Consider the following 115,343-nt stretch of genomic DNA (forward strand, 5'->3'; position numbering starts at 1 on the left):
CTTGTTGCTTGGCGTATTCAATAGACAATTTTGAAAAATCAATGTCCGTTACAGAATACCCCAATTTCGCCAACCGCTGTGCATATAGCCCAGGTCCGCATCCCAAATCAAGAATTTCTTTGGCATGATCCTGCCGGCATAAGTAATTAACTATCCAATGAACGGTTGCATCGATTACTTCGGGTCTCCTGCTTGCTGCATCCGACATCGGATCTAAATGTGTCGCCAACAGTTGGCGGGATATATAATCGTCCGTCCACATTTGAGAGGTTCCCTCTTGAAAAATACTCGGCTTTTCGCTCGCTTGAAGTAGTCTTGTTATCAATTTCTATGCAGATCCTTGTTCCCATTATTGACAGTAAAGTAACGAAAATAAAGTCGTATCATTAAGATAATATTCGAGGTAGACCCATTATTTTCCTTGCACCCATCCTAAAACCTATCCCCAGTAACAATAGAAAAAGCCGGGCAAATGTCAGGATGAAGGACAGACCGCGTTCGCTAAAGGTATGACCATATTCACGCTCGATATAATGGATCGTAAGCTTTAGGGTCCAAGTATACTTAGCCTCAAACCCAACGTCCACAGGGCGCTTATGAGCGAGTAAGTCTGTGAGCTGCTGGGTTTGCTCTTTCGACAATTTTGGCGGTTTACCAGGGGAGTGGTCCATTTCCAGATTCTTCAATACCCCGTCCTGATATTTGTGCAGGTAGTCGCCTACCGTTTTAGGAGTACGGTGCAAGGTTTCCGAGATTTGGGCAATGGTTCGGCCTTCCAACCGTAGAAGCACAGCCTTGGATTTCATTAGTTCATTAAATCATTTTATATAGATGATTTAAACAAGAAAGACTGCCGGCAAATTTCTCCGACAGTCTTTCTCTTCCTTATAAAGTAGTATGCTTCTCTTCATATTCGCTGGACAATTCCTTGAGCGATTTGATTTTACCATGGGGATGCTGTTCTTGCTTTCGTGACTTCCAGGCAGCTTTGTTCCTTCTCTTCTGGTGAGCCATAAAAGATATCCTCCTCTGGAAACTGAGATGTATACTACTTCCTTATGTTGTCATTCCTGGGCCCCGTTCATTCATATAATTAATTCATGTGAACAGAAATGGATCGATTATCACAATTATCTATCTCCAATGGTTTCCATCAATTTCAACCCATTCTAAAAAAATGAGCCGTCCTGTAAATTCAGGACAGCTCATGATGTCTGCATTTTGGTTCCACACTTTTTTTTACCGGTTCCACACTTTTTTATAACCAGACAGTAATTGAATGTGTTAAATATACTTTGTAACTCTAATCCCTTGATATTCCAGTGTTTTTTATAGATAAGTATGAGATTAAAGTTTGCAACTGAAACTTATAGACAGGAAAATAAAGATTGTAACTAAAGTATTGATGAATATATCAAATTTATTTACTATTACCAATTTAATTCGGTATCATATATATATATATTTTTTCATAAATCGCTCTATCTAGAAGGTAAAAAGCAAAAAAATTATGTTTGGATATTTACTTGCTCGTTTTTTAGTAAATCAGTTCTACTTGAGTGATTTTCAACATTTACATACATATCAAATAGTGCGTAACTATTATTCAAGTAAGTTGAATTTAATTCAGGCTTTAAATTAAAAATTAGCCCAGCTTCTAAGTTGCTTAGCAGATTTTTCGCATCTTCAAAGGGTTGAATAAATTCTAAAGGCATATAATTTTTATTATTATCTAAGAAAACAACCGTGCCAAAGTATATGTGTTTACTCATTCCCTCATATTCAGGTGCATGAAGCTTTAGTCCAGCACTATGCCCTCCTGCAAAGCGATGTGTTTTTGAAGATGTCTTTCCTACGTATACAAGTCTTTCATCTATACCATCACCAACAGATATAAAATATAGAGGGTAGCAAGCTGCAGGAGGTGTTTTCAATTGGTACTTAATTTCGTTTATTATTTCTCTATCAACATCTCTTAATTTATCGTCTGCATTAATCTCTAATTCTTCACCATAAACGTCAGTAATGATTCTTAACGAATTAGCAACATAATCATTTACTTTTACCCACGTGTCTTCTAAACTTTGAGCATTCATCTCCATTACTTTATACAGTGGAAGACACACGTCTAAAGCAATATAACAACCGTATTCAAAATTAATATCCTTTAACCGATACCTATCTAGAATAGGTAAATACCCTATTCTTAAGTAATATTTCAAAGAGTGATACATAGTCAATGGTTTGCTCACCTTCTATTTTGTTTATACGCAAATTATTGCACTACTATATAATTTAAACATGAATCACCTTAATTTTTACGTCTTTATACTGATTTCTTATAACGTTCTCGTATTCACGACGCCCAGCGAATGTTGGGTGTGTCCGGCTGCTCCTACTTCCTCGAAATCCCTCTGCCGGACCGAAGGCGTATGCCCGATACGTGAATATATTGTTATCTGACGTAATTGCCTTCTTCGATTAATGAGTTATCAATCTTAATTTGTGTCATTCAAATCACTTGGTTCTGCCTTTTTTGTTAAAATACCAAGGCCTTCCCACGGTTCCGGATGATCACTCATAACTAACGCTTGAACATGTCCCCCACCATGTTCGTCAGGAACCTTCATAATAGTGATTCTGTTAGCAAAATCACCTTGAGTAATTAATCCATGTTCCCCTTTTATTTTGAACATTTGGTCACTTTGGATTTCTATTATCCCTCTAACTTCGTAAAAATAGTTAATATAGTATTCATTTCTAAAATCCCCCATGAAACTATCATATAATAATTTCATAAAATATTTTCGGTTATGTTCTTCGATCCTACTATCATTTAATCCTTGCCGGTAATAACCTGATATCGTTTCCTCTGGATAAAGCGACATAGAGAATGCGGATGGAGATAATTTTATCAATTTCATAATTGCACTTCTTTCTTCTGAAGAAAAACGCATACCAAATTGAATTTCCTCTAACCTATTGATAAGATCATCATTAATACAACTGTCATAAAATTCGCAGCCAACTGCTTGAATAAAAATAAAATCTTCCGATAGAAAAAATCGAAAAAAATCAATAATTAAGTCATTAAAACTATTTACAATGCATACATTAGAGCCTTTACATTCTATAAAACCTAAGAGTAATAATTCGTTTATACTATGGAGTATTTCTTCACTAGATATATCACTAATACCAAAATAAAACTCTATAAGTTCTTCAATTTTCATACATCCATTATTAATCATGATTCCAGACAAGACAGCTTTTTTGGTATACAAGAATCTTAGTGCTGCTTGATTTTCTTTCAAGATGTCTACGTATTTACCATATGCATTTGAACTTTCAATTAATGAACTAATAATTAATGCAGTTTCTTCAATTAAAAAATCACCTAAAGAGTTAAGCAGAGTATATTCATCATTGTTAAAAACAACAATCCAATAAACATCATTATCGTAATAGCAAATATCCGTCATTCTTATCATTTTATTTGTTAGTCTTTTTATTTTTCCATTTATATCATTTAAATTGCCCAGGTTGTACATCTGAGTAACTGCTTCGTTCAAAGTCTCACCAGTAACTAATATGATATTGGAGCGATTTTTTCTTATTTCTTCATAGTTCCCTTTTACATTACCATTAACACCAGATAAAGCAATAAAGCAGCCATAAACTTCTTCCTTACTTGATTCTTCCACAAACACTTTACCTAAAAACTTCAACCAACTTGATGTATCTAATGGAGTTTTATATGCCTTGCATTCACAAATCAATCTTCTAGTTATGTTCATACCAATATTAGGTATTTTGAAATCTGCAACTACATCAATCTCTTCCCCACCCGGGCCAATATAATTAGTTGTTATATTTTGATAATTTAAGTGAATCAATATTCTTTTAGTTAGTTCCTCTAATTGCTTTCCCTTATCATCATTTGATTTACCTAAAATAAACATTCAGTAACTCACCTTCTACCTAAAAGTAGTATTTATATTGTTTATTTGATTTTGAAAACGAATTGCAATTGTGTCAGACAACGTTCTTGTATTCACGACGTCGAAAGTCTTAAGTTGGTAGATTGATCAAGCGAAGCGACCCGTTCGCCGGGCGGCTCAGCCACTTAGCCTTGCAGATGTGTCCACCAGAATCCGCTTCTCTGACTACTGATTTACCTTCTATCGATTCTACTTCTTACCCTTCGGGGAACCAAGCGGCGAATGCTGAGATGCGTAAAAACGGTGTTAGATGTTGTTCTTGGAGTGGCCACTTTGAGACTGCATTCCACCTTCTAATCAGTCCGTTTCCGTAAAGGAAATATTTTACCTACAGAGCTGTCGAGCTCAACCATTGAAAATCCGTAAAGGATTAACCTCTTCCGTCTAGTCCTTACCATTCTTATACGTTCTTTCCCACCAGGAATTGCACTTAACGTTCTTGTATTCACGACGCCCCACCACCTTAAGTCCCGGAGGGACGGCCGCGATGCGGTTAGGTGGTGCGGGTGTATCCGGCTGAATTACTTCCCCGCTACTGAAATGCCTCATCGAATCCACTTCTAACTTCTGCCGGACCGAGTGGCGAATGCCCCGAAGCGTGAATATGGTGTTAGCTGAAGTTCCATTCTTCCTCGAAGAACTTGCAAATTGTTATTTCATTATCAGTGATCTCCAAAAATTCTTTTGATTTACTATGGTAAACTTTTGGGTAAAATATTTTATCTTTAAAAAGTAACTTTCCATTCGAGATATCATAAACTCGAAAGCCTATAACTTGAGAGGAACAATATAAAAGTTTATCGAAAAATAATATGCCATTACAAATTTCAAATTCATTCAATAAACTTCCATCACAAACATCAAAGATTCTAAAAAGTAATTCTTTCGGTATATTTATGAGATCTTCATCGTCATAAAAACTTGAATCGATTTTCCCCATTATTCCAACGGTGGTATTACTAAGCCAACAAATTGGATCATTCCAGTCTTCCTTACCCCACCATATTTGTTTCTTACTTTCTCCATCTTCGGATTCCCAACAATTATTTGTAATTCATTGTTTTATATTCCATGCTGTCACAGAACCATGGGGGTGCCATTCCCAACCATTCTCCACAACCCATTCGTTATTAGTAGAAACTAATAGTTGCCCATGAAAATAATCCAAATAATGTTCATCACAATTGGGTTGATTATCTATCATGTGAAATTCAGGATCTACTCTGGAGGTTAATAACTCACCAGTTAGTGGATTTGAAATATCAAGCCTATTCCATTTCGCTCCATGAATTAAAAGTATTTGATTATCATCATTCGTATAAAGGAAACTGGAAATATTGTTTGATTGAAATGATAATCATCTCTGCTAAATCGTATGACTATCTTCTTTTTATGTAGATCTAAGACCAATCCAACTCTGCCATAAGTATTAAATACTGCGATGATATTACTTTCAGATGAAGATAGAATAGAAACAGCCTCATCAAAATCTAACTCGTCATCTACAAAAGTAAATAATGTATTGATGATTAAAGATACATTCTTTATTTTGCATTTAAATACAATATTTAAAACCAATAATTGTGTTAAATATTCCTTGTAACTAAGAACCAATATCGCTTTGTTTAAATTCAAACATATTTAAGTTTGTAACCGTCAACTTTCGCCTAGATAAACCCTCTTCTGATTCCGTGAAGGAATACCTTTTTAATTATTTCGATTTCAGAATAAACAGTTTTCTATTTCATCACCTTTAATTTTCTTTCTGTGAACTCAGATCATTTAAAACGCCAATACTATAACTGCTGGTATAGCGAATGAATCCCATAAACATGTACCTCTGTCAATAGAGTAGACACAAAGAATCGAGAAAATTATGCAGCGAATCGGTACATACGTTCGTACTCATTGGGCGTAGAGTACCCAATTGCTGAATGGATTCTCTTTCCATTGTAAAAACAAGTAATGTATTCAAAAATGCGTTTCTTGGCTTCCTTGCGTGTTTTGAATTTTTCCAAGTAGACGAGTTCTTTCTTGAGCACACTGTGGAACGATTCGATGCACGCATTATCGTAACAGTTCCCTTTACGGCTCATACTGCCTTTCATCTTATAGGTGCGCAGTCGCGCTTGGTAGTCATGGGAAGCGTACTGACTGCCACGATCCGAATGATGCAGCACCTCACCACGAGGCCGCTGCTGGCTGTAGGCACGATCCAGCGCCGTTAACACCAGTTCTTTCGTCATTCGCTGATCCATGTGGAAGCCAACGATTTTACGACTGTACAGGTCCATGATGCTCGCCAAATACAGCCAACCCTCATCGGTCGGGATATACGTAATATCAGCCACCCAGGCCTTGTTTGGAGCTGCCGGATTAAACTCGCGGTTCAGCACGTTCTCTTGGACGGGCAGGTTGTGCTTCGAATTTGTTGTGGCCTTGTATTTCTTCACCGTGCGAGAGCGTAAACCCAGCTCCTTCATGATCCGAGCGACCGTTTTCTCGGATACACGTATGCCCTGCTTATGAAGTTCTTTTGCTACTTTGGGGCTTCCATATAATCGACGCGATTCCAGAAAGATACGACGGATCCGCCGCTCCAACTTGCGACGTCGTTTTTCACGTTTGCTGGCTTTTCGCTTGGTCCATTTGTAATAGCCGCTTCGGGATACATCAAAGGTTTTGCACATCTTCGAGACTCGGCACTTGAAGCGATGATCGTGGATGAAGGCATAGATCAGCGCCGGTCTTTGGCGAAGTAGTGCATCGCCTTTTTTAAGATGTCGTTCTCCTCTTCCAGATCACGAATGCGTTTCTGAAGGTCTCTCATTGCCTTATCGTCGGCTTTCAGTTGTCCACTGCCTGGAAAGGCTTGTGCACCGTCTTGCTTATATTCCGCCATCCAACGATACAGGGTGTTGTCGCTTATCCCCAGTTCGCGGGCGACCTGCGCCACCGCCTTTCCTTCTTCCTGGATCATCTGAATCGTTTGCAGTTTAAATTCTTTATCGTATTTTTTCGTCATGTTAGCACCTCGAATTTGGATAGGTTCATTTTACCCGATTCTCGGTTCCCCATGTCTACTTTTTAGTCTAGCAACAACAGTATGAGGCAAGAGTATCTGTCTTTTGTCACATACTATTTAGAATGAATATTTCTCTCTTCTTCTACGAAATGCCTCTTCCGAACCCTCCATAACTTGTAGTACAGTATTACGCAGTACTGGTTTCTCTAATCCTCCTTCAGCCCGCACAGTCCCCCTACCCATTACAGTACTTAGAGCATAAACAAGCTCGCTATCACCATTTACCGGTATATTTGCATTGTGAGTAGTTAAAATTATCTGTCGTTTATGTTTAACTTTCCTCAAAAGAGGTACTAATTCGTTGTATATAAAATCAGAGTCCAACTCATCTTCCGGCTGATCTATTACAATAGGATTTGTACCATCTGCAAATAAGAGTGCTAGAATAGCTGTGTTTTTTTGACCATCTGACAAACCATTATCCGTTAGTGAACCAGCTCGAGAGCCATCACTTCTGTACAAGGTAATGTCTATTAAATCATTGACTCGGGAGGATTGAAGCTTCTGCCAGAAAACCCTTTGATCTTCTTTAAAGAATTTAGCTAAATCAGCTTGGTGAAGTCTTATTTCTTCTGGCATCAATTCCTCTTGATTAACCCATCGATTTAAAATCGTCCAAGGATCGCTCACGTGTTGCTCAACAAATTGCTTAAAAAGGTGTTCACCAATAGCTTCCCAATTCCGCCCTAAACGGACACTGCGGCGAACAGGGGATTCGTCCCATATCTGTACGAAGTGGGCTTTATCCTTCATATATAGAATTTCAACTTCAATGAAAGGATGTCCTGATTCTATTGACGGAATATCACCTGAATAGAGGACTTCATTAATTTTAGTTTTTTTCAATTCAGTCTGATCAGACCAATTATTACGTAAATATTCGATATTTCTGTATAAGGCCTCGATTTCTTGAAAAGAATCTTTCAACAAATCTTCTTTTCCATCTAGTAATATATCCTTTTCTTGTATCTTTGATTCTATATCGAATAATCTATCCATTTCATCAGGTTTTAATCCCTGTTCTTTACAAGCATCCAAAAAATCAGATTCTGTTTTTTTAATAGATGTTTTAATTTCGTTCCAATCATCATGTTCAATAGTAGATTTATTTATCGCTAATTCATAGTCCTTCAGTGCTTGAATGATCTGATTTTTCAAATTAGATTTAGCTCCACGTATGTCTATATTTAATTGATCGAAATAGGACGTTTCTGTCCAGTCTTGTTTTGTTAATTCTACATATTCGGTTTCAAACATTTCCACAATTCCGTTTAGTTGTTCGGTAATTTTGATTACTTCTTCTTGAATTTCAGTTATATATCGAGCAGCTTGGGATGCTTTAACTTTTTTATCATTTTCTACTTTCACCGCTTCAAATGCATCCCATTGACGCTTCAACTCATCTCTTTCTTGAAGAAGAAGATTTCGTTCACTTTTGATACGTTCAATTCGCATCTCATTTTGAAACCCGCGTGTAATCTCTGAGATTAATTCGGTCTCTTCTTCCTTCTTTCTCTTAAGTTGAGGCCCAGTTAAACTATCAATAAGATCCGTTAAGCAACTCTGTTCTTGAGCAATATTTGAGATCTCTCTTTGACTAATAACTGAGATATTTAAATTTCGGAATACTGCTAATGGTTCCGCTACTTCCCTGCTAATTACTTGAGGAGTTTCGTTTTTATATTCAAAGGTGTCTACAAGCCCGTGTTTATTTTTCCAAACTAATTGTATTTTTGAAACAGAGGACAGCGTATTTTTTATTCTTGAAAGCTGTTCTGTTGCTTTTAGATCCGCTTTATCCGTTGAACATAATTTTATGTATTCTAATATAGAAGATTTGCCCGCTCCTCTTCCACCTATAATGCAATTAAGATTAGGCGAGAAATGAACAGTTTGATTGTTAAGAAAGGCGCAATTATCAATTGTTAAAGAAATAATTCTATCATGCATAACCTCTTCATTAGGAGAATTATCTTGTAGTTTAATACGGTCACAATCGAGAAATGCTTGTACTACTGAGTCAACACAAGGATTAGACATTTTCACCCAAGTAGTACGTTTCCCGATATAACCTTTATCACCTTCTGTTAGTCGATACGCATCAGAAGACATGACTGCTGCTATTCTACGTTCACGTCTCCAATCAGGATGGCATTCTGGAGCTGCTGTGATTAACCTTCTCCAATTAGCTGATAGTGTATCCAACGGTCTAGGAACCTCCATCGCCAGTAGGGTTGGATTTGTAAACATTTCTCTTTGAAAATTATCAGTGATAAAGCGGTCGTTCAAAAAGCCACTTTCCGATGTCGGGTGCGCAGCAATAATGATTCCATGATGCTCCTCTTGAACAATTCTAGCTAATTTACCAAAAGTGGTCTCAACGGGTACAATATTTCCATGACGAACCCGAGCTGTTCTTGGTAATCCAATTTGAGTTACAAGATCATCAATATCTTGAAGTGGCTTATCATAATTAAATATGCATAATAAATGAATACCAAGTCCTTGGGAAACTTCTATTTCAAAACCTGGTAGAATAATCAATGGATTTTTACCTAATCCCCTAGCAACACTCTCATTCTTCTGCTGAAGCATTTCCAGATAATTTCTACCAATAAAATTGTGGTCTGTAACACAGATCACTTCTAATCCTACTTCGTGGCAACGTGTAAGATAAATATCAGTGGAATGAGATATCTCTTCAGGTGTTGCATTAAATTTCAAGTAGGAAGGATCATCTGGACACCAATTATAATGATCGCCTGGTGTTTGCATTTGGAAATCACATTTATACCATCGCATACCTTGATAACTCACTTTAACCCCTCCAGGTGTCATATATTGTAATTATATGACACCTGTGGGGTTTAAAGTAGTCAATTATTAGAATAAATATTGAAAGGGAGAGAATAATTTTTGGGAAGACTGATAGAAAGAAAATAACGTTAATAAAGAGGATAAATAGTAGGTTGCCTATAAGATATAACGGCTAAGTACAATGTAGAATATTCATAATTAGCATCATGAGAATCCTCAACCTACTAAATTCATTAAAAAACACTCGTAGGATCATCTGAATTATATTCATGATAGGCAATTGGCTCATAGATATATACTTTTGGACGGCCTTCTGGTACAACAGCTGGCTCAGAAGCATTAAATAACACCAAATTATTCCCGTATCTTTTACGACTGGATGAATATATAATCCCTTTAAAACCTGCTTTTCTTGCACAGTCCGCTATAAAAGTTGTGACAAAATACTGCGGTTTCCATTTGCTAGCTCTGTCTAAGACTTTCTCAAATACACAACAGGAAGCAAGCAATGCATACATAACATCACTATTTTTTTGACCTATCTCCTCCCATTCATGTCTTAAATCCAAAATATCACTTATATTATCTTTTTGCGTATACGATTGCAACCATACTAATGCTGAGTTGTTGGGATTATTTAAAGACTAAGAGTGCTAATTTTATGGGGTTTTGGAACAAGAAAATCAACAGTAAATGAAAAAATAAGTATTAGACTGCTCGATCCGGCCCCGGCTCTCGCCGGTGCGTTACCCTGCCGGAGCTGGCTACACAACAGGAAGCACCTGGAGTGTAGCTGCCGCTGCCCACGATCCGCTCACCGTCGCCGGCGCACATCCTGCTGCATCTGGAAGCACTAGGAGCGCAAGCTGCAGCTGCGCTGCTCGATCCGGTTACAATTATGAGCATGCTGCCTTCCGAAACAGGCTAGATCCAGAAGCACCATGAGCGTAAGTTGCTACTGTTAAATCCTCCCCCCTGTCACTGATGAGCTGCCTGCCGCGGCAAATTACATCCGGAGGCACCAGTAGACTAAGAAGCCGTTACTCAATCCGGCCTCCCTTCTTCAATGCGCCCGCCAGTAGACGAATCATTAAGATGCAGAGAGAAGTGTCATGAAGCGCTAATCCTACGGGCTACGTTCTTTTCATTCGGAAGCACCCCAGTGTACTCAGTAGGAACCCTCGTCGTTATTCCTGACAAACAATGAAGGAACCAACCTGCATGAAACGAAAGACGATTTGCAGCAGTCAACCCACTCCTAGTAAGTGGAGCACAAATGAAAATATACAGCGAACTATTGCAGGAGATCCAATTTCAGTATCACTCCAATAATCACTTGTAATATAAAGTTTTTTGAAAATCTATAATATTCTTGAATCTTACATTGTTACCATTACGTAATTATTACTGTTATTAAAAAGGTGTTTGAAAATTATGAGAAAATTAGGAGGTTTCATATGACATTAATTGCAGCAATGAAACAAGGAAATCAAGGATGCATTATTAGTGACTTTCGTATAACTAATGAAGTTACTCATGTTCAACAAGATGTAGGGCTCAAATATATTGGATTTGATAACAAATTGATGATATACATGGCTGGGAAGCCAACATTTCTCTTACCGAAGCTTGAAGCTATTCTCCCTACTATAAAGGATCAACTAAATTTCGAAAATGTGGACCAAGCTAACGGTCCACTCAAAATTGTTCTGAAAACTATTATGGCTGACCTGGATAGAGATTACGAGTCTTCCATTATCGGAGTGTTTTTAAATAAATCTAATCAATTTAAAATGTTTCGTATGGATTTAAAATATAGAGGTAATGGCTGGGAAGTCCTTATTCTGCCTGATCAAGATTTCACCTGGCAAGTTATTGGTACAGGAGGTATACTCATGCATCCGGATTTTTTCCCAACGTGGCATCCATTCTCTCTGCATGAAGTATTTTCCAATGGGCTCCGACCTAAAATTCATGAGGATGAAACTTTCAGTGTGAAAACGGTGGCGGAATCTATCGAACAAACAATTAGAATGAGACTTTTGAGTTTAGGACGAAGTGTTTTTAAGAAGCTAGGTATCAGCCCTGTAATGAGTATTAGCACTGTCGAGGGAAGTTTTCTAGAAGTATTAGCAGGAGATTATGAAGTTACTACCTACTTTCCTGATAAAGAAATGGAAGTAACTAAGTACGCTATACAAAAAGCTCCTGGTGATACAGCAAAATTAGTCAATCAAGAAAACAAAGAAATAAGAGCTCATCAAACAAATAGTGATTTTCCTGGTACTACAACAGTTTCCGTTATTTTTGATCCGCTCAGCGTAGAAGGTGAGGATATCCCTCACCCGCAATATACATTGATGCAAGAAATGATTCCTAACCCGGAAGAACAATTACAAGTTGTAAGATGTGTCAGACATACAGTAACCCGAGAATGGTCAGGCGAGTCTTTCGAGATCAGACGAAACATTAAAACTCAAGTTAAATTGACTGAACATATGGTGGACTCTGTTCCTGAAACGATTCTTATTGTTAATCAGTTCGATTTTACAGAGGGCGAGGATTTATACTGGGAAAAGGTTGATTTATTTGATCAGCAGTGGATTGAACAAAGATATGGAAATCGAAGTCCTTTCCAACTTCAAAGCGAGGAACAGAACGTTGTAGACTAAGTCTGATGATTTTATGGGGTAGAGGATAAAAACTAGAAAATAAAGTGTTAAACTGCTCGGTCTCGCCAACGTCTCCGACGCGCCTGCCGCCGCAGCTGGTGATATCCGAAAATACCAGGGATTCGAGCTGCCGCTACCCACGATCCGGTCACCGCCGCCGGCGAGCATCCTGCTACAGCCGGCTACATCCCGGAAGCACGGGAGTGCAGTAAGAGTGTACCTGCCGCTCTCACGACCCGGGCACTGCCGCCAGAGCTCATCCTGACGTAGCTGGTGACATCCAGAAGTACCAGGGGTGTGAACTGCAGGTGCTCGATCCGTTCACCGTCACCAGCGTGCAGACCCTCGCCGCCGGTTGCATCCGGAAGCACCAGGAGCGTGGGCTGCCGCTGCTCGAGCTGGCATGCCAGTCTACAACTTTTTTTAAGTCTAATACTTTATTTTTCAGTCTATTGGTTTATTTTCTTTTTACACTTACCCCTATATACAAAATAGAGCCGTCCTTACATTTCAAGGACGGCTCATGATATTTGTTTAGTTACAATCTTTATTATAAAGTTACAGACTTTATTTTTCAGTTACAAACATTATTTTTCAGTTACATACAATATTTAACGCATTCAGTAATTGTAATTGATCCCCTACCCTTACTCCACAGTCACGCTCTTCGCCAGGTTTCTTGGCTTATCAACATCATGGCCGAGGGCCAGGGATGCATAGTAAGCCAGCAGTTGCAGGACGACAACGGACAGGGCCGGGGTCAGCATCGGCAAGGTCTTCGGAATGGCAAAGGCCTGGTCGACGGATTTCAGCAGGTCGGTGACATGCTCTTCATGCGTAATCGCCAGCACGTCTGCGCCGCGGGCTTTTACTTCCTTGATGTTGCTTACGGTTTTCTCCAGAACGGACTCCTGGGTCGCCACAGCGATGACCGGAATGCCTTCCTCGATCAATGCCAGAGTTCCGTGCTTCAGTTCACCCGCCGCATAGGCTTCGGAATGAATGTAGGAGATCTCTTTCAGCTTCAGCGAGCCTTCTTGGACGACAGCATAGTCGACTCCGCGGCCAAGGAAGAACAAATGATCATGCTTCGCGATTTGCTCAGCATACGCCTTAACGGATTCCTTTTGCTCCAGAATAGCTTCCACCTGCTCCGGCAGTGACTGCATAGCCGCCAAAATATGGGCAACTTCTTCGTCAGACTGCGTACCGCGAACCTCAGCCATGTACAGGGCTAGCAAGGCAAAAGCGATAATCTGGGAACTGTAAGCCTTAGTCGAAGCTACCGCGATTTCCGGACCGGCCAGCGTTACCAGCACATCATCCGCTTCGCGGGCAATAGAGCTGCCGACGACGTTGGTGATCGCGAGTACATGTGCGCCGTTTGCGTGGCCTTCGCGCAGTGCAGCCAGCGTATCCGCCGTTTCACCCGATTGGCTGACTACGATAACCAGCGTCTCCGGCGTTACGATCGGCGAACGGTAGCGGTATTCCGATGCGATGTCGTTCTCGACAGGAATGCGCACCAGCGATTCGATCAGATGGCGTCCAACAAGACCGGCGTTATAAGCGGTGCCGCAAGCAACGATCTGAATATTCTTGATGTTCTTGATTTGCTCGGTGGTAAGCTTCAGTTCCGGCAGGATGACCTTGGTTCCTTCCGGATTCATACGGCCGAGCATCGTATCGCGGTAAGCCTTCGGCTGCTCGTGAATTTCTTTCAGCATAAAATGCTCAAAGCCGCCTTTTTCCGCGGTTACGGCGTCCCAATCGACAGTAATCATTTCCCGAGAAATAAAATTACCCTCGATGGTCATTAATTCGACAGCATCTCTTGTCAATACGGCCATTTCGCCGTCATTTAAAATATATACGTTACGGGTGTATTCCAGCAGAGCCGGAATATCGGACCCGATAAAGTTTTCCCCTTCGCCAAGACCGATAATGAGCGGGCTTGCCTGACGTACGGCAACCAGTTTATCCGGTTCGTATTCGGTCAGAACGCCCAGCGCAAATGCACCGCGCATGAATTTGATCGCTTTTTGCACAGCTTTGACGATATCTCCTTCATACTCACGAGCAATAAGGTGAGAAATCACCTCAGTGTCGGTTTCGGAAGAAAAATGGCATCCTTCGGCAATCAGTTCTTCTTTCAGCTCAAGATAATTCTCGATAATGCCGTTATGAACAACCGAGAATTTATGGCTCTCATCCGTATGCGGATGGGAATTAGCATCCGAAGGCTTGCCATGCGTCGCCCAACGTGTATGACCGATGCCGGCACTGCCGACAAGCGGAGAATGTTCCAGTTTGGACTCCAGGTTCGCCAAGCGGCCAAGCGCCTTCACGATTTGCAGACCATCCTTGGTGAACACGGCAATACCCGCCGAATCATACCCGCGGTACTCCAGCTTTTTCAAGCCCTCTACCAAGATCCCCTGAGAATTCTGATTGCCGATATATCCCACGATACCACACATAAATAATTTCCTCCGTCCATTGGATTATAATGTAGGCAGCATGAGGAAAGAAACGTGCCGTGCGGCATGCTTGAGAAAAAGCAAATATTCTGTTGTCATATTCTCAACAAAATAACCTGTCACATCAACTTAATTCTGGAAATGCACAGTCTTCTCCTCTGCCGCAAGCAGATTCGCTTCCGTTCCCTTTTATGCACACCCATAAATAAGTTCTCTTTTGACTGCGCCCACAGAAACGTTGTCTGAACGGTTGCCCTGTTCGTTTTCCGTTTCCATTTACGGCTCTGGCGCTTCACCGGGAGGTCCCCGCCGAACATTTCGAACACCCCCACCTCGTCAGCTTGAGTTTGCCGTGATCGGGATCAGCACACCTTAATCATGCGCTAATTACTGTTCCTTCTCCCCCGCGCAGGTTCAAGCTCTGGCGCTTAAGTGGTTAACCTCACGATCCCCGCTTTCCTTCTCGAATAATGAACATAGTCTATTATATGCACGTCATCGCACTTTTGCAAATGAATTAAAAAACCAGCCCATATTTGAAGCTTTCAAAAAAAACCGGCCTTGCAATAGTTTGAATGCCGCAAAGCCGGATAAAGTGATGCTTCGTCATTATTAAAAAATTGAACTGCTTCTATACGAGTTCGCGCTGCACAACCTCCACAATCCGCCCAACGAATTGATCCAGATCTTCCTTGACCGGACCCTCAGCCATCACACGAATCAGCGGCTCGGTACCGGAGGGACGAACCAGCACCCGACCGTTGCTGCCGAGCTTGCCTTCGACCTCCATTATAGCCGCTTCAATAGCGGAATTGTTCGGATAGTTTCTCTTGTCCTGCACACGCACATTGACTAGCACCTGCGGGTATTTGGTCATCATCGATTTCAGCTCGCTGAGCTTCTTGCCTGAAGCCAGAAGCGTATCCACCAGTTGAATGGCGGTCAGAATACCGTCGCCGGTCGTGTTGTAATCAAGGAAAATGACATGGCCAGACTGCTCGCCGCCCAGATTATAGCCTTCGCGGCGCATTTCTTCCATAACGTAGCGGTCGCCTACTGCCGTCTTCGCCGTCTTGAGAGACAATTTCTCGGCAGCCTTGTAAAAGCCGATGTTGCTCATTACCGTCGAAACAATCGTTCCATCCTTCAGCTTGCCCGCACGGTTCATCGCATCCCCGCAAATACAGAGAATAAAGTCGCCGTCGACTTCTTCGCCCCGGTCATCGATAGCAATCAGACGGTCGGCGTCGCCATCAAAAGCAAGTCCCAAATCCGCACCAAGACGCAGCACTTCCTCGCGCAGCTTCTGAGGGTGGGTGGAGCCGAATCCGTCATTTATGTTCAGGCCGTTCGGTTCCGCCCCAATATCGATCACTTCAGCTCCAAGCTCCCTGAACAACCGGGGGGCCAACTCGTAAGCCGCGCCATGCGCGCAGTCAAGTACAACCTTGAGCCCCTTGAAGCTGTTCGAAATGGTCGTCTTTAAATGATCTAAATAGAGATATTTGGAACCGAAATCCTCTCTTACCGTACCCAAGCCTGAACCGATAGGCCGCGGAAGCTCGTCGCTCTTAGCATCCATCAATTCCTCGATGCGCAGTTCGGTATCATCCGACAGCTTAAAGCCGTCTCCCCCAAAAAACTTAATACCGTTATCTTCCACCGGATTATGGGACGCCGAAATCATAACGCCCGCATCCGCCTTCAAAAGACGGGTAATATAAGCTACGGCAGGCGTCGTTACTACGCCAAGGCGGATAACCTCCGCACCGATTGACAGCATACCGGCTACGAGCGCCGATTCAAGCAGCGGGCCGGATATCCGAGTATCCATTCCGATAACCACCTTCGGCTTATCCACGTTGGCGGTGAGCACATATCCTCCGCAGCGACCGATGCTGTACGCCATCTCCGCCGTCAATTCACGGTTGGCGACTCCACGCACACCGTCGGTTCCAAAATACTTTCCCATGTCTGTTCTCCTTTTTGTTATGCTGCATCAGCTTAATATTCATATATATGATTTCAGGTTTCTCTGTGTTCTGTATGCCCTTGAAGGTTCAGGCTTATCCACTTAATTTATGGACTATTGCGACTGACTATGGCATTGCCGGTTCGCTCTGCCCGCCCGTTTCCCCGCCGCTGCCACTTTCAGGGGAAACCGTCGGCGTCGCGCCCGAGTCCCCATTCACGGCGCTCGGAGACGGTTCATCAACGTTTCCGCTGCCGGTGACGGGTTCCGAGCTTGGCTCCGGCGTTGCTTCGGGCCCACTCACCGGCGAGGCTGATGGAGAGGCGGATGATGCCGGATTGTGCAGTTGAACCGTTACTAGCGGTCTTTGACCATCGCTCAGCTCAATAAAGCGCGGGAGCGATATTTGCAACGGCACCACGTGGTTCCCCGCGCCCAAACCGCTTAAGTCAGCAACCGCTTTGATATTCCCCTTATCCAACCGCTCCAACAAGGGACTTGCCCCGGATAGCGTCAGTGAGACAGTACTGCCTGCGGGACTTGTGACCGAAGCCGTCATTCCGCTGCCAATCCCCTCGAGTGTTACAGAAACGTTGGGTATCGTACGCTCCGAGGCTTCGGAGGCCGTCACTGTAACATTGACGGATTTCGGCTCGATATCCCCGATGCCCTCCGGTGGATCCAAGTTCAATTTGAGTGTTGACGTTCCGGCGGCGCTAATAGAGCTAAGGTCAATCGTTGCGTCATAGGAAGTGACGGAAGCCAGCGCCGATTCCTGCCCGTATATTATAACACTGTCTACTTCCGGCGTTATTTTTGAAAGAACAAGAGAGTCCGGCAGGCGGCCGGTAAATCCGATGCTCAGCGGCACGCTCTTAAAGGGAAGCGTAATTGGAAGGTCCACAGACACGGTCGCCGGCTCGATCACAGCATCCTTAATCTCGTTACCGTTTGAATCGTAGGCGTAAAGCTTCATTCTTTTCTCCGTGACCGTCTCTTTTTCCCCGTCCAGTTCGATCGTCCCCTGCACTTTCGCCACTTTGTCCAGTTCGCTGGCGGCAAGCGTTACCTTGGCTGTTGAAGGCTCTACCACCGGTGTTCCCAACTGATAGCCTTCCGCAGGCACTCCTTTGGCAGCAACCGTAATCGGGAACGATTTCGAATTCCGCTGCTCGATACGCACATGCACTTTCTCGGGGGTAATCGATATCAGCTGGACCCCGCGGGGAACCGAATATTTCAGGGTGATTTCGCTCGTTCCCGGCTCCGCTTTGCTCAAATCAAGCGTTACTTTGTAGGCGTCGGAGAATACATAGGTGAGATCGGTGCTCTTTCCCATGACTTCCATTCTCACGCTGTCCGCGTCCCTCGAAAGCACATACTTGTCGTTATCCAGCCCTGTGACCTGAATCGGGACATTCTCGATGATCTTGGTTTCCAGGCGGGAGGTAGACTGCGGCGTAGACGCGGTATCGATATGCACCATCGCCCACAAAATGATACTTAAAGCCAGCGCAAGCACCTTGTTAAAATTGTTATTGTTCATCCACTTATCCATTGGTGCCGCCCCCCCTCCATTTCCAGAAGGCGTTTCGTTTCTCGGTCAGAGGCGAATGAGTCCGCAGCTCCTCGTAAAGCTTGGAGATCAGCGACTCTTCTTTGATATCCCGGACTACCTGGCCGTTGATTGCAAGTGAAATTTGGCCTGTCTCCTCCGAAACGATCACCGACACCGCATCCGTCACTTCGCTGATCCCAATGCCCGCCCTGTGCCGGGTGCCCAATTCCTTGCTGATAAAAGGGTTCTCCGACAACGGAAGATAACAGGCAGCCGCCGCGATTTGATTCCCTTGCATTATAAGCGCTCCGTCATGCAGAGGGGTATTGGGTATAAAAATATTGATAAGCAGCTCCGAGCTGACCACTGAATTCATCGGAATACCGGATTCCTTATATTCATTAAGGCCGGTTGCCCGTTCAAATACGATTAATGCCCCTATTTTTCTGCGTGCTAAATAATTCACGGCTTTAATAATTTCGCCGATTAACTTGCTGACCTCTTCATCGTTCTCCGCTGTCCTGCCAAAGAACTTTCCCCTTCCCAGCTGTTCCAGACCGCGCCGAAGCTCCGGCTGAAAAATAATAAATATCGCCAGTACCCCGAAGGTAAACATCTGGTTCATGAGCCATTTCAGTGTATATAGATCAAACAGCGTGCTGAACGCCCAGATGACTATGAGTACCAGAATCCCTTTCAAGAGCTGAATTGCACGGGTACCGCGGACCATGTTAAGCACTTTATAAATAATATAGCTGACGATCAGAATATCGATGATATCCTTGATAGACTCTTTCCAGGTAAGGTCCGTAAAATAACTCATTGCGTAAAACCCCCGTCAGTTCATATTAGCTGGGTTTATGTAGAAAGTCTGTTAATTGTGTAACATATCTAGGTTATAACGTTCACGACCATGTTGCAAGTTTGCGCTTAAAGAGGCTAAAAAAACCGCAATTTATCAGAACAAGTCCGAATTCCGAACACAATCTCATTTTTAAAAAAATACAAGAAAAACTCCTGTCGGAGTCTTTTGAAAGAAGTCGCCGGTTTCTTGAAGTTAATGATTTCCATATGATCAAAAAAGCGCCGTCTTTTTCGAGAAAAAGAGGCGCGACAATCCATTATGTCCAAGCGCCGCCGTATTAGCGATAAGCGACATCGGAGAACATATTGGTGACTTTATACCAGATCCAGCTTAATGCCTGGTCTATGCTTTTGACTTGCCCTGAAATGTGGGCGGTCGATGCCTGGTACAACGAACCGTCGATGACGGTCACATTCCCGTTCACTTCCCCGTACACTTGTGTCTTGCCGTTCTCTACCGTAAGATCTCCGGAAACGCTCTTGCCGGAAGGAACGATGACGGTATTCCCTTGGATCACCACCTGATCGAGATCAGAGCCTTTCACGATAAGCTGCCCGTCCTGTTTCCACAAGGTTACGGAGCTCATCAGCATAACGAGCAGAAACACCGAAGCCGCCGTAAGCGCGGGATGTCTCTTAATCCAGGTAATATACCTTCTTTCCTTCTTGGAAGGCGGCAGCGCGCCCATAATGCGTCCCACAAGCTCATCCGAAGTCACAGGACTCTGGTGCATAAGTGAAAACAGCAGCATATCCGTTTGTTCCAATTCCTTAAATTTTGCTCGGCATTCCGAACAGGATAGAAGATGCTCCTTCAAGTCCCGCTGCTGCTGCTCGGGCAAGTCGTCATCCAAATAATCATGCATCATAGAGACGGCCAGTTTGCATTCCATAGGAGCCAATCCTTTCATGAGTACTATTTAATTACCTAAATTCGGGTCGCAAGGCTTGCTTAACTTTCATACGCACCAGATTCATAAAACGTTTCACAAAAATCGTTTGTTCCATTATAATCTCGGGCCCAATTTTTTGCGCAAAAATTCCCGGCCGCGGTGTACCCGGGTCTTAATCGTTGTAACGGGCATATCCAGCACATCGCCGATTTCCTGAAGCGACAAATCCTGCAGATACCTGAGGATCATAACCGACCGGTATTTGACCGGCAGTTCGTCAATCGCCTCGTAAATCGTTCTCTGCGTTTCGGATAGAAGAAGCTCGCTTTCAGGAGTCACGTTATCGCTCGGGATAAGAGAATAACCGTCGGTTCCCTCCTGATCGCCAAGCTCAGCGTCCAGTGAATAGGTCGGCCTGCGCTTGCGCAGACGGTCAATGCTAAGGTTCGTTGCAATCCGGTAAATCCATGTCGAGAATTTCTGATTGTCATCATAGCGTTCCAGATTTCGATAAACCCGCAAAAATGTCTCCTGAACAATATCTTCCGCCTCATGGCGATTATTTAGCATCCGGTAGCCCAGATGATAGATTTTATCCTTATATAATTCGACGAGCTCGGCAAACGCTCTTTGGTCACCCTTCAGGGCGAGCTTTGTCAATCTGCCTTCCAAATTCTCCACCAGTTAACTCCCCCAGACTTGCCGCCCTTAGTATGTCGAAGTCTCCCATATTCACGGTACAAGCATTTAAATCGTAATTCAACCACGGGTAAAAATCAAGGGTTGTCCTAGCGATTTCCAACTATAGGCAGGTGAAAAAAGCCCGCCTTCCACTAAAAGGAAGGCGGGCAGGCAGTTATTACGAAACGAATCGGGAAATGGCCGCGGTATCAGCCGGTATTGCGAAGACCGGCGGCAATTCCGTTGATCGTAAGGAGCACTTCGCGCAGCAGGTCGGCATCGTCCTGCTCCGTGTCCCGCAGCGCTCTAAGCTCGGTTAACAGCTGGACTTGCAAGTAGCTGAGCGGATCGACGTATGGATTGCGCAGCCGGATCGATTCTTGAATGACCGGCACATTGTCCAAAATGTCCTGTTGGCCGGTTATCTTCAAAATCAGATCCGAGGTCAAACGGAATTCTTCCTCAATCTGTCCGTAGATCCGTTTGCGCGCCTCCTCGTTCTTGCTCATCTCCGAGTATTCCTTCGCGATAATCAAATCCGCTTTGGAAAGCGCCATTTGCAGCGTATCGACCAGACTCGTGAAGAAGGAGAAGTGCTCGTACATATGCTGAAGAATCTTCAGATTCTCTTCCTTGTTGTCATAGAAGCTTTGCAGCCCGGTTCCTGCCGCATACCAGGCCGGCAGCAGATAACGGCTTTGGGTCCAGGCAAATACCCATGGTATCGCCCGCAAATCCTCGAACCGGTCGCTGTTCTTCCGTTTGGATGGACGGGAGCCGATATTGAGCTCGCCGATTTCCGGAAGCGGCGTCGACTCTTTAAAGAAGTTCAAGAAATCCGGATCGCGGAAGATCAGGTCCTGATACTTGTTCAGCGAAACCTCGGAAATCTCTCTGCAAATGTCTTCCCATTTATTCTCATAAAGATCGCTGTGCGGCGTTCTTCCGTTTATAGCCGCAATCACGAGTGCGGAAGTTGCCTGCTCCAGGCTGCGGTAGGCGATTCCCTTCATCTTATAGCGCGATGATATAACCTCGCCCTGCTCGGTAATCTTGATTCCGCCTCCGATTGTGGAAGCCGGCTGAGCCAGAATACTGCGGTTCAGCGGCATTCCGCCCCGGCCAAGCGCTCCGCCCCGGCCGTGGAAGAACTTCAGCTTGACACCGAACGAGTCGGCCATGGCCGTAAGCTCCTTCAGCGCCACGCGCAGTTCCCAGTTGGCGGTCACAACGCCGCCGTCTTTGTTGCTGTCCGAATAACCAAGCATGATTTCCTGCAGATCGCTCATTGCGGAGACCGCCTGACGATAGATTGGCAGATTGAAAATCGTGCGCATGATTTCCGGCGCCTCATGAAGATCATCGATGGTTTCGAACAGCGGAACCGCCTGCAGTGTACAGACGACGGTGCCATCTTTGTCCCGGCGGAACAGTCCCACTTCCTTGGCGAATACCATAACCTCCAGAATATCGCTTGCCGCTTCAGCCATACTGATCAGGTAGCTAGTGATACACTGCTTGCCATACTCCGCCTGGGCTGCGTGCACAGTCCGATACACTTCCAGACATTCTTCCGTCGCTTCGCTGTAATCCTGGTAAGGAGAGGTCAGCGGCCGCGGATCATTGAGCAGCTTCTCCAGAAGCTCGATCTTTTCCTGCTCCGACAGTTTGGAGTAATCCGGCGTGATATCCATTTTGGCCAAAATCTCCGTCATGGCGTTCTCATGCTCCTGGCTGTGCTGGCGGATATCGAGTGTCGCCGTATGGAAGCCAAACAACTCTACCTGGCGGATCAATTTCTTAATATAAGTGTCGGCCACATAATCGGCATAGTGATGCCGCAAGCTGCGGTCGATGACGTTCAAATCGTTTATGAGCTCTTCCGGGGAAGAGTAGCGCTCAGGTGTTCCTTTTTTCTTATCGTCCAGCACGTTCTGCGTCTTCGAAATCATGTAACTGAGTTTGATCCGGTAAGGTTCGTTATCGTTGCGCCAAGCATCGACGCGCTCCAAATGAACAACCTCCCGGTCTTTCTCGATGGATTCCAGCAGCTCCGGCGTCACGTTAACGATGCTGGTGCTAAAGCTCAGATATTGTATCAGCTGACGCATGATCTGCTGGTATTCCCGAATAGCCATTATGCGCTGAATTCGCAGCGTCTGAATGGTAACCGAAGACGTAACCGAAGGATTGCCGTCGCGGTCGCCGCCGATCCAGGAACCGAATCGCAGGTAAGTCGGCACATGCCAATTTTGTCCCGGATAGTACTTGCTAAGGCACCGTTCAAGCTCCTGATAAACTTCCGGCAGCACATGGAAAATCGTCTCATGAAAGTAATACATTCCGTTGCGCACTTCATCAAGCACCGTAGGTTTGCGGTCACGCAGTTCATCGGTCTGCCATAAGGTGATAACCTCGTTCAAGAGCTTCTCGCGCAGCTGCTCGCGTTCCCTGAAAGTCAAGGTCGGATTGTCCAGCCCCGTAACATCGTCTGCGATTCGCTTGTGGATGTCGAGAATGGCACGGCGCATCGCTTCTGTCGGGTGGGCGGTCATGACCAGCTCCAGTGACAGGCCATTAATAATCTCCCACACTTCCTTAGGAGAGAAGTCTCGTTCCCGCAACTCCTGAATTGCGCTCTCTATAGAACCTGGCTGTACGGTTTCCCCCGCAGAGCGCTCATAGTCTCTTTTCCGGCGAATCCGATGATTTTGTTCGGCTATATTCACCAATTGAAAATAAATGGCGAATGCCCGGATTACCTGATGCCGGTTCTCCGGATCCAGGGAATTGATTAATTCCTTAAATTCGCTGTGCAGTTCAGGCAAAAACACTGAGCGCAACGATTTACTGGTCTCACGAATTTTCTCCACGATATCCAGCAATTCATTGCCGCCTTGATGTACCAAGACCTCGCCCAAAATGTTTCCCAGGAACCGTACGTCTCGCCGCAGCAGGTTGTTGGAATTGACTTTGCCAGCGGTAGTCGTAAGTTCGGTCATGCTGTTCCCCCCATCCTTCTTCCGTATCAATGTCTCATCACAAGTCATGTTTCAAGCTTTCCTCATATCATACAATAAAACGGATCGAAAATCTTCAACTTTGTTTCACGGTAAAGCACCACAGTCTTTTAAGATTATACATCAAAATGATTATTTATTCAGGTATATTTTTTCACATTTTTATTAAATTATCGAGAAAATAGCTGGTATCGTTCTAATTTGCGTATAAAATATGGAAGACAGGGTTTACATTTCGGGAGTGCTTATACAGCGGAAGGATTGAAATCCGTTTGAAAACAAATTAAATCCTTGACCGAATATCGAACTTTTGACAGATTTGGACTTCGGATTACTGCTGATCATGTCCCCTTTCGCCTATTCATCTCCCCTGCCAGATCATAAGTCGTGTCTTTATCAAGTGTTCTCTGCACGTCACACGTTATTTACAACATCCGCCGCGTTAATCTGTCACTACGTGCGCCTATTCCGTAAAGAAGGTCTCGTAGCCGCTATGCAGCGTGACCCACGGCTCGTCCGATCTCCCTTTTATTATCCCCATGTTGGAACAGAAATAGGCGCTAATCCCATGAAATCTCCTGCCTTAACCCCCATCTTTAGTTTGATCACTTTTCAATTTCTTAAGCATGTCCAGCGTCGGCTGCATAAAGTCGGAACGCTCTTTATCCAGAATCGCTTGCAGACGGTCACGATCCTCCTCGGCCTTATCCAACAGTTCCCGCGGCACCAGACTGCCTTTAGCGATTGCCCGAAGCAGTGCAATAACTACGATCATCAAAATAAACGCCACGATATAAGCAAGCCCGTATTTGTCCGCAAGCGGCAGCAGCTTTTCCAACTGTGCAATGTCTTCCTGTTTCATTCTCTCATCCCTTTCTTTATTTCATGTAAAATTCCGTTAACTGGGATTCGAAGATCAAGTTCAGGTGAGAAAAATCGATTCGTTACAGGATCACTCCTTTATTCGGTATTCCTGAAATCTCTTTCAGATACGATAGGAAATGTGATAAAATGGATTTTGTTCGTATTATGTTCGTGTTTTTTATAATATACTATTCCAGCTTCATTTTCGTAAAATCCGGTTTAGGGCCATTTTGAGCCAGCTATAATACATTAACGCCCATTTCCTTGTCTTATGGCAATAAAATCGATACATTATTTACCTTTTGGCAAATTTGATTTATAGTAACATCAACAGCATTTGCAAAAATAAGGAGTGTTCGAGATGGAACAAGATTTTGGATTGTTTTTAAAACGGCTGCGCGAGAGTAAAGGCCTGACCCTAAGCCAGCTAGCTTCAGGCGCCGGAATCAGCGGTTCACAAATATCACGGATCGAAAATGGCCTTCGCGGCGTACCCAAGCCGGCAACCCTCCGTAAAATTGCAGAAGCTATGGATGTACCCTATGAAGAACTTATGGAACACGCCGGGTATTTACGTGAAAATGAGCAAATGGCTGAGTCAATACCGGAATGGGCTACCGGCAAAGACAAACGCGATTTCAAAAGAATGCTGGAAGATGACGGGGAGCTCATGTTTGATGGGATTCCGCTCAACAAAGAGGACAAGCAAAGAATAAAAGACGTGCTGACAGGCTTATTCTGGGAAGCCAAACAGATGAATAAACGAAATCCTGCTTACAAAAAAGGTAAATCGGAAGATTAGCACCCTGACAACAATAATTATGCAGCAGGTGAAAAGAATGGATGAACTGATCGATAAACTAATTAAAAAATATAAAACCAACTGCCCGTTTGCAATATGTCGGGCTCTCGGCATCCATGTCCGATTTATGGATCTGGGCGGGGGAACCAAGGGGTTATATTACCGTAAGCTGCGAAGAAGATTTATCGTCATTCATAATGGACTGTCTCTGGAATGGCAGCGATTTGTTTGCGCTCATGAACTGGGTCATGACCGGCTGCATAAAGGGATTAACCGTTTCTTTTTAGAGGAGAATTCCTATTTTGCCCCGGGAAAGCTGGAACGACAGGCCAATCGTTTTGCGGCTCTTTTGCTCAGCGCCGCTGCACATCCCGAACAAGATGAATCGTTGGAAAGCTATTATTTGCGTTTAGGTATACCGCCGGAGGTCGGCTTTTTTTTGGACCATTAATCCAAACATACATTCGCTTTTATATATAGTGTTAAAATCCCATGATGTTAACATTCCTCTGTTATTTACGTTTCCGCAAAAAGGCTCAGAAACACAAAAAAACCCTTACTACAGTAAGAGTATCTGTTTAATATAAGATTGTTTATGCTGCCATTAATAAAATGGAGCGGGTGATGGGAATCGAACCCACGCTATCAGCTTGGAAGGCTGAAGTTCTACCATTGAACTACACCCGCAAAGGTGAAAATCGGGATGACACGATTCGAACATGCGACCCCCTGGTCCCAAACCAGGTGCTCTACCAAGCTGAGCTACATCCCGTTAGTATAAAATGGCGCGCCCTGAGAGATTCGAACTCCCGGCCTTTTGATTCGTAGTCAAACGCTCTATCCAGCTGAGCTAAGGGCGCAAAATATGGAGCGGACGACGGGAATCGAACCCGCGACCCTCGCCTTGGCAAGGCGATGCTCTACCGCTGAGCCACGTCCGCAATAAATATGGTGCGCGTGGAGGGACTTGAACCCCCACGTCAAAGACGCTAGATCCTAAGTCTAGTGCGTCTGCCAATTCCGCCACACGCGCAGATACTTCTAAAGTGAGCCATGAAGGATTCGAACCTTCGACACCCTGATTAAAAGTCAGGTGCTCTACCAACTGAGCTAATGGCTCATATCAATGGCTGGGGATATAGGATTCGAACCTATGCATGACGGAGTCAAAGTCCGTTGCCTTACCGCTTGGCTAATCCCCAATAGTGAACACCTATATAATACCATATTAATCTAGAATATAAGAAATATATGGTGGAGGCTGAGGGGATCGAACCCCCGACCCTCTGCTTGTAAGGCAGATGCTCTCCCAGCTGAGCTAAGCCTCCCTATTTATGGCAATCTTCTTGAGGTAATACAAGCCTCCGGAATTTTCATCCCTGAGAACAAAGAAGTAATGGTGACCCGTAGGGGATTCGAACCCCTGTTACCTCCGTGAAAGGGAGGTGTCTTAACCCCTTGACCAACGGGCCTCAATGAAATGGAGCTCTCAACCGGGATCGAACCGGTGACCTCATCCTTACCATGGATGCACTCTACCTACTGAGCTATGAGAGCATGGCTCCCCGAACAGGACTCGAACCTGTGACAACTCGATTAACAGTCGAGTGCTCTACCAACTGAGCTATCAGGGAATGGTTGTCCGCTTGGCGGCGTCCTACTCTCCCAGGACCCTTCGGTCCAAGTACCATCGGCGCTGGAGGGCTTAACGGTCGTGTTCGGGATGGGTACGCGTGGAACCCCTCCGCCATCGCCACCAAACGGATGTTTTCCGGTCGCTTCGCTTCCCGAATCTCTTCAGGAAAATCATCGACTACAGAAAACGCGCTACAGAGATCTTACTCCCTGAAAACTGGACCGAAACGAATCTTGCATTTTAGAAATTTGGATAAGCCCTCGACCGATTAGTATTGGTCAGCTCCATGCATTGCTGCACTTCCACCTCCAACCTATCTACCTCGTCGTCTTCAAGGGGTCTTACTAAATTGGGAAATCTCATCTTGAGGGGGGCTTCACGCTTAGATGCTTTCAGCGCTTATCCCGTCCGTACGTAGCTACCCAGCCATGCTCCTGGCGGAACAACTGGTGCACCAGCGGTACGTCCATCCCGGTCCTCTCGTACTAAGGACAGCTCCTCTCAAATTTCCTACGCCCACGACAGATAGGGACCGAACTGTCTCACGACGTTCTGAACCCAGCTCGCGTACCGCTTTAATGGGCGAACAGCCCAACCCTTGGGACCTACTTCAGCCCCAGGATGCGATGAGCCGACATCGAGGTGCCAAACCTCCCCGTCGATGTGGACTCTTGGGGGAGATAAGCCTGTTATCCCCAGGGTAGCTTTTATCCGTTGAGCGATGGCCCTTCCATGCGGTACCACCGGATCACTAAGCCCGACTTTCGTCCCTGCTCGACTTGTTGGTCTCGCAGTCAAGCTCCCTTCTGCCTTTGCACTCTTCGAATGATTTCCAACCATTCTGAGGGAACCTTGGGACGCCTCCGTTACGCTTTAGGAGGCGACCGCCCCAGTCAAACTGCCCGCCTGACACGGTCCCCGCACCCGTTTAGGGTGCCAGGTTAGAACCTAGATACGATCAGGGTGGTATCCCAACGGCGCCTCCACCGAAGCTGGCGCTCCGGCTTCTAAGGCTCCCACCTATCCTGTACAGATCGTACCCAAGTTCAATATCAAGCTGCAGTAAAGCTCCATGGGGTCTTTCCGTCTTGTCGCGGGTAACCTGCATCTTCACAGGTATTAAAATTTCACCGGATCTCTCGTTGAGACAGCGCCCAAGTCGTTACGCCATTCGTGCGGGTCAGAATTTACCTGACAAGGAATTTCGCTACCTTAGGACCGTTATAGTTACGGCCGCCGTTTACTGGGGCTTCGGTTCACAGCTTCGGGTTACCCCTAACCGCTCCCCTTAACCTTCCAGCACCGGGCAGGCGTCAGCCCGTATACTTCGCCTTGCGGCTTCGCACAGACCTGTGTTTTTGCTAAACAGTCGCTTGGGCCTTTTCACTGCGGCCCCCTCGGGCTATTCACCCTACCGAGGCACCCCTTCTCCCGAAGTTACGGGGTCATTTTGCCGAGTTCCTTAACGAGAGTTCTTCCGCGCGCCTTAGAATTCTCTTCTCGCCTACCTGTGTCGGTTTGCGGTACGGGCACCTTCTCCTGGCTAGAGGCTTTTCTTGGCAGTGTGAGATCATGACCTTCGCTACTGTAATTTTCGCTCCCCATCACAGCCCAGCCTTAATAGTGTACGGATTTGCCTATACACCAGCCTCGCTGCTTGGACGGACATCCATCAGTCCGCGTCACTACCCTCCTGCGTCCCCCCATCGCTCATAGCGGATTACGGTGGTACAGGAATATCAACCTGTTGTCCTTCGACTACGCCTGTCGGCCTCGCCTTAGGTCCCGACTTACCCTGAGCGGACGAGCCTTCCTCAGGAAACCTTGGGCTTTCGGCGGATCAGATTCTCACTGATCTTTTCGTTACTCATACCGGCATTCTCACTTGTATGCTGTCCAGCTGTCCTTACAGTCAACCTTCAACCCACATACAACGCTCCCCTACCCCTGGATCGACTTCACTCCAGCTTCGAAGCAGATGTGTTTATCCCCGGAGTGCATTTGGCCTCAAGCCTTGATTTCAGGCTTTTCGGCAAAAATGTCTCCTTCTATAAACACCGCCTCAAAGACACAGTGAAGTCGATCCAAGCCATAGCTTCGGTGGTGTGTTTAGCCCCGTTACATTTTCGGCGCAGAGTCACTCGACCAGTGAGCTATTACGCACTCTTTCAATGGTGGCTGCTTCTAAGCCAACATCCTGGTTGTCTGTGCAACTCCACATCCTTTCCCACTTAACACACACTTGGGGACCTTAGCTGATGGTCTGGGCTGTTTCCCTTTTGACAATGGATCTTAGCACTCACTGTCTGACTCCCGGTGCATCAGTAGCTGGCATTCGGAGTTTGACTGAGCTTGGTAACCCTTGCGGGCCCCGCACCCAATCAGTGCTCTACCTCCAGTACTGTTAATCACCGAGGCTAGCCCTAAAGCTATTTCGGGGAGAACCAGCTATCTCCGAGTTCGATTGGAATTTCTCCGCTACCCCCACCTCATCCCCGCACTTTTCAACGTGCGTGGGTTCGGGCCTCCAGTGCGTGTTACCGCACCTTCACCCTGGACAGGGGTAGATCACACGGTTTCGGGTCTACGCCCACGTACTTATTCGCCCTATTCAGACTCGCTTTCGCTGCGGCTCCGGCTTCTCGCCTTAACCTTGCACGTTAAACGTAACTCGCCGGTTCATTCTACAAAAGGCACGCCATCACCCCTATAACGGGCTCTGACTTCTTGTAAGCACACGGTTTCAGGTACTATTTCACTCCCCTTCCGGGGTGCTTTTCACCTTTCCCTCACGGTACTGTTTCACTATCGGTCGCCAGGGAGTATTTAGCCTTGGCAGATGGTCCTGCCGGATTCATACGGGGTTTCACGTGCCCCGCACTACTCGGGATCCGTCTCGGAGGGAACAAAATTTGGGCTACAGGGCTTTTACCTCTATCGCGGGCCTTTCCAGACCTCTTCACCTATCTTGTTCCTTTGTAACTCCATGTGAGACGTCCCACAACCCCAGGGAGCAAGCTCCCTGGTTTAGGCTGTTCCGCGTTCGCTCGCCGCTACTGACGGAATCACTCTTGTTTTCTCTTCCTCAGGGTACTTAGATGTTTCAGTTCCCCTGGTCTGCCTCCACCTACCCTATGAATTCAGGTAGGAGTGACTGTGCATTACCACAGCCGGGTTTCCCCATTCGGACACCCCCGGATCAACGCTTGCTTACAGCTCCCCGAGGCCTTTTCGTTGTTCGCCACGTCCTTCATCGGCTCCTGGCGCCTAGGCATCCTCCGTGTGCTCTTAGTAGCTTAACCACATGTTTTCCCGTTAGGGAAAATCATGAACCACTATTCACTTCACTTGATCAATCGCTTGACACAAGTTCAGCTAAAAGATGTTCTAAAACGCAATTTTCGTTTCGGTATCCAGTTTTCAAGGATCAAGATTCTTGCATGTTATACTGTTGGTGGAGCCAAGGAGGATCGAACTCCTGACCTCCTGCTTGCAAGGCAGGCGCTCTCCCAGCTGAGCTATGGCCCCATAAAAGGAAATTTAATTTAAAGTGGTGGGCCTTAGTGGACTCGAACCACCGACCTCACCCTTATCAGGGGTGCGCTCTAACCAGCTGAGCTAAAGGCCCTTAGTCTTGCATATACTCTTATGGAAACCCATAAGGATGCGCTTGGCGGCGTCCTACTCTCCCAGGACCCTTCGGTCCAAGTACCATCGGCGCTGGAGGGCTTAACGGTCGTGTTCGGGATGGGTACGCGTGGAACCCTCCGCCATCGCCACCAAACGCTTAAGAAAGAGACTTGCTCTCTCAAAACTGAGCAACGAGTGAGTTGAAAGCTTTGCGAAGCAAAGCTGCTTCGAAAGCATAAGCTTTGGAAGTCAAGCTTCCGATTTGAATGTTTCCGCTCGGGAAACGATTCTCCATAGAAAGGAGGTGATCCAGCCGCACCTTCCGATACGGCTACCTTGTTACGACTTCACCCCAATCATCTACCCCACCTTCGGCGGCTGGCTCCCTTGCGGGTTACCCCACCGACTTCGGGTGTTGTAAACTCTCGTGGTGTGACGGGCGGTGTGTACAAGACCCGGGAACGTATTCACCGCGGCATGCTGATCCGCGATTACTAGCAATTCCGACTTCATGCAGGCGAGTTGCAGCCTGCAATCCGAACTGAGACCGGCTTTATAAGATTGGCTCCACCTCGCGGTTTCGCTTCCCGTTGTACCGGCCATTGTAGTACGTGTGTAGCCCAGGTCATAAGGGGCATGATGATTTGACGTCATCCCCACCTTCCTCCGGTTTGTCACCGGCAGTCACTCTAGAGTGCCCAGCCTTACCTGCTGGCAACTAAAGTCAAGGGTTGCGCTCGTTGCGGGACTTAACCCAACATCTCACGACACGAGCTGACGACAACCATGCACCACCTGTCTCCTCTGTCCCGAAGGCCGCGCCTATCTCTAGACGATTCAGAGGGATGTCAAGACCTGGTAAGGTTCTTCGCGTTGCTTCGAATTAAACCACATACTCCACTGCTTGTGCGGGTCCCCGTCAATTCCTTTGAGTTTCAGTCTTGCGACCGTACTCCCCAGGCGGAGTGCTTACTGTGTTAACTTCGGCACCAAGGGTATCGAAACCCCTAACACCTAGCACTCATCGTTTACGGCGTGGACTACCAGGGTATCTAATCCTGTTTGCTCCCCACGCTTTCGCGCCTCAGCGTCAGTTACAGCCCAGAAAGTCGCCTTCGCCACTGGTGTTCCTCCACATCTCTACGCATTTCACCGCTACACGTGGAATTCCACTTTCCTCTTCTGCACTCAAGCTGCCCAGTTTCCAGTGCGACCACAGGTTGAGCCCATGGTTTAAACACCAGACTTAAACAGCCGCCTGCGCGCGCTTTACGCCCAATAATTCCGGACAACGCTTGCCCCTACGTATTACCGCGGCTGCTGGCACGTAGTTAGCCGGGGCTTTCTTCTCAGGTACCGTCACTCTTGTAGCAGTTACTCTACAAGACGTTCTTCCCTGGCAACAGAGCTTTACGATTCGAAAACCTTCATCACTCACGCGGCGTTGCTCCGTCAGGCTTTCGCCCATTGCGGAAGATTCCCTACTGCTGCCTCCCGTAGGAGTCTGGGCCGTGTCTCAGTCCCAGTGTGGCCGTTCACCCTCTCAGGTCGGCTACGCATCGTCGCCTTGGTGAGCCGTTACCCCACCAACTAGCTAATGCGCCGCAGGCCCATCCCCTGGTAGCAGATTGCTCCGCCTTTCCGCCTTCCGGTATGCACCAGAAGGTCTTATCCGGTATTAGCTACCGTTTCCGGTAGTTATCCCAGTCCAAGGGGCAGGTTGCCTACGTGTTACTCACCCGTCCGCCGCTAAGTCCTTTTGAGAGCAAGCTCTCAAAAGGACTCCGCTCGACTTGCATGTATTAGGCACGCCGCCAGCGTTCGTCCTGAGCCAGGATCAAACTCTCCAATAAAGTATTGAAAGAGCGATAAGCTCATTTTGAAACATCTGACGAGAATTTGCATTCTCTTCATTTTGGAACTCGCTAAAGCGAATTCCCACTCACTCGTTGTTCAGTTTTCAAAGATCAATTTCTCTTCCAGTGCATCGCCGCGTCTCTTGCAGCGACCTTTATAATATATCATACTACTTATCTTTTTGGCAAGCATTTTTTTCGAAAAACATTTTTTCGTTTTATCCTTGCCTGCGCTTCCTTAACATAACGAAAAGGAGCGCGAGATATAATGTATCACAGCGCCTCCCTTTTAGTCAACCTTTTATATTTATAAATCGCTCATTGTATTCTTAATGCTTGAATTGGGAAGAGCGGCCGCCCCAAGCGTATTTGGAAAGTTCCTTTTGCGGTGCAAACCGGGCATACATGCGAAAGACGGTTTTGTATCTGTTGGCAATGGCATGCCTGATATTCTGATCCAATCGTTGGTCGCTTAGGTCGAGCAGCATTTCATCCAGCTCTTTGCGCAATACATAGTCCAGTTCTTTGCATTCTTTTTCGTTGAACAACATACCCAACATATGCTTGGCCTCCTTCATTCTTCTGTTGTACCGGGGATTCGGCTTGAACACCGCTTACACTAGATTAACCGAAGCGTCCGAATTATAACCATAATTATATATTTTTTCCTGTACAAGTTGATATTTCATGACTATTAGTTTATTACCCACAATTGCCGTTTTTGCGCTACTGTGCTTTACTGTTATGCGCAATTATCCGGAATTTTATGATAATAAAGCAAAAGTAACGGTGCTCTCGATAACGGCCGCTATGAGGAGCAAGATTACGATCCAAATGGATGCGGTCAGTGTCTGGCGCATAAAAGATGACCAATCCCCTCCCGTCCGGTTTCTTCCAATCATGCTTGATGCCGTTTTGGCTCCAAACTGAAGGCCGAAAGCACAAGCTATGACGATAGCGGGAATTTCGATAATACCATGCGGCAGCAGTCCCTTAACAATCAGTTCGAATACATCCCGGTCTTGAAGAACGAATGAATGCACCAAATATCCGATAACACCTCCATTGATCAGGAGAAAGATAGCCGGCAGAATTCCGAACAAAGCCCCTAAAAAAATAATGAGCACACCCTTAATGCTGTTATTCATGAAAATAAATACAAAAAAGCTCAACTGCGGATTGGACGATTTCCGTAAATCTTCACTGATGCTGCCAAGTCCCTTAAGCTGCTCCATCAGAAGACGCTCCAATTCACCCGTTCCGAGCCATCCGGCGATAATACCGACGATAAACAACAAACAGGAAATTGCCAGTGCCTTACGTATTTTAAGAATATCCCTGCCAAAAGTAAAAATGGAGAACATGTCTAACCTCCTGATCTTTTGCGTTTTATACGAAGTCATAACCGGACCGTACGAGCATACATTTAGAACAAACAAGCTTTCGTATGGGAGAGGAGTCTTGAGTTTATGAATTCCTTTTATGTATTCAGCGGCAAAAAAATAAAGCGTTTCTTCTATATTTGCGCCGCTGCTCTGCTTGCCGCCGGAGTCGTTTATGTAGAGCGCGGCAATATTACTGTTTTTTCCGAATCAGCCCCTTCCGCCATTTACAGCGTGCCAACGGAAAAAAAACTGATCGCCCTGACCTTTGACATCAGCTGGGGGGAAAAGCGACCGGGTCCGATCCTCAAAGTACTTGAGGACAAAAAAGTCGACAAAGCCACTTTCTTCCTTTCTTCTCCCTGGAGCAAGACGCATCAGGACATTGTGGCGAACATCAAGAATGCGGGTTATGAAATCGGCAGCCACGGTCACAAGCATGTCAATTATAGTACGCTTAGCAGCGAGGAAATTCGAACTCAGATTACGACGGCAGGTACGGTTCTAACCGAATTAACCGGCAAAGAGCCCAAACTGATTCGAATGCCCAACGGCGATTTTGATAAAAGAGTCCTGCAGGTGGCAAACGATCTCGGCTACAAAGTCATCCAATGGGATACCGATTCTCTTGATTGGAAAAATATCGGTGTTGAAAATATTGTGAAACGGGTGACTACCAAAGCCCATCCCGGCGATATCGTGCTGCTCCATGCCAGCGATTCCTGCAAACAGACCCACGAGGCGCTGCCTCTTATTATCGATGAGCTTCGCAGACAAGGGTATGAGTTCGTGACTGTCTCGGAGCTTATCGGCCAAGGCAGTGCAGAAAGCAAGGAAGTCCGGGATTCGGCATGGCTGAACAATCAATTGGAGGATGCCGCAGGTCTGTAATCACTATTAAGGGCAGGAACTTCCGATCGATCAATGCCGCGGGGAAATCAGCTCCGAAATGTCCGGAGTCGGCGTGTTCAGCTTCGGATAGGCGAGGTTCAGCTTTTCCAATGTCTTAACTACGATGTTCAATGCCAAGTAGTTTCGGAACCAGCGGTGATTGGCGGGAATCCAGTACCATGGAGCATTATCGGTGGCGGTCTCTTTAAAAATATCTTCGTAAGCCTCCTGGTAGTCGTCCCAAAATTTCCGTTCTTCCAAATCGCTCACATCGAATTTCCAATGCTTGGTGGGATCTTGAAGCCGCTCCTGAATTTTTTCCAGCTGTTTTTCCTTCGAAATATGAAGAAAAAGCTTAATGATAATGGTGTTCTCCTCCGTCAGCATCTCTTCAAAGTGCCGGATCTGACGGAAACGCCGTTTGGTCTCATCCTTATCCTGGCTGCCATGAACGCGGGGCACAAGCACATCTTCGTAATGGGAGCGGTTGAAGGCCGAGATATATCCTTTTGCCGGGGTCTGTTTATGCACTCTCCATAAAAAATCATGGGCCGACTCATCCAGGGTCGGCTTTTTAAAGCTGGTTACCGTAAATCCCTGAGGATTGATTCCCGAAAAAACATGTTTAACTGTTCCGTCCTTACCGCTTGAGTCCATTCCTTGAAGAACGATGAGCAGCGAATGCTCCTTTTGGGCGAAGAAAATATCCTGAAGCTCGGCAAGACGTTCCTTGAGAGATACCATTTTGGTATCGGCCTCTTCTTTATTTTTAAAGCCACCTGTTTCGTCGGGGTCTAGCTTTCTCAATATTTTGCCGCCTGTGTCTTTTATCATATAACGGTCAATGTTCATATATACCCCTCCCGAATTCGCAACGTGGTCTTTCTTTTATGTTTAACCCCGCCTTCCGGAATTTAATCGCCGCTTACGAAAAATAACCCCGCTTCCTTATTTCTTGGGAACGGGGTTATGCTATCTCCCTCGGTTACTCGGCGGCTGGCTGCAAGATACGGTGAAGTCTCAAAATCTGGAATGCATTACAAGTGATCAGCGGAACCACGATAAATAAAGTTGCATTGTCTACACCGATCCGCAGCACACCGATCATTTCCACAATCGTAATACCGGTCATGAAGAAAAAAGTCGGAATCCAGGCCGAAGCGTTGGTGTCCCGCACTTTGAAATGGGCCACCGCAAGGGCTGTAAACAAAATCGAAAGACCGAGAGCCAGATCGGCAATAAGACTGCGGCCTCCCCCTATGAACGAACGAAGAAAAAACAAATCAAACAGGGCGAGGAGCGCCAGGACGAGCTGTATGTATTGCCATCTTTTTCGCTGAAACACGCCGAATCCCATGTAGTTCAAAATCAGATATGCGAAGAAGCCAAGCTGAGAGTAGACGCTTACAAGCATTCCGTAACCGAATAAAATTAACGTAAACAGCATGAAGTCCGATATGCCTTTAAAAGGAATTGCACCGGTGACTCCCTGAAGCGCCAGTCCTGCCGCGACAGCTCCCAAGGAACCGATCAGCAGCGTTGTCCAGAACAGATGAAACCATTTTTTTATATTCAGGCCGCTCACCCCCATGACAGATTTATTTTACCAAGGTTGCCGCCAAAAAACCATTCCACCGCAACATAATTGTGTTTTCTCAACGGCATACTACATACCAATATCCCCATAAAAGGAGGACGGCTTAATGAGACGGGCGGTAATACGCAACACCGGAATCGCACTTGGACTGATTCTGATCTTGACGGCCTGCGGGAGTGAGCAGAGCGGTTCTTCATCACAGCAATTCAGTTATAAGGAAATGAAGACCATGGTCGTCGATATATTAAAGAGCGAAGATGGCAAAAAGGCTGTGGAGGAAGCTATCTCCTCTCCAAGCTCAGGTGGCGGAGAGGGTGGCGGCACAATGAGCATGAAGATGCTGCCGCTCCAAACGAATGAGCAAATAAAGCTGGCTGTAAAAGATACGATCACGGCTCCTGAGTATCAGAAGGAAATTGAGAAAATTATGACGGACCCTCAGTTTGCAGGAGATTTTGCCAAAGCCATCAGCTCACAGAGCAAGCAGCTGCATCTCCAGCTAATCAAAGACCCGACTTACCAGAAATCTGTGGGTGAAATTATGAAATCTCCCGAAATGATGAAAATGTTCCTTGATCTAACCAAAACGCCGGATTATCGCAAGCAGACGATGACCGTGATGCAGGAGACGATGCAAAATCCTCTGTTCCGGATGGAAGTCCTCTCTTTGCTCAAAACAGTCGTTCAGGAAGAACTCCAGCCAAAAGTTGAGAAAAAGGAAGGCGGCAAGGGCGGCGGCGGTGGTGATGGTGAGGGACAACAAAGCGGCAAAGAAGGCGAATCTTGAGGATATGATAAAAGTGAATTTGGTCGAAATAAAGCCAGGCTCTTTGACGGAGAGCCTGGCTTTATTGTTTGATTTATTCACATTTAATGATTATTCGCTCCGCGATATCGTCGAACAACCGTGCAGTGTCTGTTCCCGCCTTGTAAACGGAAGGGGAGAAATCCAGTTCAGAGACATGGTTCTCCGGCGCTCCAAGCGGGATTTGACCCAGCAGGTCCGTATGCAGCGTCTCCGCCAGCCTTGCTCCGCCGCCACGACCGAAGATATAATCCTTTTGACCGCAGGCGGAGCATTGATAATAAGCCATATTTTCAACGACACCAAGGATCTCGTGATCCGTATGCAGCGCCATAGAGCCCGCTCTCGCCGCCACAAACGCCGCTGTCGCGTGAGGAGTGGTTACAATCACCTCTTTGCTCTGCGGCAGCATTTGATGTACGTCAAGGGCTACATCGCCCGTTCCCGGGGGCAAGTCCAACAGCATATAGTCAAGCTCTCCCCAGCCGACATCGCTGAAGAATTGGCGCAGCATTTTGCCCAGCATCGGTCCGCGCCAGATCACCGGGTTATTATCTCGGATAAAAAAGCCCATCGATATCACTTTCACACCGAAGCGCTCAACGGGAATGATCGTTCCATCTTCAACGACAGGCTCTTCCTCGATCCCCATCATATCCGGTACACTGAAGCCGTAAATGTCGGCATCGATCAAACCAACCTTTTTACCTTTTCGCGCAAGAGCGGCAGCCAGGTTAACCGTAACCGTCGATTTGCCGACTCCTCCCTTGCCGCTGGCTATGGCAATAAAGTTAATTCCCGAATCCTCGCGTAGAATCTCATGTCCTTCCAGTCCCGCCGCGTGGCCTTTCAGCTTCTCTTCTCCGCCTTCGGCTGTGCCGCTCCTTCTCAGAAGAGAGCGTTCATGGTCGGTTGCGTCCCGCAAACGGATATGAACTTTCTCGGCGCCACCTTCCCGCAGACGATCCCTTACCTCTTGCTCAAGCTCCATTCTTTTTGCTTCATCCTTCTCCAAGCATACGAGCGATAAAGAAATATGGTCTTCCTTCGTCAAAATATCGCGGATCAACTGCAGTTCAATCAGGCTTTTTCCGGTTTCCGGGTCGGCAATTGGCAGCAGCAGTTCTTGAATTTGTTCCCTGGACAGCATTGGAAAACACCCCTGTTCTGTAACCGGCAGCTTATAGACCGGATTCATTTTGTCCATTATAGCATTACCGTTTAGGGGATGAGTAGTCCTTCGCCTGATCGCCTGCTTCATACCGCAAAATGCCTCTATAAATGCTTGTCGCCACTTTACGTTGATACATGTCGTCGCCGAGCAGAACCGATTCCTGCGGATGAGACAGAAAGCCCACTTCGACAAGGATCGAGGGCATTTTGAGCGCCTGCAGCATATACACCGTATTTACCGTTTTCGCGGTTCGGTTCGTATTCGAAAGCACTGTCCGAATCTCATTCTGTACAAGCCTGGCCAGCGCTTCGTTATCCGGATGATTCGGATAGTAAAAAACTTGAGCGCCGCTCCAGCGGTTTGAAGGAATGCTGTTCATATGAATGCTTATGAAAAGATCGGCTTTCTTATCCTCGATCGTCCGAACCCGTTGTTTGAGGTCTTCCGTCTTTCGCTTGCTGTAGCCTTTCGTCTCCGTCCCGGCGAGGTCGTAATCGCCTTCCCGTGTCATGACGACGATGGCGCCCGCCTGCTGCAAATAATCGCGTAAATACAGCGAGACGGCCAGGTTGATGTCCTTTTCAATCAAACCGCCACGGCTGACCGCTCCCCCATCGGGTCCGCCATGCCCCGCATCGATCGCAATGACTTTGCCGGATAGCGGCAGGCTCCAATAATTCCATGTTCTCGCGGTAGGCATATCGTATGAAATAATGCCCAGCAGCAGAGCCAAGAGAAGGGCGCCCCCTATCCCTTTTTTCATGCTGCTCCAAGAGATCCAGACCGAGACTTTATGCTTGTTGCGGCCGGACATAATAAAAGACCCCCTCGTCCCGATAGATTCTACTCATCTATATGGGACAAGAGGGTCAAATAGTACCTCTAATTCATTATGAAGTTGTAACTTCCTTCATGCCTTCAATGAGAATTTGGGCAACCTCAGGCCGGGAGAATTCCGGCGGCGGGCATACTCCTTCACGCAGCATGGCGCGCACTTTGGTACCCGACAAGGCTACATGATCTTCTTTTGTATGAGGGCATGTCTTATTTGAAGCCATGTTTCCGCATTTCTTGCAGAAGAAGCTGTGTTCGAAGAACAGAGGAGTAATATCAAGCTCTTCGGCAGTGAAATTGGAGAAGATCTCCTGGGCTTCGTACGTTCCGTAATAATCGCCAACACCGGCATGGTCGCGGCCTACAATAAAATGGGTGCAGCCGTAGTTTTTGCGGACCATGGCATGGAAAATCGCTTCACGCGGACCGGCATAGCGCATGGCTGCCGGGAACACCCCGAGGAATGTCCGGTTCTGCGGATAGTAATTTTCCAAAAGGGCCAGGTAGCTCTTCATGCGCACGTTCGCTGGCACATCGTCCGACTTTGTCTCGCCTACCAGCGGATTCAGGAACAAGCCGTCCACGATTTCCATCGCGGACTTTTGAATATATTCATGGGCACGGTGAACAGGGTTCCGAGTCTGAAAGCCCACAACCTTTCTCCAGCCATTTTCGGCAAAAATTTCACGGGTCTTGGCCGGGTCAAAATAAAACTCACCGAATTTCTCCGGCTGCGGACGGTTCAAAACGGTAATCGGACCGCCGACATAAGTTGTATTACGGGCAAACAGCTTGCTTACGCCAGGATGCTCAGGGTCGGTTGTTTTAAAAACATTCTGAGCTTCAACCTCCTGATCGACACTGTAAATGCTCTCGACATTCAGAAGACCGTATATTTTGCCGTCCTCTTCACCGACCAGAGCCAATCTCTCGCCGATCTTCAAAGAAGCGGCTTCCTCATCGCTAAGAGACAGCGTAATCGGAATGCTCCATACCGTTCCATTCGCAAGACGCATATTTTTCACGACCGAATGATAGTCCTCTTCGTTCAGAAATCCGGTAAGCGGGGAAAAAGCGCCGACACCGATCAAGTCCAGATCGGAAATCGTCCATGTATTGATGGCGATTCGTTTAAATCCCGCCGCTTCCTGAAGCAGTTGTTCTCTCTCCTTGCCTTCAGCTATCCGGTTGATCAACTTTCCGCCATGTGGAAGGATTGCAGTCATCTATTTTCTTCCCTTCTCTGTTGTAAAGATTAGTATATCTTATTTGTGAAGTCCGCATTCCGTCTTGTCCGATCCAGACCAGCGTCCGGCACGAGGATCTTCGCCAGGCATAACGGCGCGAGTGCAATATTCGCAACCGATGCTTGGGAAATGGCGGTCATGCAGCGGATTGTAGATGATTTCGTTCGCGCGGATGTAGTTCCATACATCTTCAGTTGTCCAGTGCGCGATTGGGTTAAACTTCACAAGACCGAATTTGTAATCATATTCAATCTTCTTTGCATTGGCGCGGGTCGGCGCCTGGTCGCGGCGGATGCCGGTAATCCATGCATCATACTGGGACAATATGCGTGTCAGCGGTTCTACCTTGCGGATATTGCAGCATTGGTTCGGCTCTGTTTTCCACAGTTCCTCGCCATATTGCTGGGCTTGCTCCTCTGGAGTGATTTTCGGGGATACCCGCACGAACTCCAAATTGTACTTGGCCGCTATCTTATCTCTCGTTTCATAGGTTTCCTGAAAGTGAAAATCCGTATCCAGGTAGAAAATATCGCTAGACGGACTTACTTTTTGCAGCATGTCGACCAGTACAACGTCCTCGGCTCCAAAGCTGCAGGCAAACGTTATATTTGGAAAAGTGTCCACTGCCCAGCGAATAATCTCCTCAGGCGTGGCATTCTCTAATTCTTCAGCCTTCACTTTGATTAATTCTTCTTTTTCAAGCAAGTTCATTGCGTATTCCTCCATCCCAAAATAAAACTTCAGTTTAAATTCCAACTAAGTTCATATGAAATAAGTATATAACTTTCCCAATGGATGTCAATGATATTTCAGCATTAAAACATTCCAAAATGCTATATCTTTATTTCAGGCAAATAAAAAGCATCCCTAGGGATGCAAAGATCAGAAGGTTATAAGAGGGAATTAAAAATTTCTGCGACTATATGGTTTGGATAAAAATAAAAGCCCCCGGCCGCAAAGGCCGAGGGCTGAAATTCCTTGATACACAAGGGATATTAACGTTTCGAGAACTGAGGAGCGCGACGAGCGGCTTTGAGGCCGTATTTCTTACGTTCCTTCATACGTGGGTCACGAGTCAGGAATCCGGCTTTCTTCAGGGAAGAACGGTATTCCGGATCTGCTTTCAGCAGAGCGCGGGAAATGCCGTGACGGATTGCGCCGGCTTGACCGGAGATTCCTCCGCCGTGAGCAATAACCAGAACATCGTAGTTGCCCAGTGTTTCAGTCAGGGTCAGAGGTTGTTTTACGATCAGTTTGAGTGTTTCCAAACCGAAATATTCGTTGATATCGCGTTTGTTAATGACAATGCGTCCTTCACCCGGTACGAGGCGAACACGTGCTACCGAATGTTTACGACGACCTGTCCCATAGTATTGTACTTGTGCCATGAAACTGTCCTCCTTTATTCTTATCCGCGAAGTTCGTAAACTTCAGGTTTTTGTGCTGCGTGTGGATGCTCTGCGCCGGCATAAACTTTCAATCTCAGCTTCATTGCGTTGCCTTGACGGGTCTTCGGAATCATACCGTAAACGGCGGATTCGATTACACGCTCAGGCTTGGTGTTCAGCAAGGTTTCAGCTGTGGTTACTTTCAGACCGCCCGGATGCAGCGAGTGACGGTAGTATTTCTTGTTTTGCAGCTTCTTGCCAGTCAGGTGAATCTTCTCGGCGTTGATAACGATGACGAAGTCGCCAGTATCAACATGAGGTGTAAATTGCGGTTTGTGTTTACCGCGGATCAAAGCAGCGGTTTCACTTGCCAGACGGCCGAGTGTTTTGCCTTCGGCATCGATAATATGCCAGTTGCGTTCAACTTCGTTCGGCTTCGCCATGTAGGTGGTACGCATGAATAGTTCCTCCTCGTTCTCGTACGAAAATCTCGTATATCTGATTTCTCATCGAAAGTACATTTTTGGTTGTTGGTAAAGCATTTTTGGGGTTATCTTGATCGGGGCTGTGGGATAGCCATCAAGAAAACACAACTTTTATTTTACAGGATAAACATACCGAGTGCAAGGGATTTTTCGATGGTTCATTAACTTTTTTTCGCTAATAAAAATAGTCATCAATCTCCAGCATCCTCGTAATTGACACTCCACAGAGCCAGGCCTTTAGCCAAAGCTGTCGGCCCCGCGGCCGCACGGTCACATGCCGCCAATATGTCCGCAACATCGTTCGGTCTGCGCTTTCCTTCCCCCACCTGAATCAGCGTGCCCATGATGATCCGAACCATATGCTGCAAAAAACCGCTTCCGGTAATGTAAGTATGAATGACCCCCTGATCGGTCGAATCGGGCCGGCACATGCTGCGGTCTATCTCCATATGAGCCTCGTAAATCGTGCGGACATGAGAAGTCTTTGTTGATTTACGCGATGCGAAGGAAGTGAAGTCATATGTGCCGATCAGAAGTTCCAGTCCCTGCTCCATCGCCTTCACATCAAGCGCCACGGGATGATGAAACTGAAAGCGCCGCTGAAAAGGGTCCGGAAACCGGTTGCCATTGATGGTATAGCGATAAGTCTTCCGCTTGGCTCCCCTCCGGGAGTGAAAAGTGAGCGGCACTTCGTGAGCTTCCGTAACGACGATATCTTCCGGCAAACGGGCGTTTAGTGCCAGGCACCACCGCTCAAGCGGTATAAGCGAGGCCGTTTCGAAATTAAAGGGCTGCCCATAGGCGTGCACGCCGGCGTCCGTACGACCGGAAGCGGTAATCTTCACCACATCGCCGGTTAGATGGGTTATGGCCCGCTCAAGCATATCCTGAACCGTATTGCCTCCCGGTTGGGTCTGAAAGCCATCATAGTTCGTACCGTCATAGGTGACTTTCATGAACAGATTGCGCATTCGGCTCTCCTTCCTTCTCAAAAAAAAGAAGCCCCTTCGGGAGCTCCTTCCATTGAACAAGCGGATTTCCGCGGTTTACTGCACGACTGGCGGACACCTATGCAGATATCCGGTAGATCACGCCGTCGGTAGGAGCCGGGACATGACGCCGTCTCTCCAAAAGAAGAGCCGGGCCATATTCCACTGATACAATAACACGGATCATCCCCTATTCTATCCATTCCCTTAAAGGAAAACGGGCACAGGGGGCAATCGGGAAATCAATGCTTGCTGCCTTTACCTAGGCACGGTCTACCAGTTCAAGGTAAACCATAGGTGCCGAGTCGCCGCGGCGAGGTCCGAGCTTCAGGATACGAGTGTATCCGCCTGCACGTTCCGTGTAGCGCGGTGCGATTTCAGCGAACAGCTTTTGAATTGCGTCCTGCTCTCCGTCGACGGTTTCGCGGCGCACGAATGCAGCGACTTGACGACGGGCATGCAGATCGCCCTTCTTAGCTTTCGTAATCAGTTTTTCGGCGATGGAACGAACTTCCTTCGCTTTCGCTTCCGTTGTTTGGATGCGCTCATATAAGAACAGGTCCGTTACCAAGTCGCGGAACAATGCTTTACGCGCACTGGAATCACGGCCTAACTTTTGGTATGCCATGTTTTTCCCTCCTCTACTTCGTCAATCTTATCGCTTATTCTTCGGTACGAAGACCCAAACCGAGCTCTTCGAGCTTTTCCTGTACTTCTTCCAAAGATTTGCGGCCCAAGTTGCGGACCTTCATCATATCTTCTTCCGTTTTCGTGGTAAGCTCCTGCACCGTATTGATGCCGGCGCGTTTGAGACAGTTGTAGGAACGGACCGAAAGATCCAGCTCTTCGATTGTCATCTCAAGCACTTTTTCTTTTTTGTCTTCTTCTTTTTCGACCATAATTTCGGCATCCTTCGCTTCATCCGTAAGACCTACGAACAATACAAGATGCTCATTCAAAATTTTGGCTCCAAGGCTAACAGCCTCTTCCGGTCTAATGCTGCCATCCGTCCAGATTTCCATCGTCAACTTGTCGTAGTTGGTCACTTGACCGACACGAGTGTTGTCGATTGTGTAGTTCACGCGGGAAATTGGAGTGTAGATGGAATCAACCGGAATAACACCGATCGGCTGGTCTTCACGCTTGTTACGGTCCGCTTGGACATAGCCGCGACCACGGCCTGCAAATATACGCATGTGAAGTCTCGCGCCTGGTCCCAGCGTTGCAATATGAAGGTCCGGGTTAAGGATCTCAACATCGCTGTCCGCACGAATGTCACCTGCGGTTACGACGCCTTCCCCTTCAGCATCAATCTCGAACACTTTCTCTTCGTCTGAATGAATCTTCAGGGAAAGAGCTTTGAGGTTCAAAATGATTTCGGTCACGTCTTCCATTACGCCGGGAACGGTGGAGAACTCATGCAGAACGCCGTCAATTTGGACCGAGGTCACTGCGGCTCCCGGAAGGGAGGACAACAGGATCCGGCGAAGCGAGTTCCCCAGAGTCGTGCCATATCCACGTTCCAGCGGTTCTACTACGAATTTCCCATAGGTTCCTTCATCATTGGCTTCTACGGTCTCAATCTTCGGCTTTTCGATTTCTATCACGAGTGTACCCTCCTTCAACGTCGCTCCTATATGAAACTGTCACCCCATCAGGTGTATCATGTAGTATGCCTAAACAACCATTATTAGCAGATGGTGCCGGTTTTATACCACATTTACATCGCTGATTCACTATACGCGGCGACGTTTCGGCGGACGGCATCCATTATGCGGAACCGGAGTTACGTCTTTAATGAGGTTAACTTCAAGACCAGCGGCTTGAAGGGAACGGATGGCTGCCTCGCGGCCCGCGCCCGGTCCTTTAACCATAACTTCAACACTCTTCATGCCATGCTCCATTGCTGCCTTGGCTGCAACTTCTGCCGCCATTTGAGCTGCGAACGGAGTCGACTTACGGGAGCCTCTAAATCCTTGGCCGCCGGAGCTTGCCCAGGAAATAGCGTTGCCGTGAGGATCCGTGATGGTAACGATAGTATTGTTGAACGTGGAACGGATATGTGCCACTCCGGATTCGATATTTTTACGGTCGCGACGTTTGGTACGTACGACTTTTTTCGGTTTAGCCATTGTCTCTTATCACCCCTTATTATTTCTTCTTGTTTGCTACCGTACGACGCGGGCCTTTCCGGGTACGGGCATTTGTTTTGGTACGTTGACCGCGAACAGGCAAGCCGCGACGGTGACGAACACCGCGGTAGCAGCCAATCTCGGTAAGACGTTTAATATTCAAGGAAATTTCACGACGCAGGTCGCCTTCTACTTTGACCGATTTGTCGATCGTTTCACGCAATTTGCTGACTTCATCTTCCGTCAAATCACGGACACGTGTGTTAACGTCGATCCCTGTTTCTTTCAAAATTTTCTGGGAAGTCGTTCTACCGATTCCGAAAATATAAGTCAAGGCGATCTCAACGCGTTTGTCACGTGGCAAATCCACTCCAGCTATACGAGCCATTTTACGCTACACCCCCTTCTTTAACCTTGTTTTTGTTTGTGCTTCGGATTTTCGCAAATTACCATTACAGTCCCCTTGCGACGGATGACTTTGCATTTCTCGCAAATGGGCTTTACAGAAGGTCTTACCTTCATGCTTATTACCTCCTCAAAGTTTTACGCAGTAAAACTGGCTTTGAAAGCTCCTGCTCAGTTTTACCTGTAGTAAAACTGGCTTCGAAAGCATACGCTACCGTTCCGCATAAAGCAAAACTTCAATCGTAGTTCCCATCTATTTACGGTAAGTTATACGACCTTTAGACAAATCATAAGGCGATAACTGTACGACCACCTTGTCTCCAGTCAAAATACGGATAAAGTGCATCCGAAGCTTACCTGACACGTGGGCAAGAATTTGATGGCCGTTCTCCAACTCTACCTTAAACGTTGCGTTCGGCAACGGTTCAATGACGGTGCCTTCCACCTCAATGACATCTTCTTTAGCCACAGTTATTCTCCTTTCTTCATAGCGCTTATTCCGGCGGAACGCACGTAATCCATAACTGCATAGCGGAGTTTTCCGTTTGTTACCCGGCCGGTTTCTTTCAGACTGTTCACAACCTCGCTGCTAATGATCGGAGTGAGCTCCAGATGAAGAATATTCTTCTTCTTCGGCCCATCAAACTTTCGTTTGTCCCCGTCCGCAATATACACAAACCTGCTGTCCACAACAGCGATGACCACGGCAATCTCTCCAGCTTCTTTGCCTTTGAGTATTTTCACCAATTGACCGACCTGCGGGCTGCTCTCGGCATTCAACAAAGATCACCTACGCATTCAGTTTTGTGAAAATTTCCATGCCTTCCGGCGTAACCGCCACCGTGTGCTCAAAGTGAGCGCACAGAGAGCCGTCCACCGTCACGACCGTCCAGTTATCTTCCAGCGTTCGGACATAACGTTTGCCCGCATTAACCATCGGCTCGATGGCGAGCACCATGCCTGCCTTCAGCCGCGGTCCGCGGTCTGCAATGCCATAGTTCGGAATTTGCGGTTCTTCATGCAGTTCTGCCCCAACGCCATGTCCTACATACTCGCGTACTACCGAGAATCCGGCTTCTTCGATATATTTCTGGATAGCGTGGGAGATTGTAAACAAGCGCACATCCGGCTTAATCAGCTCTAGACCTGCGAACAGGGAGCCTTCCGTTACATCCAGCAACCGCTGGGCTTCTTCGGATATGCTGCCCACCCCGTAGGTCCACGCGGAGTCGCCGTGATATCCCTTGTACTGCGCTCCGATGTCAAGCGATATTATGTCGCCTTCCACCAGTTTGCGTTTGCCGGGAAATCCATGCACCAACTGATCGTTGACTGAAGCGCAAATGCTGGCAGGAAAACCGTTGTAGCCTTTAAAAGACGGCACGGCACCTTGACTGCGAATGTATTGATCGGCGATTCTATCGAGCTCTCCGGTCGTAATTCCAGGCTCAATGGCCTGTGCCATGAGACGGTGAGTCTCGGCAACAATTCGTCCCGCTTCTCTCATGAAGGCAAGTTCCTGTTCGGACTTACATATGATCATTACACTAACCTCGCAGTAAAGACACAATTTCGGCGGAAACGACGTCGATTTCGTTTTCCCCGTTCACCTGACGCAAGAGACCTTTATTCTCATAAAAGTGAAGGAGCGGCGCCGTCTTGCTGTCATACTCATCCAAGCGCTTGCCAACACTTTCTTCATTGTCATCCGGACGCTGATACAGCGCTCCGCCGTCAATGTCGCAAATGCCTTCTTGTTTCGGCGGGTTGAAGATCAAATGATACGAAGCACCGCATACCGTGCAGATCCGCCGTCCGGTCAGACGAGCCATAAGCAGTCCGCGGTCCACGTTCAAATTGATGACATGATCCAGAGAAGTGTTCATGCGGACAAGCAGCTCATCCAGCGCTTCCGCTTGCGAAAGAGTTCTTGGAAAGCCGTCCAATAAAAAACCTTTTTCGCAATCGGACTGCTGCAGCCGTTCTTCCACAATTCCAATCGTTACATCATCCGGTACAAGCAAGCCTTGATCAATAAAGGACTTGGCCTTCAGCCCAACTGGAGTTCCCTGCTTGATCGCGAGACGAAAAGCGTCTCCCGTCGAGATATGAGGTATATCCAGTTCCTTTACGATAACCGCAGCTTGTGTTCCCTTGCCTGCCCCAGGCGGGCCCATGAAAAGGATGTTCACGTTACGTCTCTCCCCAGTTAACAGGATCGCCACCAGGCAAGAAACAGCACAATAGGCGCCGGGAAGTCTGTAGATGAGCCGCTTCACCGGAACCTATCGCCTATTTGTTAATGAAGCCTTTGTAATGGCGTTTAATCAATTGGCTCTCGATCTGCTTCATCGTATCCAGCGCGACGCCGATAACGATGAGCAGCGAAGTGCCGCCGATCTTCACCGAACGAGGCAAGCCGGTAACGTTGCCGAAGAATACCGGAATAACAGAGATGACAGCCAGGAACAGCGCGCCCGACATCGTCAGACGGGACATTACCCGGGTCAAATACTTCTCCGTCGCCTTGCCCGGGCGAATGCCGGGAATGTAACCGCCGTTCTTTTTCATATTGTCAGCCATCTGCTGCGGGTTCATCTGGACAAACGTGTAGAAGAACGTGAATCCGATGATCATGATCACATAAAGGACCATGCCGAGCGGCTTATCATACCAAAGGTGAGTGCTGACCCACTTCGCCCAGGCATGAGTCGACCAAAAGTTGGCGATGACAATCGGGAATTGAAGCAGCGATACGGCAAAGATAACAGGGATTACGCCCGCCGCATTGATTTTAAGCGGAATATGCGTATTCTGTCCACCGTACATTTTGTTGCCGACCACGCGTTTTGCATACTGTACGGGGATTTTCCGAATACCTTGCTGTACGAAGATAACCCCTGTGATAATCGCCACAACCACAATTGCAACGACCACGACTTTAAGAATATTCAGGAAAGTCTGCCCCGGCTGGATAAAGCTCGATTGCGCCGTTGCCGTAAAATATCCCGGTATGCCTGCGACGATTCCCGCAAAAATCAGGATCGAAATCCCGTTTCCGATACCCCTCTCGGTGATTTGCTCACCAAGCCACATCAAGAATGAAGTACCTGCCGTCAAAATGATGGCAACGAGCAGATAATCGGCGATCGTTGCATTCGGCATCATTTGCGTACCATACATTCGGTTAAAACCGATAGATGTTGCAAAACCCTGAATCAAAGCCAACACTACCGTACCGTAACGGGTAATTTGCGCCAGCTGTTTTTTACCGTGTTCGCCTTGCTTTGCCCATTCGGCAAATTTCGGCACTACATCCATCGACAAAAGCTGCACGATGATGGATGCGGTAATGTAAGGGTAAATACTGATCGCAAAGATGGAGAAGTTTTTAAGCGCTCCGCCCGAAAACGTGTTGAACAAGTTCATCAAGGCAGTTCCAGCCTCGTTGCCTGTCGATTCAAATACCGTTTTGTCTACACCTGGAACCGGCACGAACGAACCGATGCGGTAGATAATAAAAACAAACAGGGTAAACAGAATTTTTTTGCGCAAATCTTCAACATGCCATATATTCTTAAGCGTCTTGAACATTAGATCACCTCGGTTTTACCGCCGGCAGCCTCGATTTTCTCTACCGCAGATTGAGAGAACTTGTTTGCTTGTACCGAAAGTTTTACAGTGATTTCTCCATTGCCGAGGATTTTGATGCCGCTCTTCGTGTTCTTCACAACGCCTGTTTCAACCAGCAGTTGAGGCGTAACTTCCGTACCTTCTGCAAAGCTGTTCAGTTCCTCAAGGTTCACAATCGCATACTCTTTACGGGTAGGATTGACGAAACCACGCTTAGGCAGACGACGATAGAGTGGGTTTTGGCCACCCTCGAAGCCCGGACGTACACCACCGCCGGAACGAGAGTTTTGACCTTTATGACCACGGCCGGATGTTTTACCGTTACCGCTGGAAGTACCGCGACCTACACGGTTGCGTTCTTTGCGGGAACCTGGAGCCGGAGCGAGTTCATGTAACTTCATCGTTTGCACCTCCTTATGTCTATTAATGGGTAAAAGGCGACTTAGCCTTCAATTTCAGTAACGGATACGAGATGGCTCACTTTATTGATCATTCCGCGAATCGCAGGATTATCGTTGTGAACCACGGACGAGTTGAGTTTACGCAGGCCGAGCGTCTTAACGGTCACACGTTGTGTTTCCGGACGTCCGATTAAGCTGCGAACGAGGGTAATTTGCAGTTTTGCCATTGACGTTCCCCTCCTTAACCGCGAAGCTCTTCGACAGATTTGCCGCGAAGTTTCGCGACCTCTTCAATGCGCTTCAGACGGGACAATCCCTCCAAAGTTGCATTGACCATATTCATGGAGTTCGAAGAACCCAAAGATTTTGTCAAAATATCGCCTACACCGGCCAGTTCCAGTACCGCACGAACAGGTCCGCCTGCGATAACACCAGTACCTTGCGATGCCGGTTTCAGCAGAACGCGTCCAGCGCCGAAATGTCCGGTAACAAGGTGAGGAATCGTTGTTCCTACGAGTGGAACTTGGATCAGGTTTTTCTTGGCGTCTTCGATGCCTTTACGGATCGCATCCGGAACTTCGCCGGCTTTACCGATACCCGCACCGACCCAGCCTTTGCCATCGCCGACAACAACCAGTGCGCTGAAGCTGAAACGGCGTCCGCCTTTTACAACTTTAGCAACACGGTTAATGTGGACAACTCTTTCTGTCAGCTCTAAAGTGTTTGGATCTACACGCAAGTCGTTAACCTCCTTTTAAGAATGTTTCTAGAATTCAAGACCAGCTTCACGAGCTGCATCAGCGAGCGCTTGAATCCGTCCATGGTACAGGTAGCCTCCGCGGTCGAATACCACAGCGGTATGTCCTTTTGCTTTGGCGCGCTCAGCGACCAGTTGGCCGACTTTGCTTGCAGCTTCAACGCTGCCGCCGTTGCCGATAGAATCTTTCAGGTCTTTATCCAGTGTCGATGCGGATGCGATCGTTACGCCGCTCACATCGTCGATCAGTTGAGCATAAATGTGCTTGGAAGAACGGAACACATTCAGGCGCGGACGTTCAGCAGTACCCTGGATTTTCTTGCGTACACGCAGGTGTCTTTTGACACGAGCTTTGTTTTTGTCCTCTTTCGTAATCATGACTTCCTTTTCACTCCCTTCAGTTTGCCTTAAGGCAGCTTCACGTTAAGACGCACGAAGCATCTTAGGATCGAGGCCAGCCGGCTTATTTCTTCTTACCGGCTTTACCTTCTTTACGGATAATGCGTTCGCCCTCATATTTAATACCTTTGCCCTTGTATGGCTCAGGTTCGCGTACAGAACGAATTTTTGCGGCATAAGCGCCTACGCGTTCTTTGTCGATGCCTTTTACGATGATTTTCGTGTTGGCAGGAACTTCGAACTCGATGCCCGGTTCCGGAGTAATCTCAACCGGATGGGAGTAGCCGACGTTCAGAACGATTTTATCTCCGGATTTGTTTGCACGATATCCGACCCCAACCAGTTCCAGAGATTTGGAAAATCCTTCGGTCACGCCGCTTACCATGTTGTTGACAACGGAGCGGGTTGTGCCGTGAAGGGAGCGATGCAGTTTGTTGTCCGAAGGACGAACTACAAGAATTTCGTTATTTTCAACCGTAACCTTCATATCTTTATGAAGTTCACGAGTCAAAGTACCTTTAGGACCTTTAACGGTGATGACAGTGTTGTTAACCGTCACGTCTACACCGCTAGGCACTGTGATTGGTTTGCGACCAATACGAGACATTTGTGTTGCACCTCCTTATCTTGTGACGTGATTACCAAACGTAGGCGAGAACTTCGCCGCCGGATTTTGCTTGACGAGCTTCCTTGTCGGTCATAACTCCCTTGGAAGTGGAGATAATCGCGATGCCCAGTCCGCCGAGTACGCGAGGAACTTCGTTGCTCTTCGTGTATACGCGCAGGCCTGGCTTACTGATTCTTTTCAGACCGGAAATAACACGTTCTTGGTTCGGGCCGTATTTCAGGAAAATACGGATAAGCCCTTGTTTGTTATCTTCAACAAACTCCGCATCACGGATGAAGCCTTCACGCTTCAGGATGTCGGCGATTTGTTTTTTCAATGTCGAAGCAGGAAGCTCTACTGTCTCGTGACGCACGATGTTGGCGTTACGAATACGAGTAAGCATATCTGCGATAGGATCAGACATAGTCATTTGGTGTAAACCTCCTTCCCGTATATAAACTTCTTACCAGCTTGCTTTTTTCACGCCAGGAATCTGGCCTTTATAAGCTAATTCACGGAAACAAATTCTGCAAATTTTGAACTTTTGCAGTACCGAATGTGGACGACCGCAACGCTCGCAGCGTGTATATGCACGCACTTTGAATTTCGGCTCGCGTTGTTGTTTAACTTTCATCGAAGTTTTTGCCACTTTAGCCTGACACCTCCTAAACAGTTTCGGAGAATTGGACGACCGAACCTTACTTCGCGAAAGGCATTCCCAGTTGAGCCAGCAGCTCGCGGGATTCCTCATCCGTCTTTGCTGTCGTTACGATTACGATATCCATACCGCGGACTTTGTCCACCTTGTCGTATTCAATCTCAGGGAAAATCAATTGTTCTTTCAGACCCAGTGTGTAGTTGCCGCGGCCGTCGAAAGCTTTGGTCGATACACCGTGGAAGTCACGAACGCGCGGAAGCGTTACGTTGAACAATTTATCCAGGAAGTAGTACATGCGTTCACCGCGAAGGGTTACCTTAACGCCGATCGGCATATTCTCGCGCAGTTTGAAACCGGCGATAGACTTCTTGGCTTTCGTGATTACCGGTTTTTGACCAGCGATCAGCTGCATATCGTTCACAGCGGAATCAAGCACCTTCGAGTTTTGCACGGCGTCGCCTACGCCCATGTTGATAACAACCTTCTCGATTTTCGGTACTTGCATAACCGTTTTATAGTTAAACTTCTGAATCAGAGCCGGCGTAATCTCGTTCAGAAAACGTTCTTTCATTCTTGCTGCCATGAAGAGTTAACCTCCTTTCTTAAGCACTATATTAGTCGATGATCTCTCCGGATCTTTTCGCTACGCGGACCTTCTTGCCGTTGTCCAGCACTTTGTAACCGATACGGGTTACTTTGCCGCTCTTCGGATCGATGTGCATAACGTTGGATACGTGGATCGCAGCTTCCTGCTCGATGATGCCGCCTTGCGGATTTAGCTGGTTAGGCTTCTGGTGCTTCTTCACCATGTTCACGCCTTCTACCAGTACGCGGTTTTTACGCGGATACGCAGCGATGACGCGGCCCTTCTTGCCTTTATCTTTTCCGCTGATCACCATAACCACATCGTCTTTTTTCACGTGCAGTTTGTTGTTATGGGATTCCAGAACTTTTTTCACTCTAGGCATTTGTTACACCTCCTGGTTCTAAGCCTTTTGCAAGTCGCTATATGAGCCGCCTAAGCGGTATTAGATAACTTCCGGTGCCAAGGAAACGATCTTCATGTAATCCTTGTCGCGAAGTTCGCGGGCAACTGGTCCGAAAATACGTGTTCCGCGCGGGCTTCTGTCGTCTTTTACAACAACTGCTGCATTCTCGTCAAATGCGATGTAAGATCCGTCCTTACGGCGTACAGAGCGCTTCGTGCGCACAACCACCGCTTTTACTACATCACCTTTTTTGACAACGCCGCCTGGTGTTGCTTGTTTTACCGAGCAAACGATCAGATCGCCGATAGCAGCTGTCCGACGTCCAGTACCACCCAATACGCGGATACACATCAGTTCCTTCGCACCGGAGTTGTCAGCTACATGCAAGCGTGTAAATGGTTGAATCATTATTATTTCCTCCTTTCGGAAAAATGGTCAGGTAACGCATTAGATGATAACCGCTTTTTCCACCACTTCAACCAGTCTCCAGCGTTTGTCCTTGGAGAGCGGACGAGTTTCCATGATCTTCACAGTATCGCCGATTTGCGCGGTATTGTTCTCATCATGTGCTTTGAATTTCTTGGTGTACTTGATGCGCTTGTGGTACAGATCATGCTTTTTGTAAGTTTCAACGGCAACCACGATCGTTTTGTCCATTTTATCGCTGACAACTTTACCGATTTGCACTTTGCGCGCGTTGCGTTCTTCGCTCATAATTAGCCTCCTTCCTGATACGGATCATCCTATCCGTTCACTTAGCTGATCCCAAGTACTCTCTCATGGATAACGGTTTTAGCACGAGCTATTTCTCTACGCACATCACGAATCCGAGTCGGGTTGTCCAGTTGGCCTGTTGCCAGTTGAAAACGCAGATTAAAGAGCTCTTCTTTGAAGCCAGCAATCTTTTGTTCAATCTCGGCAGTGGTCAAGTTGCGAAGTTCATTAGCTTTCATTTGCTTCACCACCCAATTCTTCACGTTTCACAAACTTAGTCTTGATTGGCAGCTTGTGAGCGGCAAGACGCATCGCTTCACGAGCGATTTCTTCCGACACGCCTCCGAGTTCGAACATAATCTTGCCCGGTTTAACTACGGCTACCCATTTCTCAACGTTACCTTTACCGCTACCCATCCGAACCTCGAGAGGCTTTTGAGTAATCGGCTTGTCAGGGAAAATTTTGATCCATACTTTACCGCCCCGTTTGATGTAACGGGTCATCGCGATACGAGCCGCTTCGATCTGACGGTTAGTGATCCAGGATGGCTCCAGAGCTTGCAGACCGAATTCGCCGAAGTTCAGCTCGGTGCCGCCTTTTGCCATACCCTTCATGTGACCGCGTTGTTGTTTGCGGTGTTTAACGCGTTTTGGTACCAACATGATTAGTTGCCTCCTTCCTGAGCAGCTTGTTTCTTAGCCGTAGGAAGAACCTCTCCACGATAGATCCATACTTTTACGCCGATACGGCCATAAGTCGTATGAGCTTCAGCCGTTCCGTAGTCGATATCGGCACGAAGCGTATGAAGTGGAACTGTTCCTTCGCTATAGCCTTCCGTACGAGCGATCTCGGCGCCGCCAAGACGTCCGCTGACAGAGGTTTTAATCCCTTTTGCTCCGGAACGCATTGTTCTTTGGATAGCCTGCTTGAGCGCACGGCGGAACGATACGCGACGTTCCAGCTGTTGTGCGATGCTCTCGGCAACGAGAATAGCGTCCAGCTCAGGGTGTTTGATTTCATTGATATTAATGTGTACTTTTTTGCCGCCTGCGATTTGAGTAACCGCGCTGCGAAGCACTTCAACTTCAGCGCCGCCCTTACCAATAACCATACCCGGTTTAGCGGTATGAATCGTTACGTTCACGCGGCTAGCCGCTCTTTCAATCTCAATACGGGAAACAGCGGAATCTTTCAGCTTGCCTTTGAGGTATTCCCGAATTTTGACGTCTTCCAGAAGAAGTGTCCCGAAATCTTTTCCTGCATACCATTTGGATTCCCAGTCACGGATAATCCCGATCCGGAGTCCGACTGGATTTACCTTTTGACCCACACGTTATCCCTCCTTATTTCTCAGATACCACCAAAGTAATGTGGCTGGTGCGTTTGTTAATCCGGCTGGCGCGACCCATCGCGCGCGGACGGAACCGTTTCATCGTTGGACCTTGGTTAACGAAAACCTCGCTAATAAACAAGTTGTTTACGTCCATCGAATAGTTGTGCTCGGCATTGGCGATCGCCGAATTCAGCAGCTTTTCAACTACCGGGGAAGCGGATTTCGGAGTGTGGCGAAGGATTGCGATCGCCTCTCCCACCTGCTTGCCGCGAATCAAGTCAACAACCAGTTTCGCTTTACGAGCGGAAATCCGCACCGATCTTGCATGCGCTTTTGCTTGCATTGTTTTCCCTCCTCTCGAACAGAGAACCTGTTATTATCTTCTCGTTTTCTTATCGTCACCCGCGTGGCCTTTGTAAGTACGCGTCGGCGCGAACTCGCCCAACTTGTGACCTACCATATCTTCCGTTACGTATACAGGCACGTGTTTACGGCCGTCATACACACCAAACGTATGTCCGATAAATTGAGGGAAAATGGTTGAGCGGCGGGACCAAGTTTTGATGACTACTTTTTTGCCCGAAACGTTCAAGTCTTCAACTTTTTTCAGCAGGTAGCCATCGATAAAAGGCCCCTTCTTCAAACTGCGACTCATGTATGAATCCTCCCTTCATCAAATGTTCAAGCCGCGATGCGACGCTTCGCGGGTTCAAGTTCACCTTGAAGCGTCTTATTTCGTGCGGCGACGAACGATATATTTATCAGAAGCTTTGTTTTTCTTACGAGTTTTGTAGCCAAGGGTCGGTTTGCCCCAAGGAGACAACGGCGATTTGCGGCCGATCGGAGCGCGTCCTTCACCACCACCATGAGGGTGATCGTTCGGGTTCATAACAACACCGCGAACTTCAGGACGTTGACCCAGCCAGCGGCTGCGTCCGGCTTTACCGATCTTGATCAGTTCGTGGTCTTCGTTACCAACGGAACCGATTGTAGCACGGCATACGCTCAGGATTCTGCGAACTTCACCGGAAGAGAGACGCACGGAAACGTACTTGTCTTCTTTACCGAGCAACTGCGCTTCCGTACCGGCTGCGCGAACCAATTGGCCGCCCTTGCCAGGCTTCAGCTCGATGTTGTGGATAACTGTACCTACCGGAATGTTGGACAGCGGAAGCGAGTTACCGATCTTGATGTCTGCTGCAGGACCGGATTCGATCTTATCCCCAACTTTCAGACCTTTAGGAGCGATGATGTAGCGTTTCTCTCCGTCAGCGTAGTGAATCAGAGCGATGTTGGATGTGCGGTTCGGGTCATACTCGATCGTAGCAACGCTGCCTGGTATGCCGTCTTTCGTCCGCTTGAAATCGATAATACGGTATTTACGTTTGTGTCCGCCGCCTTGGTGACGAACCGTAATTTTACCTTGGTTGTTGCGGCCCGCCTTTTTGCTCAGCGGCGCAAGCAGCGATTTCTCAGGCTGGTTTGTTGTGATTTCTTCAAATGTAGACACGGACATTCCGCGTCTTGCCGGAGAAGTCGGTTTGTACTTTTTGATTGGCACTGTGTTTCCCTCCTTGCTTTACAGGATATTATTCTACCGCTTCAAAGAACTCAAGCGGCTTGCTGTCCGGGCTGAGCTTAACGATGGCTTTCTTCCATTCCGGAGTGTATCCGGAGTAGCGTCCATACCGTTTCAGCTTGCCAGGCACGCGCATTGTGTTCACATTAACGACTTTTACTTTAAAGATGGCCTCTACAGCCTGCTTGATTTCGGTCTTGTTGGCACGAATGTCCACTTCAAAAGCATATTTCAAATCGCTCATGTAGTCGGATGTGCGTTCCGTAATCACCGGACGTTTGATGATATCGCGAGGATCTTTCATTACGCGAACACCTCCTCTACCTTAGAAACTGCATCTTTAGTGATGATCAATTTGTCGTGCGTCAGCACGTCAAGAACATTGATGCCGTCAGCCGCTACGAATTTCACCCCAGGGATGTTACGAGCGGAAAGTGCTACATTATCGTCATAGCTAGGAGCTACGATCAGAGCTTTTTGAGCAACCTTCAGGTTGTTCAGAATAGCTGCGAATTCTTTCGTCTTCGGAGCATTCAGGCTCAAGGAGTCAAGTACGATAATGTCATTCTCAATAACCTTCGAGGACAATGCCGATTTGATCGCCAGACGGCGAACCTTTTTAGGCAGTTTCCAGGAATAGCTGCGAGGAGTCGGTCCGAAGACAACGCCGCCGCCTTTCCATTGAGGAGAACGAATCGAACCTTGACGAGCGCGACCTGTACCTTTTTGTTTCCAAGGCTTACGTCCGCCGCCACGAACTTCGGAGCGTCCTTTAACTTTGTGCGTACCACGGCGCAGGGAAGCTCTTTGAAGAAGAACCGCTTCATTCAATACGTGAGTGTTCGGCTCGATACCGAAAATCGCGTCGCTGAGTTCAACTTCACCAACTTCATTACCGCTGATATTGTAAAGTGTTACTTTTGGCATTTCATGTTCCTCCTTTCTTCAAAAGTTATTTCTTAACGGTTTCTTTAACCTTCACGAAGCTGTTCTTAGGTCCCGGAATGGAGCCTTTCACCAGCAGAACATTGCGTTCCACGTCTACTTTGATGACTTCAAGCTTTTGAATCGTCACCGTATCATGGCCCATATGTCCTGGAAGGCGTTTGCCCTTAGGAACGCGGTTGGCTTGGATGGAACCCATCGAGCCCGGTCTTCTATGGTAACGGGAACCGTGAGCCATAGGTCCGCGGCTTTGTCCCCAACGTTTGATAACGCCTTGGAAGCCTTTGCCTTTGGAAATACCGGTTACGTCAACAAATTCGCCTTCTGCGAAGACGTCAGCCTTCAGCTCTTGTCCAACCTCGAGTGCCCCGAGGTCAACACCGCGAATTTCGCGAACGTAGCGCTTAGGTGTTGCATTTGCCTTTGTGGCGTGACCTTGTTCAGGCTTGTTGGTGTTTTTCTTATCGGAAAAGCCCAACTGCACTGCTTCATACCCGTCGGTATTGAGGTCTTTCTTTTGCAGTACTACGCAAGGACCCGCTTCGATAACCGTAACCGCGATTACGTTACCTTCAGGAGTAAACACTTGAGTCATACCGAGTTTTTTTCCTAAGATACCTTTCATGTTGACACCTCTTTTCTTTTCCTGTTTCTAATAGAAGAATTACAATTTAATTTCGATATCTACACCGGACGGCAGATCCAAGCGCATCAAGGCATCCACAGTTTGTGGCGTTGGATTCACAATGTCGATCAGACGCTTGTGAGTACGCATTTCGAACTGTTCACGGGAATCCTTGTACTTGTGCACCGCACGGAGAATAGTAATTACTTGCTTCTCAGTTGGCAGCGGAATCGGCCCGGACACACCTGCACCGGAACGTTTTGCTGTTTCAACGATCTTCTCAGCGGATTGATCAAGAATTCTGTGGTCGTATGCTTTCAAGCGGATACGAATTTTTTGCTTTGCCATTTTAGTCCCTCCTTCTATCGCCCAATTTATTATCGGACATACTCCGTGAAAATTTTCTGACCACAAGCTTCATGGCAAAGGAGCCGGGTGTGTCAGTAACCTCTCACATCATCGCAACGTCGCAGAACAACATTTATTATTATATAGAATCTTTTCGCCCAATGCAAGCAAAATAATAAAACAACGCATGATTTTATTCACGCGCTGTTATGGGTTCCTGTTCTATACTACAAATTGGCTGTTGCCGACTTGAAATATTCCGCTGAAGCGGCGGTTTGTGCCGTTGTTGAGCCGATTCCTTCTATAGTAGTAATCAGTGTCCGAATCTCTGCCTCTACCGTTACGATCTCGCGGGTGCTGCTCTGCATGGATTCCACGATGTCGGTAAAAAGTTGGCTTGTCTCATCTGATTGCAACTTACCGTTTTCCGTCAGTTCCTGTACTTTTCGAATTTCATTCACCACTTGGGCAGTTAAACTGCCGGATTGGGCTGTCAGCTCTCCAATGCGCACAACCGTATTCTTCGTATCTTCAGCCAGCCGATTGACTTCTTGAGCCACGACGCTGAAACCTCTTCCGTGCTCGCCCGCCCTGGCCGCTTCTATGGTTGCATTAAGAGATAATATTTTCGTTTGGTCTGCGATTTCTTGCACCGCACCTACGATCTTCTGTATTTGCTTTGAGAATTGGCTCAGCTCTTTTACCGAGCGTTCCATTTCATTTGTTCTTTCAAAAATATGGGCGATCTGTCCATTCAACTTGCTTAGCAGCTCACGGCCGTCTTTTGCCATTTCCTGTGAGTCAAGAGCTGAAGAAGCCGTACGCTGAAAGGTATTATTGACTTCATTGCTGCTTGCCACAAGCTGTTCGACCGCTGCGTTGGTATCGATGCTGAGATCGATAAGTTCTCCGCTGAATTCGGCAATCTTCTGCTTCAGTTCATTTTTCACAATTTCGTACTGCTCTTCTTTTTCTCGAATATTCTCTTTTTCATAGGCTTCCAGAACGAGCTGCTGCTCAAGATTCAAAAGCTTAGTAACCGTTTTCACCATCTTGAGCCGTTCCCTATCGTCGAAAGCTTCTTTATATATTACGCCAATGAACACATTTTGCAAGTTTTGAAAGGCTGATAGATACCACTTTGGCTCTAACCCAACCTTTTTATGAATTTTGGCAATGGTCAACCGTTTCGATATGTAGTGATTGTCCACATTGCCATCGAAAATTTCAACGATATGGTCGCGCAAGGTCTGTTTCAATCGTTCAATACTGCTGTGATCGAGAATGATCTGCTCCAGCTTATCCACACCGAGCACCGAGTTATAAAAACCGTAGATAATTTCGTCAATGTTTCGCTCCATGGCGGGCTTCAGCTTGCATAGCAGATCCAGATCGGCCTCCGTCAAATCAATCATTCGCATCTGTTCATTCAACTCTTCTTGGCCTTCTATCACATGGAAAGAACTTATGGCCGCTGATTGCCCGTCAGTGTGGTTAGATGAATTAACGTCACGGGAGCCTACTTTCTTTTGTTTTGGGGATAAACCATGTAAAAAAGAGAACGGACATTTTCCCATACTTTCACTCCCATTTGACTATATCTGAATTTTTAATATTCAACTATACACACATTGTTTTATGCAAAGTATTATTGCAAAAAAACTAATGCGGTTAATTGTAATATTTTGTTGAATGAAATAAGGGTTTAGGGCGCTTTGTACATAGAAATGTGATGATTAATGTCGAATAAAAGAAAAATATGTTGAAATTCGATCATACTCTTATCTTCGGTAATTTGTTATGTATTCTGAATAGAACGAACCACTATAATTAAAATTTTATTCACTTTCGTTTGATAGAATTACTGACGGCGAGGGAATCAATGCGGTATTTTAAAGGGGAGAGATAAATAAAAACAAGGACCCTTCAAATGAAGGATCCTTGTTTTGTAAGTTCTTATCTTTCTCTTATTAGAGTAAGAATTCGAACTTATTTTTGGATAGAAGCTACAGTACCGGCTCCAACTGTACGGCCGCCTTCACGAATGGAGAACTTCGTTCCTTCTTCGATAGCGATCGGGGCGATCAGTTGAACAGTTACTGTAATGTTGTCGCCAGGCATTACCATTTCAGTACCTTCTGGCAGGTTGATGATACCCGTTACGTCAGTTGTACGGAAGTAGAACTGAGGACGGTATCCTGTGAAGAAGGGCTTATGACGGCCACCCTCTTCTTTAGTCAGGACGTAGATTTGAGCAGTGAACTCAGTGTGCGGCTTAACGGAATTCGGTTTGGCCAACACTTGTCCGCGCTCGATTTGGTTACGGTCAACACCACGGAGCAGAGCGCCGATGTTGTCGCCGGCTTGAGCGGAGTCAAGCAGTTTGCGGAACATTTCTACGCCGGTAACGACGGATTTCTTCGTTTCTTCTTGGATACCAACGATTTCAACTTCGTCGCCCACTTTAACTGTTCCGCGGTCTATACGGCCAGTTGCCACGGTACCGCGGCCAGTGATGGAGAATACGTCCTCGACAGGCATAAGGAAAGGCTTGTCAGTGTCGCGCTCTGGCAGCGGAATGTAAGTGTCGATCGTTTCGAACATTTCAACGATCTTGGCAGCCCATTCGCCGTCAGGGTTTTGCAGAGCTTCACGAGCGGAACCGCGGGTGATCGGAGTGTCGTCGCCCGGGAATTCGTATTCGTTCAGCAGGTCGCGAACTTCCATTTCAACCAGTTCCAGAAGCTCTTCGTCTTCAACCATGTCACATTTGTTCAGGAATACGACGATGTAAGGAACACCTACTTGGCGGGACAGCAGGATGTGTTCGCGAGTTTGCGGCATTGGGCCGTCAGCTGCGGATACAACCAGAATCGCGCCGTCCATTTGCGCTGCGCCGGTGATCATGTTTTTAACATAGTCGGCGTGTCCAGGGCAGTCAACGTGTGCGTAGTGACGGCTAGGAGTTTCATATTCAACGTGAGCTGTAGAGATCGTGATACCACGTTCGCGCTCTTCCGGAGCTTTATCGATTTGGTCGAATGCTACAGCGGCACCGCCGTATTTTTTGGACAATACAGTTGTGATTGCAGCAGTCAGAGTCGTTTTACCATGGTCGACGTGACCGATAGTACCGATGTTAATATGCGGTTTAGTACGTTCAAACTTAGCCTTTGCCATTTGAACAAATCCTCCTTAATATGGGTTCTTATTATTGGAGCCGCCCGATCTTAAGCTACTTCTGGGATGACTGACGGGAAACAACCGGACGGCAAGTAAACTAGGATTACTCTGCACCCTTGTTCTTGGATACGATCTCGTCCGCGATGGATTTAGGAACTTCTTCATAGTGGGAGAGTTCCATCGAGAATACGCCGCGGCCTTGTGTACCGGAACGCAGGGTAGTGGAATAACCGAACATTTCGGAAAGAGGCACTTTCGCACGGATAATTTGAGCGCCGGCGCGGGAATCCATACCTTCGATCCGTCCGCGGCGGGAGTTCAGCATACCCATAACATCGCCCATGTATTCCTCAGGCACTGTTACTTCCACTTTCATGATTGGCTCAAGCAGGACAGGCTTACACTTGTCTTTGGCTGCTTTGAGCGCCATCGAACCGGCGATCTTAAACGCCATTTCGTTGGAATCGACATCATGGTAAGAACCGTCAACGATGGTTGCTTTGACATCAACGAGCGGGAAGCCAGCGATAACGCCGTTCTTCATTTGCTCTTCAATACCTGCAAGCGCAGGAGCGATGTATTCTCTCGGTACGGAACCTCCGACAACCTTACTTTCGAACTGGCTGCCAGTACCTGCCTCGAGAGGCTCAAATTCAACCCATACGTGACCGTATTGACCACGACCGCCGGACTGACGAACGAACTTGCCTTCGACGCGAGCAGGAGCTCTGAACGTTTCGCGGTAAGCAACCTGCGGTTTACCAACATTGGTCTCCACTTTGAATTCACGACGCATACGGTCGATGATGATATCCAAGTGAAGCTCGCCCATACCGGCCAGAATCGTTTGTCCCGTTTCTTCGTCGGTGTGCGCGCGCAGTGTTGGGTCTTCTTCGGTCAGCTTGCCGAGGGCAACGCCCATTTTGTCTTGGTCGGCCTTCGTTTTAGGTTCAACTGCGATTTCGATAACCGGATCCGGGAAGTTCATCGATTCGAGAATAACCGGATTCTTCTCATCACACAGTGTATCACCTGTGCCGGTGTCTTTCAAACCTACGGCTGCCGCGATGTCGCCGGCATAGACGATGGAAATTTCCTGACGGCTGTTCGCGTGCATTTGCAGGATACGTCCGATACGTTCACGCTTGCCTTTAGTGGCATTCAAAACGTAAGAACCGGACTCCAGAATACCGGAATATACGCGGAAGAATGTCAGCTTACCAACATAAGGGTCGGTCATGATTTTAAATGCCAGCGCGGAGAACGGCTCTTCGTCCGAAGAGTGACGTTCGGTTTCCGTGCCATCTTCGAGATGACCCAAAATCGACGGAACATCGACCGGAGCCGGCAGGTAATCGATGACGGCGTCCAGCATCAGCTGAACCCCTTTGTTACGGTAAGAAGAACCACAGATAACCGGGAAAATCTTAACGTCTACTACGCCTTTGCGCAGTGCAGCCTTGATTTCATCAACGGTAATCTCTTCGCCCTCCAGGTACTTCATGGTCAAATCCTCGTCGAGTTCCGCAACTTTTTCGATCAGTTCGTTGCGAAGCTCTTCGACTTGATCCAGGAATTCGGACGGGATATCCGTCACTTCAATATCACGGCCAAGATCGTCTTTGTACATATGGGCTTTTTGCTCCACCAGGTCGATAATGCCGATAAAGTCGTTCTCGGCACCGATCGGCAGCTGAATGGCAACCGCATTTGCTTGCAGACGCTCACGCATGTCCTTAACAACGTTAAGGTAATCCGCTCCGATGATATCCATCTTGTTTACATAGGCGATCCGTGGAACGCCGTAACGGTCAGCCTGTCTCCAAACAGTTTCAGACTGAGGCTCAACGCCCTCTTTTGCACTGAAAACGCCTACTGCCCCGTCCAATACACGAAGGGAACGTTCAACTTCAACGGTGAAGTCAACGTGTCCCGGGGTATCAATAATATTGACGCGGTGACCTTTCCACGCAGCAGTGGTAGCGGCGGAAGTAATCGTAATTCCGCGCTCCTGCTCTTGCTCCATCCAGTCCATTGTTGCCGCACCTTCGTGAACTTCACCGATTTTGTGCGTACGGCCTGTATAGAAAAGAATCCGTTCCGTGGTAGTCGTCTTACCAGCGTCAATATGTGCCATGATCCCGATATTACGTGTATTTTTCAAGGAGAACTCTCTTGCCATGAAATGGATCTCCCTTCAAAATTGAAGTTATTTGGATGACTATAATCCTACCAGCGGTAGTGAGCAAACGCTTTGTTCGCTTCAGCCATTTTGTGCGTGTCTTCACGTTTCTTAACGGAAGCGCCTGTGTTGTTGGAAGCGTCGATAATCTCGGCCGCCAAACGCTCTTCCATCGTCTTCTCGCCGCGGTTGCGGGAGTAGTTAACGAGCCAACGTAATCCCAGGGAAGTACGTCTCTCCGGTTTTACTTCGATCGGCACTTGGTAGTTGGCGCCGCCGACACGGCGGGCTTTAACTTCCAGAACCGGCATGATGTTCTTAATGGCCGCTTCAAAAACTTCCATCGGGTCTTTACCCGTACGTTCTTCAATCAACTTGAACGCATTGTACAGAATGCTTTGAGCGACACCTCTTTTACCATCCAGCATTACACGGTTAATCAGACGAGTAACCAGTTTGCTGTTATACAACGGATCCGGCAGTACGTCTCTTTTGGAAACTGGACCTTTGCGTGGCATGGATATCCCCCTTTCATTAGATTGTTCTTATTTGTTCATTAAATTATTTCTTAGCTTTCGGACGTTTTGCGCCGTATTTGGAGCGGGATTGCATCCGGTTGTTCACGCCTGCTGTATCCAGCGCGCCGCGAACGATGTGGTAACGAACACCCGGAAGGTCTTTAACCCGGCCTCCGCGAATCAGCACCACGCTATGCTCTTGCAGGTTATGTCCGATACCCGGAATGTAAGCCGTCACCTCTACGCGGTTCGTCAAGCGAACACGGGCATACTTACGAAGTGCGGAGTTCGGTTTTTTCGGAGTCATTGTACCTACACGAGTACAAACGCCGCGTTTTTGCGGAGCGCTCAAATCCGTAGCCTCACGCTTCAGGGCATTAAATCCTTTTTGCAGTGCAGGCGATTTCGATTTTTCGATCTTGGCTTGACGACCTTTACGAACCAATTGATTGATAGTTGGCATTTTTGTGCCACCCCCTTCCTCTAATAATGATCTCTTAGAAACCACTTTGTTAAGCCCACAGACCCAGGCGGTTCATAAAAGAACAAATGAAAAGTTTTTGCCGTCGAAGCTCACCCCGACACAAAAACAGTTCTTTACGCTATTATTTTAAGACGGCTGCCATTGCAGCGCCCACTTCAATCCCGCACGCCTTGCCTAACTGCTGCATCGTGTCGACATAAGTCAACTTGACACCGTGCTTATTGCAAAGACTAACGATTCTGGAAGTAAGCTTGGGATCTCCGTCTTCCGCCACATAGACTTCTGCGGCTTGGCCCATCTCCACCGCTTTGACGGTTTGCTTGGTGCCGATCTTGATCTGAGCGTCCCGTAGTCCTCTATCATCAGTCATTATAAAACCCTCCAATGAACAAAGATAACAAGGATACTCACGCACCTATAACATATTATCATCAACATAATATGTTGTCAAGAAACAATCAAAAAATCTTACTGCAGACAGCCGCGCCGGGCTTTAAAAGACAGCGGCGGCGCGATTGACCTGACAGTATGAATGAAGTTTATTCGGCAGGAACAGTTTCCAAAGCTTCCACTTCGTCCTGTTCTTCTTCCGGGTTAATCAGTTTGACATTGCGGTAGCGGTTCATGCCCGTTCCAGCAGGAATCAGCTTACCGATAATAACATTCTCTTTGAGACCCAGCAGTTGGTCGACCTTGCCCTTGATGGCAGCGTCCGTCAACACGCGCGTCGTCTCCTGGAACGATGCCGCGGAGAGGAACGAGTCGGTTTCGAGCGATGCTTTTGTAATACCAAGCAGCACAGGCTTCGCCACGGCCGGCTCTTTGCCGGACAGAATCGCTTCCTTGTTCGCCGCTTCGTATTCATGGATATCCGCGAACGATCCAGGCAGCAGGTTCGTGTCCCCTGCGTCGATGATGCGGATTTTGCGAAGCATCTGCTTAATCATAACTTCAACGTGCTTGTCGTTGATTTCTACGCCCTGGTTCCGGTATACGCGTTGTACTTCCTGCAGAATGTAGTTCTGCACCCCGCGAATACCCTTGATGCGCAGCATCTCTTTCGGATCGATGGAACCATCGGTCAATTCGTCTCCAGCTTCGATCTCCTGGCCTTCGCTTACGCGCAGGCGGGAGCCGTAAGTGATGGAATAAACCTTGGATTCCGCTTCGCCTTGAACCTCGATTTCGCGGCGGTCCTTCGCTTCGCGGATTTCCTTGATAACGCCGTCGATCTCACTGATTGTCGCCTGGCCTTTAGGGTTACGGGCTTCAAACAGCTCCTGGATACGCGGCAGACCTTGTGTAATATCGTCGCCCGCAACGCCCCCGGTATGGAACGTACGCATGGTAAGCTGTGTTCCTGGTTCACCGATGGATTGCGCGGCGATAATGCCGACGGCTTCACCGATCTCGACATGCTTGCCTGTGGCCAGGTTGCGTCCGTAGCACTTCTTGCAGACGCCGTGACGGGCCCGGCAGCTCAGTACGGAGCGGATTTGCAGCTTGCCTACGCCGGCATTGACAATCTCTTCCGCTTTGTCTGAATCAATCAGATCGTTGCGGTGTACAATGATCGCGCCCGTTTCCGGATGGCGGACCGTCTCAAAGCAGTATCGGCCTTCAATACGATCGTACAGATCCTCGATAACCTCTTTGCCGTCCTGGATACGGCTTACAGTAAAGCCTTTGTCAGTACCGCAATCCTCTTCGCGGACGATTACGTCCTGGGCCACGTCAACGAGACGTCGTGTCAGGTAACCGGAGTCGGCGGTACGAAGCGCCGTATCGGCCAGACCTTTCCGCGCGCCGTGAGTGGAGATGAAGTATTCCAAGACGGTCAGACCTTCGCGGAAGTTTGCCTTGATCGGCAGTTCGAAGATTCGGCCCGACGGCGTCGCCATCAGTCCCCGCATGCCGCCCAGCTGGGTGATCTGCGACTTGTTGCCCCGCGCCTTAGAGTCGACCATGAGCATGATGGAGTTGAAACGGTCCATCGATTTCATGAGCACGTTCGTCAGATCGTCTTTCGTCTTGGACCAGATTTCAATAACACGGTCATACCGTTCTTCATTGGTGATCAGACCGCGGCGGTACTGCTTGGCAACGACGTCGACTTTCTCTTCGGACTCTTTCAGGATTTCTTTCTTCTCTTCCGGCACGATAACGTCCGATACGGCGATCGTTACGCCGGCACGGGTAGAGTAGGTAAAGCCGAGCTGCTTGATTTTGTCCAGAATGACCGATGTCTTGGTCGTATGGTAAATCTCGAAGCAGCGGGCGATGATGGAGCCCAGATATTCTTTACCGACAGCGCCCGCGATCGGAACGGAATCGATCAGTTCGCGGATGTTGGCGCCTTTTTCGTAGATGAAGTATTTCTCCGGCGTACCCTGCAGAAGATTTTCGCGAGTCGCTTCATTGATGTACGGAAAGCTTGCCGGGTAAATTTCGTTGAAAATAATTTTTCCGACCGTCGTGATCAGCATGCCGCTCTGCTGCTTCTCGGTGAAGCTGGTCTTATTAAGCGCCTTGACCGGAATGGCCACGCGCGCATGAAGACCGGCTGTGCCCCGCTGATAAGCGGAAACCGCTTCGTTCACGGTACGGAGAATCATGCCGCTTCCCTTTTCTTCCTTGTTGTCCATGGTCAGATAGAAGGAACCTAGGACCATATCCTGGGAAGGGGTAACGACTGGCTTGCCGTCTTTCGGGTTCAAAATGTTGCCGGACGCCAGCATCAGGATGCGGGCTTCCGCCTGCGCTTCAGCGGAAAGCGGAACGTGCACGGCCATTTGGTCACCGTCAAAGTCAGCATTGTACGCCGTACATACGAGCGGGTGAAGACGAATCGCATGGCCTTCTACCAGAATCGGCTCAAACGCTTGGATACCGAGACGGTGAAGCGTGGGGGCACGGTTCAGCAGAACCGGATGCTCTTTGATGACTTCTTCAAGCACGTCCCAAACTTCCGGGCTTACGCGCTCGACTTTGCGTTTTGCGCTCTTAATGTTATGGGCAAGTCCTTTGTTGACCAGCTCTTTCATCACGAACGGCTTGAACAGTTCCAGCGCCATTTTCTTAGGCAGGCCGCATTGGTACATTTTCAGGTAAGGACCTACAACGATAACGGAACGGCCGGAATAGTCAACCCGTTTACCGAGCAGGTTCTGACGGAAACGTCCCTGTTTACCTTTCAGCATATGGCTGAGCGATTTCAGCGGACGGTTGCCAGGACCCGTTACCGGACGGCCGCGGCGGCCGTTGTCGATCAGAGCGTCTACGGCTTCCTGAAGCATCCGCTTTTCGTTCTGAACGATAATGTCCGGAGCGCCAAGATCAAGCAGTCTCTTCAGACGGTTGTTGCGGTTGATTACGCGGCGGTACAGGTCGTTCAGGTCAGACGTTGCAAAACGTCCGCCGTCCAGTTGCACCATCGGACGCAGTTCCGGCGGAATGACCGGGAGAACATCCATAATCATCCAATCAGGCTTATTGCCGGAGTTACGGAATGCTTCAATAACTTCAAGGCGCTTGATCGCACGGTTGCGGCGTTGGCCTTGAGCGGTGCGCAGCTCTTCTTTAAGAAACTCCAGCTCTTTTTCGATATCAAGATCCTGAAGCAGTTTCTTGACCGCTTCCGCGCCCATGCTCGCCTGGAAGCCGTAACCGTACTTCTCGCGGTAGCTGCGGTATTCCTTCTCGGACAGCAGCTGTTTCTTCTCAAGAGGCGTATCGCCGGGGTCGGTTACGACATAAGATGCGAAATAAATAATCTCTTCCAGCGATCTAGGAGACATGTCGAGCGCCAGACCCATGCGGCTTGGAATGCCTTTAAAGTACCAGATATGGGAAACCGGAGCGGCGAGCTCAATGTGGCCCATACGCTCACGGCGCACTTTAGCGCGTGTAACTTCAACGCCGCAGCGGTCGCAGACTACGCCTTTATAACGGACGCGTTTGTATTTGCCGCAATGGCACTCCCAGTCTTTTTGCGGTCCGAAGATCCGTTCGCAGAAAAGACCCTCTTTCTCCGGCTTGAGTGTACGATAGTTGATGGTTTCCGGTTTCTTTACCTCTCCGCGGGACCAAGAACGAATCTTCTCCGGGGAAGCCAGCCCGATTTTCATAAATTCAAAATTGTTAACGTCCAACAAGGAGCAACCCTCCTTAACCTGATCCTGATTTGGTGTCGCCGTTCCTCTCCCTACTCCTTGCAGCGGGAGAAGCTGCGGTCATACAGCGGAAGGCCATCCTATGAGAAGGATGGCGCCGCCGCTTATTGTCATCCTCAACAGTTCGCGGGCTCCGCAAAGAAATTGACGCTACCTTTGAAGAGCCGCTTCACTATGGGGATTATTTATTCCACTCCGACTTCCGCACCTTCCAGATTGAGGCTCAGCTTGTCGCTTGAAGTCTCATCCTCGTCGTCCAGTTCCTTCATTTCGATCTCCTGCTCGTCTCCGCTCAAGATTTTGACGTCCATACCGAGAGACTGAAGCTCTTTGATCAATACTTTGAAGGACTCAGGAACGCCCGGTTCCGGCACATTCTCGCCTTTGACAATGGATTCGTAAGTCTTCACCCGTCCTACAACGTCATCGGATTTAACTGTAAGAATCTCTTGCAGCGTATAAGCAGCGCCGTATGCTTCAAGCGCCCACACTTCCATCTCACCGAAGCGTTGTCCGCCGAATTGCGCTTTACCGCCGAGCGGCTGCTGCGTAACGAGCGAGTATGGACCGGTGGAGCGGGCATGAATCTTATCGTCGACCATGTGCGCCAGCTTGATCATGTGCATGACGCCGACCGTAACTTCACGTTCAAAACGTTCGCCCGTCCGTCCGTCATACAGAATGGTCTTACCGTTACGCTGCATACCGGCTTCTTCCATCGTGTCGAACACATCATACTCACGCGCTCCATCGAATACCGGCGTTGCAACGTGGATTCCCAGACGCATGGCGGCGAACCCGATGTGAACCTCAAGCACCTGCCCGATGTTCATCCGCGAAGGAACGCCCAGCGGGTTAAGCACGACCTGCACCGGAGTTCCGTCAGGCAGGAACGGCATATCCTCTTCAGGCAGAATGCGGGCCACGACACCCTTATTACCGTGACGTCCAGCCATTTTGTCGCCCTCGGAAATTTTACGCTTCTGGGCGATATAGACACGAACCAGTTGGTTGACGCCAGGAGGCAGCTCGTCGCCGTTCTCCCGTGTAAACACCTTAACATCCACGATGATGCCATCACTTCCGTGAGGGACGCGCAGAGAGGTATCACGCACTTCACGTGCCTTCTCACCGAATATGGCGTGAAGGAGGCGTTCTTCCGCCGTCAGTTCCGTTACGCCTTTTGGCGTAACCTTACCGACGAGAATGTCGCCCGCGCTAATTTCGGCACCGATCCGGATAATACCGCGCTCATCCAGATTGCGAAGGGCTTCTTCGCCCACGTTCGGAATGTCGCGCGTAATTTCTTCCGGTCCAAGCTTCGTATCCCGCGCCTCGGATTCATACTCCTCGATATGGATCGAAGTGTATACATCCTCTTTTACCAGCTTCTCGCTCAGCAGGATGGCATCCTCGTAGTTGTAGCCTTCCCATGTCATGAACGCAACGACTACGTTGCGACCAAGGGCCAATTCGCCCATTTCCGTGGAAGGACCGTCAGCCAGGATATCACCTTTCTTGACGATATCGCCTCTCTTGGCAAGAGGACGCTGGTTAATGCAGGTACCTTGGTTCGAACGCATAAATTTGTGTAATTTATATTTAACGATGTCGCCTTTAACTTCTTTGCCTTCAACGGCCTCAACACGCCGCAGCCAGATTTCGTTGGCCGATGAGCGCTCGATGATGCCGTCGTATTTGGAAACGATACATACGCCCGAATCTTTAGCGGATTTATGTTCCATTCCCGTGCCGACCAGTGGCGCTTTTGGAATAAGCAGCGGAACGGCCTGACGTTGCATGTTGGAACCCATCAGTGCGCGGTTGGAGTCATCATTCTCAAGGAACGGAATGAGCGCCGTCGCGACGGATACAACCTGTTTTGGCGAAACGTCCATGTAATCCACGCGGTTACTCGGCATTGTCGTGATGTTGTCGGACAGCTTGTTGTAACGAACGATAACCATCTCGTCCTTGAACGCGCCTTCCTCCGTCAACTCGGCATTCGCCTGAGCAACTACGTAATTATCTTCTTCGTCTGCCGTAAGGTAATCGATTTGCTCCGTAACCTTGCCCGTCTTCGGATCGACCCAACGGTACGGCGCTTCAATAAAGCCGTATTCGTTAATGCGGGCGAAAGTCGACAGGGAGTTAATCAAACCGATGTTCGGGCCTTCCGGAGTCTCGATTGGACACATACGGCCGTAATGACTGTGATGGACGTCACGGACCTCAAAGCCCGCGCGTTCGCGCGTCAGACCGCCGGGACCGAGCGCCGACAGACGACGTTTATGCGTCAGTTCCGCTAGCGGGTTCGTCTGGTCCATAAACTGCGACAACTGGGAGCTTCCGAAGAACTCCTTGATCGACGCGATAACCGGACGGATATTGATCAGCGCTTGCGGCGTGATCGCATTCGCGTCTTGAATCGACATTCTCTCCCGCACTACGCGTTCCATCCGGGAAAGACCGATACGGAACTGGTTCTGCAGAAGCTCGCCCACAGAACGCAGACGACGGTTGCCCAAATGGTCGATATCATCGGTATTGCCGATGCCGTGCAGCAGATTAATAAAGTAGCTGATCGAGGAGATAATATCAGCCTGGGTGATATGCTTGACCGATTTATCGATGTTGCCGTTGGCGATCAGCTTGATCACGCGTCCTTCTTCAATCGGAGAAAATACCTCCACCGTTTGAAGAGGAATATCTTCATTGTCCAGAACGCCGCCGCTTACGCGGTAGTTCTTGGCGGCCATGTTCTTTTCGAAGTATGGCAGCAGTTCGTCCAGCAGACGGCGGTCGACCATCTGTCCGGTCTCTGCCAGGATTTCCCCGGTCGATTCATCCACCAATGGCTGAGCCAGCCGCTGGTTGAAGAGACGGTTCTTGATGTGCAGCTTCTTGTTGATTTTGTAGCGGCCCACGTTCGCCAGATCGTAACGCTTCGGATCGAAGAAACGCGCTACGAGCAAGCTCTTGGCGTTATCGAGCGTTGGCGGTTCGCCCGGACGAAGACGCTCGTAAATTTCGATAAGCGCTTTTTCCGTCGAGTCTGTGTTGTCCTTATCCAGGGTGTTACGAATATATTCATCATTGCCAAGCAGTTCCAGAATTTCGGCGTCGCTGCCGAACCCGAGAGCACGCAGCAGTACGGTAACCGGAATTTTGCGGGTACGGTCGATCCGGACATACATAATGTCCTTCGCGTCGGTCTCCAGCTCCAGCCAGGCTCCGCGGTTCGGGATGACTGTGGCGGTGTAGGTTTTTTTGCCGTTCTTATCCACTTTAGTGCTAAAGTAGACGCTTGGAGAGCGAACCAACTGGCTGACAATAACCCGTTCCGCACCGTTAATAATAAACGTACCGGTCTCCGTCATCAGCGGGAAATCCCCCATGAACACTTCCTGTTCCTTGACCTCGCCGGTCTCCTTGTTGATGAGCCGCACCTTAACCCGAAGCGGCGCCGCATACGTCACGTCACGCTCTTTGGCGTCGTCCACCGTATACTTCGGTTCGCCCAAGCTGTAATCAATGAACTCCAGCACCAAATTGCCCGTGAAATCCTGGATCGGCGAGATGTCCTGGAACATTTCACGCAGTCCTTCCTCCAAAAACCAATCGTATGATTTTTGTTGGATTTCAATCAGGTTCGGGACCTCGAGTACCTCGTTAATTCTCGCATAGCTTCGCCGAGTGCGTCGACCATACTGAACAAGATGTCCTGCCAACTTTACTCACCCCTCATGTCTACTTACTTAAAAATTGATTGCGAACCCCTGTTTGTGACCGTATAATGGAACCATACAGCAGGGATTCATCCCCCAAATAAAGAAAAGCCCTTATCGAAATCTTTCGAAAAAAGAGCGCATTTCTTCATGGGTGGTAGTACTCCATCATCAGTAGATTTGCCCAAAACGTACATATTATACGTCAACAAGCGTGTGTTTATGCGTCCCCGCCCTCACCACCTCACCTTCTTGAAGGAATACGGCTTCTTTAGGCGATTTACGCGCAAACTTGCCACTCGGCATGCGCCTGCCGTCGACAATAATGACGCTTGACATTTCAGCAAACTAAAGACAGGGAGCCTATCTTAATACTGACATTTTATAATAATAACACTATCAACATCACATGTCAATAATGTTCTCGTATTTATTTTGTAATCTTCTCGGCTTTTAAAATACGGTAACCCTTGTCTTTCCCGATCTCCCGTACTTCTCCGAACAACTCTTCCAGCTTGGCTGCCGCCGACGGCGCCCCTTGTTTCTTTTGAATAACGACCCAGAGAGCCCCGTTTTCATTCAAATGTTCATAGGCCTCTTCAAAAATACGATGGACTACCGCTTTTCCCGCGCGAATCGGAGGATTCGTCAGTATAATATCAAAGGTCTGGCCGGCTACCGCGGAGAGTATATCGCTTTCCATAACCTTCACATTTGAAATTCCGTTCAGTTTTGCATTTTCACGCGCCAGCTCAACCGCCCGGCTGTTGATATCGAGCATCGACACGATTCCTTTGGGAGCCAAGTGCGCCGCCGTAAGACCGATCGGCCCATAGCCGCAGCCCACATCAAGCACCGCGGATCCGTCCGGAATTTCCATGGCTTCGATCAGCGCCCGACTTCCGTAATCCACATCTCCTTTAGAGAACACGCCGGCATCGCTAGTAAAACGAAATGTTTTGCCCCGGAGTACCGCGCTGATGGTGCGTCTGTCATGCTCAGCTTCCGGCTGCTGCGAGTAATAATGCTGGGACATGCCCATCCCTCCCCTTCCTTGATCCCTTGATATCTCCATTTAGTCCTTTAGATACAGCAAACCCCTTGAACATGTTCAAGGGGCTGCGATGGATGGAAGGAATCACTTCGCTCCCAAAGTTGTAATGCCGAATTACTTCACTTCTACAGCTGCGCCAGCTGCTTCCAGCTTTTCTTTCGTAGCGTCGGCATCTTCTTTGCTTACTTTTTCTTTGATCGGTTTTGGAGCGTTGTCTACCAGATCCTTGGCTTCTTTCAGACCCAGGCCAGTGATTTCGCGAACGACTTTGATTACGTTGATCTTGGAAGCGCCAGCGCTTGTCAGGATTACGTCGAATTCTGTTTGCTCTTCTTCAACAGCTGCTGCTGCGCCGCCGCCAATTGCTACAGGAGCTGCAGCAGTTACGCCGAATTCTTCTTCGATTGCTTTAACCAGTTCGTTCAGTTCCAATACGCTCATGCCTTTGATTTCTTCCAAGATTGCTTCTTTACTCATGATTAAACCTCCATTATATTGAAATTTTTATATTGATGTTTCGGTTTGTGTTACGCGCTTTGCTCTTCTTTGTCCGCAACAGCCTTGACTGCCAACGCGAAGTTGCGCATCGGCGCTTGAAGAACGCTAAGCAGCATGGACAGCAGTCCTTCGCGGGAAGGAAGTTCTGCCAGTGCTTTGATTTGGGACTCGCTTACCACTTTGCCTTCTACTACGCCGCCTTTCAATTTCAAAGCGTCGTTCTTTTTGGCAAAATCGTTCAAAATTTTGGCGGGTGCCACTGCATCATTCGCACTGAAGGCGATAGCTGTAGGGCCCGTCAGAACTTCATTCAGCTCGGTCAGTTCAGCCGCAGCGGTTGCACGACGAAGCAGCGTGTTCTTAAGAACTTGGAATTCAACGCCCGCTTCGCGAAGCTGCTTGCGCAGTTCCGTTACTTGGGAAACGTTCAATCCGCGGTAGTCTGCAACAACAGTCGTGATGCTGTTTTGCAGTTTGCCGGTAACGACATCAACCGCTTCCTGTTTAGCTTCAATTACTTTAGCATTTGCCAATGATTACACCTCCTGATAATTTATACGGCGTACTTTTAACGGAAAAGTTCCGCCGATCCTACGCAGGCATTAGAAAAGCCTCCGCAGATTCACGAAGGCTTGATAAAACGGTAAGTACACGGCGTCGCCGCTTCCTTTGTTTCTATCATAACACCTCGGTAGGAAATTAAGCCTTGCGGCACCTACTGTCTACGGCAAGCATATTCAAAGTTAAGTCGAAAACCCTCAAGTGGTCACAACTGCTATAGATTATCAAAGATTGTCCCGAGAGTCAATCCCTAATTATCTGTAAACGGCTGTGTTCACACGAGCGCTAGGTCCCATAGTCGAAGATACCGAGATGCCTTTGAGGTATACCCCTTTGGCTGCAGCCGGTTTCGCACGGTTCAGAGCGTCGATGAGTGCTTTAAGGTTCTCGTTCAGTTGAGCAGCGTCAAAAGACACTTTGCCGATTGGCGCGTGAATTTGACCCGCTTTGTCCAGACGGTACTCGATTTTACCGGCTTTGATTTCTTGAACAGCCTTGGCAACATCGAATGTAACCGTGCCGGCTTTAGGGTTAGGCATAAGGCCTTTACCGCCGAGCAGACGGCCCAGTTTACCGACTTCGCTCATCATGTCAGGTGTAGCTACGCAGACGTCGAACTCGAACCAGCCTTGTTGAATTTTGTTGATCATATCTTGATCGCCAACAAAATCGGCGCCGGCCGCTTCCGCTTCCTTCGCTTTGTCACCTTTCGCAAATACAAGCACGCGCTGGGTTTTGCCTGTGCCGTGAGGCAGGACAACAACGCCGCGAACGGCTTGGTCTTGTTTACGAGGGTCTACGCCCAGGCGAACGGCCGCTTCAACGGTTTCGTCGAATTTGGCAGTTGCCGCCTTCTTCACAAGCTCAACGGCTTCCGAAGGCTCGTAAGTTGCTTCGCTGTTAATCAGCTTGGCAGCTTCCAGGTATTTCTTACCATGTTTAGCCATGAAAATGTTCCTCCTTTGTGGTGTTAGCGGAATATCCTCCCACATATTGCGGTCCTAAAAAAGACCGTATGAACGAAAACGTAAGATTAGTCTTCGATCGTGATGCCCATGCTGCGGGCAGTTCCTTCAACCATACGCATAGCCGCTTCAACGGATGCAGCGTTCAGGTCGGGCATTTTTTGCTCGGCAATTTCACGCACTGCGGCGCGGTTCAGCTTTGCAACTTTTTTCTTGTTCGGTTCGCCGGAGCCTTTTTCTACTTTCGCAGCGATGCGGAGCAGAACGGCAGCCGGAGGAGTTTTGGTGATGAACGTAAAGGAACGATCCTCGAAAACCGAGATTTCAACCGGAATAATCAGGCCGGCTTGGTCGGCGGTACGGGCGTTGAATTCTTTACAGAATGCCATGATGTTGACACCTGCTTGACCGAGCGCCGGACCTACCGGAGGCGCAGGGTTCGCTTTCCCTGCAGGAATCTGCAGTTTCACCATTTTGATAACTTTTTTAGCCATGAGTGACACCTCCTTGACGCTAGTACTGGACTACGAACGACAAATCGTCCGTTCACAAGAAACCCTTGTGTTATATTTTCTCCACTTGAGTGAAATCCAACTCCAGCGGGGTTTCCCTTCCAAACATGTTGACATGAACCTTGATCTTGCTCTTGTCAGCCAAAATTTCTTCCACGGAGCCCACAAAATTCGCAAAAGGACCAACCATGATGCGTACGGATTCCTTGATTTCGAAATCGATCTTCGCTTTCGGCTCAACCATGCCCATATGCTTCAGAATTTGTTCAACCTCTTCCGGAAGCAGAGCGGTTGGCTTGGAACCAGACCCCGTCGAACCTACGAATCCCGTAACGCCCGGCGTGTTGCGGACAACATACCAGGAATCATCCGTCTGGATCATTTCGACCAAAACGTAACCGGGGTAAACTTTACGCATGACAGCCTTCTTCTTGCCGTCTTTGTTTACCACTTCTTCTTCCATAGGAACAAGAACGCGGAATATTTTGTCTTCCATGCCCATGGACTCAACGCGCTTTTCTAAATTGGCTTTGACCTTGTTCTCATACCCGGAGTAGGTATGAACGACGTACCATCTTTTTTCCATATCAAGCCACCTAGGACCTCTCTAAATAATCGATTCGATCACAAAGGAAATACCTATGTCCAGAACCCAGAAATAAAGTGCGACTACTACAATTGTACCTAGTACGATCATTGTATAGTTGGTCAGTTCTTTACGGTTGGGCCATCGAACCTTTTTAAGTTCAGTCCAGCTCTCAGTGAAAAAGGAAAACAAAGACTTGAAACTGCTTTTCACGCCGACTACACCTCCAACAAACTATCTAGTTTCACGATGAGGAGTTTGCGCGTTGCAAAACTTGCAAAACTTCTTCAACTCCATGCGGTCGGGATGATTACGCTTGTTTTTGGTCGTCGCGTAGTTTCTTTGCTTGCAGCTTGTACAAGCCAAAGTAATAATTACCCGCATGCTGTGCACCTCCCGAAGACGTTCTTCCGATTCGCAGAACCGAAAGACGCAAAAATTGATCCCAAGAAGAAAGGGCTCCGCCGCTCCCTAAAGGCAGTTCTCGTTTCTCCGAAAAATATAAAATAAAGAGAAGCACGAAGCTTACACTCACTCATATTTCATGAAAAAACGGTTAACCATCCTTTTCGTGAATGGCATCTCTTTTTTCAAAGCATAAGCAAAGATTCAGTCAAACAGCCTGCACTTTGTTTATATTCAAAAAAAGCCGCGAATTTGGGCCTACCTAAAACACTTTATCATAATGCCAAGCCCAATGTCAACGAAAATTCCTATGTTACCATCATAGCCGCTCCGGCGTGAGCGAGAGTCTTTGCTTTGCAAACCTTCACTAATCTGCTGGTCCAATATCCATTATGAAGCAAATCCGCCATGCATAAACCATCAGACAACTTACCCAATTAAAAAAAGACTCGTATCCGAGCCTTTCCGGTTCTTATTATATCACTAATTGTCACGCACTTCCAGATATCTTTCAAGTTTCCGCTTTACCCGCTGAAGAGCGTTATCGATCGACTTCACATGACGCTTCAAATCCTCGGCAATCTCCTGGTAGGAGCGTCCGTCGAGATAGAGCATTAACACTTTGCGTTCCAAATCGCTGAGAATTTCAGCCATCTTGTCCTCAAGCCCGATGAATTCCTCCTGATTGATAATCAGTTCCTCGGGGTCGAGTACCTGCGATCCGCAAATGACATCCATCAACGTACGATCCGAATCCTCATCGTAAATGGGCTTGTCCAAAGAGACGTAAGAATTGAGCGGAATATGCTTCTGGCGTGTAGCCGTCTTGATGGCAGTAATGATCTGCCGGGTGATGCACAGCTCGGCAAACGCCTTGAACGAAGACAGTTTGTCACCCTTGAAATCACGAATCGCCTTGTATAGGCCGATCATGCCTTCCTGCACAATATCCTCGCGATCGGCTCCGATCAGAAAGTAGGAACGGGCCTTGGCTCGCACAAAATTGCGGTACTTGTTGATCAGATGTTCCAATGCGCCACCGTCGCCGCTCCGAAAAGCTTCGACAATATCTTCATCGCTTATGAAATCATACTCGGACAGCATTAATTCCTTGAGGTCGACACTCACCAAGAATCCCCCCGGCTGCAACGCAGGACGCATCGTTACTTCGTGAAATATACGAACAGTATATATTACGTAACCTTACACCGTCAACAAGCGTTTGACCAAATACAATCATGAATAGCATAAAATTACAATTACTCAAAACTTATCTTACATGGTTTTGGACATTTATTGTCTCCGCCAATCCTCCAGCCGGCTGCGCACTTCCGGTGGCAGTTTGTCTTCCAGGGTGTGGCGGGAGGAGCGGGTATTTCGCGGTTCGATAGTCTTTTTGACCTCCCGCTGCATCTCCTCCACCTCCAGCCGGAGCTCCCTAGCCGAAACCCGCAGCGCCCCATGCGCAAAAATGACATGCTGCTCGGTAGAATCGCTGGTGGCTACATAAATCTGCCTCCGGCGGTGGCTGTACTCTCCTACCAGCCGCTCGATGCATTCATCGGCGGTTTCTTTTTCCTTCGTGAAATACACCTGCACTTTGCCCTGGACAAAAGAACGTCCAAGGCCCGGTACCCGATAGGCGTCGAAAACGGCGATGACGCGCCGGCCGGAATAGGCCTGGTAATCGGCGAGCACACCCAGAAGCCGGTCGCGCGCTTCCTGCATGCCGGTCTGGGACAGCGCGGCGAGCTCTGGCCAGCCGCCGATTATATTATATCCGTCCACCAGCAGCACATCGCGCCAATCCTTCATCGCGATGAAAGCGTACGACGGCGCCGCAGCACCTCGTACATAATGACGCCCGCCGCCACGGAAGCATTAAGCGAATTGATCCGGCCAAGCATCGGAAGCTTGAGCAGTATATCGCATTTTTCGCGGATCAGCCTGCCCATACCCTTGCTCTCGTTCCCGATGACGACGGCAACCGGACCGGTAAAAATATCGGACCCGAACAGATCCTGATCCGTATCGACATCCGTTCCGACAACCCAAATCCCCAGCTCCTTCAGCCGATCGATCGTCTGTCCCAGGTTAGTCACCCGCGCAACGGGTACATATTCCACTGCACCGGCGGAAGTCTTCGAAACCGTGGCCGTAATTTGCGCGGAACGCCGTTTGGGCACAATGACGCCGTGCACCCCGGTGCAGTCAGCGCTGCGAAGGATCGAACCGAGGTTATGCGGATCTTCGATCTCGTCCAGCAGCAGCAGGAACGGATGCTCTCCCTTGGCCTCGGCGGCGGCCAGCAGATCGTCGACTTCGGCATATGCATAGGGAGCCGCCTGAGCAACCACTCCTTGATGCTGCACTCCTGGAGCCAGCTGGTCCAGTTTGCGTTTGTCCACATGCTGGACAATGACGCCAGCCTGACGGGCTTCGGCTACGATGGGAGCCGTCAGCGCTTTTTGCGCGTTCTCCGCGATCCATATTTTATTGAGCGTCCGGCCTGCACGCAGCGCTTCAAGCACCGAATGCTTGCCGGCTAATATTTCTTCATTCTTGTCGTGATCTTCAACCATGTTGTTTCCTCCCGGTTCTATCTTTCCATTTGCTGAATGCCGCTGTGTATCAATTCCTGCATCCTTGCCTGCTGTCCCGTGTAATACAAATAGCCGATCAGGCATTCGAAAGCCGTAGCGTACCGGTACTCCAGCACATCGGCATTTTTGGGTATGGTGCCGGACTTGGCGTTACGCCCCTGACGGATAATGTCCTTCTCCTCATCCGTCAGCTCCGGCTCAATCAAGCTGAGAAGCTTGCTCTGCGCCTTGGCCGACACGAGTCCGGTCGCGGCGCGGTGAAGATGATTGGGGCGCAGATTGGGACGCGAAATGACATACTGCCGCACCGCCACCTCGTATATCGCGTCGCCGATATAGGCCAGCACAATGGGCGAAATCAGCTTGACCGGCTTGGATGGCTCGTAAGGAAACCAGCCTTCGCTCATTTGCGCTTCCACCGCATTCCCTGCGGCGTATCCTCCAGCACGATGCCCATATCGTTCAAAATATCGCGGATTTCGTCGGCCCGGCTCCAATTCTTCGCTTTCCGGGCTTCCGCGCGCTCCTCGATCAGGCGCTCAACTTCGTCGTCGGCGTCTTCCTCTTCCGTTTCGGGAACGAGCCGCAGCACGGTATTCAACTCTTCAAACGTCTTCAGCAGAGCAGCCAGATCGGCCGCCGCCAGCGCATTGTCCGAGAGTGCCACATTGGCCGTGCTGACCCATTCGAACACGGCTGTAATCGCATCCGGCGTGTTGAAGTCGTCCTGCATTTTTTCGTGATACTGCAGCACAATAGCGTCCAGTCTCGCCTTCAGTTCTGCGCTTGCTTCATCCGGATTGCCGTCTCCCGCAAGACTTATGCGGTGCTTGACGTTCCCCGCGGCGCCCGCTATGCGCTCTACGCTTTTCTCCGCGGACTGCAGCGCCTCTTCGCTGAAATTCAGCGGATTCCGGTAATGAGTCGAGAGCATGAAATAGCGGATCGTCCCCGCTTTGTAGCGGCCGAGGAAATCCTTGACGAGCAGACCGTTGCCGAGGGATTTCGACATTTTTTCGTCTCCAATGTTAAGGAAGCCGTTATGCATCCAGTAATTCGCCAGCGGCTTGCCGGTCAGCGCCTCGCTCTGCGCGCATTCGCATTCATGGTGGGGAAACGTCAAATCCTGACCGCCGCCATGGATATCAATCGTATCGCCCAGAAATTCGCGAGCCATGGCCGAGCACTCGATATGCCAGCCGGGGCGTCCGTCTCCCCACGGGCTGTGCCAGAAAATCTCTCCCGGCTTCGCCGCCTTCCACAGCACGAAGTCTTCGGGATGCTCCTTGCGCGAATCGACCTCGACGCGGATGCCGAACTGCAGCTCCTCCAGATTCTGGCGGGACAGCTTGCCGTAGCTCTCGAACTTAGCCGTACGGTAGAAGACATCCCCGCCGCTCTCGTAAGCGTAGCCTTTGTCCACCAGTTCCTTGATAAATTCGATGATCAGATCCATGCTCTGTGTCACGCGCGGATTGCGGGTGGCCGGGCGCACGCCGAGTCCCTCGTTGTCCTTTAAAAAAGCGTCGATGAACAGTTCAGCCACTTCAGGCACGGTTGTGCTCATCTCCTCAGCCTTGCGGATCAGCTTATCGTCCACATCCGTGAAGTTGACCACATAATCGACCTCATTGCCGAGCTGCTCCAAATAGTTGCGGACGATGTCGAATACGATGACCGGCCTCGCATTTCCAATATGAATATACCCGTAAACGGTTGGTCCGCACACGTACATCTTGACCTTGCCCGGAACAAGCGGCACAAATTCTTCCTTGCTCCGTGACAGCGTGTTGTAAATATAGAGCGCCATACTGCTCAATCCTTTCTCTTTCGGCCTTAGCCCGGCCTTTGCCAGTTGCCTGGTTTAAATTTCGTAATCTCCGAAATACTGCTCGCTTTCCAGCCGGCGCTGCTCCGCTTTCTGTCTGTCCTCCCCGCCGATCTGCTGACGCAGCTCTTCGATCTCTTTTTGCAGAAAACGCAAGGAATCAACGACCGGATCGGGCAGCTTCGTATGATCCAGTCTGTCCCTCACCCGCTCTCCGTTGCGCTTCACGATGCGGCCGGGATTGCCGACGACCGTACTGTTGTCCGGCACTTCACGCAGCACAACCGCGTTCGAGCCGACATTGCAGTTATCCCCGATCCGGAACGAGCCAAGCACCTTGGCCCCGGAGCCGATAACCACATTATTGCCAACCGTCGGATGGCGCTTTCCTTTCTCTTTACCGGTGCCTCCCAGAGTGACCCCCTGATAGATGATGACATCGTCGCCAATCTCGCAGGTTTCTCCAATAACCACACCCATCCCATGGTCGATAAACAATCTTTTGCCTATACGCGCCCCGGGATGAATCTCGATACCTGTCATAAACCGGCTGAATTGCGACACCATGCGCGCCACTGTAAACCACTCGCGTCTGTATAAGCGGTGGGCAATCCGGTGGGCCCAGATCGCATGCAGACCGGCATAAGTAAAAAAGACCTCGAACCGGTTGCGGGCTGCGGGATCATTGTCCAGCACCACCTGAATGTCCGATTTGATATGCTCAAACATCGCGGTTCCCCCTCCATGCTTCCTCGCCTCCTGTTGTCAGGATGTACGAAGAAGATAATCCGCCTTTTCTGTATTCTCTCTATTTTCAGAAGAAACGCTGCACCGGCCTTATAGGACCGGCACCGGCTTCCCGTAAAAATATAAGACGAAATATAAGCGAATGGCTTATCGCTTCTTACTTCTTATATTTCAACAAAAAACGCCCCTGCAGCATAAAGCTGCAGAGACGTCTTAGCGCGGTTCCACTCTGCTTGGACAATGACCTTCCCCGCTTGAAAGCGGCAGGCTCATCGTCCCTCTTGGCATCCGTAACGGCGATGTTACCGGCGCGGCCTAACGGCGCTTATCAAGCAACCGCTCAACCGCACAGCTCACAGGCGCATCTTCCACGGCGTGCCATGAATAACTCCCAGCCTGAAAAGGCGACCCTTTTCGCGGTTATTCTCTCTGCAAATGGCTGTTATGCGCGTACTTCTCCTGATCGCAGCTTTTTCGATATTCTTCTATCTTAGCGAAAAGAACCGGTACTGACAAGGGGATATGCCTATTACCGGGCCTTTAGGCTCCTTTAATCTGCGCTTTGAGGCGGTCAATGACCCGGCTGCGTCCCATCAGAACAATAGTCGCATTGAGGTCTCGCCCGTGCGTCTGTCCGGTTACTGCGACACGAATCGGCATGAACAGCGCCTTGCCCTTATGTCCAGTCTCCTTCTGCACTTCCTTAATTAATGCCCCAATCACGGCCGGGGTAAACTCCACGCTTGCTTCAACCTTCGCCAGAAAGGCAGAGAGCACCTCAGGGACCTGATTCTCCGACAAAATCTGCGCCGCTTCCGTTTCCAGCTCAAGATGAGTGCGGAAAAAGATTTCCGAAAGGTTCACAATATCCGAGGCAGCCACCATCTGCTCCTGGTAAAGCGCGACGAGGCTTTCCGCCCAAGCGCGTTGTTCTTCGTCCAGCTCCGCCGGCAGTCTTCCGGCCGTCTGCAAATGGGGAATGGCCAAATCTGCGATCCGGATTGGATCGGACTGCTTGATGTAATGGTTGTTCAAATGTGCCAGCTTGTTCGTATCGAACACGGCCGGGCTCTTGGACAGCCGGTCGGCGTTAAAGATGGAGATCAGCTCTTCCCTGCTGAAAATCTCTTCCTCCCCTTCCGGCGACCAGCCGAGGAGCGCAATAAAGTTGAACAGCGCTTCCGGCAAATAGCCCAGATCCTCGTACTGCGAGATAAACTGGATGATGGATTCGTTGCGCTTGCTTAGCTTCTTGTGGTCATCGCCGACGATCAGGGTCATATGGCCGAACAGCGGCGCTTCCCAGCCGAGCGCTTCATAAATCATAAGCTGACGGGGCGTGTTGGAGATATGGTCTTCGCCGCGCAGCACATGGGTGATATCCATCAGGTGGTCGTCGACGGCTACCGCAAAATTATAGGTAGGAATGCCGTCCTTCTTGACAATGACAAAATCGCCCATTTCCGTTGTCTGGAAGGAGATTGGACCCTTGACGATATCATCAAAGGAATAGGTGCGGTCTTCCGGAACCCGGAAGCGGATGCTGGCGATTCGGCCTTCCTGTTCAAAGGCGGCGCGCTGCTCTTCGGTCAGATCGCGATGCTTCCCGGAATAACGGGGCGTCTCTCCCCGGGCAAGCTGCTCTTCACGCTCCGCTTCCAACTCTTCCTCGGTACAGTAGCAGCGGTAAGCCAGACCGCGGTCGATCAAATCCTGCCAGTACACGCGATACAGATCCAGCCGTTCCGTCTGGCGGTAAGGGCCGTATTCGCCGCCGACATCTATGCTTTCGTCCCAATCGATACCCAGCCATTTCAAATATTTCAGCTGGCTTTCTTCGCCGCCGGCGATATTGCGCTTCACATCCGTATCCTCGATCCGGATAATGAACTTGCCGCCTTGGTTTCGGGCGTACAAATAATTAAATAAGGCCGTTCTGGCATTGCCGATATGTAAATGTCCTGTAGGGCTAGGCGCGTAGCGCACCCGGACTTGATCTCCCATTTTTAGTTCCTCCGTTCTTTCATTTGATTGATTTCTCAATCCTGGTCATCTCATGATCATAGCATATTTTGGAGCAGGCAGACAATAGATTGGGCAGCGATGCCCTCGCCTCTTCCGGTAAAGCCAAGTTGCTCCGTGGTGGTCGCCTTCACGTTGACCTGAGACGGCTGCGCCTCCAGCGCCCGTGCGATAATCTCCGCCATTTGCGGAATATAGGGCGCCATCTTCGGTTTCTGGGCGATAATGGTAGAATCGACATTTCCCAGCCGGTAGCCGCGTTCCTTGGCCAGCCCCCAGACATGCTCCAGCAGCTTCAGGCTGTCCGCATTCTTGAAAGCGGGGTCCGTGTCAGGGAAATGCCGGCCAATATCGCCTAGCCCCAGCGCGCCGAGAATGGCGTCGCTGATCGCGTGCAGCAGCACATCGGCGTCCGAATGTCCCAGCAGCCCCTTTTCGTACGGAATGGTTACGCCTCCGATGATGCATGGTCGTCCTTCGACCAGCTGATGCACGTCAAACCCTTGTCCTACAGCGATCATGCTTGTCCCTCTCTCCTTGAGCGTTACTGTAAATTCCGCATATTCCAAATCATCGGGCGTTGTAATCTTAATGTTGCCGTAGCTTCCTTCCACTACCGCTACCGGTATTCCTGCCCGCTCCGCGAGGCTGGAATCGTCAGTGCCTACAAATCCTTCCCTGTCCGCAGCTTCATAAGCTGTCCTCAGCTCTGACAGACGAAAAGTCTGCGGGGTCTGAATCGCCCACAGACTGCGCCGGTCCGGCGTCGAGAGTACTCCGCCCCGATTGTCCACCAGCTTGATTGTATCCTTCACTGGAACGGCTAGGACGGACGCTCCCGTCCGTCTCGCTTCTTCGTAACAAGACTCAATGTCCGCCGGACGCACAAAAGGCCTGACTCCGTCATGGACCATTACCCATTCCGTACTCAGTTGCCCCAGTCCGCGGTATACGGAGTGCTGCCGCTCGGCGCCTCCGGCTACGATGGCTTTTACCTTGCTCAGCCCATATTCTTCTGTCCATTTCCGGCAGCGGTCCAGATCCCCAGCTCCGGTAACGAGCACAATCTCGGAGATCAGTGCGTGCTGCTGGAATACTTCCAGCGTATGCACAACAATCGGTTTGCCCTGTAGAAGCAAATACTGCTTGCTCTCTTCCGTTCCCATGCGCGTTCCTCTGCCTGCCGCCACGACGACGACGCCGACACTGTTTGCCATTCTAGTATGCTCCTGTCCACTTAATTCACGTATATCCCCATCATAACGCGTTTGGCGGGCATTTCCAAGCCTGACGGCGCTTTCGGAGCGTCCGCCGGTGTCAGTTGGAAGGGACTCGAACGGAAATAAAGAAGGCGTTCAAACGGTTCACCGTTCAAACGCCCCGGCGCTACTGCGCTTTTTCCAGAAGCTTCGGCTTGGCAAAAATCATCCGTCCCGCCGATGTCTGCAGCACGCTGGTCACGAGTACCTCCATCGTACTGCCGATGAATTCGCGGCCGCCCTCCACTACGATCATGGTTCCGTCATCCAGATAAGCGACGCCCTGACCATGCTCCTTGCCGTCCTTGATTACCTGGACGATAATTTCCTCGCCCGGCAGCACAACCGGCTTCACCGCGTTGGCCAAATCATTGATGTTCAGCACGGAGACGCCCTGCAGCTCGCATACTTTGTTTAAATTGAAGTCGTTGGTCACGACTTTGCCATGCAGTACCTTTGCCAGCTTCACCAGCTTGCTGTCCACCTCCGAGATTTCCTCGAAATCCCCTTCGTAGATCAGCACCTTAACATCCAGCTCTTTTTGAATTTTATTGAGGATATCCAGGCCTCGGCGGCCACGGTTGCGCTTAAGCAAGTCGGATGAGTCCGCTATATGCTGCAGCTCCTCCAGTACGAATTCAGGGATGACAATCGTTCCCTCGATAAAACCCGTCTTGCAGATATCCGCGATCCGGCCGTCGATAATGACGCTCGTATCAAGAATTTTGTGCTCCTCTGGCCCCGGGCCTTCCGGCTCCTCAGCCTGGCCGAACCTGCCGGTTGCCCACAGCGCGCCCAGCTCTACCTTTTTTTCCAGGCCGATCCGCAGTCCAAGATACCCCAGACCCGCCGTGACCGGCACCTGAAGAAGCTCGCCCGCCTTTCCAAGCCACGTCATGCAAGGATAGAGCAGCAGCGACAGCAGCAATCCTCCGAGCAGCCCCGTCGTCCCGGCAGCCAATTCATCCATCGGCACCCGCGAGCAGTACAGCGCCGCCTCCCGTAGTCTTGCTTCCGCCCAATCTGCGCATAACGCCACCGCAAACAAAAAGATAATGGCACCCAGCACCGCAAACATAAGACTTCCTTCAAGCGGCAGGCTGTCTCCCAGCCGGGTCATGCCTTCCGGAAAATCCCGCTCTGCCGCATGATACAGCGAATAGCCGGCCCAACCTCCGCATAACGCGGCAAATAATAAAATCCATTTTTTCCACATGGTTTACGCACCTCCTTTAATCTCACGCCCTATCCCCCAGTATGTTCCAATTTTCAGGACGGTAATCGTGGGAGGCCCAATTTTTTAGCGAGGAAAGACAAAGTGGCGGCTTGTCGCAATTTGCGGCTTTTTACCCGGTTGAAAAGGAGCTTTTGCGTAGCATATAATGAACTCATTCAAGAAGAAACGGCTTCGCCGTCTTTTCAGGGGCGGCATCCGTTTCTCGCTTATACTTCACGAAACGGGGGGAATGGATATGAGCGCACCAAGTTTGCAGGCTTTTCAGGACCAAGTTTCCGAGCTGCTCCTCAGACACCGCAGTCTGCTGGACGTGCTGTCCAAGAACGATCAAAGCAGCGCCTCGGTCAACCGCGCCGTCGTCAAAGCGATCACGGAGTGCGGCTGCATCGAGCTTCATGCCACCAAGCAGGTATTCGAATCCGGCGTAAGTCTGGAGAAAGCCAAGGAAAAGGCGGGAACCCACGTTCAGGGAGAACTGTGCGAGAACTGCCGCGAAGTTATCGGTTCCGAGCTTGGCCGGGAGCTGTTCTACATGTCGGCGATGTGCAATTTGCTTGGAATCAATATGGACGAGGTCGTCGTAAAGGAATCGCAGAAATGCGCAACGCTCGGACTGTTCAACTTGTCGTAAAGGCCGGATGATGCCGTCATTATTCCGTATACAACCCGCCGTAAAAAAAAAACAAGAGCCGGTTACCACAGCATTCAAGCGTGGAACCGGCTCTTTATTAAAATTCGGCATCTTATCCGTTCTTGGAATGATACGCCTCTTCGTCCGAACGATGTCTTCTGTTGCGGCGACGGCGTCTGGCTGCCAGTCTGTCAAAGTTCTGCTTTAAGCCGTACAAGGCGTACAGGGCCAGCAGGACAAAAATCATTTTGGAAATCTGCTCGGGAAAAACAACAGCAACCGCGACGGCGATCACAATTACGACCGGCGCTCCGATGACCGCTTTTTTCGGCAAGCCGATCTTTTTGAAATTCGGATACTTCACTGTGCTGACCATCAAGTACGACAGCAGCAGCGTAGCGACAATCATGAAAGGAGGCGATACATCCTTATGGAACAGGGACAGCGTAGCCAGTACGCCGCCGGCTGCCGGAATAGGCAGGCCTATAAAGTAACCGGGAATGCCCGGACGAACGTTGAAACGGGCCAAGCGAAGCGCGCCGAACATCGGGAAAATGGCTGTAACCGGCCAGGCCAGTGCATTATTCAAATCGTGCAGGCTAGTCACGTACATGATGAGAGCGGGTGCGACGCCAAAGGAAACGACATCCGACAGCGAGTCCAGCTCTTTGCCGAATTCGCTCTCCGCGCCAAGGGCACGGGCTACGCGTCCGTCCAGTCCATCGGCAAGCATTGCGATGATAACCATAATCGCCGCCATGCCGATTTTACCGTCGAGCGCCATCATGATGCCGAACATTCCGAGCAGCAAATTGCCCAACGTAAATAGACTCGGAATCGATTTTTGTATCATTTCGTCACCTCTATATTATTCGATCAAGTCTTCAATGTCTCCAACAATACGTGATTGTATGATATTTACATTTGCCTGTCAATAAGAACTTGCTTTTGCAGCCGTTTTAATCCGTCCTGGATCCCCCGGGCCCGCGCTTCCCCGATTCCATCAACCTCATCCAGGTCCGCTATGCTCGCTGTCATCAGATTGGGCAGCATTTCAAAACGTTCCACCAAATTATGGATGATGACATTGGGCAGCCGCGGAATTTTGTTAAGCAGCCGGTAGCCGCGAGGTGTGACAGACTCTTCAGAAGTCACCGCAGTGACGGAAAAACCGAGCAGCCGGGCAATATGATTGTCGTCCATCAGTTCGTCATCGCTCGCTCGCTTCAGGCCGGCAATGATTTCGCGGATTTTATCCTCTTCCTCTTCTCTTGCATAGTCTCTGTATAAAAGCCAGGCTTCTTCCTCGGTATTCCCAACCAGTTCTTCCATCTGCATGCTGATCAGGCGCCCTTCGTTGCCGAGCTCTGTGATGTAGCGTTTGATCTCCGTCTTAATCCGGAGCACCATCTCCACGCGCTGGATAACGCCGACCACTTCAGGCACGCTTACAATGCCCTCGTATTCGGAGGCGGACAGGTTCGTCAGCGATTGGTTAAGCACCGCCTTGTACTTCTCCAATGTCTGAATTGCCTGATTGGCCTTCGTCAAAATGACGCCGATGTCTTTGAGCGCATAGCGGATGGAGCCCTGATAGAGCGTGATGATATTGCGCCGCTGCGAAATGGAGACGACCAGCTTCCCGGTCTGTTTTGCAACCCTTTCAGCTGTCCGGTGGCGGATTCCGGTCTCGATCGAGGAAATCGATGAATCGGGAATCAGTTGGGTGTTGGCGTACAGGATACGTTTTAGATCTTCGCTTAAAATGATCGCGCCGTCCATCTTGGCCAGTTCGTATAAATAGTTCGGCGAGAAATCGCAATTGATGGAAAAGCCTCCTTCCACCACCTCCATGACCTCGGGACTGTAGCCTACGACAATCAGCGCGCCCGTCTTGGCCCGCAGCACATTTTCCAATCCATCCCTAAACGATGTGCCCGGTGCGGCTAGCCTGAGCAGTTCGTTCATATTTTCCAATTGGTGGTCTTTCATTTTTCTGCCCCCTAATCTAACGCGACCGCTAATGCGTCTGCTACAGTATTCACTCCGATAATCTGTATATCCTGCGGATGCTTCCAGCCCTTCAGGCTCTTCTCGGGCATAATGACCCGCCGGAACCCCAGTTTGGCCGCTTCTTTGACGCGCGTTTCCGCTCGGGAGACGCCTCTTACTTCACCCGTTAGCCCGACCTCTCCGAAGAACACATCGTACGCCTTCGTCGGGATGTCACGAAAACTGGAAGCAATGCTGACCGCAACTGCCAAGTCAATGGCAGGCTCATCCAGCTTCACCCCGCCCGCGACATTCAGATAGGCATCCTGATTCTGCAGGAACATGCCCATCCGCTTCTCCAGGACGGCTATAATAAGCGCCATCCTTTGGTTATCAAGTCCGGTGGACATCCGCCGCGGGGAAGGAAAATGCGTGGCGGCAACGAGCGCCTGCAGCTCGACCAGTACCGGCCGCGTGCCTTCCATACTGGCTACGACCGTGGAGCCCGCTACTCCAAGGGGCCGCTCGGACAAGAATAGCTCGGACGGATTTTCAACCTCGGACAAGCCGATTTCGCCCATTTCGAAAATGCCGATTTCATTCGTCGAACCGAAACGGTTCTTGACCGCCCGCAGCAGCCGGTACGTGTGATGGCGCTCGCCCTCGAAATACAACACGCAGTCGACCATATGCTCAAGCATCCGGGGCCCGGCAATTGCTCCTTCCTTGGTCACATGACCGACCAGCACGGTGGCGATGCCGCGAATTTTGGCGATCCGCATGAATCTTGTCGTACATTCGCGAACCTGCGACACGCTTCCCGGCGCACTTGTCACTTCAGGCAGAAACACCGTCTGTATGGAGTCGATAACCAGGAACTGAGGCTGAATGGCCTCAATCGCTTCCTCGATCGATTCCATATTCGTCTCGCACAGCACATACAGTTCGGATGACAACGCCCCGAGCCGGTCCGCCCGCAGCCGGGTCTGACGTACCGATTCTTCTCCAGAGATATACAGCACTCGCAGTCCCTGCGTAGTCAGCGCATGGGAGGTCTGCAGCAGCAGCGTCGATTTACCAATGCCGGGATCGCCGCCGACGAGCACCAGCGAGCCTGGAACAATCCCTCCGCCCAGCACCCGGTTAAGTTCGCCGATGCCGGTTAAGATGCGGGGTTCCTGATCACTTTCTATATTTATGATGGACTGGGGCTTTTCTTTACTATGAAAAACGGGAGTATTCATCCCCTGTGTTTTGACTACGCTTTCCGTTTCTTCTACCATGCTGTTCCAAGCTTGGCAGCCCGGGCATTTTCCGAGCCACTTCGGTGACTCGTATCCGCACTCGGTGCAGTGAAATTTCGTTTTAGTCTTAGCCATAAACTCTCCTTCGGACAGATTAACCATGCCGCCATTTCTTCAAATCGCGGATATTTTCCTGTCAATCAAAGTTTACCATTTAAGGGCTGTGAACGAAAGAGCAATTGGGAAATGGAAGGATTCCAATTAAAAAGAAGAGCCCCTTCCTTAATCGGAAGCAGGCTCTCCTTACTATGGTTGCCTATATATCACTTCAGGCCGTAATCTTATTCTCCGTCCTTCTCCAGCGATACCGGCTCTTTCTTGCTCACGGACAGTTCGCCGTTCTCTTCATCGATCTTCAGCAAATCGCCCTTGGCGATATTGCCTCTCAGCATCTCCTCGGACAGGCGGTCCTCAATATGCTTCTGGATCGCGCGGCGCAGCGGACGTGCGCCGAAGGCTGGATCAAAGCCTTCTTTGGCCAGGAAAGCTTTCGCGTTGTCCGTCAGCTCGAAGTCGACGTCATATTCACGCAGCCGCTTGCGCAGCTCTTCGGACATCAGTGTAACGATCTGTGCGATATGCTTCTCTTCCAGGGAGTGGAAGACGATGATCTCGTCGATCCGGTTCAGGAACTCCGGACGGAAGCTCTTCTTCAGTTCGTCCATGACCTTGCCTTTCATGCTGGAGTATTCAGCCCCGGCATCCTGCACGGCGGTAAAGCCGAGCGTGGAATTCCGTTTAATTGCTTGCGCACCGACGTTCGAGGTCAGAATAATCAGCGTATTGCGGAAATCGACCACGCGTCCTTTGGAATCGGTCAGACGGCCGTCTTCCAGCACTTGCAGCAGAATGTTGAATACTTCAGGGTGGGCTTTCTCGATTTCATCGAGCAGGACCACCGAGTATGGCTTGCGGCGTACCTTCTCGGTAAGCTGTCCGCCTTCCTCATAACCGACATATCCCGGAGGCGCCCCTACAAGGCGGGAAGTGGAGTGTTTCTCCATGTACTCCGACATATCGATACGGATAACGGCGTTCTCGTCGCCGAACATCGCCTCGGCGAGCGCGCGTGCCAGCTCCGTCTTACCAACCCCGGTAGGGCCGAGAAAAATGAAGGAGCCCATCGGACGCTTCGGATCTTTCAGACCGGCGCGTGCCCGGCGGATGGCCCGACTGACCGCTTTGACGGCTTCATCTTGGCCGATTACCCGATCATGCAGCAGAGCTTCCATATTAAGCAGGCGTTCCGTTTCTTCCTCTTTCAGCTTGCTGACCGGAATGCCGGTCCAGCTTGCCACCACTTGGGCGATATCCTCAGGCGTAACCTCGGAATCGGTACGGCCTTGTTTCTCTTTCCATTGATTCTTCGTTGTATCGAGCTCTTCACGGATTTTTTGCTCCGTATCACGAAGGGCAGCCGCTTTCTCGAACTCCTGACTTTGAACAGCGGCGTCTTTTTCCTTGCGGATATCGTCCAGCCGCGTTTCCAGTTCTTTCAAATTCGGCGGAATCGTGTAAGAGTTCAGTCTTACTTTGGAGCCCGCCTCATCAATAAGGTCGATCGCTTTGTCCGGCAGGAAACGGTCGGTGATATAGCGGTCGGACAGTTTCACCGCCTGAACGATTGCCTCATCCGTAATTTTCACACGGTGATGGGCTTCATAGCGGTCACGCAGGCCGTAAAGGATTTGAACGGCTTCATCCGGAGTAGGCTGATCTACCGTGATTGGTTGGAAACGACGTTCCAGAGCCGCATCCTTCTCGATGTACTTACGGTACTCGTCCAGCGTTGTCGCGCCGATGCATTGCAGCTCGCCGCGGGCCAGCGCGGGTTTCAGGATGTTGGAGGCGTCAATCGCGCCCTCAGCTCCGCCTGCACCGATCAGCGTATGCAATTCGTCGATGAAGAGCACAATGTTGCCCGCCTGGCGAATTTCGTCCATGATCTTTTTGAGACGATCTTCGAACTCACCGCGATATTTGGTGCCGGCAACGACTGAGCCCATATCCAGCGTCATTACACGCTTGTCGCGCAGTGTTTCGGGAATCTCGTTATTGATAATCTTTTGCGCCAGGCCTTCGGCGATCGCCGTTTTACCTACCCCTGGCTCGCCGATCAGCACCGGATTATTCTTCGTCCGGCGGCTCAGCACCTGAATGACGCGTTCGATCTCTTTGCTGCGCCCGATAACCGGGTCCAGATGACCGTCTTTGGCATAAGCCGTCAGGTCGCGGGCCAATCCGTCTAGCGTCGGTGTGCTGACATTGGACGGGCCGCCGCTGTGGCTCGAAGCGGACTCGCTGCTGCCGAGCAGCTGCAGAACTTGCTGGCGAGCCTTATTCAGGCTGATTCCAAGGTTGTTCAGGACGCGTGCCGCTACGCCTTCTCCCTCGCGAATGAGTCCGAGCAGGATGTGCTCCGTGCCAACGTAAGTGTGACCCAGCTTGCGGGCTTCATCCATCGACAGCTCGATAACCTTTTTGGCGCGTGGAGTGTACGCGATGTTCGTCGGCTGCTCTTGCCCTCTGCCGATCAGCGTTTCAACCTCATCCTGAATTTTTTCCAGGCCGAGGCCAAGAGCGATCAATGCTTTGGCGGCGATGCCGTCGCCCTCGCGGATAAGTCCTAGCAAAATATGTTCTGTGCCGATATTATTGTGTCCCAGCCGAACGGCTTCTTCCTGTGCCAGCGCAAGCACTTTTTGCGCGCGTTCCGTAAATCTGCCAAACATCATAAGTCTGCACCTCCATAAATAATAAATATTTATAATTAATGTGTGGTCCCCAACGTTTCCCGGAGCAGCTTCGCCCGGTACATATCGCATTCGGTTGAGCTCAGCTTATCGCCAAAGATGTTCTGCAGAAATCCAGGCTGCGTCTTGACGTTCAGCTCATTGAGCACCGAGATGGATGGAGCTTTCAGAATTCCCAAATCCAAGCCGAGCCGTACATCCGACAGACGCTGGGAAGCTTCTTTTAGATCCATTACGGCCGCATAAGACAAAATGCCGTACGACCGCATGATACGGTCAGTGATCCGGAGCGCGGAATCCGTCAGCAGCCGCTGGCGCGCATTGCGTTCATGCTCGATAATCTGGATAGCCACACTGTGCAAGTTGTCGATAATTTCCGCTTCGGTCTGCCCCAGTGTAATCTGGTTGGAAATCTGAAAAATATTCCCGGCGGCTTCGCTGCCTTCCCCGTAAATGCCTCTCACCGTAAGCCCCACCTGATTGACGGCCGAGAGAATACGGTTGATCTGCTTGGTCATGACAAGCGCCGGAAGATGCATCATAACCGAAGCGCGAAGACCTGTGCCGACATTGGTCGGGCAGCTGGTCAAATAGCCTCTTCTGTCATCAAAAGCGTAATCAATCGACGATTCGAAAATATCATCGATGGCGGTAGCCCGTTCCCAGGCCTCGCGAACCTGAAATCCGGGAAACAAACATTGAATACGAAGATGGTCTTCTTCATTTATCATGATGCTGACCGACTCGTCTTCATTCAGCAGCACCGCTCCGCCGCGGGAGTCATTGGCAAGGTTGGGACTAATCAGATGCTTTTCAACCAACACCTTCTTATCCAGCTCCTCCAGCTCGTCAAGCTTAAGCAGCTGAAATGAGCCGTATCCCGTTTCCTGGTCCTGATCAATTACCGGAGTCAGAACATCCAAGACTTCCTCGGCCTGGCTCTTCGTTGCCAGAAGAGGAAAAGGGTGATGCTGTATATTGCGGGCGATGCGCACACGGCTGCTGATTACAATCTCGGAGTGGCTGCCACCGCTGCGCATCCATTCGCTGAGCGCTTGTTCGGTAAACCGGAGATTTGGCATCGGGCATTCCCCCTATATATCTTAAGACTTTACTCTTGTGCAATTTCTTTTTCAAGTTTGCGGATCTGATCCCTGATCTCGGCTGCTCTTTCGAACTCCTCCTGCACGATGGCTTGCTGCAGCTGCTCCTTCAGTTCATCGATTTGCCGCCTAAACTGAATTCGCGCTCCGGCACGTTTAGGAATCTTGCCGACATGGCTCGTGCTGCCGTGCACTCTTTTGAAGAGCGGGTCGAGGCCCTTGTCAAAATATTTGTAACAGGAACTGCATCCGAAGCGCCCGAGCTTGCTGAACTGCCCGTAGGTCATGCCGCATTCCTCGCAGCGAACGTCTTGAACCGTCGAAGCAGCGGCGGATTTCCCTTTGCCAGCAGCCTCCAGATCCAGTAAGCCGGAAAGCAGGCTGTGAATGGAGAAACCGCCGGACGTACCGGGAATCAATTCTCCTTTTTCCCTTGCACAGCTCTCGCAAATATGAAATTCCGTCTTCTCTCCATTCACAATCTTAGTGAAATGAAGCGTAGCCGGTCTTACACCGCACTCTTGGCAAACCATTTTACGAAACCCTCTTTCTCACACCGATTTATTTGCTAAGCAATGAGATCAGCATCGCCTTCATCATCTTGGAACGAATCTCGTCCCGATGGGGAAGCTTGACCGCAATGCATTCACGCGAAATGGCGGCGCGCATAAGGCAGGCTTCGCGTCTGGTCATAAAGCCGGCTTCTTCAAGCTGATAAATGAGTCCCTCAGCCGTGCTCTGGTCGATGCCCGAGCCGATAGTTTGGTTAAGGTGCGTATGCAGCGCAGAGTGCTGCGGAAGCTCAATACGCTGAATGCGGATATATCCGCCACCGCCGCGTTTGCTCTCCACCAAATAGCCCTTTTCAAGTGTAAAGCGGGTGCTGATTACATAATTGATCTGGGAGGGTACACAGGAGAAGTGGTCTGCCAGATCGTTGCGTTGAATTTCTACTGTGCCTTCGGGACTTTCATGCAAAATATTCTTCAGATATTGTTCAATGATATCAGAGATATTGCGCATCACTCATCCTCCAGATTACGAGCTTGCAGATGCAGCCGATGGCACCGTTCCATTTCTGGCCTAAACCTTTAAAGGAACTTTAACCAAAGTGCAAAGAGCCGAATCCCGTATAAAACCGGCTGGCAAGCCTGGATTAAGATTCCGTTCAAGCTTTACTAGTGTGGCCCAAACTGTACACCGCATACTTGAAAAAGAATAAACGGGAACGATTAAGTAATCACCTGCTGCATGCTCTGTTGACTTTGACTTTCTTTGACTTATACCTTATTATAGCATATTCTCACGGAAAGCCAAGTCTTTGATCAGAAAAAATCAAACAATGCCGTTTGAGCGCGCGGAATCCGTTCTTCCAACCATGTCACTGCCAATATATTACCCGTAAGCAGCCCGGCTTGATACATTTCCATCGGTCTTTTATATCCAAGCAGCATGGCGGTCAGCGTTCCGATGCCGCAGGCGGCCGCTTCCTCTCCGGGGTCACTCTGGAGTGCGTGAATCGACGGCTTACCGTAACCATCTGCGCTGAGGTTCCAAAGTCCATCATTCCAGGACGCAAGACTGTCCGCGATAGAAAGGGTTATTCCTCCTGAGCGGCCGGTGGCGCAAAATGACAATTGTTCGACAAATTCCTTAACGTTCACAATACGGGCCATAAAATAAGGATGATTTTCCTGCGTGATCCGAGGATCGGGTAGCAGGAACGGTAGATTGTCATCCGCAGGCACCATTTTTAGATGCGCTTGAGTTATCATCGAATCATGATTGGCAAAATAGTTCCACAATCCGCTGCGGGTGCGCCCATTTGCATATACGAATTCGTCGATTATCAGTTCCCGGTTCTGGATTTTATAAAGCGCATAGCCCTCCGGCTCTCCTTCTTGCGAATAAAAGACGGCAATATGCCCGTCATCGTCCAGCACGGATTTCTCCCACCAGTCCTTGTCCCTTACGAGTGTTCCGTTATAGTTGGAAGCAAACTTCCGGTACAGGGCATCCAGAATATCAATATCTCCCTCATCACGCTTGACTCGTCCTTCCACTTGAACCTTCGCCGGAAATTTAGCGGCAGGAATCGTATACTTCTTATACTCACAGTACACTTCCCACCCGAATTTGCGGTAAAAAGGGACATTGAACGGATGCAGACAGGACAGCGTCTGACCGGCTTCATTCATCTTCATAAGCGCATGGGCCAAAAGCTTGGCCACCAGACCTTGTCTGCGATTTTCCGGCCATGTCGCCACTCCGGCGATGCCTCCCATAAGCAGAGGACGGCCTTGTATGTAGGATTGAAACGGCAACAGCGTAAATTTCGCGCCTAGACCGTTATCATCAAAAATGCCCCAAACACGCTCGGGCTTAAATCTCTCTTTTGCCTTCTCCCGGTCTTCTGGCGAAAGCTTATATTGAAAAGCATACTCGGAAAGACTCAGACTTGTGTCAAACTCATCAGAGCGAAGCTGACGGATTTCCATACATTCACCTCAATATAAATAGGTTATCATGAGTTTGTCAGACGCCGAGGCCTTTGTCAAATCGGAAATGCAGCGTAGGATATTGGACATTTTTTTCAGCAATGAAAAAAGGTTGTTCCTTTATCATCAAAGATGAAATGGAAACAACCTTCTTCTGATCAGATACATAATTCACCTGACTACTACAGTTAAGAATACAAAAAACCACTGCTGAAATTCAGCAGTGGTTCATGTGCTTGGCGGCGTCCTACTCTCCCAGGACCCTTCGGTCCAAGTACCATCGGCGCTGGAGGGCTTAACGGTCGTGTTCGGGATGGGTACGCGTGGAACCCCTCCGCCATCGCCACCAAACGGGCATTTGCTTGAACAAATGCATACATCAGGTTTTCAGCATCGCCAAATGCTGATAGCAACTTCTGTTTACCGCAACTGCTAGAGCTGCACTCAACAGAATCCTTGCTCCCTGAAAACTGGAACCGAAACGAATCTTGCGTTTAATTTGGATAAGCCCTCGACCGATTAGTATTGGTCAGCTCCATGCATTGCTGCACTTCCACCTCCAACCTATCTACCTCGTCGTCTTCAAGGGGTCTTACTAATTGGGAAATCTCATCTTGAGGGGGGCTTCACGCTTAGATGCTTTCAGCGCTTATCCCGTCCGTACGTAGCTACCCAGCCATGCTCCTGGCGGAACAACTGGTGCACCAGCGGTACGTCCATCCCGGTCCTCTCGTACTAAGGACAGCTCCTCTCAAATTTCCTACGCCCACGACAGATAGGGACCGAACTGTCTCACGACGTTCTGAACCCAGCTCGCGTACCGCTTTAATGGGCGAACAGCCCAACCCTTGGGACCTACTTCAGCCCCAGGATGCGATGAGCCGACATCGAGGTGCCAAACCTCCCCGTCGATGTGGACTCTTGGGGGAGATAAGCCTGTTATCCCCAGGGTAGCTTTTATCCGTTGAGCGATGGCCCTTCCATGCGGTACCACCGGATCACTAAGCCCGACTTTCGTCCCTGCTCGACTTGTTGGTCTCGCAGTCAAGCTCCCTTCTGCCTTTGCACTCTTCGAATGATTTCCAACCATTCTGAGGGAACCTTGGGACGCCTCCGTTACGCTTTAGGAGGCGACCGCCCCAGTCAAACTGCCCGCCTGACACGGTCCCCGCACCCGTTTAGGGTGCCAGGTTAGAACCTAGATACGATCAGGGTGGTATCCCAACGGCGCCTCCACCGAAGCTGGCGCTCCGGCTTCTAAGGCTCCCACCTATCCTGTACAGATCGTACCCAAGTTCAATATCAAGCTGCAGTAAAGCTCCATGGGGTCTTTCCGTCTTGTCGCGGGTAACCTGCATCTTCACAGGTATTAAAATTTCACCGGATCTCTCGTTGAGACAGCGCCCAAGTCGTTACGCCATTCGTGCGGGTCAGAATTTACCTGACAAGGAATTTCGCTACCTTAGGACCGTTATAGTTACGGCCGCCGTTTACTGGGGCTTCGGTTCACAGCTTCGGGTTTAACCCCTAACCGCTCCCCTTAACCTTCCAGCACCGGGCAGGCGTCAGCCCGTATACTTCGCCTTGCGGCTTCGCACAGACCTGTGTTTTTGCTAAACAGTCGCTTGGGCCTTTTCACTGCGGCCCCCTCGGGCTATTCACCCTACCGAGGCACCCCTTCTCCCGAAGTTACGGGGTCATTTTGCCGAGTTCCTTAACGAGAGTTCTTCCGCGCGCCTTAGAATTCTCTTCTCGCCTACCTGTGTCGGTTTGCGGTACGGGCACCTTCTCCTGGCTAGAGGCTTTTCTTGGCAGTGTGAGATCATGACCTTCGCTACTGTAATTTTCGCTCCCCATCACAGCCCAGCCTTAATGGTGTACGGATTTGCCTATACACCAGCCTCGCTGCTTGGACGGACATCCATCAGTCCGCGTCACTACCCTCCTGCGTCCCCCCATCGCTCATAGCGGATTACGGTGGTACAGGAATATCAACCTGTTGTCCTTCGACTACGCCTGTCGGCCTCGCCTTAGGTCCCGACTTACCCTGAGCGGACGAGCCTTCCTCAGGAAACCTTGGGCTTTCGGCGGATCAGATTCTCACTGATCTTTTCGTTACTCATACCGGCATTCTCACTTGTATGCTGTCCAGCTGTCCTTACAGTCAACCTTCAACCCACATACAACGCTCCCCTACCCCTGATGCATACGCATCAAGCCATAGCTTCGGTGGTGTGTTTAGCCCCGTTACATTTTCGGCGCAGAGTCACTCGACCAGTGAGCTATTACGCACTCTTTCAATGGTGGCTGCTTCTAAGCCAACATCCTGGTTGTCTGTGCAACTCCACATCCTTTCCCACTTAACACACACTTGGGGACCTTAGCTGATGGTCTGGGCTGTTTCCCTTTTGACAATGGATCTTAGCACTCACTGTCTGACTCCCGGTGCATCAGTAGCTGGCATTCGGAGTTTGACTGAGCTTGGTAACCCTTGCGGGCCCCGCACCCAATCAGTGCTCTACCTCCAGTACTGTTAATCACCGAGGCTAGCCCTAAAGCTATTTCGGGGAGAACCAGCTATCTCCGAGTTCGATTGGAATTTCTCCGCTACCCCCACCTCATCCCCGCACTTTTCAACGTGCGTGGGTTCGGGCCTCCAGTGCGTGTTACCGCACCTTCACCCTGGACAGGGGTAGATCACACGGTTTCGGGTCTACGCCCACGTACTTAAGTCGCCCTATTCAGACTCGCTTTCGCTGCGGCTCCGGCTTCTCGCCTTAACCTTGCACGTTAAACGTAACTCGCCGGTTCATTCTACAAAAGGCACGCCATCACCCCTATAACGGGCTCTGACTTCTTGTAAGCACACGGTTTCAGGTACTATTTCACTCCCCTTCCGGGGTGCTTTTCACCTTTCCCTCACGGTACTGTTTCACTATCGGTCGCCAGGGAGTATTTAGCCTTGGCAGATGGTCCTGCCGGATTCATACGGGGTTTCACGTGCCCCGCACTACTCGGGATCCGTCTCGGAGGGAACCAAATTTGGGCTACAGGGCTTTTACCTCTATCGCGGGCCTTTCCAGACCTCTTCACCTATCTTGTTCCTTTGTAACTCCATGTGAGACGTCCCACAACCCCAGGGAGCAAGCTCCCTGGTTTAGGCTGTTCCGCGTTCGCTCGCCGCTACTGACGGAATCACTCTTGTTTTCTCTTCCTCAGGGTACTTAGATGTTTCAGTTCCCCTGGTCTGCCTCCACCTACCCTATGAATTCAGGTAGGAGTGACTGTGCATTACCACAGCCGGGTTTCCCCATTCGGACACCCCCGGATCAACGCTTGCTTACAGCTCCCCGAGGCATTTTCGTAGTTCGCCACGTCCTTCATCGGCTCCTGGCGCCTAGGCATCCTCCGTGTGCTCTTAGTAGCTTAACCACATGTTTTCCCGTTAGGGAAAATCATGAACCACTATTCACTTCACTTGATCAATCGCTTGACACAAGTTCAGCTAAAAGATGTTCTAAAACGCAATTTTCGTTTCGGTATCCAGTTTTCAAGGATCAAGATTGAGAGTTTGAGCTCTCAAAACTGAGCAACGAGTGAGCAACAGGCCTAAACCTGAGTTTTGGAAGCTTAGCTTCCGATTTGAATGTTTCCGCTCGGGAAACGATTCTCCATAGAAAGGAGGTGATCCAGCCGCACCTTCCGATACGGCTACCTTGTTACGACTTCACCCCAATCATCTACCCCACCTTCGGCGGCTGGCTCCCTTGCGGGTTACCCCACCGACTTCGGGTGTTGTAAACTCTCGTGGTGTGACGGGCGGTGTGTACAAGACCCGGGAACGTATTCACCGCGGCATGCTGATCCGCGATTACTAGCAATTCCGACTTCATGCAGGCGAGTTGCAGCCTGCAATCCGAACTGAGACCGGCTTTATAAGATTGGCTCCACCTCGCGGTTTCGCTTCCCGTTGTACCGGCCATTGTAGTACGTGTGTAGCCCAGGTCATAAGGGGCATGATGATTTGACGTCATCCCCACCTTCCTCCGGTTTGTCACCGGCAGTCACTCTAGAGTGCCCAGCTTCACCTGCTGGCAACTAAAGTCAAGGGTTGCGCTCGTTGCGGGACTTAACCCAACATCTCACGACACGAGCTGACGACAACCATGCACCACCTGTCTCCTCTGTCCCGAAGGCCGCGCCTATCTCTAGACGATTCAGAGGGATGTCAAGACCTGGTAAGGTTCTTCGCGTTGCTTCGAATTAAACCACATACTCCACTGCTTGTGCGGGTCCCCGTCAATTCCTTTGAGTTTCAGTCTTGCGACCGTACTCCCCAGGCGGAGTGCTTACTGTGTTAACTTCGGCACCAAGGGTATCGAAACCCCTAACACCTAGCACTCATCGTTTACGGCGTGGACTACCAGGGTATCTAATCCTGTTTGCTCCCCACGCTTTCGCGCCTCAGCGTCAGTTACAGCCCAGAAAGTCGCCTTCGCCACTGGTGTTCCTCCACATCTCTACGCATTTCACCGCTACACGTGGAATTCCACTTTCCTCTTCTGCACTCAAGCTGCCCAGTTTCCAGTGCGACCACAGGTTGAGCCCATGGTTTAAACACCAGACTTAAACAGCCGCCTGCGCGCGCTTTACGCCCAATAATTCCGGACAACGCTTGCCCCCTACGTATTACCGCGGCTGCTGGCACGTAGTTAGCCGGGGCTTTCTTCTCAGGTACCGTCACTCTTGTAGCAGTTACTCTACAAGACGTTCTTCCCTGGCAACAGAGCTTTACGATCCGAAAACCTTCATCACTCACGCGGCGTTGCTCCGTCAGGCTTTCGCCCATTGCGGAAGATTCCCTACTGCTGCCTCCCGTAGGAGTCTGGGCCGTGTCTCAGTCCCAGTGTGGCCGTTCACCCTCTCAGGTCGGCTACGCATCGTCGCCTTGGTGAGCCGTTACCCCACCAACTAGCTAATGCGCCGCAGGCCCATCCCCTGGTAGCAGATTGCTCCGCCTTTCCGCCTTCCGGTATGCACCAGAAGGTCTTATCCGGTATTAGCTACCGTTTCCGGTAGTTATCCCAGTCCAAGGGGCAGGTTGCCTACGTGTTACTCACCCGTCCGCCGCTAAGTCCTTTTGAGAGCAAGCTCTCAAAAGGACTCCGCTCGACTTGCATGTATTAGGCACGCCGCCAGCGTTCGTCCTGAGCCAGGATCAAACTCTCCAATAAGGTTTTTTCGTGAGGTCACCACCCAGATCACTCCGAGAAAATAACCATCCGAAAAGTTTATCGATAGAGCGATTCGCTCATTTTGAAACTGACGATTCATTGATATGAATCTTAAAATTAACGTGTTCCATTTGTTCAGTTTTCAAAGAACTTGTACCCTGCATTTGAATACTTCGTCTCATGCACAGGAATTATAGAATAACATATTCATTTCCGTTCGTCAACTCTTTTTTTCAATCGTGATTTTCAACTTCATCACAACCTCGCGAGCGACAAGAAATAATATATCATGCCTGCGGCAAACGTGCAACCCTTTTTTTAAAAAAACAAATCGCTTCTCTTTCTTGCAGTGGTGTTAATCCGTCAATCTCTCATTTTCCTAGAATGTTCATTGCGGTAAAGCAGCAAAAAGAGTTATCTTAATCCATATCGATTGACCGGTTTAATATGGAAAGGAGCTGTTATGAGAAATCAGTCCACATCTACAATAGCGCCGTCAAAATTGGCGGCCGGAGAGCAACGAAGCCTTCAGCAGGTCACAATCTACCGGATACTCCTTGCCGTCAGCTTCGTCCATTTGTTCAATGATTCCATTCAGGCGGTGATTCCGGCGATTTTTCCGATCCTCAAGAGCAATATGATGCTTTCGTACGCCCAGGTCGGATGGATATCGTTCGCGCTCAACGTCACTTCTTCGGTTATACAACCGGTCATCGGCTACGCCGCGGACCGCCATCCGCGTCCAATCCTTCTTCCGCTCGGGATGGGCAGCACCTTAATGGGTGTTCTGCTGCTGGGTTATGCCAATAATTATGTGCTGGTGCTCCTCTCCGTTATTCTGATCGGCTTCGGCTCCGCCGCTTTCCATCCCGAAGGTATGCGTGTTGCGCATATGGCTGCAGGACTGAAAAAGGGGTTGTCTCAATCTATTTTCCAGGTCGGAGGCAATGCGGGGCAATCTCTGGGTCCGCTGCTGACGAAATGGGTCTTCATCCCGTTTGGACAAATTGGCGCACTGGGCTTTACGATTATCGCCGCCGCCGGCGTCTTAGTGCAGACCTACGTGGCCCGGTGGTACCGGGAGATGCTGGATGCCGGCTATACGTTCCGCAAAAAAACCGTCTCCCGCGCAATAGACCCGGCCAGGAATAAAAGTATTTTGAAGGCGACCTTCATCCTGGTCATAATCGTATTTGTGCGTTCGTGGTACGGTCAAGCCATCGGCAGTTACTATACGTTCTATTTAATGGAGAAATACGGTTTGGTGCTGGACAATGCCCAGAACTATATTTTCATGTACTTGGCTGCAGGCGCCGTCGGCACGCTCTTCGGAGGTCCGCTTGCCGACCGTTTCGGACGGCGGAATCTGATCCTTCTTTCCATGGTCGGAACCGTGCCGTTCGCGCTCGCGCTTCCGTTCGCAAGCCAGTTTTGGGCAGGTGTGTTGCTGCTGATCGGCGGATTCGTTCTTTTATCCAGCTTCTCGGTCACGGTTATTTATGCGCAAATGCTGTATCCGGGCAATATCGGCACCGTCTCCGGTCTTATTACCGGACTGGCTTTCGGACTCGGCGGGATCGGCTCGCTGTTCATTGGCCATTTAATTGATGCAATCGGCATCACGCGCGTCTTCATCGCCTGCGGCTTTCTGCCGCTTCTCGGACTTCTTGCCCTGCTTCTTCCGGGAGACGGCAAGCTGGAGGAATGGGCGGCAGAGTAACGTTTGAGGGTGTATTGCTTTTTCGGTAAAGGCTCATCTACCTCCCTTAGAAGAGGACGGTGAGTCTTTTTGCTGTCGGCTTGCTGCATTTCAATAGCGTATTATTCAACACTCGCTTTTTGCGTTACAATTAATTAAAACTTGAATTATCGACCGGTCTTTCAGAAAGGGGGAGATACAATGGCAAACAAGGCGCTTGCGCGCATCCGGAAAGGTTATGGAAAAAAGCTCGTCTTCATTCACGCATGGAACGCTTGGCTTGTGCTGTTCTTGGCTATTAGCGGTTTGATGCTGTTAGGCGCATTTTGGAGGGAATGGCTTGGGGAAGGAAGAGTCTGGCTGAAATGGGGGCATATTCTTGCCGGGTTGGCCCTACTCGTTCCGGTTGCCTATTACCTGCTGCTGGCAGCCAAGCATTGGAAACGGCTAAAGGGAAAGACTTCGCAAAAAGCCAATGTCATCACGGTTCTTATGCTGCTGCTCGGCTGGATCGTATCGGGAATCATACTTTGGCTGTTCAAAGTCTTCGGCCCGCGGGCGGCCAATGCCGCGCTGCTGGCGCATGATCTCTTCACCTGGATCGGTTTGCCGATCATCATTTACCATTCGATTACCCGCACCCGCTGGCTTAAAGAACCGGAAAAGCGGTCGATTGTGCCGGAACCAGAAACCAACGACGCAGCAGTTTCTAATAGAGTGGAAAAAGGGCTCCAGCATCCCCAGCCTATTTACACGCGGCGCGGATTTCTAAAAGTCGCCGTCGGCGCAGGGCTGGCGGTCACGCTCGGACCTACTTTTGTCCGCTGGATGGGCCGGTCGCTGCAGCTGCCTTCGACTGGAGAGTCTGCGGTGGCTAATGCCAACCGGCTCTTGCCCGATCCCGTTCCGCTGCCGCAGTCTTCTCCGCCCATCGGCGGAGGCGCCGAAGGGCATTTCCGCGTCTATACGGTAACGGACATCCCCTCCTTTGACAACTCCAACTGGTCTTTTAAAGTCGACGGTCTGGTCGACAACAAGCTAAACTGGAACTGGGAGCAATTCGTCAAGCTCCAGCGGGAGGTGCAGGTGAGCGATTTCCACTGCATCACAGGCTGGTCGGTCTATAAAAATACATGGGAAGGCATCCCGCTTGCCAAGCTGATGGAGATGGCCGGTGTGCAGAGTACAGCCACTAGCGTCAAATTTTATTCCGGAGACGGTGTTTACACCGATTCGCTAACCCTGGAGCAAGCGCGGATGGACGATGTGCTTGTTGCCGTTATGCACGATGGCAAGCCGATTTCCAATGAACTGGGCGGTCCCGTTCGGCTTGTCGTTCCGCAAATGTACGCTTACAAATCGGTGAAATGGCTCAATCGCATTGAACTGATCGAAGGCGACCATGTCGGCTACTGGGAACAGCGGGGCTACGGTATCGATGCATGGCTGCCGGGGAAAGAGAAAATATAACAAGAAGAAACGCCTGACGGCGTCTGCAGGTACGTTTCTCGTAAAAATATAAGACCAAACGATAGGCGCGAAGCTTATAAAGTCTTATATTTCAAAAAAGGCTTGTCCGCAAGAAAGATCTCTCTCCCCGGACAAGCCTCTATTTAGAACCAATGCTACTCCTTAATCTCCTCAAAGGAAGCATCGTACAGCCGGAACATGGTTTTGTATCCCGACTCGTCGATTTTAATCCCCACCTCAAGCCGTCCGGTCACCTGCAGCGGACCCGTTTTATGTCTCAGCTTGATATCGTCCGGCACAAATACAATCATGATCTTGTTCCAGTACGTTTCATCCCCGTTGTCAAAAGGACATTCGGCTCCAGGCTGAGGGATCAGCAGAAACCAGTGCTTTTCAAAAGAAAGCACTTCGCCCATAAAGCCTTTGATGATCACTTTACTTTTGCTCTCGCTGAGGTCCCAGAAACGCTCCGACGGCCGGGTCTGGTCGCCCCCGTCAAAAAATTCCGACCAACCGATCGTTTCCGCGCCTGCCCTGTTCCCGTCATTTGAACTCTTAGCCGCCGTCTCTCCTCCGGCATTGCGCTGAGCAGCGGCGGCAGACGCTTCCTTCCTACTGCTGTTATCCGCATAAGCGGACGGCGAAGGCGAAGCCGGCTCCCGGGTAGGGGAAGGGGCAGCGGCGGGAGACGCTTTCCGGTTGGAACCGGACGGCTTGGAGGCAGCGCTTGGGGTGGGAAGAGCTGCAGGCTTGGAGCTGGCAATTGCCTTCTGCCCTCCGGAGGAAGGCTTTCCTTCGGCCGATTGATTCTTTGACGCCGAATCTGATGCCTCTGCCTCTGTCTTGTTCACCGGCGTTTGCTTCACATCGGGCGAAGCCGAGGCAGATGACGCCGGGTATGGTGCCGGAGAGCCGGGAGCGGCAGCAGTAGAGCCCGGAGATGGTGCGGCAGAGCCGATAGCGGCGGTGGCGGAACCTGGGGATGGTGCTGCATCCGGTGAAACCTCCGGCGAAGCGGAATTCCCGGCAGCAGCGGAATCTCCCGCTGCCTTCCTTTCCTCATTCACCTGGTAATTATCTTGTTCAGCGGACACAGAGGTGTTCTGAACCGACGAAAACGAAGACGCCGATGTCTCTTGCCCATCCTTGCCGCATGCGGACAGCAGTAGGGTGAAGCACACAGCCGCGGCGGTCAGAAACTTTTGTCTTGTCTTCATAAGCGTAGCTTACCTCCTAAGATTTAAACAAAGCGAGCGGCTGAAGCCGGTACATTCGGAAAGCGGGAATCAGCGAGGCGAGCAGCCCGATCGCAATCGTTCCCGCGGCAATCCAGCCGTGATCGGCGTTCCATAGATAAGGGTTTAGTCTAACACCCGCTTGGGCATAGAGCATCTCTTTAAAGATCAGTGCGGCCAAGTGTCCCGCAAGGAAGCCCGCGGCGAGCCCGGTTAGCGTCAGAATCAGGCCTTCACTAATAAGTGTCATCCATACGTAGCTCTTCGGCTTGCCCAGCAGCCGCAGCAGACCGGCATCTTTGGTCCGCTCTCCGGCGGCGGCGATCAAGGACAATAGAATCGTGATCGCGGCGAGGAGTACACACAGTCCGGCCAATAAGCTGACAAGACGGGAACCTTGGTCCACCGCATCAACTACATCCGACACCGCTTTGCTTGTGTAGGCTGCCTGGACTCCGCCGCTTCCATCAAGCGTCTGCTTCAGATTATGCGCGCCAAGCAGGGTTGACGGCTTCACCAGAACAGCCGTAATCTCCCGGTCCTCCCCTTGAAGCTCATGAACCGCCCAGGCATAATCGACGGTGGTGAATACCGCTCTGTCATCCGGTGTGTTCAGCGTGGGTAGAATACCGGCAACCGTATATGAAAAGCTTTCATGCGAATGCTCTTCCGCATCTCCTTCACCGGCATGATTCTCGGCACCCTCTTCGCCGGAATGATGTCCCTCTTCTTCCACAAGTCCATGGGCGCCCGTGAACGTATCACCCACATGCAAACCGAGAGTTTGAGCAACATGCGATCCGACAACCGCTTCTCCCGTCTTGGAATACAGCGCCCCTTCTTTCATCTTTCGGTCGCCGTACCTTGTCAGAAAATACTCCGGATCGATGCCGACTACCGGAAATCCATTGTAATTATCCCCTGTCGTCATAGCATACGCCTTGTCCACGCCCGAATCGCGCTGCGCCTGCTCCAGCACGTTCGCCGGAATGTTCCCGGTAGGCGCGCCAATATGATAGAACGTGTTCAGCACTAGCTGCGTTTCGCTGCCTTGTGCGCCAACGACAAGGTCGAATGGACCGTATCCCTTTTCCGCCCCCTGTTCGACGCTGTCCCGGAAAAGCGAGAACAGGACGATAAAAGCGACGGTAGCCCCGATCGCGCAGACGGTAAGAAAAGAGAGAAAAAGCCGATGGCGGATATTCCGCAGCGACAATGAAAAAAGATTCATCCGTTGCTTACCTCCTGTGCGCCGCCCCTTCCGGCTTGATGCTCAGTATGCTTCCGAACACGGTTCAGCTCCCTTATATCCAGACATTTCGGAAAGCGCTCCGCCATGTTCAAGTCATGCGTGACGACAATCAGGGTCTGCTGCCCGAAAGAACTCAGATCTAGCAAAAGCCGCGAAATTTCATCGGCGGTCTCCCAGTCCAGACTGCCGGTAGGCTCATCTGCAAGCAAGAGCGGCGGATTGTTCACAAGTGCGCGGACAATCGCCACCCGCTGCTGCTGACCCCGGGATAGCTGGGAAGGCATATGCTTCGCCCGGTCCGGAAGGCCTACCCTCTCAAGCCACTCGGAGATGAGCGTCTTCCTCCGTTTCGCCGGAATGCTGGTGTTCATCGCGATTTCGATATTCTGACTGGCAGTAAGGGATGGAATCAGATGGAAATCCTGCAGCACATAACCGATGTTCTGTGAACGAAGTCGATCCCGCTGTGCCTCCGTCATGGTGTGCAGCGGCTGACCCTCCAAGTGGATCTCACCCTTGTCCGGTACCGCGATTCCGCTGATTAAGTGGAGCAACGTGCTTTTACCGGACCCACTGGGTCCGGTAATCGCCACTTTTTCACCTTTTTCCACCTGCCAAGAGGGAATATCCAGAATCGGCAGACTGCGTCCGTCAATTCGGAAGCTTTTGTTCAGGCCGGAAATTTGAAGCATGTTTGCTCCCCCTTAGCGCAGGACAATCCGTTCGGAGAGCGAATCCCATTTCAGATTTTTGCCGGTCAACTGGCTGAAAGCGGACAGCGGGAGATACACGGTGCCGTTATCGTTATCTACCGTGAAAGACACAGCCTTGCCGTTCAGAGTAGCTGTCAGAGCCGACATGTTGATATTCAGCGTGTTTTTGCCAAAAGCGACCTTCGAGACCGTTGATCCGCTGCTGTAAGTTCCTCCAAGGGCCTTAGTTAGAGCGGCGGCAGGATACAGCACTTCGTTCTCGCGGTTGATTTTAAATTTCGGATACATATATTTCGATTGAAGCTCGGCGGATCTCTTGTCGATATTGACCCCTACAATGGCAGCCGAAGCTCTGGCGATCTGGGTATTATCCACTTGGCCTTTCACTTTATTGGCGATTGGACCGTATGCCCATACTCCGACATCAACGGCGGAATGTCCGTGTCCGGACCAGCCAACGAGCAGTCTTTTGGAGATAACGGCATTATAGGCGCCCTCTTGTTTGTAAGAGGAACCGTCGCCTGCCAGAATTGCTTGAACCTCTTCGTCGGTCAGATCGTTGAATCCGGTATTTTCCGCCACAATGCTGCGGATTTCCTCTGGAGTCTTGGCCTCGGCGAGCTTACTTGCGATGGATTCCGAAGAATGCTTCTGTTTATCCCAAAGGTCGATATTAAGTTCATAGATATTGTCGCGGGATAAGGACAAGCCGCCCGTTTCATGGTCAGCGGTCACGACTACGGATGTATTGCCGTCTTTTTTGGCGAACTCAATCGCGGTCTTAAAGGCAGCGTCGAAATCAAGCGTCTCCTGCACGAGCGTCGAAAAGTCGTTGGCATGTCCGGCATGGTCGATCCGTCCGCCTTCAATCATCATGACAAAACCGTTCTTGTCCTTGGACAAAATCTTCAATGCGGACGACGTCATTGCCGCCAGGCTTGGAATTTCGGCTGTACGGTCCGGAGTATAGGCGACATGGGAGCTGCCGAACAGACCCAGCGCTTTGGTTGTCGAAGCAGGAAGAGCCTTCAGCGCGCTCGTGTTCTCGACAACGGTATACCCTTTCGCTTTGAAATCGGGCAAAATATTTTTATCCGTCCGCTTGCCTTTCTCATCCTTTGTCACAAAAAATTGCTTGCCCCCGCCGAACAGCACATCTACTCCGCTATCCAGATACTGGGAGGCAATTGCCGATTCGTTGTCGCGACTGCGGACATGCGACGCGTATACGGCTGGCGTAGCATGAGTGATCCGCGCGGTGGTCACAAGACCGGTCGCTTTGCCGCTGCTTTCAGCCGCTTCAATAACGGAAGCGAAAGGCTTAGAAACATCTTCATTCGATACGCTGATGCCTGCGTTGTATGTCTTATGGCCTGTGGCAAAAGCCGTTCCGGCGGATGCCGAGTCCGTTACGACCCCTGACACCACGGTGCCGCCGTCTTCGCCGCGGTCCGCATATGTCGTGGCTTGTCCTACATAATAAGGATCAAGATTGAGATGCTTGACTCCCTTTTTATACTGTTCGTAATAACGCGTCGCCGAGATTTGCGCGGGTCCCATGCCGTCGCCAATCAGGACGATCAGATTTTTCGAAGAGGTTTTTGCAGCCGATGGTGCCTTGGAAGAACCTTGCGCCGCGTAGGCAAAGCTTCCTGCGGAAAGGATCAGGCAGGCTAAGCCGCCGATTGCAACCTTTTTCAAACCTTTGTTCATATTTTTATTTACCCTCCCAGTAGTAGTAGTCAAATATAGTCTAAGGGGGGAGTATTGTCTCCATGTAAAAATATAGGCCGACTTGGATTAAATATTGGCTGAACGCACTTAAGAAGAAACGGCTTCGCCGTCCTCTGGAAGAGGAAGGCATCCGTTTCTCGTAAAAATATCAGGTTAAGGATAAGCGCGAAGCTTATACTTTCTGCCCTGAAAATAAAGTCGCTCCAGAACACTAAAAGTGTGCATACGAAAACAAACCCCAGATTGTATATTTTTTAAAATCGGCTGTCAGGCCGTTTGTTCCGTCAGATTCACTTGGTATCCTAAGGATTCTAATCGTTTTATGGAACGGTTCATCACCATGTCGCGGTTTCGTTGATCGAAATAATCAAATCCTAGTTCTTTATATTCTTGCTTTCGCGTTAACAAGATATAAACGATCGTCAGGATGCTATGTCCGACAGCCACTGCTGCCCTGTTTTTTCCTCGCCTGCCTGCGATCCGGTGATATTGGGCCGACAGGTAGGTATTCTTTTTTCGTCCCGCGGCTCGTGCCGCTTCCACCAGCGCACTTCGCAGTTTTTTGTTCCCTTTTCGGGTCTTCGCTGACCGCTTTTTCCCGGCACTTTCATCGTGACCTGGAGTCATTCCTGCCCAGGAACATAAATGTCCCGGACTTGGAAACCGTGTCATGTCGGTCCCGATTTCCGCCAGAATTTGTTCGGCGTTCCACTTCTTCATCCAGTTCGGTGATTAACTCGTTCAATTGGTCGATATGCGACAGCTGTTTTTCCAGCATGAGCAGCTGATGCGGCCCCAAGCTACCTTCAAGCGCCAGTTTTAATTGCTCTTTCTTGGCCTTCAGCTTCTTTTGCGCGAAGTCAGCCAGGATCGAGGGATCACTTTCTCCCTGAATCATCGCTTCCAGCATGTTCCGTCCAGATACGCCCAGCACATTGGAGGCCACCGACGAGAGTTTGATATTTCCGCCTTCCAGCACCTTTTGCAGTCGGTTTACTTCCCGGGCTCGTTCTTCGATGATGCTTCGCCGGTAGCGAATAATTTCCCGAAGCTCTCGCTGCTCCCGATCGGGAATATAGCTCCCTTGCACCAGTCCATGCCGGAGTAGCTTGGCAATCCATTCCGCATCCTTTACATCCGTTTTTCGCCCAGGCACCGCTTTGATATGCTGAGCGTTCACGACGACCGGCTTGACGTCTTCCAGTTCAAGCAGGTTATAAATCAGTTTCCAGTAATCCCCGGTACTCTCCATCGCGACATGGCTGCACCGCTCGCTTTTGATCCAATCCACCAGATCGACCAGTCGTCTGGTCAGGGTTTCAAAACTTCGAATCTCCTTTCCTTTCGGGGTGATGATACATGCGGTGATGCTTTTCTTGTGCACATCCAATCCACAGCAACGTTCAATCAGGATTTCCATGCTTTGCTTCTCCTGCCTGCTGGCGTTAATTAAGGCTGGTGCAAAGACCAATGCTAAGGTTATTCTGCCCTGCGTGCTTCCCCAAGGGGAGCAACAATCTGTGATGCACCGGGTCGTTGGGGTCCGTCTGATATCCGGGTTCGTGACACCAAGAAAGTACGACCTACCTTCGCCAGCCCAGTAACCAGTATCGCCCATATTTTCATTATTCAGTGGTGCCGCGTTAGCGGCATGGGAGTCTTATATTTCAAAAAAGACCCGTTCGAAGGAAGCCCCTTCGAACGGGTCTTTAACATTCTATAGATCGTTACTGCCAGCAAGGCAGCGATAACCAGCCTTAAGAAACGGTGGTAATCCGCATGGCATGCTACCGAAATATCAGGCAGCATATCTTTAGTCTTCGCCTAAGTCCTGCAACGCGGGATGGCCCCCTGCACTTTAGGACGGCGTTCCGCCCTCCAGCAGCCGGAGCAATTCTTCCTCATCCTCGATGACCGGGATGCCAAGCGTTTGCGCTTTGGCCAGCTTGCTGCCCGCCTTCTCTCCGGCAATGACGAGGTCGGTCTTCTTCGATACGCTGCCGGTCACTTTGGCGCCAAGCGTTTCCAGCTTCTCGGCCGCTTCGTCCCGGGTCAACTTGTGGAGCGTTCCGGTCAGGACTACCGTTTTGCCGCTGAAGAAGGAATCGCTCACAACCGGAGCCGGCGCTTCCGGCGCCTTGGCCTGAACGCCCAAATCAAGCAGGCGGCGGATGCCTGTGACCACGAACGGATCGGCAAAAAAGGAAACGATGCTCTCGGCCACAATGCCGCCGATATCGGGCAGCGCCGACAGTTCCTCCGCGCTCGCCGTCATGACGGCATTCAGATCGCGGAAATGATCGGCCAGCATCTTGGTCGTAGCCTTGCCGGTATTCGGGATGCCCAGCGCGTACAGGAAGGAAGCGAGATCCCGTCCCTTGCTCTCTTCGAGCGCCTGAAGAAGATTGCTTGCCTTCTTCTCGCCGAAACGTTCCAGCTTCACGAGCTGCTCCAGCGTCAGCTCATAGAGATCTGCGGGCTCGCGTACGTTCAGCTCCTCGTACAGCTGTCCCGCCGTCTTGTCGCTGAAGGTCTCGATGTCCATCGCGTCCCTTGAGGAATAATGGGTAATTCTTGCAACGATCTGCGGCTTGCAGTTCAGCTTGTTGTTGCAGAACAGATGCGCTCCCCGCATTTCCAGCGGATAACCGCAGGCCGGGCAATGCTCGGGATAGATGATCTCCCCGCCGTCATTCTCTTCGGTCACCTTCCCCAGAATTTCCGGTATGACATCATTGGATCGGCGGATGAAGACGCGGGTCCCTAGCGCATGTTTCAGGTTCTTCCGCTCAATGTCGCCGACATTGTTAAGCGTGCAATTCTGTACGGTAACGCCGGCCAGCTCTACCGGTTCAACCCGCGCCAGCGGCGTCACTTTGCCGGTCCGGCCCACATTCCAGATTACCGATTCCAGCACGGTGGTCGTCTCCTCCGCCTCAAATTTGTAGGCGACCGCCCAGCGGGGGAACTTGTCCGTATAACCCAGCACTTCGCGAATACGGAAATCGGTAATTTTAATGACCGCGCCGTCGATCAGGTAGTCCAGCTTGGAGCGGCCCTCTTCAATTTCAGCCAACTGCTCCGTCACTTCGTCGAAGTTGTCAAAATAGGTCAAATAAGGATTAACCTTGAACCGGTTATCGCGTAAAAACTGCATCATTTCCCGATGATCATGGAAATCTATGCCTTCCGAGTAGCCAATATTATAGAAATAGGCATTCAGCCTACGCTCCGCCGTCAGCTTCGGATTCAGGTTGCGCAGCGCCCCGGCCGCGCCGTTGCGCGCATTCTTCAGCGGCTCCGCCGCCGCCCGGTTATAGTCGGCGAGCACCGACAAATTCATAATGCCCTCACCCTGCACCTCAATGACGCCTTCCTTGAAGGGAATCGTCAGCGGAACGGATTTGATCGTCTTCACCTGCGCTAAAATGCCTTCACCCGTGGTGCCGTTGCCCCGTGTGGAAGCCTGAACCAGCCTACCGTCACGATAGGTCAGGTTCAGCGTCAGACCGTCGAATTTCAGCTCCACGGCATAGCAGGGCTCCGGAAGAGGCTGTTCGGGATTCTTGCTGTTATAGTCGTTCACCAGCCGAAGAACCCGGGCGTTCCAGCTGCGGAGCTGTTCAATGTTCTGCGCCTTGTCGAGACTCCAGAGCGGAGCAAGATGCCGATGCGGCACAAAGCCCTTCAGCAGCTCGCCGCCGACGCGCTGGGTAGGCGAATCGGGCAGCACAAAGCCGCTCTCGGCCTCAAGGGAGGCGAGCTTGTCGTACAGGGCGTCGTACTCCTTGTCGCTGACGAGCGGCGCATCCAGCGTATAGTAGTGGTAGTTATATTTATTCAGCTCCGCCACAAGCTCTTCCATCGTATGCATTGCGTCCATGCTTGAGACATCCCTCCGCCATCCCGAATAGTTTCCTTATTCCTCAGCCTAATCCAAAAGCCGGTTCCTAAACCCCAGGCCGATGGCTCGCTCCAAGTCGGAGCTTGCCATCTACAGCCGAAATCTCTTACTCCACCTTAGTGATCGGC

The 115,343-nt window shown here is 49.6% G+C and carries 105 protein-coding genes, 13 tRNA genes, 7 rRNA genes, 2 pseudogenes and 1 other annotated feature (2 of these 128 running past the window's edge); of the genes and pseudogenes, 8 read left to right on the plus strand and 119 right to left on the minus strand.

Translation table 11 applies throughout. The features are described from left to right. The 8 genes from PUR_RS22930 to PUR_RS22965 form a co-directional block, all read right to left on the minus strand. Positions 1–262 carry the 5' portion of a class I SAM-dependent methyltransferase gene (locus tag PUR_RS22930; protein WP_179037246.1) on the minus strand. 29 nt of this gene lie to the left of the window's left edge, so the window shows 262 of its 291 coding nt (coding positions 1–262); it begins with the start codon at positions 260–262; the stop codon falls past the left edge of the window. A gap of 124 nt (positions 263–386) precedes the next feature. Continuing rightward, a complete protein-coding gene (locus PUR_RS26685; protein ID WP_179037247.1) occupies positions 387–806 on the minus strand; it encodes a helix-turn-helix domain-containing protein in 420 nt (139 codons plus the stop codon). A 79-nt stretch (positions 807–885) separates the two neighbouring features. Next, positions 886–1,014 (minus strand): DUF6254 family protein, encoded by a 129-nt coding sequence (locus tag PUR_RS26175; protein ID WP_226991735.1) that lies wholly within the window; start codon positions 1,012–1,014, stop codon positions 886–888. A 494-nt stretch (positions 1,015–1,508) separates the two neighbouring features. Continuing rightward, positions 1,509–2,240 (minus strand): hypothetical protein, encoded by a 732-nt coding sequence (locus tag PUR_RS22940; protein ID WP_232101612.1) that lies wholly within the window; start codon positions 2,238–2,240, stop codon positions 1,509–1,511. A 258-nt stretch (positions 2,241–2,498) separates the two neighbouring features. Beyond that, entirely contained in the window at positions 2,499–3,962 is a 1,464-nt protein-coding gene (locus PUR_RS22945) for a hypothetical protein (protein ID WP_179037249.1), read from the minus strand. A 1,913-nt stretch (positions 3,963–5,875) separates the two neighbouring features. Then, positions 5,876–7,026 (minus strand): IS3 family transposase gene (locus PUR_RS22955; protein ID WP_197970096.1). Its coding sequence is split into 2 segments (ribosomal slippage): positions 5,876–6,771 and positions 6,771–7,026, totalling 1,152 coding nucleotides; the frame shifts between segments, so codons are not numbered across the junction. A gap of 117 nt (positions 7,027–7,143) precedes the next feature. Then, the gene (locus PUR_RS22960) at positions 7,144–9,903 is read right to left on the minus strand and encodes a TrlF family AAA-like ATPase (RefSeq protein ID WP_179037251.1); all 2,760 of its coding nucleotides are present in this window, start codon (positions 9,901–9,903) and stop codon (positions 7,144–7,146) included. Positions 9,904–10,136: 233 nt separating this feature from the next. Further along, positions 10,137–10,511, minus strand: coding sequence for an RES family NAD+ phosphorylase (locus tag PUR_RS22965; RefSeq protein ID WP_179037252.1), 375 nt, complete (start codon positions 10,509–10,511; stop codon positions 10,137–10,139). Positions 10,512–11,360: 849 nt separating this feature from the next. On the opposite strand from PUR_RS22965, the gene PUR_RS22970 reads away from it, so the two are divergent. Then, positions 11,361–12,575, plus strand: a complete 1,215-nt coding sequence (locus tag PUR_RS22970) for a hypothetical protein (protein WP_179037253.1) — start codon at positions 11,361–11,363, stop codon at positions 12,573–12,575. 647 nt (positions 12,576–13,222) lie between these two features. On the opposite strand, the gene glmS is transcribed toward PUR_RS22970, so the two are convergent. The 8 genes from glmS to PUR_RS23010 form a co-directional block, all read right to left on the minus strand. Continuing rightward, a complete protein-coding gene (glmS, locus tag PUR_RS22975) occupies positions 13,223–15,055 on the minus strand; it encodes a glutamine--fructose-6-phosphate transaminase (isomerizing) (protein WP_179037254.1) in 1,833 nt (610 codons plus the stop codon). Between the two features lie 631 nt (positions 15,056–15,686). Then, the gene (glmM, locus tag PUR_RS22980) at positions 15,687–17,027 is read right to left on the minus strand and encodes a phosphoglucosamine mutase (protein ID WP_179037255.1); all 1,341 of its coding nucleotides are present in this window, start codon (positions 17,025–17,027) and stop codon (positions 15,687–15,689) included. Between the two features lie 127 nt (positions 17,028–17,154). Continuing rightward, positions 17,155–18,585, minus strand: a complete 1,431-nt coding sequence (locus tag PUR_RS22985; protein ID WP_179037256.1) for a CdaR family protein — start codon at positions 18,583–18,585, stop codon at positions 17,155–17,157. Beyond that, on the minus strand, positions 18,578–19,408 hold the full coding sequence (gene cdaA / locus PUR_RS22990) for a diadenylate cyclase CdaA (protein WP_179037257.1): 831 nt from the start codon (positions 19,406–19,408) through the stop codon (positions 18,578–18,580). The genes PUR_RS22985 and cdaA overlap by 8 nt, the downstream gene beginning before the upstream one ends. 319 nt (positions 19,409–19,727) lie before the next feature. Beyond that, positions 19,728–20,342 carry a zf-HC2 domain-containing protein gene (locus PUR_RS22995; protein WP_179037258.1) on the minus strand — a complete coding sequence of 205 codons (615 nt, stop codon included), beginning with the start codon at positions 20,340–20,342 and terminating at the stop codon, positions 19,728–19,730. 114 nt (positions 20,343–20,456) lie between these two features. Further along, entirely contained in the window at positions 20,457–21,023 is a 567-nt protein-coding gene (sigW, locus tag PUR_RS23000; protein WP_332107920.1) for an RNA polymerase sigma factor SigW, read from the minus strand. A 209-nt stretch (positions 21,024–21,232) separates the two neighbouring features. After that, positions 21,233–24,025, minus strand: coding sequence for a phosphoenolpyruvate carboxylase (gene ppc / locus PUR_RS23005; RefSeq protein WP_179037259.1), 2,793 nt, complete (start codon positions 24,023–24,025; stop codon positions 21,233–21,235). Positions 24,026–24,626: 601 nt separating this feature from the next. After that, positions 24,627–24,905 (minus strand): hypothetical protein, encoded by a 279-nt coding sequence (locus PUR_RS23010; protein ID WP_179037260.1) that lies wholly within the window; start codon positions 24,903–24,905, stop codon positions 24,627–24,629. Positions 24,906–25,268: 363 nt separating this feature from the next. On the opposite strand from PUR_RS23010, the gene PUR_RS23015 reads away from it, so the two are divergent. Together PUR_RS23015 and PUR_RS23020 are read left to right on the plus strand one after the other, a co-directional pair. After that, the gene (locus PUR_RS23015) at positions 25,269–25,709 is read left to right on the plus strand and encodes a transcriptional regulator (protein WP_179037261.1); all 441 of its coding nucleotides are present in this window, start codon (positions 25,269–25,271) and stop codon (positions 25,707–25,709) included. A 37-nt stretch (positions 25,710–25,746) separates the two neighbouring features. Next, positions 25,747–26,160 (plus strand): ImmA/IrrE family metallo-endopeptidase, encoded by a 414-nt coding sequence (locus PUR_RS23020; RefSeq protein WP_179038042.1) that lies wholly within the window; start codon positions 25,747–25,749, stop codon positions 26,158–26,160. Positions 26,161–26,322: 162 nt separating this feature from the next. Here the strand turns inward: PUR_RS23020 and PUR_RS23025 are convergent. The 19 genes from PUR_RS23025 to PUR_RS23115 all read right to left on the minus strand — a co-directional run bounded on the left by PUR_RS23025 (position 26,323) and on the right by PUR_RS23115 (position 34,195). Beyond that, positions 26,323–26,396, minus strand: a tRNA-Gly gene (locus tag PUR_RS23025). Between the two features lie 11 nt (positions 26,397–26,407). Then, positions 26,408–26,481: transfer RNA gene (locus PUR_RS23030), tRNA-Pro, on the minus strand. An 11-nt stretch (positions 26,482–26,492) separates the two neighbouring features. Beyond that, positions 26,493–26,569: transfer RNA gene (locus PUR_RS23035), tRNA-Arg, on the minus strand. Between the two features lie 6 nt (positions 26,570–26,575). Further along, positions 26,576–26,650, minus strand: a tRNA-Gly gene (locus PUR_RS23040). A gap of 8 nt (positions 26,651–26,658) precedes the next feature. Continuing rightward, a tRNA-Leu gene (locus PUR_RS23045) sits at positions 26,659–26,742 on the minus strand. A gap of 14 nt (positions 26,743–26,756) precedes the next feature. After that, positions 26,757–26,829 (minus strand) — tRNA-Lys (locus PUR_RS23050). 7 nt (positions 26,830–26,836) lie between these two features. After that, positions 26,837–26,911 (minus strand) — tRNA-Gln (locus PUR_RS23055). Between the two features lie 50 nt (positions 26,912–26,961). Then, a tRNA-Val gene (locus PUR_RS23060) sits at positions 26,962–27,037 on the minus strand. A gap of 69 nt (positions 27,038–27,106) precedes the next feature. Beyond that, a tRNA-Glu gene (locus tag PUR_RS23065) sits at positions 27,107–27,181 on the minus strand. Positions 27,182–27,190: 9 nt separating this feature from the next. Continuing rightward, positions 27,191–27,266, minus strand: a tRNA-Thr gene (locus PUR_RS23070). A 1-nt stretch (position 27,267) separates the two neighbouring features. Then, positions 27,268–27,343, minus strand: a tRNA-Asn gene (locus tag PUR_RS23075). A 10-nt stretch (positions 27,344–27,353) separates the two neighbouring features. Then, positions 27,354–27,470 (minus strand): 5S ribosomal RNA (gene rrf, locus PUR_RS23080). A 123-nt stretch (positions 27,471–27,593) separates the two neighbouring features. Next, positions 27,594–30,647: ribosomal RNA gene (locus tag PUR_RS23085) — 23S ribosomal RNA — on the minus strand. A 150-nt stretch (positions 30,648–30,797) separates the two neighbouring features. Next, positions 30,798–30,873 (minus strand) — tRNA-Ala (locus PUR_RS23090). Between the two features lie 23 nt (positions 30,874–30,896). Then, a tRNA-Ile gene (locus PUR_RS23095) sits at positions 30,897–30,973 on the minus strand. A gap of 40 nt (positions 30,974–31,013) precedes the next feature. Continuing rightward, positions 31,014–31,129: ribosomal RNA gene (rrf, locus tag PUR_RS23100) — 5S ribosomal RNA — on the minus strand. Between the two features lie 143 nt (positions 31,130–31,272). Continuing rightward, positions 31,273–32,828, minus strand: a 16S ribosomal RNA gene (locus PUR_RS23105). The 16S, 23S and 5S rRNA genes sit together here with 13 tRNA genes alongside, the layout of an rRNA operon. A 332-nt stretch (positions 32,829–33,160) precedes the next feature. Next, positions 33,161–33,391: a hypothetical protein gene (locus PUR_RS23110; protein ID WP_025336637.1), complete on the minus strand. Its 231-nt coding sequence runs from the start codon at positions 33,389–33,391 to the stop codon at positions 33,161–33,163. Between the two features lie 204 nt (positions 33,392–33,595). Then, positions 33,596–34,195, minus strand: coding sequence for a stage II sporulation protein M (locus PUR_RS23115; RefSeq protein ID WP_179037262.1), 600 nt, complete (start codon positions 34,193–34,195; stop codon positions 33,596–33,598). Between the two features lie 105 nt (positions 34,196–34,300). Between PUR_RS23115 and pdaB the strand changes: the two genes are divergently transcribed. Beyond that, entirely contained in the window at positions 34,301–35,104 is an 804-nt protein-coding gene (gene pdaB / locus PUR_RS23120; protein WP_179037263.1) for a polysaccharide deacetylase family sporulation protein PdaB, read from the plus strand. 30 nt (positions 35,105–35,134) lie between these two features. Here the strand turns inward: pdaB and PUR_RS23125 are convergent, their stop codons facing one another. Beyond that, complete coding sequence (locus tag PUR_RS23125) at positions 35,135–35,956, minus strand: PPK2 family polyphosphate kinase (protein WP_179037264.1); 822 nt, start codon at positions 35,954–35,956, stop codon at positions 35,135–35,137. Between the two features lie 133 nt (positions 35,957–36,089). Then, the gene (locus tag PUR_RS23130) at positions 36,090–36,695 is read right to left on the minus strand and encodes a KinB-signaling pathway activation protein (RefSeq protein WP_232101613.1); all 606 of its coding nucleotides are present in this window, start codon (positions 36,693–36,695) and stop codon (positions 36,090–36,092) included. A gap of 112 nt (positions 36,696–36,807) precedes the next feature. Here PUR_RS23130 and gerD point away from each other — a divergent pair, with 112 nt between their 5' ends. Then, the gene (gerD, locus tag PUR_RS23135) at positions 36,808–37,488 is read left to right on the plus strand and encodes a spore germination lipoprotein GerD (RefSeq protein ID WP_179037265.1); all 681 of its coding nucleotides are present in this window, start codon (positions 36,808–36,810) and stop codon (positions 37,486–37,488) included. Between the two features lie 73 nt (positions 37,489–37,561). Here gerD and PUR_RS23140 read toward each other — a convergent pair whose 3' ends face one another. The 64 genes and pseudogenes from PUR_RS23140 to PUR_RS23460 all read right to left on the minus strand — a co-directional run bounded on the left by PUR_RS23140 (position 37,562) and on the right by PUR_RS23460 (position 87,672). Further along, a complete protein-coding gene (locus PUR_RS23140; RefSeq protein WP_179038044.1) occupies positions 37,562–38,656 on the minus strand; it encodes an Mrp/NBP35 family ATP-binding protein in 1,095 nt (364 codons plus the stop codon). A 64-nt stretch (positions 38,657–38,720) separates the two neighbouring features. Next, complete coding sequence (gene cwlD / locus PUR_RS23145) at positions 38,721–39,494, minus strand: N-acetylmuramoyl-L-alanine amidase CwlD (RefSeq protein ID WP_179037266.1); 774 nt, start codon at positions 39,492–39,494, stop codon at positions 38,721–38,723. Positions 39,495–39,570: 76 nt separating this feature from the next. After that, on the minus strand, positions 39,571–40,740 hold the full coding sequence (gene sat / locus PUR_RS23150) for a sulfate adenylyltransferase (protein ID WP_179037267.1): 1,170 nt from the start codon (positions 40,738–40,740) through the stop codon (positions 39,571–39,573). 39 nt (positions 40,741–40,779) lie between these two features. After that, the gene (locus tag PUR_RS23155) at positions 40,780–41,472 is read right to left on the minus strand and encodes a phosphoadenylyl-sulfate reductase (RefSeq protein ID WP_179037268.1); all 693 of its coding nucleotides are present in this window, start codon (positions 41,470–41,472) and stop codon (positions 40,780–40,782) included. A 284-nt stretch (positions 41,473–41,756) separates the two neighbouring features. Continuing rightward, positions 41,757–42,149 (minus strand): 30S ribosomal protein S9, encoded by a 393-nt coding sequence (gene rpsI / locus PUR_RS23160; protein WP_025336647.1) that lies wholly within the window; start codon positions 42,147–42,149, stop codon positions 41,757–41,759. A gap of 20 nt (positions 42,150–42,169) precedes the next feature. Then, positions 42,170–42,607, minus strand: a complete 438-nt coding sequence (gene rplM / locus PUR_RS23165; RefSeq protein WP_179037269.1) for a 50S ribosomal protein L13 — start codon at positions 42,605–42,607, stop codon at positions 42,170–42,172. Positions 42,608–42,825: 218 nt separating this feature from the next. Continuing rightward, the gene (gene truA, locus PUR_RS23170; RefSeq protein ID WP_179037270.1) at positions 42,826–43,605 is read right to left on the minus strand and encodes a tRNA pseudouridine(38-40) synthase TruA; all 780 of its coding nucleotides are present in this window, start codon (positions 43,603–43,605) and stop codon (positions 42,826–42,828) included. A 280-nt stretch (positions 43,606–43,885) separates the two neighbouring features. Then, positions 43,886–44,251 carry a 50S ribosomal protein L17 gene (gene rplQ / locus PUR_RS23175; RefSeq protein WP_038698974.1) on the minus strand — a complete coding sequence of 122 codons (366 nt, stop codon included), beginning with the start codon at positions 44,249–44,251 and terminating at the stop codon, positions 43,886–43,888. 34 nt (positions 44,252–44,285) lie between these two features. After that, positions 44,286–45,230: a DNA-directed RNA polymerase subunit alpha gene (locus PUR_RS23180; RefSeq protein WP_025693043.1), complete on the minus strand. Its 945-nt coding sequence runs from the start codon at positions 45,228–45,230 to the stop codon at positions 44,286–44,288. A 129-nt stretch (positions 45,231–45,359) separates the two neighbouring features. Next, positions 45,360–45,755, minus strand: a complete 396-nt coding sequence (gene rpsK, locus PUR_RS23185) for a 30S ribosomal protein S11 (protein ID WP_025336652.1) — start codon at positions 45,753–45,755, stop codon at positions 45,360–45,362. Positions 45,756–45,774: 19 nt separating this feature from the next. Further along, positions 45,775–46,143, minus strand: a complete 369-nt coding sequence (gene rpsM, locus PUR_RS23190; RefSeq protein ID WP_025693041.1) for a 30S ribosomal protein S13 — start codon at positions 46,141–46,143, stop codon at positions 45,775–45,777. Positions 46,144–46,163: 20 nt separating this feature from the next. Next, positions 46,164–46,277, minus strand: a complete 114-nt coding sequence (gene rpmJ, locus PUR_RS23195) for a 50S ribosomal protein L36 (protein ID WP_003322638.1) — start codon at positions 46,275–46,277, stop codon at positions 46,164–46,166. A 136-nt stretch (positions 46,278–46,413) separates the two neighbouring features. Then, entirely contained in the window at positions 46,414–46,629 is a 216-nt protein-coding gene (gene infA / locus PUR_RS23200; protein ID WP_018753971.1) for a translation initiation factor IF-1, read from the minus strand. Positions 46,630–46,631: 2 nt separating this feature from the next. Next, the gene (locus PUR_RS23205; protein ID WP_179037271.1) at positions 46,632–46,940 is read right to left on the minus strand and encodes a KOW domain-containing RNA-binding protein; all 309 of its coding nucleotides are present in this window, start codon (positions 46,938–46,940) and stop codon (positions 46,632–46,634) included. 10 nt (positions 46,941–46,950) lie between these two features. Beyond that, positions 46,951–47,703 carry a type I methionyl aminopeptidase gene (gene map / locus PUR_RS23210; RefSeq protein WP_179037272.1) on the minus strand — a complete coding sequence of 251 codons (753 nt, stop codon included), beginning with the start codon at positions 47,701–47,703 and terminating at the stop codon, positions 46,951–46,953. Positions 47,704–47,707: 4 nt separating this feature from the next. Beyond that, positions 47,708–48,352: an adenylate kinase gene (locus tag PUR_RS23215; RefSeq protein ID WP_124697990.1), complete on the minus strand. Its 645-nt coding sequence runs from the start codon at positions 48,350–48,352 to the stop codon at positions 47,708–47,710. Between the two features lie 100 nt (positions 48,353–48,452). After that, positions 48,453–49,754 (minus strand): preprotein translocase subunit SecY, encoded by a 1,302-nt coding sequence (gene secY / locus PUR_RS23220; protein WP_179037273.1) that lies wholly within the window; start codon positions 49,752–49,754, stop codon positions 48,453–48,455. Beyond that, positions 49,754–50,194: a 50S ribosomal protein L15 gene (gene rplO / locus PUR_RS23225; RefSeq protein ID WP_124697992.1), complete on the minus strand. Its 441-nt coding sequence runs from the start codon at positions 50,192–50,194 to the stop codon at positions 49,754–49,756. The genes secY and rplO overlap by 1 nt, the downstream gene beginning before the upstream one ends. A 41-nt stretch (positions 50,195–50,235) precedes the next feature. Further along, the gene (rpmD, locus tag PUR_RS23230) at positions 50,236–50,421 is read right to left on the minus strand and encodes a 50S ribosomal protein L30 (protein ID WP_025697563.1); all 186 of its coding nucleotides are present in this window, start codon (positions 50,419–50,421) and stop codon (positions 50,236–50,238) included. Positions 50,422–50,435: 14 nt separating this feature from the next. Next, complete coding sequence (rpsE, locus tag PUR_RS23235; protein ID WP_038698987.1) at positions 50,436–50,933, minus strand: 30S ribosomal protein S5; 498 nt, start codon at positions 50,931–50,933, stop codon at positions 50,436–50,438. Positions 50,934–50,960: 27 nt separating this feature from the next. Next, the gene (rplR, locus tag PUR_RS23240) at positions 50,961–51,329 is read right to left on the minus strand and encodes a 50S ribosomal protein L18 (RefSeq protein WP_179037274.1); all 369 of its coding nucleotides are present in this window, start codon (positions 51,327–51,329) and stop codon (positions 50,961–50,963) included. 85 nt (positions 51,330–51,414) lie between these two features. Beyond that, positions 51,415–51,957, minus strand: a complete 543-nt coding sequence (gene rplF / locus PUR_RS23245) for a 50S ribosomal protein L6 (protein ID WP_025336662.1) — start codon at positions 51,955–51,957, stop codon at positions 51,415–51,417. Positions 51,958–51,988: 31 nt separating this feature from the next. After that, on the minus strand, positions 51,989–52,387 hold the full coding sequence (gene rpsH, locus PUR_RS23250; RefSeq protein ID WP_025336663.1) for a 30S ribosomal protein S8: 399 nt from the start codon (positions 52,385–52,387) through the stop codon (positions 51,989–51,991). Between the two features lie 33 nt (positions 52,388–52,420). Beyond that, complete coding sequence (locus PUR_RS23255; RefSeq protein ID WP_036589425.1) at positions 52,421–52,606, minus strand: type Z 30S ribosomal protein S14; 186 nt, start codon at positions 52,604–52,606, stop codon at positions 52,421–52,423. A gap of 49 nt (positions 52,607–52,655) precedes the next feature. Then, entirely contained in the window at positions 52,656–53,198 is a 543-nt protein-coding gene (gene rplE, locus PUR_RS23260; protein WP_036589430.1) for a 50S ribosomal protein L5, read from the minus strand. Between the two features lie 31 nt (positions 53,199–53,229). Beyond that, positions 53,230–53,583 carry a 50S ribosomal protein L24 gene (rplX, locus tag PUR_RS23265; protein ID WP_081754722.1) on the minus strand — a complete coding sequence of 118 codons (354 nt, stop codon included), beginning with the start codon at positions 53,581–53,583 and terminating at the stop codon, positions 53,230–53,232. 60 nt (positions 53,584–53,643) lie between these two features. Then, a complete protein-coding gene (rplN, locus tag PUR_RS23270) occupies positions 53,644–54,012 on the minus strand; it encodes a 50S ribosomal protein L14 (RefSeq protein WP_019908234.1) in 369 nt (122 codons plus the stop codon). Between the two features lie 39 nt (positions 54,013–54,051). Beyond that, positions 54,052–54,318: a 30S ribosomal protein S17 gene (gene rpsQ / locus PUR_RS23275; protein WP_025336666.1), complete on the minus strand. Its 267-nt coding sequence runs from the start codon at positions 54,316–54,318 to the stop codon at positions 54,052–54,054. Between the two features lie 41 nt (positions 54,319–54,359). Continuing rightward, positions 54,360–54,557, minus strand: a complete 198-nt coding sequence (rpmC, locus tag PUR_RS23280; RefSeq protein WP_025693031.1) for a 50S ribosomal protein L29 — start codon at positions 54,555–54,557, stop codon at positions 54,360–54,362. Further along, on the minus strand, positions 54,547–54,981 hold the full coding sequence (gene rplP, locus PUR_RS23285) for a 50S ribosomal protein L16 (RefSeq protein ID WP_025336668.1): 435 nt from the start codon (positions 54,979–54,981) through the stop codon (positions 54,547–54,549). Before rplP ends, rpmC begins: the two co-directional genes overlap by 11 nt. Positions 54,982–54,983: 2 nt before the next feature. Further along, positions 54,984–55,649, minus strand: coding sequence for a 30S ribosomal protein S3 (gene rpsC, locus PUR_RS23290; protein ID WP_038699000.1), 666 nt, complete (start codon positions 55,647–55,649; stop codon positions 54,984–54,986). A gap of 13 nt (positions 55,650–55,662) precedes the next feature. Beyond that, positions 55,663–55,995, minus strand: a complete 333-nt coding sequence (gene rplV, locus PUR_RS23295) for a 50S ribosomal protein L22 (protein WP_025693028.1) — start codon at positions 55,993–55,995, stop codon at positions 55,663–55,665. Between the two features lie 33 nt (positions 55,996–56,028). Then, positions 56,029–56,307, minus strand: coding sequence for a 30S ribosomal protein S19 (gene rpsS, locus PUR_RS23300; protein ID WP_025336671.1), 279 nt, complete (start codon positions 56,305–56,307; stop codon positions 56,029–56,031). A 75-nt stretch (positions 56,308–56,382) separates the two neighbouring features. Next, positions 56,383–57,213: a 50S ribosomal protein L2 gene (rplB, locus tag PUR_RS23305; RefSeq protein WP_124697994.1), complete on the minus strand. Its 831-nt coding sequence runs from the start codon at positions 57,211–57,213 to the stop codon at positions 56,383–56,385. Positions 57,214–57,241: 28 nt separating this feature from the next. Beyond that, entirely contained in the window at positions 57,242–57,535 is a 294-nt protein-coding gene (rplW, locus tag PUR_RS23310) for a 50S ribosomal protein L23 (protein WP_124697995.1), read from the minus strand. Continuing rightward, entirely contained in the window at positions 57,535–58,158 is a 624-nt protein-coding gene (rplD, locus tag PUR_RS23315; protein ID WP_179037275.1) for a 50S ribosomal protein L4, read from the minus strand. The genes rplW and rplD overlap by 1 nt, the downstream gene beginning before the upstream one ends. A 25-nt stretch (positions 58,159–58,183) precedes the next feature. Further along, positions 58,184–58,801, minus strand: coding sequence for a 50S ribosomal protein L3 (gene rplC / locus PUR_RS23320; protein ID WP_124697997.1), 618 nt, complete (start codon positions 58,799–58,801; stop codon positions 58,184–58,186). Between the two features lie 39 nt (positions 58,802–58,840). Then, on the minus strand, positions 58,841–59,149 hold the full coding sequence (gene rpsJ / locus PUR_RS23325) for a 30S ribosomal protein S10 (protein ID WP_006676490.1): 309 nt from the start codon (positions 59,147–59,149) through the stop codon (positions 58,841–58,843). A 227-nt stretch (positions 59,150–59,376) separates the two neighbouring features. Next, positions 59,377–60,726, minus strand: coding sequence for a globin-coupled sensor protein (locus PUR_RS26180; RefSeq protein ID WP_232101614.1), 1,350 nt, complete (start codon positions 60,724–60,726; stop codon positions 59,377–59,379). A 412-nt stretch (positions 60,727–61,138) separates the two neighbouring features. Then, a complete protein-coding gene (tuf, locus tag PUR_RS23340; protein WP_179037276.1) occupies positions 61,139–62,329 on the minus strand; it encodes an elongation factor Tu in 1,191 nt (396 codons plus the stop codon). 106 nt (positions 62,330–62,435) lie between these two features. After that, positions 62,436–64,514, minus strand: a complete 2,079-nt coding sequence (fusA, locus tag PUR_RS23345; protein WP_179037277.1) for an elongation factor G — start codon at positions 64,512–64,514, stop codon at positions 62,436–62,438. Positions 64,515–64,561: 47 nt separating this feature from the next. Beyond that, a complete protein-coding gene (rpsG, locus tag PUR_RS23350) occupies positions 64,562–65,032 on the minus strand; it encodes a 30S ribosomal protein S7 (protein ID WP_124697927.1) in 471 nt (156 codons plus the stop codon). A gap of 43 nt (positions 65,033–65,075) precedes the next feature. Beyond that, positions 65,076–65,495: a 30S ribosomal protein S12 gene (gene rpsL / locus PUR_RS23355; protein ID WP_025693021.1), complete on the minus strand. Its 420-nt coding sequence runs from the start codon at positions 65,493–65,495 to the stop codon at positions 65,076–65,078. 142 nt (positions 65,496–65,637) lie between these two features. Beyond that, a complete protein-coding gene (locus PUR_RS23360) occupies positions 65,638–65,886 on the minus strand; it encodes a ribosomal L7Ae/L30e/S12e/Gadd45 family protein (protein WP_025336681.1) in 249 nt (82 codons plus the stop codon). A 169-nt stretch (positions 65,887–66,055) separates the two neighbouring features. Continuing rightward, positions 66,056–69,670, minus strand: a complete 3,615-nt coding sequence (gene rpoC, locus PUR_RS23365; RefSeq protein WP_124697926.1) for a DNA-directed RNA polymerase subunit beta' — start codon at positions 69,668–69,670, stop codon at positions 66,056–66,058. A gap of 203 nt (positions 69,671–69,873) precedes the next feature. Beyond that, the gene (rpoB, locus tag PUR_RS23370) at positions 69,874–73,419 is read right to left on the minus strand and encodes a DNA-directed RNA polymerase subunit beta (RefSeq protein ID WP_179037278.1); all 3,546 of its coding nucleotides are present in this window, start codon (positions 73,417–73,419) and stop codon (positions 69,874–69,876) included. Between the two features lie 427 nt (positions 73,420–73,846). After that, positions 73,847–74,452 carry a class I SAM-dependent methyltransferase gene (locus PUR_RS23375; protein ID WP_179037279.1) on the minus strand — a complete coding sequence of 202 codons (606 nt, stop codon included), beginning with the start codon at positions 74,450–74,452 and terminating at the stop codon, positions 73,847–73,849. A gap of 132 nt (positions 74,453–74,584) precedes the next feature. Next, positions 74,585–74,947, minus strand: coding sequence for a 50S ribosomal protein L7/L12 (gene rplL, locus PUR_RS23380; RefSeq protein WP_124697923.1), 363 nt, complete (start codon positions 74,945–74,947; stop codon positions 74,585–74,587). Between the two features lie 50 nt (positions 74,948–74,997). Further along, a complete protein-coding gene (gene rplJ / locus PUR_RS23385; protein WP_179037280.1) occupies positions 74,998–75,501 on the minus strand; it encodes a 50S ribosomal protein L10 in 504 nt (167 codons plus the stop codon). A gap of 62 nt (positions 75,502–75,563) precedes the next feature. Beyond that, positions 75,564–75,714 (minus strand) — a sequence feature (ribosomal protein L10 leader region). A gap of 69 nt (positions 75,715–75,783) precedes the next feature. Beyond that, positions 75,784–76,476 carry a 50S ribosomal protein L1 gene (rplA, locus tag PUR_RS23390; RefSeq protein ID WP_179037281.1) on the minus strand — a complete coding sequence of 231 codons (693 nt, stop codon included), beginning with the start codon at positions 76,474–76,476 and terminating at the stop codon, positions 75,784–75,786. 86 nt (positions 76,477–76,562) lie between these two features. Continuing rightward, a complete protein-coding gene (gene rplK, locus PUR_RS23395) occupies positions 76,563–76,988 on the minus strand; it encodes a 50S ribosomal protein L11 (protein ID WP_124697920.1) in 426 nt (141 codons plus the stop codon). A 70-nt stretch (positions 76,989–77,058) separates the two neighbouring features. Then, on the minus strand, positions 77,059–77,592 hold the full coding sequence (gene nusG, locus PUR_RS23400; protein WP_124697919.1) for a transcription termination/antitermination protein NusG: 534 nt from the start codon (positions 77,590–77,592) through the stop codon (positions 77,059–77,061). Positions 77,593–77,613: 21 nt separating this feature from the next. Then, on the minus strand, positions 77,614–77,805 hold the full coding sequence (secE, locus tag PUR_RS23405; RefSeq protein WP_179037282.1) for a preprotein translocase subunit SecE: 192 nt from the start codon (positions 77,803–77,805) through the stop codon (positions 77,614–77,616). Positions 77,806–77,826: 21 nt separating this feature from the next. Further along, positions 77,827–77,976 carry a 50S ribosomal protein L33 gene (gene rpmG, locus PUR_RS23410; RefSeq protein WP_081755001.1) on the minus strand — a complete coding sequence of 50 codons (150 nt, stop codon included), beginning with the start codon at positions 77,974–77,976 and terminating at the stop codon, positions 77,827–77,829. 504 nt (positions 77,977–78,480) lie between these two features. Further along, positions 78,481–79,125 carry an RNA polymerase sporulation sigma factor SigH gene (gene sigH / locus PUR_RS23415; RefSeq protein ID WP_025336691.1) on the minus strand — a complete coding sequence of 215 codons (645 nt, stop codon included), beginning with the start codon at positions 79,123–79,125 and terminating at the stop codon, positions 78,481–78,483. Positions 79,126–79,290: 165 nt separating this feature from the next. Further along, positions 79,291–79,812 carry an NYN domain-containing protein gene (locus tag PUR_RS23420; protein ID WP_179037283.1) on the minus strand — a complete coding sequence of 174 codons (522 nt, stop codon included), beginning with the start codon at positions 79,810–79,812 and terminating at the stop codon, positions 79,291–79,293. Continuing rightward, the gene (rlmB, locus tag PUR_RS23425; protein WP_179037284.1) at positions 79,809–80,579 is read right to left on the minus strand and encodes a 23S rRNA (guanosine(2251)-2'-O)-methyltransferase RlmB; all 771 of its coding nucleotides are present in this window, start codon (positions 80,577–80,579) and stop codon (positions 79,809–79,811) included. The genes PUR_RS23420 and rlmB overlap by 4 nt, the downstream gene beginning before the upstream one ends. Positions 80,580–80,596: 17 nt before the next feature. Further along, a complete protein-coding gene (locus PUR_RS23430) occupies positions 80,597–81,007 on the minus strand; it encodes a Mini-ribonuclease 3 (RefSeq protein ID WP_179037285.1) in 411 nt (136 codons plus the stop codon). Then, positions 81,004–82,410, minus strand: coding sequence for a cysteine--tRNA ligase (gene cysS / locus PUR_RS23435; protein WP_179037286.1), 1,407 nt, complete (start codon positions 82,408–82,410; stop codon positions 81,004–81,006). The genes PUR_RS23430 and cysS overlap by 4 nt, the downstream gene beginning before the upstream one ends. Positions 82,411–82,464: 54 nt before the next feature. Continuing rightward, entirely contained in the window at positions 82,465–83,157 is a 693-nt protein-coding gene (gene cysE / locus PUR_RS23440; RefSeq protein WP_179037287.1) for a serine O-acetyltransferase, read from the minus strand. Positions 83,158–83,715: 558 nt separating this feature from the next. Beyond that, the gene (gene gltX / locus PUR_RS23450) at positions 83,716–85,179 is read right to left on the minus strand and encodes a glutamate--tRNA ligase (RefSeq protein ID WP_179037289.1); all 1,464 of its coding nucleotides are present in this window, start codon (positions 85,177–85,179) and stop codon (positions 83,716–83,718) included. Between the two features lie 56 nt (positions 85,180–85,235). After that, a complete protein-coding gene (ispF, locus tag PUR_RS26185; protein WP_232101908.1) occupies positions 85,236–85,718 on the minus strand; it encodes a 2-C-methyl-D-erythritol 2,4-cyclodiphosphate synthase in 483 nt (160 codons plus the stop codon). A 24-nt stretch (positions 85,719–85,742) separates the two neighbouring features. Beyond that, a pseudogene (ispD, locus tag PUR_RS26190) lies at positions 85,743–86,414 on the minus strand (2-C-methyl-D-erythritol 4-phosphate cytidylyltransferase); the annotation flags it as partial. 169 nt (positions 86,415–86,583) lie between these two features. After that, positions 86,584–87,672 (minus strand): PIN/TRAM domain-containing protein, encoded by a 1,089-nt coding sequence (locus PUR_RS23460; RefSeq protein ID WP_179037291.1) that lies wholly within the window; start codon positions 87,670–87,672, stop codon positions 86,584–86,586. A gap of 256 nt (positions 87,673–87,928) precedes the next feature. Between PUR_RS23460 and PUR_RS23465 the strand changes: the two genes are divergently transcribed. Continuing rightward, positions 87,929–88,324, plus strand: a complete 396-nt coding sequence (locus PUR_RS23465) for a nucleoside triphosphate pyrophosphohydrolase family protein (RefSeq protein WP_124697908.1) — start codon at positions 87,929–87,931, stop codon at positions 88,322–88,324. Positions 88,325–88,436: 112 nt separating this feature from the next. Here PUR_RS23465 and pssA read toward each other — a convergent pair whose 3' ends face one another. The 11 genes from pssA to PUR_RS23520 all read right to left on the minus strand — a co-directional run bounded on the left by pssA (position 88,437) and on the right by PUR_RS23520 (position 103,208). After that, complete coding sequence (pssA, locus tag PUR_RS23470; protein ID WP_179037292.1) at positions 88,437–89,177, minus strand: CDP-diacylglycerol--serine O-phosphatidyltransferase; 741 nt, start codon at positions 89,175–89,177, stop codon at positions 88,437–88,439. A 65-nt stretch (positions 89,178–89,242) separates the two neighbouring features. Further along, positions 89,243–90,316, minus strand: a complete 1,074-nt coding sequence (disA, locus tag PUR_RS23475) for a DNA integrity scanning diadenylate cyclase DisA (protein WP_124697906.1) — start codon at positions 90,314–90,316, stop codon at positions 89,243–89,245. Positions 90,317–90,327: 11 nt separating this feature from the next. Then, on the minus strand, positions 90,328–91,695 hold the full coding sequence (gene radA / locus PUR_RS23480) for a DNA repair protein RadA (RefSeq protein WP_179037293.1): 1,368 nt from the start codon (positions 91,693–91,695) through the stop codon (positions 90,328–90,330). A gap of 206 nt (positions 91,696–91,901) precedes the next feature. Then, positions 91,902–94,355, minus strand: a complete 2,454-nt coding sequence (gene clpC / locus PUR_RS23485) for an ATP-dependent protease ATP-binding subunit ClpC (protein WP_179037294.1) — start codon at positions 94,353–94,355, stop codon at positions 91,902–91,904. Between the two features lie 35 nt (positions 94,356–94,390). Then, a complete protein-coding gene (locus PUR_RS23490) occupies positions 94,391–95,455 on the minus strand; it encodes a protein-arginine kinase McsB (protein ID WP_179037295.1) in 1,065 nt (354 codons plus the stop codon). 29 nt (positions 95,456–95,484) lie between these two features. Continuing rightward, positions 95,485–96,009, minus strand: a complete 525-nt coding sequence (locus tag PUR_RS23495; protein WP_179037296.1) for a protein-arginine kinase activator protein McsA — start codon at positions 96,007–96,009, stop codon at positions 95,485–95,487. A gap of 28 nt (positions 96,010–96,037) precedes the next feature. After that, complete coding sequence (locus tag PUR_RS23500) at positions 96,038–96,499, minus strand: CtsR family transcriptional regulator (protein WP_179037297.1); 462 nt, start codon at positions 96,497–96,499, stop codon at positions 96,038–96,040. A gap of 302 nt (positions 96,500–96,801) precedes the next feature. Continuing rightward, positions 96,802–97,974, minus strand: coding sequence for a GNAT family N-acetyltransferase (locus PUR_RS23505; RefSeq protein WP_179037298.1), 1,173 nt, complete (start codon positions 97,972–97,974; stop codon positions 96,802–96,804). Positions 97,975–98,208: 234 nt separating this feature from the next. After that, positions 98,209–98,325 (minus strand): 5S ribosomal RNA (gene rrf, locus PUR_RS23510). A 148-nt stretch (positions 98,326–98,473) separates the two neighbouring features. Next, positions 98,474–101,406 (minus strand): 23S ribosomal RNA (locus PUR_RS23515). A gap of 245 nt (positions 101,407–101,651) precedes the next feature. Next, positions 101,652–103,208 (minus strand): 16S ribosomal RNA (locus PUR_RS23520). Between the two features lie 463 nt (positions 103,209–103,671). Between PUR_RS23520 and PUR_RS23525 the strand changes: the two genes are divergently transcribed. Together PUR_RS23525 and PUR_RS23530 are read left to right on the plus strand one after the other, a co-directional pair. Continuing rightward, positions 103,672–104,928: an MFS transporter gene (locus tag PUR_RS23525; RefSeq protein WP_179037299.1), complete on the plus strand. Its 1,257-nt coding sequence runs from the start codon at positions 103,672–103,674 to the stop codon at positions 104,926–104,928. A gap of 180 nt (positions 104,929–105,108) precedes the next feature. After that, entirely contained in the window at positions 105,109–106,377 is a 1,269-nt protein-coding gene (locus PUR_RS23530; RefSeq protein WP_179037300.1) for a molybdopterin-dependent oxidoreductase, read from the plus strand. Between the two features lie 155 nt (positions 106,378–106,532). Here the strand turns inward: PUR_RS23530 and PUR_RS23535 are convergent, their stop codons facing one another. From PUR_RS23535 to pcrA, 7 genes and pseudogenes are all read right to left on the minus strand, one after another. After that, positions 106,533–107,594 (minus strand): hypothetical protein, encoded by a 1,062-nt coding sequence (locus PUR_RS23535; RefSeq protein ID WP_179037301.1) that lies wholly within the window; start codon positions 107,592–107,594, stop codon positions 106,533–106,535. 16 nt (positions 107,595–107,610) lie between these two features. Further along, positions 107,611–108,843, minus strand: coding sequence for an ABC transporter permease (locus PUR_RS23540; RefSeq protein WP_179037302.1), 1,233 nt, complete (start codon positions 108,841–108,843; stop codon positions 107,611–107,613). After that, complete coding sequence (locus tag PUR_RS23545; RefSeq protein ID WP_179037303.1) at positions 108,840–109,556, minus strand: ABC transporter ATP-binding protein; 717 nt, start codon at positions 109,554–109,556, stop codon at positions 108,840–108,842. Before PUR_RS23545 ends, PUR_RS23540 begins: the two co-directional genes overlap by 4 nt. Positions 109,557–109,568: 12 nt before the next feature. Further along, a complete protein-coding gene (locus PUR_RS23550; RefSeq protein ID WP_179037304.1) occupies positions 109,569–111,290 on the minus strand; it encodes an alkaline phosphatase in 1,722 nt (573 codons plus the stop codon). A gap of 288 nt (positions 111,291–111,578) precedes the next feature. Then, positions 111,579–112,731 (minus strand): annotated as a pseudogene (locus PUR_RS23555) (IS110 family transposase). Between the two features lie 438 nt (positions 112,732–113,169). Next, the gene (gene ligA, locus PUR_RS23560) at positions 113,170–115,194 is read right to left on the minus strand and encodes an NAD-dependent DNA ligase LigA (protein WP_179037305.1); all 2,025 of its coding nucleotides are present in this window, start codon (positions 115,192–115,194) and stop codon (positions 113,170–113,172) included. A 127-nt stretch (positions 115,195–115,321) separates the two neighbouring features. Next, on the minus strand, positions 115,322–115,343 hold the 3' end of the coding sequence (gene pcrA, locus PUR_RS23565) for a DNA helicase PcrA (RefSeq protein ID WP_179037306.1). Its footprint extends 2,330 nt past the window's final position; the window shows 22 of its 2,352 coding nt (coding positions 2,331–2,352); its start codon lies off the right edge, out of view; its stop codon occupies positions 115,322–115,324.

This window comes from Paenibacillus sp. URB8-2 (genome assembly GCF_013393385.1).
In the GTDB taxonomy this organism is placed as follows: Bacteria; Bacillota; Bacilli; order Paenibacillales; family Paenibacillaceae; genus Paenibacillus_AQ.

Excerpts from the sequence above, each read along its gene's own strand:
- cdaA (WP_179037257.1), bottom strand. The coding sequence starts at position 19,408 with ATGAGTTATTTTACGGACCTTACCTGGAAAGAGTCTATCAAGGATATC.
- tuf (WP_179037276.1), bottom strand. The coding sequence starts at position 62,329 with ATGGCAAAGGCTAAGTTTGAACGTACTAAACCGCATATTAACATCGGT.
- rplW (WP_124697995.1), bottom strand. The coding sequence starts at position 57,535 with ATGAAAGATCCTCGCGATATCATCAAACGTCCGGTGATTACGGAACGC.
- PUR_RS23545 (WP_179037303.1), bottom strand. The coding sequence starts at position 109,556 with ATGCTTCAAATTTCCGGCCTGAACAAAAGCTTCCGAATTGACGGACGC.
- PUR_RS23420 (WP_179037283.1), bottom strand. The coding sequence starts at position 79,812 with ATGAAGGATTGGCGCGATGTGCTGCTGGTGGACGGATATAATATAATC.
- PUR_RS22970 (WP_179037253.1), top strand. The coding sequence starts at position 11,361 with ATGACATTAATTGCAGCAATGAAACAAGGAAATCAAGGATGCATTATT.
- cysE (WP_179037287.1), bottom strand. The coding sequence starts at position 83,157 with ATGTTTGAGCATATCAAATCGGACATTCAGGTGGTGCTGGACAATGAT.
- cysS (WP_179037286.1), bottom strand. The coding sequence starts at position 82,410 with ATGGCGCTCTATATTTACAACACGCTGTCACGGAGCAAGGAAGAATTT.
- PUR_RS22985 (WP_179037256.1), bottom strand. The coding sequence starts at position 18,585 with ATGGATAAGTGGATGAACAATAACAATTTTAACAAGGTGCTTGCGCTG.
- rplQ (WP_038698974.1), bottom strand. The coding sequence starts at position 44,251 with ATGGCATACCAAAAGTTAGGCCGTGATTCCAGTGCGCGTAAAGCATTG.
- rpsS (WP_025336671.1), bottom strand. The coding sequence starts at position 56,307 with ATGAGTCGCAGTTTGAAGAAGGGGCCTTTTATCGATGGCTACCTGCTG.
- rpsK (WP_025336652.1), bottom strand. The coding sequence starts at position 45,755 with ATGGCTAAACCGAAAAAAGTCGTACGTACCAAACGTCGCGACCGTAAA.
- rpsH (WP_025336663.1), bottom strand. The coding sequence starts at position 52,387 with ATGACTATGTCTGATCCTATCGCAGATATGCTTACTCGTATTCGTAAC.
- rplF (WP_025336662.1), bottom strand. The coding sequence starts at position 51,957 with ATGTCTCGTATTGGTCGCAAACCAATCACAGTGCCTAGCGGTGTAGAC.
- pdaB (WP_179037263.1), top strand. The coding sequence starts at position 34,301 with ATGAATTCCTTTTATGTATTCAGCGGCAAAAAAATAAAGCGTTTCTTC.
- fusA (WP_179037277.1), bottom strand. The coding sequence starts at position 64,514 with ATGGCAAGAGAGTTCTCCTTGAAAAATACACGTAATATCGGGATCATG.
- ispF (WP_232101908.1), bottom strand. The coding sequence starts at position 85,718 with ATGATCGCTGTAGGACAAGGGTTTGACGTGCATCAGCTGGTCGAAGGA.
- disA (WP_124697906.1), bottom strand. The coding sequence starts at position 90,316 with ATGAAAGACCACCAATTGGAAAATATGAACGAACTGCTCAGGCTAGCC.
- PUR_RS22995 (WP_179037258.1), bottom strand. The coding sequence starts at position 20,342 with ATGGAATGCAAACTGGCCGTCTCTATGATGCATGATTATTTGGATGAC.
- gerD (WP_179037265.1), top strand. The coding sequence starts at position 36,808 with ATGAGACGGGCGGTAATACGCAACACCGGAATCGCACTTGGACTGATT.
- PUR_RS26175 (WP_226991735.1), bottom strand. The coding sequence starts at position 1,014 with ATGGCTCACCAGAAGAGAAGGAACAAAGCTGCCTGGAAGTCACGAAAG.
- PUR_RS23505 (WP_179037298.1), bottom strand. The coding sequence starts at position 97,974 with ATGGAAATCCGTCAGCTTCGCTCTGATGAGTTTGACACAAGTCTGAGT.
- rplR (WP_179037274.1), bottom strand. The coding sequence starts at position 51,329 with ATGATTACGAAAGAGGACAAAAACAAAGCTCGTGTCAAAAGACACCTG.
- clpC (WP_179037294.1), bottom strand. The coding sequence starts at position 94,355 with ATGATGTTTGGCAGATTTACGGAACGCGCGCAAAAAGTGCTTGCGCTG.
- rpsQ (WP_025336666.1), bottom strand. The coding sequence starts at position 54,318 with ATGAGCGAAGAACGCAACGCGCGCAAAGTGCAAATCGGTAAAGTTGTC.
- PUR_RS23130 (WP_232101613.1), bottom strand. The coding sequence starts at position 36,695 with ATGGGGGTGAGCGGCCTGAATATAAAAAAATGGTTTCATCTGTTCTGG.
- PUR_RS23500 (WP_179037297.1), bottom strand. The coding sequence starts at position 96,499 with ATGCGCAATATCTCTGATATCATTGAACAATATCTGAAGAATATTTTG.
- rpsJ (WP_006676490.1), bottom strand. The coding sequence starts at position 59,149 with ATGGCAAAGCAAAAAATTCGTATCCGCTTGAAAGCATACGACCACAGA.
- rpmD (WP_025697563.1), bottom strand. The coding sequence starts at position 50,421 with ATGGCAAAACTGCAAATTACCCTCGTTCGCAGCTTAATCGGACGTCCG.
- radA (WP_179037293.1), bottom strand. The coding sequence starts at position 91,695 with ATGGCTAAGACTAAAACGAAATTTCACTGCACCGAGTGCGGATACGAG.
- rplE (WP_036589430.1), bottom strand. The coding sequence starts at position 53,198 with ATGGCAGCAAGAATGAAAGAACGTTTTCTGAACGAGATTACGCCGGCT.
- rplO (WP_124697992.1), bottom strand. The coding sequence starts at position 50,194 with ATGAAGTTACATGAACTCGCTCCGGCTCCAGGTTCCCGCAAAGAACGC.
- rpsG (WP_124697927.1), bottom strand. The coding sequence starts at position 65,032 with ATGCCACGCAAAGGTCCAGTTTCCAAAAGAGACGTACTGCCGGATCCG.
- sat (WP_179037267.1), bottom strand. The coding sequence starts at position 40,740 with ATGACTGCAATCCTTCCACATGGCGGAAAGTTGATCAACCGGATAGCT.
- secY (WP_179037273.1), bottom strand. The coding sequence starts at position 49,754 with ATGTTCAAGACGCTTAAGAATATATGGCATGTTGAAGATTTGCGCAAA.
- rplN (WP_019908234.1), bottom strand. The coding sequence starts at position 54,012 with ATGATTCAACCATTTACACGCTTGCATGTAGCTGACAACTCCGGTGCG.
- rplX (WP_081754722.1), bottom strand. The coding sequence starts at position 53,583 with ATGCCTAGAGTGAAAAAAGTTCTGGAATCCCATAACAACAAACTGCAC.
- PUR_RS23530 (WP_179037300.1), top strand. The coding sequence starts at position 105,109 with ATGGCAAACAAGGCGCTTGCGCGCATCCGGAAAGGTTATGGAAAAAAG.
- rplP (WP_025336668.1), bottom strand. The coding sequence starts at position 54,981 with ATGTTGGTACCAAAACGCGTTAAACACCGCAAACAACAACGCGGTCAC.
- PUR_RS23525 (WP_179037299.1), top strand. The coding sequence starts at position 103,672 with ATGAGAAATCAGTCCACATCTACAATAGCGCCGTCAAAATTGGCGGCC.
- rpsI (WP_025336647.1), bottom strand. The coding sequence starts at position 42,149 with ATGGCACAAGTACAATACTATGGGACAGGTCGTCGTAAACATTCGGTA.
- PUR_RS23375 (WP_179037279.1), bottom strand. The coding sequence starts at position 74,452 with ATGTCCCAGCATTATTACTCGCAGCAGCCGGAAGCTGAGCATGACAGA.
- gltX (WP_179037289.1), bottom strand. The coding sequence starts at position 85,179 with ATGGGAGATCAAGTCCGGGTGCGCTACGCGCCTAGCCCTACAGGACAT.
- rplK (WP_124697920.1), bottom strand. The coding sequence starts at position 76,988 with ATGGCTAAAAAAGTTATCAAAATGGTGAAACTGCAGATTCCTGCAGGG.
- rpmJ (WP_003322638.1), bottom strand. The coding sequence starts at position 46,277 with ATGAAGGTAAGACCTTCTGTAAAGCCCATTTGCGAGAAATGCAAAGTC.
- rlmB (WP_179037284.1), bottom strand. The coding sequence starts at position 80,579 with ATGGTTGAAGATCACGACAAGAATGAAGAAATATTAGCCGGCAAGCAT.
- glmM (WP_179037255.1), bottom strand. The coding sequence starts at position 17,027 with ATGGGAAAGTATTTTGGAACCGACGGTGTGCGTGGAGTCGCCAACCGT.
- PUR_RS23540 (WP_179037302.1), bottom strand. The coding sequence starts at position 108,843 with ATGAATCTTTTTTCATTGTCGCTGCGGAATATCCGCCATCGGCTTTTT.
- truA (WP_179037270.1), bottom strand. The coding sequence starts at position 43,605 with ATGCGCAATCTGTTCATGAAAGTCACCTATGACGGTACGAACTATGAT.
- PUR_RS23115 (WP_179037262.1), bottom strand. The coding sequence starts at position 34,195 with ATGTTCTCCATTTTTACTTTTGGCAGGGATATTCTTAAAATACGTAAG.
- PUR_RS23495 (WP_179037296.1), bottom strand. The coding sequence starts at position 96,009 with ATGGTTTGCCAAGAGTGCGGTGTAAGACCGGCTACGCTTCATTTCACT.
- rplL (WP_124697923.1), bottom strand. The coding sequence starts at position 74,947 with ATGAGTAAAGAAGCAATCTTGGAAGAAATCAAAGGCATGAGCGTATTG.
- PUR_RS23360 (WP_025336681.1), bottom strand. The coding sequence starts at position 65,886 with ATGACTGATGATAGAGGACTACGGGACGCTCAGATCAAGATCGGCACC.
- PUR_RS23015 (WP_179037261.1), top strand. The coding sequence starts at position 25,269 with ATGGAACAAGATTTTGGATTGTTTTTAAAACGGCTGCGCGAGAGTAAA.
- PUR_RS23125 (WP_179037264.1), bottom strand. The coding sequence starts at position 35,956 with ATGAACATTGACCGTTATATGATAAAAGACACAGGCGGCAAAATATTG.
- glmS (WP_179037254.1), bottom strand. The coding sequence starts at position 15,055 with ATGTGTGGTATCGTGGGATATATCGGCAATCAGAATTCTCAGGGGATC.
- PUR_RS22945 (WP_179037249.1), bottom strand. The coding sequence starts at position 3,962 with ATGTTTATTTTAGGTAAATCAAATGATGATAAGGGAAAGCAATTAGAG.
- rpmG (WP_081755001.1), bottom strand. The coding sequence starts at position 77,976 with ATGCGGGTAATTATTACTTTGGCTTGTACAAGCTGCAAGCAAAGAAAC.
- PUR_RS23535 (WP_179037301.1), bottom strand. The coding sequence starts at position 107,594 with ATGAAGACAAGACAAAAGTTTCTGACCGCCGCGGCTGTGTGCTTCACC.
- PUR_RS23460 (WP_179037291.1), bottom strand. The coding sequence starts at position 87,672 with ATGTGGAAAAAATGGATTTTATTATTTGCCGCGTTATGCGGAGGTTGG.
- rplM (WP_179037269.1), bottom strand. The coding sequence starts at position 42,607 with ATGCGTACCACCTACATGGCGAAGCCGAACGAAGTTGAACGCAACTGG.
- PUR_RS23010 (WP_179037260.1), bottom strand. The coding sequence starts at position 24,905 with ATGAAACAGGAAGACATTGCACAGTTGGAAAAGCTGCTGCCGCTTGCG.
- rplA (WP_179037281.1), bottom strand. The coding sequence starts at position 76,476 with ATGGCTAAACATGGTAAGAAATACCTGGAAGCTGCCAAGCTGATTAAC.
- PUR_RS23490 (WP_179037295.1), bottom strand. The coding sequence starts at position 95,455 with ATGCCAAATCTCCGGTTTACCGAACAAGCGCTCAGCGAATGGATGCGC.
- map (WP_179037272.1), bottom strand. The coding sequence starts at position 47,703 with ATGATCATATGTAAGTCCGAACAGGAACTTGCCTTCATGAGAGAAGCG.
- ligA (WP_179037305.1), bottom strand. The coding sequence starts at position 115,194 with ATGGACGCAATGCATACGATGGAAGAGCTTGTGGCGGAGCTGAATAAA.
- rplC (WP_124697997.1), bottom strand. The coding sequence starts at position 58,801 with ATGAAAGGTATCTTAGGAAAAAAACTCGGTATGACTCAAGTGTTTACT.
- cwlD (WP_179037266.1), bottom strand. The coding sequence starts at position 39,494 with ATGTCCGGCCGCAACAAGCATAAAGTCTCGGTCTGGATCTCTTGGAGC.
- PUR_RS23020 (WP_179038042.1), top strand. The coding sequence starts at position 25,747 with ATGGATGAACTGATCGATAAACTAATTAAAAAATATAAAACCAACTGC.
- rpmC (WP_025693031.1), bottom strand. The coding sequence starts at position 54,557 with ATGAAAGCTAATGAACTTCGCAACTTGACCACTGCCGAGATTGAACAA.
- PUR_RS23430 (WP_179037285.1), bottom strand. The coding sequence starts at position 81,007 with ATGAGCGAAGGCTGGTTTCCTTACGAGCCATCCAAGCCGGTCAAGCTG.
- rplV (WP_025693028.1), bottom strand. The coding sequence starts at position 55,995 with ATGCAAGCAAAAGCGCATGCAAGATCGGTGCGGATTTCCGCTCGTAAA.
- PUR_RS23550 (WP_179037304.1), bottom strand. The coding sequence starts at position 111,290 with ATGAACAAAGGTTTGAAAAAGGTTGCAATCGGCGGCTTAGCCTGCCTG.
- PUR_RS26685 (WP_179037247.1), bottom strand. The coding sequence starts at position 806 with ATGAAATCCAAGGCTGTGCTTCTACGGTTGGAAGGCCGAACCATTGCC.
- PUR_RS23465 (WP_124697908.1), top strand. The coding sequence starts at position 87,929 with ATGAGCGCACCAAGTTTGCAGGCTTTTCAGGACCAAGTTTCCGAGCTG.
- PUR_RS23155 (WP_179037268.1), bottom strand. The coding sequence starts at position 41,472 with ATGAACTTGCTTGAAAAAGAAGAATTAATCAAAGTGAAGGCTGAAGAA.
- PUR_RS23110 (WP_025336637.1), bottom strand. The coding sequence starts at position 33,391 with ATGTTGGGTATGTTGTTCAACGAAAAAGAATGCAAAGAACTGGACTAT.
- pssA (WP_179037292.1), bottom strand. The coding sequence starts at position 89,177 with ATGATACAAAAATCGATTCCGAGTCTATTTACGTTGGGCAATTTGCTG.
- rpsL (WP_025693021.1), bottom strand. The coding sequence starts at position 65,495 with ATGCCAACTATCAATCAATTGGTTCGTAAAGGTCGTCAAGCCAAGATC.
- rplD (WP_179037275.1), bottom strand. The coding sequence starts at position 58,158 with ATGCCAAAAGTAACACTTTACAATATCAGCGGTAATGAAGTTGGTGAA.
- PUR_RS23140 (WP_179038044.1), bottom strand. The coding sequence starts at position 38,656 with ATGCTGTCCAGGGAACAAATTCAAGAACTGCTGCTGCCAATTGCCGAC.
- nusG (WP_124697919.1), bottom strand. The coding sequence starts at position 77,592 with ATGGAAAAAAGATGGTACGTCGTTCATACCTACTCCGGGTATGAGAAC.
- rpsM (WP_025693041.1), bottom strand. The coding sequence starts at position 46,143 with ATGGCTCGTATAGCTGGAGTGGATTTGCCACGTGACAAACGCGTTGAG.
- ppc (WP_179037259.1), bottom strand. The coding sequence starts at position 24,025 with ATGACCGAACTTACGACTACCGCTGGCAAAGTCAATTCCAACAACCTG.
- PUR_RS26180 (WP_232101614.1), bottom strand. The coding sequence starts at position 60,726 with ATGGGAAAATGTCCGTTCTCTTTTTTACATGGTTTATCCCCAAAACAA.